Here is a 111,475-nt window from a genome sequence, read left to right as displayed (position 1 = left end):
CCAGCTCGCCAGAAAGCTTTCGCCGGCGGGCAGCCAGGTGCAGCCGCCAAGTTGCCATGGGGCTGGAGCGTGATCGGCTTCGGCGCTGGCTAACGGTTGCAAGCCGTTTGCCGACTCGACCCACGGTTGCCAATAACCATCACGATCGGTCAGACAGCCCAGTCGGCCATTGGCATCAAAACGCGGTTGCTGGATCGACTCTTCAAGGGTTTGACCCGCCACGCAACGCGGGGCGGAAAATCCATTGGACGAGCGCTCGGCGAGCATCAGTCGTGTGGATGTCCACGGCTGATGCGGACGGCTCCACTCGATCCACGCCAGGCGCTGACCGTCCGGACTGATGATCGGCGACGCATAAAAATCCGCGCCTTCAACCAGCATTTGGCGGTCGCCATTCGCCAGATCGATAGCCACCAGCCGATGGCGATCACCGTTCTCTTCAACGGCCAGCACCTGCCCGTCGGCGTAGTTCAGATCGCCATAACGACACTCGCCAGACGTCAATGCCACGGGCTCGCCATCCAGGGTCTGGCGATACAGCTGCTGATCCGCCTCGTTAACGAAAACCACCCCGTCAGGCGTCAGACAAAACGCCCCACCGCCATATTCGTACACCCGGCTGCGCACGCTGAAACCCGCGGGCGTCAGACATTTCTCCGCGCCATCGTGCCAGTGCCAGATCCGGCACGCGGCGTCTGTCGGGCGATATTCATTCCAGAACAAACCCTGGGCGCCGAGCTGCAATTCGGCGAAGTCCACGCCGGCGGCAACCGCGGCGGTGGCGCTGAAAGGCTCAGCCTTTGGCGATGAGGCGCGAGTTTCGTTCATTGCGAAAGGCCAATTGTTCGATGGTCTGGGTGGCGTGCTCGGCTTCTTCGCGGGCCTTGAGGATCACACCGTGATGTTCGGACTTGCTGCACACCGGATCGGCATTGCTTGCATCGCCGGTGAGCATGAATGCCTGGCAGCGGCAGCCGCCGAAATCCTGTTCCTTTTCGTCACAGGAGCGGCACGGCTCGGGCATCCAGTCATAGCCGCGAAAGCGGTTGAAGCCGAACGAGTCGTACCAGATGTGCTGCATGCTGTGGTCGCGCACATTGGGAAATTGTACCGGCAGCTGTCGGGCGCCATGACAGGGCAGGGCGGTGCCGTCCGGTGTGACTGTCAGAAACAGACTGCCCCAGCCGTTCATGCAGGCTTTCGGGCGCTCCTCGTAGTAGTCCGGGGTGACGAAAATCAGCTTGCACGGATGCCCTTCGGCTTCCAGCTTGGCGCGGTATTCGTTGGTGATGCGTTCGGCGCGGATCAGTTGTTCCTTGGTCGGCAACAGGCCAACACGATTGAGCTGCGCCCAACCGTAGAACTGGCAGGTGGCGAGTTCGACGAAATCGGCCTCCAGCGCGATGCACAGCTCAATGATGCGGTCGATCTTGTCGATGTTGTGCCGATGGGTGACGAAGTTCAGCACCATCGGATAGCCGTGGGCCTTTACGGCACGGGCCATTTCCAGTTTCTGCGCGAAGGCTTTTTTCGAGCCGGCGAGCAGGTTGTTCACTTGCTCGTCGCTGGCCTGGAAACTGATCTGGATGTGATCGAGTCCGGCCTTCTTGAAGTCGCTGATCTTCTGTTCGGTCAGGCCGATGCCGGAGGTGATCAGGTTGGTGTAGAAACCCAGCTGACGCGCTTCACGGATCAGCTCGGCGAGGTCCTGGCGCACCAGCGGCTCGCCCCCGGAAAAGCCCAGCTGCGCCGCGCCCATCTCCCGCGCTTCGCGGAACACCTTGATCCACTGCTCGGTGCTCAGCTCTTTGCCCTGCTCGGCGAAATCCAGCGGATTGGAGCAATACGGGCATTGCAGCGGGCAACGGTAGGTCAGCTCGGCGAGCAGCCACAGCGGCAGGCCGACTTCCGGTTTGGCCGGGACTTGCACCGATGACTCAGGCAAGTTCGATCCAGTGTTGCGCACGGGCAACCTCCATGAATTGCTCGATGTCGTCACTGAGCTCGGGCACGCCGGGGAACTGTCTGTCGAGTTCGGCGATGATTGCCGCGACATCCCGTTCACCGTCGATCAGACCGCCGATCAGCGCGGCACTTTCGTTGAGCTTGATCATGCCTTCCGGGTACAGCAGCACGTGGCCTTTCTGGGCCGGTTCGTACTGGAAACGGTAGCCGGGACGCCAGGTCGGGGTCTTGCTGCGGTCGAAACTCATAAGGCGAGTCCTTTATGCCAGACCCGTTGATCGGTGACGCTGTGATACGGCGGGCGGTTCAGTTCGTAGGCCATGCTCATGGCATCGAGCATGCTCCAAAGGATGTCCAGTTTGAACTGGAGAATTTCCAGCATGCGCTCCTGACCTTCGCGGGTCTTATAGTGCTCCAGCGTAATCGCCAGACCATGCTCGACATCGCGCCGGGCCTGACCGAGACGGGTGCGGAAATATTCGTAGCCGGCCGGGTCGATCCACGGGTAATGCTGTGGCCAGCTGTCGAGACGCGACTGGTGGATCTGCGGCGCGAACAGTTCGGTCAAAGAGCTGCTGGCAGCTTCCTGCCAACTGGCGCGGCGGGCGAAGTTGACGTAGGCATCGACGGCGAAACGCACGCCGGGCAGCACCAGTTCCTGGGAACGCAATTGATCCGGATCGAGACCGACGGCCTGGCCCAGACGCAGCCAGGCTTCGATGCCGCCGTCCTCACCGGGCGCGCCGTCGTGGTCGAGCAGGCGCTGAATCCATTCGCGGCGGATCTCGCGATCCGGGCAGTTGGCGAGGATCGCTGCGTCTTTCAGGGGAATGTTCACCTGATAGTAGAAGCGGTTGGCGACCCAGCCCTGGATCTGCTCGCGGGTGGCCCGGCCTTCATACATCGCCACGTGATACGGGTGATGAATGTGGTAATAGGCGCCCTTGGCGCGCAGGGCCGCTTCGAATTCGGCGGGGGACAGCGGGGTGTCGGTCATTGCGGTTCTCCGGGCCATTCGTTACAGGACGATGCTCATGCCGTCATACGCCACTTCAACATTGCGCCGCACCAGTTCCGCGCGCTCCGGAGAGTCTTCGTCGAGAATCGGGTTGGTGTTGTTGATGTGGATAAGCACCTTGCGCTGTTCGGGAAGCTGCTCCAGCACTTCGAGCATGCCGCCAGGGCCGTTCTGCGCCAGGTGGCCCATTTCGCGGCCGGTGCGGGTGCCGACGCCACGACGCTGCATTTCATCGTCGTCCCACATCGTCCCGTCCACCAGCACGCAGTCGCTGCCGGCCATGATTTCCAGCAATGGCGCGTCGACTTTGCCCAAACCCGGCGCGTAGAACAATTTGCCGCCGGTGCCGAGGTCTTCGACGATCAGGCCGATGTTGTCGCCCGGATGCGGGTCGAAGCGGTGCGGCGAGTAGGGCGGTGCGGCGCTGCGCAACGGCAGCGGGGTGAAGCGCAGGTTCGGGCAGGCGGCGACGGTGAAGCTCTGGTCGAGTTCGATGCGGTTCCAGTCCAGCCCGCCGTTCCAGTGCTTGAGTATGGTGAACAGCGGAAAACCGGTGCTCAGGTCTTCGTGGACCATGTCCGTGCACCAGACCTGATGCGGGCAACCTTCGCGCAGGCTGAGCAGACCGGTGGTGTGGTCGATCTGGCTGTCCATCAGGATGATCGCGCTGATGCCGGTGTCTCGCAGGGCGCGGCCCGGCTGCATCGGGGCGAAGCTCTGAAGCTGCGCGCGGATGTCCGGCGAGGCATTGCACAGCACCCAGTTCACGCCGTCATCGGAAATCGCGATGGACGATTGGGTACGGGCCTGGGCATTCAGGCTGCCATCGCGAAAACCGGCGCAATTGACGCAGTTGCAGTTCCACTGCGGAAAACCGCCACCGGCGGCCGAACCCAGAATCTGGACGAACATGAACGCTCCATCATTTCAACGCTGAAAATAAAACGCCCCGGCGAGCCGAGGCGTTGCACTGCAGTGTTCTGCTTGAGGCAGGACTCAGCGGCTGGCGAAGTACATGGTGACTTCGAAGCCGATGCGCAGGTCGGTGTAAGCAGGTTTGGTCCAGGCCATCGGGTGACTCCTTTTTCAGGTGGGTGGGATAGCGCTATCCATAGGTATAGTCCACGGCAGCGCAGGGATGTTCCAAATAGTTAGGTGGCTATGTTACTCAAAATTTCAGGGGGTTTGCCCGTGAATCTTTGAGAAAGCTCCTTGCAGCCCCGGTAATGATCAATTTGCCGCTTGCCACGGTGCGCCCGGCGAAGGGCTGTTGGCCAGGACGTGCCAGCCGCCTTCGACGCGGATTAAACAGTGTGCGGCGGCCAGCAATGCCTCGCGGTCAAGCTGACTTATGGCATTGCTCAGCTGAATCAGGTAATCCGACGAGTGGCCGGCAAGTTTTGCCTGCCACAGAAGTTCGGCAGCCTCCTTGCCGGGCAGAATGCCGGCATCCAGGTGTACGGCAAGGATCTGGCGCTGCTCGACGAGGAAGGCATCATCAATGTTTTCGATCAGCGCGGGGATGCCTTCGATGAACTGTTGAACGTGATCGAGCAGTTGCGCGGGAGTGGCGGTCGGCGATTGCACGCCGAACTGCCATCCACCCTGGCCGTGTACCTGTCTGAAAGCACTGAACACCGCGTATCCCAGTTGCAATTCACCTCGTAGCCGCTGATAGAACGGCGTGTGGCACAGGTGCGCAAGGAAGCGCCACGCGGCTTCGCTGGGAATGTCCGGTCTGGCGGTCGGGCAGAACAGCAGTAATGCGTGTTCGCTGGAGGCGGTGTCGAACTGATCCCAGCGAAGTTGTGCGTGGAATGCCGGCAGGGTCGGTAATTCATTGGATGGCTTGCCGGGAATGCGGCTCAGGGCCAGTCCCATGGCCGATTGGGTATGGGCATCGAGACCCAGCGCCAGACCATCCCAACGGGAAGTTGTCCACAGCTGCTTGGCATCATCGGATTGCGCAACCACGGGCAGGCAACGCTCCGGCCATGCCTTGAGCAATTGACGGATCAGCATCGACGGCACTGGCGGCTCATCGCTTGGCGAATCGCCGTCAACCTGCGTCAGATATTTCAGCGCATGTTCCAGCACTACGGGCAGTGTGTCCTGCAGGCCGGTCAATTTCAGCAGCCACTGATTACCCGTAGTGCTGAAGGACAACTCCACCCCGGCCTGACGCGCGTCGTCATACACTTCCCGCAGGCTGCGTTGCAGTTTCGCTTGCAGCTCGGCCGTGGCCGCCGCCTCCGTCTGCCAGCGCACATACACCGTACCTTCGTCACCGTTATCCGGCAGCGCCTGGCTGAATTGCATTGGCGAGCGTTCGCGGCGGCTGCGCGAACGATCCTGAGCAAACGTGCGCAGGCCTCGGTGGGCGCTGGTCTGGCCGCGGATCAGACCGGCGTTTGCCAGCGGCTCGGCTGCGCGCAGAAACGGGTTGGCAGCGGGCAGATGCCAGTGACTGCTGAAGTTATCCACAGCGCCGATTTTGCCGAGAATCACTTTGAGCGCCGTAACGGCCGCGTCGGACAGTCCGCTCTCGAGTTGTTCGCTGTCGAGTCGCGCCAGTTGCAACGCACCGCTGACCTGCTGCTGACGCTGAAGCTGTGCCGAATATTCCTCCCGCAAAGTCGGCCAGTCCTGCTGGGCTGCGAAGAAGCTCAACCAGTCGAGAAACTGCGCGCGGATGGCGTCGAGTGGACCGGATGGCGTCGTGAATTGAAGGTGCAGCAAAGCCTGCTCAGCAAATTGGTAGGGCACACAGGCCTGTAAACCTTCCGCCAGACCCTGCTGCTGCAAATGGGTGAGCAAGCCACCGGGTTTGGCGCTGTTCAACCCGTGGCAGAGAAACGCCAGCGCTTCGGCCGACGACTCCGGTAACTCCTCCAACGCAAACAGCAGATTGCCGAGACGCTCGCCGGCCTGTTGATAACTTTCCTCAGCGTTGCCCATCAAGCGTACGGGGGCTGCCTGTGCAGTTTTATCCCCAGGCGTCAGCGTGGCGGCAAACTGTTCGGCCAGCGTGCGCAGCTCTTCAACACTCTGCGGCCCGACCAGGCTCAGGGTCATCTGCCCGGTGCGGTAGAACTGCTGGTGGAAGTCTTTCAATGCCTGTTGAAAGTCCGCTTGCTCCACCGGCAGGCTGTCGCGGTTTCCGGCGTGGAAACCGCGCAACGGATGTTCCGCTGACAAACCTTCGAACAGCGCTTCTTTCTGCTGAGCCGCAGCATCCTGCGTCCACGCGACAAACTCCGCCTGCAACACTTCCCGTTCCCGCAACTGATCGTCCGGATTCATACGCGGATGGGCGAGCATGTCTGACAGACGCTCCAGCCCGGCGCTGAACGACGCTGGCGGCAATTCAAAGAAGAAATCGGTGGTGCGCTCGCGGGTGCTGGCATTCACCTGGCCGCCGTGACCTTGCACGTAGGCCATCAGCCCTTGCTGTGCAGGAAATCGCTCGGTGCCGAGAAACAGCAGATGCTCAAGGAAGTGCGCCAGCCCCGGCCATGCCAACGGCACGTCATGACTGCCGGCCGCCACTCGCAACGCAGCGGCGCTGCGTTTCAGGCCGGGCACGTGACGCAGGGTCACGCGCAAGCCGTTGGCCAGGGTTTCGGTGTGGGGGCGGGGGTGAGTCGGCGCAGGCATGGGCACTTCCAGAGCAGTGAAGTGCCAATGCTAGCGGATTAGCGCTTGTTGAGCGCGTCGTAAAGTTCGGGACGGCGGTCGTTGAAGTAACGGTTGGCGCTACGGGAGTCGACCATCAACTGGCGATCCAGCTCACCGACGATCAGTGCTTCATCCAATCCTGCCTGGGCGATGCGGCTGCCATCCGGCGCGGCGATGCTGCTTTGCCCGCAGTAATGGATGTCGCCCTCGTGGCCGCAATAGTTGGCGTACGCCACGTAGCACTGGTTTTCGAAAGCCCGGGAGCGCACGGAGACGTCGGCAATGAAATCGAAAGGAATCATGTTGGCTGTCGGCACCAGAATCAGCTCGGCACCTTCAAGGGCCAGGCGCCGGGCGTTTTCCGGGAACTCCAGGTCGTAGCAGATCAGGAACCCGAGCTTCCAGCCGTTGAGCTCGACGATGGGAAACTCGCCATCGCCGGCGCTGAACATCGAACGATCCAGATCGCCGAACAGATGCGTCTTGCGGTAATTGCACAGGCGCTCGCCCTTTGAGTCGATCAACTGCACGGCGTTGTAGATCTGTCCTTCGGCGGTGCGCTCAGGGTAACCGTAAAGAATCGCCAGGCCGGCAGCCTTGGCGATCCGTCCGACTTGCTGCGCCCACTCACCGTTGTAGACCTCGGCCAATGTCGCGACTGCCTCCTTGCCGATGTTGTAGCCGGTGAGAAACATCTCCGGCACCACCAGCAGATCGGCGCCTTTGGCCTCCATCGCCAGTTGATGCAGGCGCTGAAGGTTGGCGGCGGGTTCCAGTGGCAGCGGTGGACATTGGTAAAGGGCTACGCGCATCGGGGATTCCTCTTACTCGGGCAGGGCGATCGGGCCGATGTCGTTGAACACATCGCCCGGGCCGGGGTTCTCTTTATGTGTGGACCCGCCGAAGTGCTTCATGATTCCCCACACCGCGTTGAGCGACGTTTGCACCGCGCCTTCAACCCAGGCCGGCGTCCACGACACGTCGTCACCGGCGATGAAAATCCCGCGCTGCTCCGGCGGCATGTCGTCCTGCATGAAGTGCGCGTACATGCGCTGGTTGTAGCGATAGTGGCCGGGCAGGGCGCCCTTGAACGCGCCGAGGAAGTGCGGGTCGGCTTCCCAGGACACGGTGATCGGATCGCCGATGATCCGCGCGGCGATGTCGACCTTCGGGTAGATCTTCTTCAGCGCATCCAGCGCCAGTTTCACGCGTTTTTCCACCGGGTGCGGGAGCATCTTCAGCGCATCGCTCATCCACGAGTACGACAGGCAGATCACGCCCGGTTTGTCGTCGCCGTTGTCGAACAGGTAAGTACCACGGGTCAGGCGATCAGTGAGGGTCATGCTCATCAGGTCGCGGCCGGTTTCCGGGTCCTTGTCCTTCCAGAACGGGCGGTCGACCATCACGAAGGTCTTCGACGATTGCATGTAGCGAGTGCGGTCCAGCGCCATCCACATCTTCTGCGAGAACAGGGTCTCGTCGCATTCGATCTGGGTGGTCAGCAGCCAGCTCTGGCAGGTGGTCAGTACGGCCGCGTATTCGCGGGTGTCGCCGTTGTTGTCGGTGACTGCGAAGCGTCCGTCAGGCGCGTGGGCGATTTTCTTCACCCCGGAGCGCGGGGCGCCGTGGTGCAGCGATTTCAGGCTGGTGCCTTGCGGCCAGTGTACGCAGCGTTCCGGCGCATGACGCCAGATGCCTTGCGGCACTTGTTCCACACCGCCGACCACCAGGTGCTGGTGATCGTCGCAGTTGGTCATCACCACACGGAAGATTTCCAGCATCGAGTTGGGGAAGTCCGAGTCCCAGCCGCCAGTACCGAAACCGACCTGACCGAACACTTCGCGGTGATGAAACGACAGTTTGGCGAAGGCTTTCGATGTGGCAACGAAGTCGTAGAAGGTGCGGTCGTCCCACAGCGGTACGAGGGTGTTCCACAGTTCCTTGAGGCGTGGCACGTCGCGGTCGCGGATCGCCTGCTGGATATCGGCGAACTGCGAGCCGGCCTCCAAAGCGTCGGCCCAAGCGTCAGCCACTTCCTGGAACAGCGCAGGAAGATCCTTCAGGCTCTGTGCGTAATGGGTTTTGCCTTCCAGGTCGATCACGGTGCTGCCGGAGGCCGGCGTCAGCGGGTTGGGGAAGGGCCTGGTCTCGAGGCCGAGTTTGTCGACGTAGTGATAGAACGCGGTGGAAGACACCGGGAAGCGCATGCCGCCGAGCTCGGCGACGATGCCGTCGGTACCGTTGAACGCTTGCGAACGCAGACGGCCGCCTAGCTTCGAGGCCTCATACACGACCGGTTTCAAGCCGAGCTTCATCAGCTCATACGCCGCCACCAGACCGGCGATGCCGGCCCCGACGATGGCCACTTCGGCGCCGTGGTTGTGCTCGGGAATGCTGCCCAGACCAGCCGGGTGTTCGATCCAGTCGTCGAAGGCGAAAGGGAAGTCCGGGCCAAAAATGGTGATCGGTTTCTTACCGTCTGCAGGATGGCGATTGTGCTTGTTCATGGCTGACCTTGCTGGCGACCCGAGGCTGGAGGCGCGTCTGAGTATAGGAAAAGATGCCAGCCATTCTAGGGAGCGTAGAACACGTTAATAAGACGCAATGTGTCGTCGTTTTGAGTGTTTGAGCTGCAATGTGACGATGGTGATGATCAAACTGGATGCCCGCGATCAATCTTGCTGCTGAGGATGATCGACGTCGTGGTCTTCTCCACGCCGTCTACGCTGCCGATCTGATCCAGAAGCTGATCGAGTTGTTCCGGTGAATCGGTCCGCAGCCAGGCTACGTAGTCAAATTCACCACTCACCGCGCACAATTGCTGCACTTGGGCCATCGCGCTCAACCGGCGCAGCACCTCTTTGCCGGAGCGTGGCTGCACTTTGATTCCGACGTAAGCCTGCAGCCCGCCATCTACCACACGCTGGCCCAGACGCACGCCGTAACCAGTGATGACCTTGGCCTTTTCCAGTCGCGCCAGTCGTGAAGTCACGGTGGTGCGGGCGATCCCCAATTGCCGGGCCAGCATCGCCACGCTTTCGCGGGCGTTGATTTGCAGGGCAGCGATCAGCTGGCGGTCGATTTCATCGAGCACGGGTGGGCGGATGTCGGACAAAGAGGTTCTCCATGGCGTGCGGATTACTGGTCCGTATGTTACAGGCTCGTTTGGCGAGACGCTTGTGAGAGGCCACTGGGCAGTTGGTGGTGTGTGGCCGTTGTCGAATAGAGGGAAATGCTGAGTCGACAAAGCCGCGGTTTACGCGGCTTTTTACATCTGCGGATTCAGGCTTCTGATTTTTTACATTGCCTGCTCAGGACATGTTCGATGAGTTCGACTTGAAAGCGATAGCGGGCGCTGACTTGTTTAAGTAACAACGCACCCAGAGACAGGCCTAGCACCATGGCAATGATCATCAACAGTGCAGTATTTCCCCAATTACCCAACACAAAACCGGCTTCAAGGGTTTTGCCAAGCCATGGAAAACCACCAAACTCCTTGGCGCAAACATAAGCTGTTCCCAGCAGGGCGAGCCCTGCCGTTTTTTCTCCAAAGAAATAAGCGACCCTTGCTTCTGCTCGGGTGATCTTTAGCTGCAGCCAGTATTTCGCTTCTTGTAGCACCGAAATCGCATGGTGCTGGAGTGAGTCGACCAACGTATTTTCATGCCTTATATCGTCGATCATGTTTTTCAGACTGATAGTTTTCCATCGTTTGAGAATGCAGATTTGCGCCACGATGGGAGTCAGGAACGAGAGCAGTACAGACACCGTCGAGGTAAAAATTAACACCAGTGCCAGGTCTTTTCCCCACATGGGAAGTGATTTGATGGAGCTATGCCAATAGGCCATGCAGCCCGCCAACGCAATTCCTCCCGCTCCGAAGCCTAGGAACAAGTTGGTCAATCTGTCGGCATTGACTTCCAGTTTGGTCCTGCGTGCTTTCGCTTTGAGCGGTTCGCAGGTATTCAGGTATTCGAGAACCTTGATGGTTTGTTCAATAGTGTTCTCTGGAATTTCCTTTTCCATGTTGCTCATTTTTTGCTCCAGTTGATGCAAGAGTCCGTCTTGGCATTGATGCAATGCCAGATGGGGCTTGAGTGCTTCCAGTGCACTTATGTTCCAAATACAAAAAAAGGTTTATGCCGTTGGCATAAACCTTTGTCTTGTTTGGTGGGCCCACACGGACTTGAACCGTGGACCAAAGGATTATGAGCCCTACACTAGGACCAGCGATTACGGATTTTCCAGTGAAGACGTCAACATTTATGGTGTGTTAAATCCCATATTTCCCGCAAGAACCGGAAAGCGTTGGACATTTTTTGGACACCCCTACCCTTGTCCCTGAATCGGTGGATGGAGGGGAGCGGCTACGGCGGCTACTAGCTAGCCGATCCAGTCATTTTGTATATTGTTATTTTGATGAGCATTACTAATCACCGCTCCCTTGACGGTTCTCAAAAACGCATCCTTGGAAGAAGTTGCATCATCAAGCATCCGTCTTCTGTACAAAGATACAAATAAAGCTATTGAGTAGGCTTGGCAGTTGATGGAGCGTGCCGGGTTAAATTCAATGTCTGTGAACCCGGAATATTCAACCAGAGCGTCAATAATATTGAGTGGTTGTTTTTTTAGTGCGTTAATGTAAAGCCAGTCATAAAAGGCTGTGCGTGGTTCAAGATCCCAATCAGTATTGAAGAAGCTGAATTTTACTAGGCGTCCTGAATTTTGGATTCGTTCATCTTTTTTTGCCTCACGGGACGTTAATCCAAAAATATCTTTATACGGGCCCCCTCGCTCAAAGACCTTACTACCTTGGAAAGCGCACTCGACACTCATGCTCAGGTTGTGTTTTAGGGTAGTGAAGCGAAGGTTAAAGGCGCTCAAAGCGACACCTAACTCATCCTTGGACTTGCTAGAAACTTCAAGAATCTTACTGACTGATGGTATCGCTCTACGAGCCGCCTCGTGAAGCGACTCTATAGATTTTTGCTTTTGCGACACAGCCATCCCAGGGTGCCACGTGAAGTCCACGAGCCTTGTTTCAGCCAGTGTTTCTCCCTCTGGTGTAGGGATGAAAATTGGTCTTTCGGCCATCGTATTACCTTGTTTTAACGGACGAAGGAGCGAGAAGCAAAAAAGCCTTGCCCAGCTTGATTTACCCTTATATCACGATCTCCGCAAATCTGTTTACTAGCGCTGAGGGCTTTAGCGTTCTCAAAAATCACTCCGAAAATAAGCTCTGGTTCAATTATATCGAATACCAACACCTCGGCTTGGCTATCGGTTGGGTCAAACGGTTTTAGACGTTGCTCTGTACGCGTTTGATGCCCTTCTATCTCGGCAAACATACCTTGGAAAGCACCAAGGGTTTTCAGGTTCGCCAACTGCTGTTCGCTAATGCGGTTATCGGCTGCATTGTGGCAGCAAAACGCGCAGTCCTTTTCCCAAAGAACGGAGGGTTTGATTCCAAGGACAACCCATTCAATGCCAGGGTTTTCTTGACGGTATTTATAAAACATTCGGAAATTTGGAAAGCTTACAGAAAGTGAAGTTCCATCCAAATGCCCATCCAGTCGCAGCTGATCGTTAATCAGGGGGGTAATTCCAATCTCATCCTTTCGGCTCAGTGGATAGAGGCCGTGTTTCAGAATGGTTGGTAAATTAGCTGCGCGAGTGAAGTGAACCAGTTGCGGTATCTTCAGTTCTTGCGCCTGAGTTTGAATATCCTTAGGTGGCATGCGTCGTTCCTTGGTGGTGGCTTAGTGCTATTGATGGCCTAACGCTAGATCATGTGCGATTCCTCTGCAGAATTTTTTTGATTGAGAGGTAGCTTACTAAGGTCGGTTTCAATGGAGATGCGAATTCGAATTGTTCTTTTATTAAAAAAAACTTTTACTTATCAGTTGGTTATGTGGCTTGACATTTTTTTTGATGGTAGATGCGTCTAGCCATTCATATAGATCTTTCAGGTGAAGATAAAATGTAACACCATGTTTTTACGCCTCATACAGGCTTATTAGGCGTGTGGCATGTCTCTTATACGGTTGCCGTAACCTGTCCACGATTTTCCTATCTTCAGAAACAGCTGCACTCAGTGAAATCGGTAATCGGGTATCGGCAGCCCCGTGTTGCGTGGGTTGGACCGCTCCCTACTACATTTTGAGTTTTCAATAAATTTTGATTGATGGCCCGCCGGCGGGAGGGGGAAAAGTGCTTTCTTCGGATTGATTTCAAGGACGGGCAGAATCCCCGCACATCGAAGAATGGCTAGCAGTTTCTTGGCTAACGGTGCCAGGGGGGGCAGCAAGCACTGAATCAGTGACTACGGAAGGCTGCACTTTGCAACCGATGTCCGCTATCGCATCGGTAGCCGAGAAATGGCTACCGGATGGTGGTGGTGGTGGTGGTGGTGGTGGTGGTGGTGCTCTGACACATTGGCAAGGGGGCCGTCACCGTGAAGGTTGAAGGCGAGTTTGCTGGCTGTTGATTGCAGGAGACAATGATGGCGGCGATTGCGATTAGGTTGCCCAGTGTGGCGGTAAGGTTTTGATAAGACATCGAAAATTTCTCGTATATGTCTTTTATTTAGCTCCGGTTGATCTCAATCCCCTTCAAAAATACGACCACTCGTCGGTTTTTTCGAAAAGAATTTCCGCTATTGAATAGGTACATGAGCGCGCGGATCGGCTCACATGGATTCAAGCGTGAACTCAACAGTCTCAAATTCATTCTCGCCCCAATTTCAGATCCGTCCTACATCCTCCCTCGCCACCATCAGATATCGTCCCGCGCCCGGCTATAGCCGCGAAGCCACAGCACGAAAAAGGATGAAGCATGGCAAGGAACAAGGACGTCCCCAAAATATGGCGAACGTATGGGGCGGAAGGTGTCGGTGGCTATCGACGCCTGGAGGACATGACAGACGCCGAAATCGCAGGGCTTGAGGCAAGGCAGAAACCCTACGAAGCCATGCTCGCCCGCCAGCAAGCCTACGAAGACAAGCTCACTCAATGCGCACCGCCCGTAGAAAGAGAACGTAAAGGGTGCGTATTCGCCAAGTCCTGCAACCTACCTGACGCCATTATCGATTACACCAGCCCATCGGGCGCGGTGCCCACCGACAGCATCACTAACTACGGTGATCTAACCGTACTGGCGGGGCGGGAGTCCGACGAAAACGGCTGGGTGCCCCTGCAGAGAGTCAGTGGTGTCTTCGGACCGAATCTCGGATCGTTCAGCCTGGCGGGACCTGCTATCGCGGCAGCAGTCAGAGCCGCGGCAACAGCAGGAGTGCGTGCGGTAAGTGCAACTGGTGCCGCCATAACAGAAGCCGCCATGGGTGTGAAAGCAAGCTCAATGGTCGGGGTGCTTTCGCTGTTAGCCCCTTCCAATCAGAACGACAGCGCCCTCTACACCGAAGACCAACTCCGTTCACTCAACCAAGCCCGTTCACGCGTGCGCCTGCGGGTTGAGGAACAAGGGGACGGTAGCCTCAAAGGCTACGGCTTCTATACGGGCAAGAACCGTGATTGGGAAATGGTTAACGTGGTGCAGTTCCAGGCACGTGGCGACCAGCAAGTTGCGGACTTTGGCGATGGAATCGAGCTGATCTGGACACCGGCGGCCGATGTCAGCGGAACGCTGGGTATTCCCGCACTGGAAGCTGCGCCGAAAACACCGCAGATCTGGATCTACCCACCGACCGAAGCGGCAGATCGGATCATCGTCGACCCGATCTACCCCCCTGAGTACAAAGACTTCATTTTGGTCTTTCCGGCCGACTCAGGCATTGCACCGTTATACGTAGTGCTCAGCACTCAGCTCGAAAAAAACAAAAAGCGTGGCAAAGAGTTCGAAGAGGAAATTTTCGCCGACTACAGCGAAGACAAAGCGGAGAGCGTACGGGAAGTGACACTCAAGACAGACAGTGGCACACGCACCCGTCTTGATATGATCGGTCGTGATGCTGACGGCAAAGTCTCCTGCGTCGAGTGCAAATCCTCTGATACCGCACCGTTAACCAAGAACCAGAAAAAGGCATTTCCTGAAATCGAAAGCAGCGGTGCCACCGTCGTAGGTAAGGGCAAGCCAGGCTTTCCCGGCGGCACCCGAATTCCGCCAACCCGCGTCGACATCGTCCGCCCCAAACCAACACCCTGAAGGAACAGCTATGTCCATCCTGGAAACCAAAATCGTAGATATTTGCGCCGTTCCCAAAGCGGAACCCGATAAAGTCGTGATGGTGATTGCCGACCATCTGGGTTGGGAAGCGTCAGAGGAGGGGGACCACTTGCTGATGCTTCAAGAAAAAATAAACACCTACATCACCTTCTATGAAAGCGGTGAAGTCTTCGATTCATTGCCTTCTGCTCATGGCAAGCGGCCGGTCATTCGCATCATCGGCAAATTCCAGCTGTCGAGTGAAGCAGAAACCTTCATCGACAGCGCTACAGCGGTTTTGCGTAACGCGGGCATCGAACTGGAATTTGTACTTAAGGAAGCGTCCGGCGCATGACAGAGTCACGTAAAGCACTGATCAAACTGACGTTGCTGACCACAGCGTTGATCCTTGCGAATGTATTGACCCCACACTTGGGTGAATACATAAGCCATGAAGAAATGTCGTTCATAGTCTTGACGATCGTCCCCCTCGGTGGCGCCGTCTACGCAATCAGCAACCGCAAGAAAATCAACGTTTTCGTGAAAAACTGGCCATCCTCGCTTCTCTATACGGCAGTCGTTTTGTACGGCTGCAAGATCCTTGCGGAGAAAGCCATCAATGCCCAGACGGGAATTGAGGTTGAGAACATTCGCTACGCATCGACGATCGGGGGATTTATTTATTCCGTCCCCTTCTCATTGATCCTGATTGGCTTGTTCATGTACTTGCGCATGCTTTTTGGTTCCAAACCTGTGAAAACAAATCCGGATGACGTCGAGCATTTCCCTTGGCTGAAGATCTTTTTCGTTGGATCGATACTTGGTCTGGGTGTGCTCACGCTTGAACCGGCTGACTCCGTCATTCCTTACACGGTGATTGCTGACACATCCAAGGTCACAACGTGCGGGCCGGTAGAGAAGGATGTTGTCTACGTCCGGAAGAACTCGGAGATGTGCAAACGAATACACGTGAATCCATTTGAAGGGATTTACGAATCAACGGATGTGCCCAGCAAATCCGGCTAGTCAGTCAACTCCGAGCTCAAAGCCCGCTTCAGCTTCGGCAGAAACGGGCTTTTTTCTGTCCAGGGTTGCATGAGTTCGGGGATGAATAGCCCGTAAGTCGTTTCGTCGGCCCGAATGGATGGTGCTGATTATGCGTGATTATACTGTTTGTGCATACAGTGTTTTTTGCGAGAGCATCCATCCATGCGCCATCACACTTTGGATCCGGCACCTCCTCACCTAAACGGCCCTTCACAATGGCGGACCATGTTGATGGATCAATCCGCACTGCTCGCCCAACCGGGCGCGCATCACAAAGCCTTGCTCACCTGGGCCAATGCATTGCACCGACAAAAGCTAATCGATGGCGACGAGCTGGGGGAAATGTTAGAGCTGGCGGATGGCGCGCTGGCTTTTGCTATCGAGGCGATGCTCGACATTGCCGGTGACGAGTAGCATCACATGCATGTACTGGTCACCCCCATGAGATTTCGCGGCATTGCGCTCGATGCCAAAGCTCGACGTCAGTATCCCGCGATCAGGGGCAATGTCATGGTCAATTCTTTAGTCTGTCAGGAGCTGGGCAGAGCTGCGAACGTTGCAAGGGTGGACGTGGGAATGCCGCTTGATCCTGACCCACTGCCGCCGCTGCTCGATGCGACGCTCGCGGGGATGGCCGTGACGGGATTTGTACTCAGTGGAATTGAGTACATTGATGGCTGCGCCTACGCGCAATCCTGGTGGTGCCGGCAAGGCTGAAATAAAAACAGGGGCTGAAGCCCCTGTCTGTATTGGCTTACAAATCCCGGGCGAGAACCCCACATAGAAACGCTATTGTTTTCTGTGAGCGGGCTCAACTGATGTTGTTGCTCCATCCAACGCTGAATCCTCCGGTGGAAAGGTAGGACCAGCAGGTTTGAACTGTTCTGCAAACAGCTTCAGCTCCAAATTGATGCTGTCTGCTTCAGGGGAGAAGTGAGCGTCGCGATGGCAGTTTGGGCAGAGGGCAACGCAGTTCCACACCCGGTCACTGACCTTGGCTCCTAAAATGTGGTGAACATCCAAGAAGCTTTTATACGTGCGCTGGTTCACACATCCTTGCCGTTCGCAGGATTGAGCACGTTTTAGAACGGCAGCCCGTACTTTCGGATCACGACGGCATTCCGCACGAAGCGCTGAACGTTGTAACGGCGCATCGCTACCGAGCTCGGCATAGCCGGTCGGGATAGGGCAGTCGTCCATCGCGTCATCGTCATTGGCCAAGATTTTACTGGGTAGAGCCATCAGATCAATTACGCCAGGCCAAGCCCACAATGCATCCGTCACCTGGTGAGCATTAGGCATACGCTCATCCCTTAACCAGATAGTCGGACTACTACCGTTTTTGGCGTGGTTCTTTTTGAGGTTTTTCATCTGGCCGCCGTCGATCAACTCTTGGCTGATGCGAGCCTGGGTGTCGAAGATGCCTTTTAATTCTCTGATCGGGATCAGCGCCGCGTGAACGATAAGAGCGCCATCTCGCTGAAGGATGAGGTTGTGCGTAATTCCCTGATCTAAATCCCGCTGCATTGTCATGCGCATGGTCTTATCCCAGTCATCATCGACCAGGCGGGCACGCAGTTGTGCTGCGGAATACTTCAAATCTTCGGTGGTGCGTCTTCGCCAGCACAGGCGAACACGCATTTTCACTCGCGCACCTTCAGGTGATGTAGCCGAAACCAGCTGGCTTGTGGCCGATCCGGTCACTTTGAGTTGATCATCGATGTCCTGAAAGCCACGGTCGGCCAGGAATGGCGCAACGGCGGCTCGGGAGATGCTTTCGGCGTGAAAGCTTTCTTCGCTACGAAACTGGCGTGTCATTCGAATTCTCCCTTTCGGTCGCTGCGTGCACAGCGATAGGTCCCTATGGGCATCCTAACGAAAACGGGGGCCGAATGGCCCCCGTTTTGCGTTTACACCTCCTGAATAATCCTGATCAAACGAATCGACCAATATGCAGCCTGAAACGCCCGAATCAGTTCTTCGGGAAGGTACTTCTGAATGAAGGATCGCAAGGGCGAATTCTCCAAAAGGTTGGCGGAATTTATTCCGAAACTAATGACGGAACAAACAGGTTTCCACTTACGCAGTGGCTAAACCGTAAACTAAGACGCAAACTCATCGGAATGGTTAATTAACGAATTAACGAATTAACGAATTAACGCACGGTTGACGGACCGGTCACTTGGCCATACCCTTCGAATTGCGAGTTACAAAGCTGTATGGCTGTAAGTGGAAACTGGAGATTACCACAGGAATTCCTCAGGGAATCAACCTGAAAAAATCTGCCCCGAGGCCCGCCACTGCGCGGGTCTCGTCGTTTGTGGAGGGTGGGGCCACCATCGGTGATAGCACACCCCCCGACAAATGGCGGGTTTGCGCGGGTTGGTCGCTCAAACCGACGGAAAATGGTCAACACTAAGCAACACTATTCAGTATCACTAAGCCACTAAGACTTTCCGACGAACGGTAGTTTGTGGTGTGAAGTATGTTTCACCTATCGCAAAAGTTTTGCACCACATGCAATAGGAGAAAATTCGTGATAACCGGAAAAATCTACCAAGCACACTTCTTACTCTGTTTATAGAGTGGCATTTGGCTATTTAGCGAGTGGCTGGATGAAGTTTTACTATATACCGTAAAAAACATACTTTTAACTGAGCAAATCGCGTGGTCGACGCTCTTTTTTTAGAGAGTTAGCACGGACGATCTACCCCCATGGGTCCAGCCCGATTCAGGTGGACCAATGGGATTGATAAGGGCGCGGCCGGTACCGTAGTCAGATGGCTTGTCAGGGGAATGCAATAGGCTGCAAAGCACCCGGCGCACAGCCAATCCTTTGCGACAAACCACCCTTCCTAGACTTCAACGCTGCCTGTACGTTGTCCGGCAAATTGCTCCACAACGTCAGGCCCGAACGTTCCTCAATCTCAGCCACCGTCACCTGATAGTTACAGAAGTTGGCTTTGCGTGGCGTGTTCTGTTCCATGACGAAAGCAGCATATTGGCCGTCAGCAGGCGAACTGCCCAAGAAGATGACTTTCCAGTATCCACTGGGGATTGTGTGGACTTTGTTGGTGCCTGGGAGAGAACCGATGGTCCTTTCGTACAGCGGTCCCGTTGCCACGTAAACCGCATCGATGCCGGGTGTCTTACCCAAAGCGCGTTCTTGATCCTCCAACCGGGCCCATGCGCCTCGGTTCAAGTCTTCATGCTGCGGTGTAATGTTGCTCAGGTAGTTCAGGGGTTCCCATTCAGCGATCCCTCCCATCGAAGCCAGGTTGGCTTGGTGGCCTCTGTCCAGGTGCAAGGCAACGTAGGCTCCGTTGTAGTCCACCGGATTGAGTGTTTCATCCGGAGGTATGGCGGGGTCAGTTTTCCAGTTGCGTGGGCGATTGGGGGCGGGGGTGTCCTTGGTGATTTTGTAGGCGACCCAATTGGCGAATTTCGTCGAGCCGTTGTTGTTCAGTGTGTAGGCGTCGCGAACGATTGTGACCTCGTCACCGCCAGATGGGCACCCGACTGCGCAGTTGTCGACGGTGGGTATCTCGACACGAGAGCGTTGGGTGCTAGATAGCTTCACTTCCTTTACTTGCTGGAATCTGTCGCCGACCTCAATCGATGACGGCTGGTACATGCAGCCAGCAGAGGAATTACGACGATCAACAGCGAGCTTGTTTTCAGCATTCCTTGCATGGTTCTCTCCTTGGAAAACGCAGAACGTAGACCTCAAGATGCGATAAGACTAGACGTTCCATGCCTCAAATTATTTCAACCGCACACAAAGACGTTTCTGTTATGAGAAATGCTAGTGGGGTTTGCTGCTATGCCACGAATTCAAGGCAAAAAAAAACCGCCTTAGGAGGGCGGTTTTTCATCGCAAACCTGGTCAGGACCCAAGCTTGCACGCTCACAGGGAACGCTTAGTGCCGGCAAAGCTTATCTGCAGGAACTACTGCATTGCAATATAAATGGATCAGTGGCATTTGCCTCCCACCCCTTTATCTGCAAGGGGTTGGCGCACATTGGGCGTTGTTGGCGCCTTGTAACTGGAAGTATGCGGAATACTGCTTCGCATGGCGGTCTGTCGGTTGTGTTCTTCGGAGGTGCCTCGATTGGCTTCTTCCCAGTGAATTTTCTCGTTACCATGCGTACGTTCTCGCGCCGGTCAGTTTTTGAAGCTGGGCAACATGCGCAGGAATTTTTTGCCCTCCTGACACGGATTAGGAAACCGTGCCGGATTCATTCGGGAGGAATCAAATTAGCCGCCTCACAGGGAACGCTTAGTGCAAGCTCCCCGAAGGTACGCATGTTCCGGTAAGCGTACTGGAGGTTTGGCCCAACCTAGGGAGGGCCAAGTATGTCTAAGTTCAGACGTACGTGGGACTTCGTGGTGGTTTGTGTGCGTGTTCATCACGTCTACGAACTGCTTCGAGACTACTTTGATGATCTGTAAGATCTGAAAAGGGACCCGCTTCGGCTTTGGCTGAGGCGGTTTTTTTTGCCTACAGAAAAACCATCAAATGAAGCCGATCCGGTGCTTTTTCCTCCTCCCGTCCCTGCTATGCACCGTCTCAAACACGAACCGTCCTACATACCCCAAAAGGGCATTTTTGATAAAAAATACCTCCCTACGGCACGTCGCCCTAGGCATCAGAAAAGGATTTTCTAATGCCCTACGTTTTATCGTTCGAAGTCCAAAAACGCTACAGAATCCGCCACGCCACGGTCAGTGAAGCCATTGCCTGCTACGAAGAAACCTATCGTTTGATCGGTGCCTGGTTAAAGAAACACAATGCCAGCGCCGATCTTCGCTGCGTTGACACGGGGAGAGTTGTTCAGCTGTACCAAGGAATAACCGTATTGGAAGTGGCTGCGGAGTTTGGTGAAGCCGTTCAGTGGCGAGTGGGCGACGTTGCCGTGATTCGATCGTGGATCGAGTCACGGCACGGCAATTAGGGATTAACCACTGACACCAGCGCGTTGCCGCCATGATTCGCAACGCGCTGATGCCTTGGCTTACGCCGCCTGAATCAACCTCCGCCCAACCCACTCCGCGACCTGCGTAACGACGGCGTTTCCGGCAGCGAAAGCCTCCGCAAGGTTGACCGCATCCAGGCCGAAGCAAACCCATCATCCTAAGCCGCTCACTGCCGCTCAGACATCTGATGCCATCCGTTCGGGTGAGCGACAAGAGTGTTACAGCCCATAGCTATCTGGGAGGGGCTCTCGGCGAGCAAAGTATGGGACCAGCGCTGCGACAGAGACGCGTCCACTGAAGCTGCTGGACGTTGAAATTTCAAGGGCTTCATTCACGAACTCGCGAAAATATGTCAATCACAAGCGGCAAAAAAGCCGAGCATCGAGGCGCCTCCATATATGGAAGTATTTATGCTGCGCTATCGCTAATTTCAGACAAGTGGTATTGGTTCCTCTATGAAATACGATGAACCTGTTATTTCTGACAGTGGTGACGAGTTGTTGGTGGGTGTATATACGAATTTGCATCAATTGAGATGCAAAAAATATCTTATTATTTGAATGTGAGGTGAATGGAATGCCTACTCCAATTGTGACTAAACATTACTCGGGTACCGCTACTTCTGATTCTGAGTATTATACGCAAGATCGTGTTAAGACTATTACCGAAATCAAGCCCGACGATGGAGGCCCGGTAGTCATTGCTAGTAGCTATGGTAGACTTGTCTCTGCTGGAGAGAGGGTTACCTATACAGTTACAACAGGACCTGTTGGCGAAATAATCACACTAGATTGAACGAAAACATGTGTAGGCTTTTATGTAATGTGCGGATCGGTCACGGTTATTTGTAGTCGTGACCTTGCCGCATCACAGACCAAGTTGGTTCCAAAAAACACAGGGTAATGACGATTGGCCTGCTAGTTTTCTTGTTAACTAACGTTGATCAGTTTTTTTCCCAGCCACTCCGCGACCTGCGCAACAACGGCATTTCCGGCAGCGAAAGCCTCCGCAAGGTTGGCCGCATCCAGTCCGAGGCAAAACCCATCATCCTCAGACGCTCGCTGCCGCTCAGCCATCTGATCCCATCCGTGCGCGTGAGCGACGAAAGTGGTACAGCCCATAGCGATCTGGGAGGGGGCTCGGTCGGCCAGTAGAGTATTGGCAGCCCAGGTATCCGCCGGGCGTGGGAGTTGGATCTTCCCAGACGCTGGAGGTATTGCGTCCACTGGCGCGGCGTCAGCCAGCAACTCGAAGGGGGGCATGCGTCGATAACCTGCGACCAGGAATATTCGACGACGCTGCTGGGGGACTCCGAAATATTGAGCATTAAGCACTCGCCAAAATCCCACATACCCGCAGTCCGCAAGGGCCCGGACGACTGTTTCAAAGTCGTGGCTATCGTTGACAGCGAGCAGGTTAACGACGTTCTCAAGCACCACCCAGCGAGGTTGAGTTTCTTTGAGGATTCGTATGACTTCCCAGAACAGGCCGCTGCGGGCGCCGCGCAGTCCACGGGTGTCTCGGTTGCTTTCGCGGGCGCCGGCGACGCTGATGTCCTGGCAGGGGAATCCGGCGGTGAGGACATTGACGGGACTGAGGTTGTGAGCGCCGCACTGGCGCACGTCTTCAAATTGCTGTGCATGGGGAAATCGATCGGCAAGCACAGCCCGGTTGATGGGGTTGAGTTCGACTTGCCAGGCGCTGCGGTATCCGGCGTTTTCAAATCCAAGATCAAAGCCTCCTATGCCTGCGAACAGGCTGCCAATAGTGGGTTGCTGCATTCAGAAACTCGTTGTTCTGGATGCTCGCGGCACGCTGGGGGGAGGCTCGGGTCCTTCAGGTGGTTGAGTGTCCGGCAACGCGGGCACTTGATCTGTAGTTCGGTGAAGCCGCTGGCGGCGGCGAGTTTGCGGCAACAGTGGCCGCAGCGGATGTCCTGCATTTCAACCTCAACGCTTACGTAGGGCTATAGGTCTTATATCAAAGTGTTTTAAAAGACTGTTATTTCTTACAGTGTGAAAAGTGTATGGGGTATGGAAATCTAAACAAGAAATTCATATTAAAGGGGTAGCGGTTCATGGCTAATATACTCAGGTTTCAAGTTTATGGTTTCCCCTCGGAGGTTACAGAGGAGCAACTCCGAAAGGCGTTTTTGACTAAGTACTCGGGAGAAATTGTAAGTGTCCGTGTTGACCGTCTGTCAGAGGAGGCTATTGTTGAACTGTTGGGTGGTCTGTCGGTTGCAGAACCTTCTGGTTTATTGAGAGTGAAGTATAGTGATTTACTTAGTTGACTGTTCATTTGCTGTTTTTCATAAGCAGATCGGTTCTAACTTTTCGGCAAGCGCTAAAAAGGTGTCGGAGTATTCAATGAACACTCCGGCGTTACTTGGCGGCTGAGCAGGGCCATGTTTGTGCTCGGCGAGCGTAATATTCATCTGCTCCAGCAGATCGATCACATCACACAGTATCTGCAACACGTTGACCGCCTCGGACCCCAAGTGGGTCTTGAGCGCGGTCAGCCGTTGTTCTGCCGCCACACTTTCGCGCCTACCCTGGATCTGCTCGCGCATGTCGCCACCCACAGTGGCGTTGTGCGTTTGCCCCACTACGAGATTTAAATCCCGCCCGGTAGCCATGTGCAGATCATCGACGGCCGCCAGGCTGGCAGACCCACCGGATAACAATTTCAGCGCGCCCAGCGCCTCGGTCTTTTTGATGCCACCGACCGTCTCGGTGCTGTGGTCGTCGACCTCAAGGACGCTGGTCTGATAGCGCTCGGTGTTGTCCAGCGCTTCAACCACGCGCTCACTGGCCCGGTCGGTCATCTTAGCGTCTGTTTGTCGCGTCCAGTTGCCCTCGGCGTCGGCACGCTGTTGCACGGCTTCGCTGTGCTGCCAGAGCTGGTCGCCTTTGGGCACTTTCGGCAGACTCAGGCCGTGCGGCAGGATCTGCAGAATGAAAGGCTTGTGCGGTAAGCCGTAGGCAAAGCTGACCACCACGGTGGTGCCTTCTTCGGGGAAGGCATAAAACCCCATCTCGTTGCCACCGCCAGGGACTGGCAAGGCCACGCCGAGCAAGTGCGGCAGTTGTGGATCTGCCTCGCCGTCGGGGCCGAGCACTTCCAGGTCAACGCCATAGCGCGGGCGGAAGTCATCGCACAGACCGGCATCGGCCGGTGCGTCTGCAACCGCCAATACGCGGGCGAAGCGGGGCAGATGATAGGCGCCGACCAGCTCCGGGAACCGCCGCTCGATGATGCGGGTTACGGCGTCTTCCATTTCAGCACCATTTGCGTACCGGTCAGCGTCACCGACGTGATGCGCTGGCCATTGTTGATGGATGCGCCAGGGCGCAAGCCGGGGAGGGCGGCAATCTCGGCGCTCTGATTGCCTTGATAGGCGTCGAACAGCTCGACCGGCAGTTGCAGTGCTGGCCGGGTGCCCCAGTAGCTGTCGGCCCAGCTGCCCACGTACACCTCGCCGTCACCTTGCTGGTGCCAGACGAAGTCGGGAATGCCGAACACCTGAGCCAGACTGTCCAGCGCCTGAATGCCGCCGCCGAGCGAGTAGAAGTAAGGCGTTCTGACCTTGGCATAGGCCGTGTCCGGTACGCGAAAGCGCAGCCCGGTCAGGCGGCTGACCTCAACCAGCACCGCGCTCAGGTCTACATGTCGTAGCGCCATGGGCAGCGGGTAGTTGAGGATTGCCGCCACCTCGCGACAGAACAGCACCTGCTCTTGCTTGTTGGCCGTGGTGCTGCGCTCGATGTAACCGACAAAATGGCGCTGCAACGGTTTGTCGTTATAGCCCAGGTCGAGCGTGACCAGCCCGCGAAGCGTGGCCGCTGCCTTGACGGTAAAACTGGCCCGACCCGGGGTGCGCAAGTCCAGACGGACCTCGTCGCGGACCAGGTCAACCGGCTGGCCGTTGATGCTTAATACTTTGTGCAGCTTCATGGGGCAGGGGCCAGGTAGTCGTCGACGCGTTTCAGAATGCTTTCAAACCCACTGAGCTCAGGCGCTGTGTCACCGGCCTCTGGTGAAGCCGATGGATGAGCTACACCGCCGCCGGCACCGCCTTGCTGGTGCACCTTGTTGCCAGGGCGCCGAGTCTCGACCCGCTCGGGGTTCGACAGTTTCTCCGTGAGGGTGAACTGCACCCGCCAGGCCGACAGGTTGTCATCCTCCCGTGCGCTGACGGTGTCGCTGAACTGCACCTGGCGCACACCGAAGGCCTCGGCCGTGTCATTGACCAGCCGATAGGTCTTGAGCTGCCCGCCGTCGGCGGTGGCTTCTGCCAAGCGCATGATCTCGGTCAGGTGAGTCCGATCGCGGTAGGGGATCAGTAGTGCCACAGTGAGGGCTTTTGGTTTGAACCCCTTGTGCGAACTGGCGGTGTTGCTGGTCTGGCCGGACATGTCGCCACTTTCGATTTTCAGGTTGGCCGTCACCTTGAGCGACTTGCCGTTGACCTTCTGGCCGTCCAGCAGCAGCGTCATAGGCCCACCAGTTCCTGGACGAAGCTCAGCCCTTCCTTTGGCCCGACCAGCATCAGGCCGGCGCTCAGCACCCATTCATGCCCTGGGGTAGGTCCGGTCAATAGGCCCCGGCGCAGCTCGGCCATATTGCCGGGGCCGATCATGCGGGCGCGTATTGCCATGTCCGGGGTGGGGTTGGCCAAGTGGTCCTGCAGATCCTTCAACTGCTGGTCTCGTGCAGCGCCCTGGGCAACCTTACGCGCCGCCAAAGCGGACAGGTCCGCCAGGGGTGAACTGTCCGCCGTGTAGCTTTCCAGCGACGACAGTTGGCCGGACAGCGATTGTCTGGCCGCTTTGGTGAGGGTGCAGCGCTCCAGCGGCAACGTGCCCCAACGCGGCAGCGGGCCGGCAGTGGGTAGTTCCCACTTTTCGGCTTCAAGGCGGGATAAGTGCCGGGCGCGCTTTTCAGCGCGGGTCAGTTCCGGTACCGGCATCAGCGCATTGAAGTGTGCCAGGGCGTTGGCCAGTTGGTCGTAACCGGTGGCCAGGAACATCACTGTCAGCGCGTGCTGGTCGCCGTCGGCCCGAGGGGTGTTGGTGCCGTCCAAGAGTTTGTCGGCCAGTAACTGCACCAGATTGGGTGCCGACAGAAACCGTTGGTAACCGCGCCCCTGGCCGACGCCGCTTTGAAACGGGGTGATAGCAATACACGCGGGCGCTTGGCCCATCTGCTCCGACATGGCCGCGCGTCCCGCTGCGACGGCGGCTTTTGCGGCAGGCCCCACCGGCCCCGGGTTGGTGGTGGCCAACCCGTCCAGATCAGCCAGGCGCTTTGCGGTATCGGCGAGTTCCAAGCCGGCCAGTTCTTTGGCGGGCCCCAAGTCGTTCATCCACTTTGTGGCCTGCTCTGGCCAGCGCAGGGTGACCGGTGACCAGCTCACGGTGCGGGGCTCCATTCAATGGCCTGCATGGCTGGCAGATCGAGGTCGGTCAATGCTTTTGCCAAGGCGGTTTTGAGGCGCTGCGCCTGCTTCAGGGCCGCTTGTTTGAAGTTCACCAGGTGCTGGCCGACGCGGTGCAACTGAGCGGCGCTGTGTTCGACAAACGCTTTCTGGTTGTCGCTGCCATAGCAGGGGTAGAGACCGTCCAGGCCACTGGCAATCAGCCCGTGCAGATTCACCTGATCTTTCAGGGTGCTGTCGTAGCGATAAGGCTCGCCCAAGGCATCGGAGATGAAACCGGACTCGATGTAGTGCGCGCAGCCGGTGTTGATCGCCTCCAGTTTTTGCGGGTACAACTTGCCCAACTGCGTATCCAGATCATCGACCCAACGTCCGTTTTTCCAGATCTGCCCAGGTTCAGGTTTTTTCGTCGTGTAGCCGCCGGGTATCGGGCCGGGGCCACTGAGTGTCAGCGGTTCACCGGTGGCGGTGCTGTAAACGATCAGCCCATCAAAGTAATCCAGCAACTGCCAGCGCTTGCCCGTCCAGCAGGCGATTTTGAATTCGGGCGCCGGCGGCGGTGGCGTCTCGACGCAGCCACCGGGAATCAGAAAAACGCCAGGCTCCAAAGGCGATTCATCGGCCTCGACCGGGCCGATGTACAAACCTAAAGGGTCGGTCTGGTAGACGGTTCTGCTGTTCATGGTCCTCTCGCTCTGTTCAATATTTGATGCAGACCAGCAAGGCCTGGTTGACGGGGCGGGCTTCGGAGCCTCCGGACGCAGCAACGGTTACACCGTGAGCGTGATCACCGACGGGACCGATGCCGACCGCGTGGCTGTGGTCACCCGCGCCATTGATGTGCAGAAAGTGGGCGTGATCCCCCGCCGGGTCTGTGGCTAATGCGTTGACGCGACCATGGCCCACGCCCGCTGCGCCACTGAATGCGACGTTGGGGCCTATGCCCAAAATGTGTTGGTGTGATCCATTGGTCGTGGTGGAACCGGTGTGGTTGTGGTGACCAGCGCTGCCGGTCCATGCGCTGTGGCCATGGTTCCCGGCACCGGCGGTTGAGGCCGCGTGGGTGTGAGACAGATTCTGACCTTGCTGAAGCGAGCCCAAGGTGCGAGCTGGATCAAGGCCACGCCCGTCATCCAGGGCGCGAATAAACACACCACGACTGTCGCCGACATTGAAGGTGGTGACGCCGTCACCGGCGCCGTACCGGGTGCCAATGACCGCAAACAGTTTTGCGTAGGTGGTTCGCGAGACGTTGGCACCGTTACGCTTTAGCCAGCCCTCGGGTGCGTTGGGCATGTCGAAAGCGGCCACCATGCCTACGAATGAATCGTTGATGCTTTCTTCAAGCACGACCAGCGCGGCGGTAGTGGCCAGGATCTCGCTGCTGTCATCCCATGGGTCATCGCTGATGGCGTTGGGGATCTGGTCCAGCTCCACGTCGGCCTTGGTTGTGCCGCGGGCGCGCAACTGCGCATAGTCGCCGTTGTGGGCCGCAAAGTGCTGCACCAGTGGTCTGTCGATTTGCTCGACCGTTCTTCGATCGGTCACCGTCCCTGACTCTGAAAGATCCGCCAGATGAATCAGGTAGTGCTGCACCCCGGCACTGTCGATGTAGTCGCGCAGGTCCGCCCCCCACTTGATCACCCAACCCACCGCTGCACTATTGAGTTGTCGTTCCAATGCCACGTCCAGCCAGGCTTGGGTCGGCAGGCGCTGAGGGACTACGGCCAAATCTTTTGCCAGTTCCACGCGCAGCCCTTCCAGAAAGGCCAGGCCGGCTTTGACTTGATAGCCCCCGCCGGTTTTGACCAGTCGTAGGCCATGACCAAAAAAGCACGCGCGACCGAACACGTCGCGATTGGCCAGGCGCTCACGCTCATCGATGTCGCGCAGGCGCACAGTGAAATCGTGCTGCCAGGTGCTGGCATCGATGGTGACTTCAATCAACGCTTGGGCCCCGTCGAACGCAACCAGAAAGTTACGGGTAACGTTGTTGCCGATCTGCTGAGGCGGGGTATTTTTGCGCTTCTGCTGGGTGGGCACATAGGCCACCGAGAGCAACACGTCCTCGGCAGTTTCCAGCCCGATCCAGTTCCAGTCGAAGTCGCCGATATCACTGCCCATCATCAGGCTGTAGACCACCTGATTGGGGTTCACGAAACCTTTCTGGGTGTAAGCCTGTGTATGGACGATTTGCTCGGGTGGTGGTTTGGGGGCGTCCCGGTCCACCGGTTGTTCCGGGTCCAGATCGGGCACCATGGCAATGATGAACCGCACCACCTTGAGCTTTTCGTGGGCGGCCTGTTTTTCGGCAATCAGCCGTTCGCCGGCTTTGGTGATACTGGCGGACATCGGCGCTCCTACAGTGTGGCAACCAGCGTTTGCTGGTCGTCGTTGAAATCGATCAGGGCGACCCGCACGGTCACGGGGGTGATGGTCACAAAGTCATAGCGCCGGCAGGTGCGGCCGTATTGCTGGACGAGCACGCGCAACAGCTCAGGGTTGTCCGCCAGTTGCGAGTCTGTGAGCTTGAGCAACACCACGTCCCAGTCCCGCTCGGGCAGGCGCTCTTCGATCTCGACATAGCCCACCCCCAGACGATTGAGGATGCGCTTCATGCCGGCGGTGGATCCGGCATCCACCGAGTTGATAAAGGCGTACTTGACCCGCAAGCGGTACAACGGCTCAGGCTCTGTACTGAAGCGCGTGATGTCCCGCTGCCAGGCCAGCAGGTCGAGAATGGTCAGGTGGCAGTGTTCGGGGTCCATCTGATGCAGCGGCCAGTGCAGCCAGCCTTGCACGGTCTCCCACCAGGCCTGCGCGGCCGCGCACAACTTGGCCAGCTCGCCGGCGCCGAGCCAGAACGGCAATTTCAACTTACGCATGGAGTTGTACCGCCAGGCTTTCGATCCGTGGCACGTTCAGCTCGGACACGATGTCGCTGTTGCTGAAATGCAGCGACTCGATGCGTGGGAACTGCGCGTGCAGTTCCTCGCCCAAGCGGCTGAACGAAAACCGCGACTGGGGGAAGGTCAGCGTCGGCTGGTAATCGCTGGCTGTGCTTTCGCGAAAGGCGGCGCGGATAAATTGCTCGATCTGTTCCTGCAATTGGCTGCGTTGCTCGGCGCTCAGGTTCGGTCGTGGCCACACCTCCAATGCAATGGCGTGGCGGGTGTCGGGCATGACCCTCACCAGCAGGTCGTCGCCATGGCCATGGTTGCCGCCTTCGCGGATGTAGGCGTTGATCTGCTGCAAGTACTCGTCTGCCGGCACGCCGGCCTCAAACAGCACAAACGCGTTGGCACTGCCTGGCCCGCGGGGTGCACCGTGCTCAAAGTAAACGCCGTCCGGGCGCACGCCTGGGAATGAGGCGATCATGGCGCGATACACCGCGTCAGTGTGGTACTGGTTAACCGCCGAAAACTGGTTGCGGGTACGCAACTGCAACTGGTCATTGGGTTCGGCGTCGGCGCCGGGTTGGGTCAGCCAGTCCTCTGCGTTCACCACTTGGGCAATGCCCGGTACCGGCACCGGTAAAATCGCGTAGTACCCGGGCGCCAGGTTGTAACCGCTGCCGACTTCCGTCGCCTCGACGGGGATGGACAGTTGCAATTGGCCGTCCGTGAAAATGCCGGGCAGGGTGGTGGTCAGTTCGTAGACGTGGCCATTGATGGCCGCGGAGTGCACGCGGGTGCCCACCGGCACCTCCATCGAGCCAGCGCTGCCGGTGCGGGTAAACAGCAGTTCACCTTGGGCTTTGGTCGAGCCTTTGCGCTCGGTGTTCACCGCCCAAGCGAGCATATCCAGCCAGCCATCGACGGCGGTTTTGACAAACAGGTTGGGCAAGACCGTGTCGATGATGAAGCCCATCAGCCACACCACCGGTTTGGTCACCAGCTCGCTGACGATGCGCCAGAACGGTGACCAGGCGCTGGTGTTGCTGATGTTGCTGCCCTGAGCCGCGGCCTCTTTTTCCCAGGCTTTTTTCAGCTCGGCCTCGGTGGTTGGGATGCCGGCATCGCGTAGCGCCTGTTTGAAATCGACGTCGCTCATACCGTCACCTTCACATGGCCGAACTTCACAGTAGTGGCCGTCACCAGGTAGCGGCCGGGTGCCTCGGGCACGATTCGCGCGGTGCCGGGCACCAGGCGTTCGTCGGCCTCCACCAGCAGCTCCAGCTGTTGCCGGCAGTCACGCTGACGCAGCGGGTCGCGCTCGGCCACCAGCGTCACCAGCAGCCCGCTGTCACGGATCATGTGGGCGATGTCCTGGGCGATGCTCGCACGATCGTCCACCAGCAGGGGCTGGTGAGACGGATCGAGCACCAGGTCATTGCCGGCAATCAGCAGATCGATGTATTCGCTCATCCGGCCATCTCCATCAGCCCTTCAAGTTCATGGGTGGTCATGGGTTTGCTCGTGTAGATGTGTTGGTTCTCGACGTGGGTGCCCTTGTTCTGCGTGGTGCTGTTCTGAAGGCTGGTCAGCAGGCCGCCGGGGGGCACCGCGGCGGCGCGGTTGGGGGAGAGCGAAGGGATCGCGGCGTTGATGGTTTGCTGGGCGCGCTGCGCGGCCTCAAGACTCGCCAGATCTGGGCCGGCCGGGAGTTCGCCGAACTGCGCCTTGATATGCACGCCGGGGATCTTGTTCAGCATCGCGATCAGCCCATTGATGGCGCTGTGAAAGATCGCCACGATGCCGTCCCACGCCGCCTTGGCCATGCCGGACCAGCCGCCCATGGAATCGAACCAGGCGGACAGGGCGCTCAACTGCTCACTGACCCATTTGAACGCCGCCGTTTCCATCAGGGCGGTGGTCCATTCGTCCCAGAAGTAGACGGCGGCGAGAATGACAGCGACCAGGGCGAGGATCCCCAGCACGATCCAGGTCACCGGGTTGGCCCACAGCGCGGCATTGGTCAGCCAGATCGCGGCTTGCCAGAGCAACATGCCGCTCCGGACAAGGCCCATCCAGGTGTACATCAACACCAGCCCGGCGACGAACAGGCCGATCATGATCACGTGCCCCAGCACACGCAGTGCGCCGCGCAGGTTCAGCAGATTCCAGACCTTCAGGAGCGCCACTGAACCGACAAAAGCCGTACGCCAAACGCCAAACACGAACGTCATCAGCGCCACGCCGGCGGTTAGGCCCAGCACGGTCAGCGCTGCCAAGCCGATGACCCGTGTCAGGTTGGGAAACAGCGTGGTCCATCGTGTGACCGAGCCGCCGCCTTCGGCGAGCCGTTCCAGAATGGGGTTAAAAGTGGGCAGCAGTTTCTGGCCGAAGGAAATCCGCACGGCCATGATTGCGCTGTCGAAGCGCTCCCACGGATCGGCGATATCCTTGGCCATTTTGTCCGCCTGCTCCAGCCCTTTGACCTTGGCCAACTGGTCGATGTTGTTGGCCAGGTCACCGGTTTTGGGCAGCAGTTGGGTAATCAGGCCCATCGCCTGTTTGCCGCCGAACGCCTTGCTGATCAGGTCGGTTTTGGCGGCGTCCAGATCGCCAAACTTGCCGTTGATCTTGCCGAGAATGTCCACCATCGGCAGTAGCCGACCTTGGCTGTCGGTAAAAGACAGGCCGAGCTTTTGCTGCGCACCGTAGGCGCTGGCGAGAAAGGCGCGGTATTTGGTGCCAGCCTCACCACCACTCATGGTCGCCTGCAGCGTGCCGAGAATGGCGATCTGTTCGGCGGCCTGGACACCGGCCGATGCCCCGCTGGCCCCCAAGGCGGTGAAGGCGTTGCTCATGCCTTGGCCGGTGGTCTTGAACATTTGCACGGCGGTTGCCGTTTGCCCCGTCAATTGCTCGACCCAGGCGCCTTTGCCCATGGCGTCGGCCTGGGTCTGGAAGATCCCGTACATCGTGCCCACGTAATCGGTGATGGTCGCGGCATCGGCCTTGGTGGCCTTGGCCAACAGGTTGGACGCGCCGGTGAAGGTCGCCAGCTGGGTGCCGGTCAACCCCGCAATCGCGCTCTGAATGTCATAGGCCGAACTGACAAACGCCGTGGCGTTGGTGCCGTAGGCGATACTGAATTGCAGGGATTTTTTATTGAGCAATTCCAACGCATCCGCCGCCACGCCCAGGCTCTGCACTTCGCCCAGCGCTGCGTTCTGCCCCAGTGCCGGCGCCATAGCCGCCTTCAAGGCGTAGGCGGTGCCGACCATGCCGGCCATGCCCACGCCCATTTGCTGGATGCCTTTCTGGCCACGGGTGGCCAGCTCGCTGAAACTGGTTTTAACCTTGCCCAACGGCTGGCTCACGCGGTCAACCAAGCGCAGGATAAAATCCAGCTTGCTGGTGGCGGATGCGCTCATTTATTGATCCTTGCTCAGCCTTTGAGGGCCATGGCGATGCCGTTGGCCACGGCGATTTCCATGCGTTTCCAGTGTTCGTCTTCCAGCCATTTGGCGGTGCCCAGGTTGTCGGCGGTGGGTTCGGCACCGGGCAGCCAGCGTTCGGTCAGGGCCATCAGTTGACCCAGCCCGTCGTCGCTCAGGCGGTCAGCACGGTCGAGGGCTTTTTTACGACGATTTCAACGTCTGGCGCGTACTCTTCCAACAACGTTCCCGCCAGTTGCATGACCAGCACCGGATTGCCCAGGTGCGGGCGCAGGGCGGGCAGATGGTCCGGTAACACGGTGTTGGTCAGCAGATTGTTGGACGGGGCCACTTTGTTGTTGGGCGTGACGGCGTTGAAGTACTTGGTGACGTCCTGGGGGGCCAGGCCGAACGTGAAGTCCTGTTCGCCGATGCTCAGGGTGATGTCGCGACGGTCGCTCATGGCGTGTTCCTTTTGTTGAGGTTGGCAAAATAGGCGTCCAGGCAATGTTCCAGGCGCTTTTCAAAGCGGTATTCGAGTTTCACCAGGGCCTTGTCGATGGCCTCCTGTTTGCCGCTGTGCTTGGCCATTTCGACGCGCAGTTCCATGTTCTCCCGGCGCGCGGCATTGACCTGGCGAAACAAGTAGATCTGGAAACCGGCCACGCCGGTCAGCACCCCCTCGGTCATCAGCAACATCACACTGATGTGCATGGGCGTCAGATCGATCATGTCCAGTTCCCCCGACCACCGATGCGCACGGCCTGCCACAGCAGCCAGGCCAGAGGCTTGGCTGTGCCTTCTTCCAACAGGGCGTCGTAGAAAATCCGATCGGCTTCGCGCTTGGTGAAGCGATGGGTCTGGTCGGTGTAGAGGTAGTCGTGCACCACCGACGGCCGGCGGGTGGTCGGGCACTGGCTGTCCACCAGCCGGCGCGCCAGGCGCGGCACGCTGGCCAGATCCGAAAGGTAACCGACCGGCACCACAATCAGTTGCGATGCCCGAGGCTGGTAGCCGCTGGGCAAGGGCGGTGTCAGGTGGTAATGGCGGTAGAGCAGGGGGTTGATCACTTCCCAGCGGTGATGCCCCGGCCGATGACGCAGTTCCAACTGGCTTTCGAAGGGCATGGTCAGTAGCTCCAGATCATTGGGCTGGGCAGGTGACCGCCTTCCGGCGCCAGGCCCAGGTGCACGAATCGCGACGGCCCTTTCTGATGGATGCCGATTCGGACAAAGCCCAGGTTCAGCGCCAAGTGCACAATCTTGAAGGCCTCTTGCCCGCTGCATCGCACATCCACCGCCAGGCCTTGGGTGTGTTCACCGGGCATGGTTTTGTCGCGCTCGTTGGGGTGGTTGCGGCACCGGTAAGCGCTGCTCAGCGGCATAGGTTTGCCGTAGACCAGGCGCAGGCGAACCAACAGGGTCATGAATGCGGGGTCCATCTCGCTGCCGTCGCTGATGCAGTGGCCACAGTGGCAGCGCAGCTCTGTGCTGGAAAAGTACCGCCGGCTGGATTGATCGCTCATCAGCGCAGGCCCTCGGTCTCGCTGGCATCCAGGTAGGGCACGCCGTTGATGCGAATGAAGTCCGGGCTGGTGACGTCGAACGGCACTTTGTGGGTGCTCTTCTGCCCGCCCTTGGGGTCGATATCCAGCAGGCTGGAGATTTTCAGCTTGCAGCCGAAGGCCTCCACGCGCAGCTCCTCGGTGGCAGTCTTGGCGAAAAACAGGGTGTCGAAGGGTTTGAGTTTGCGGAACGAGCCGGCACGGCCGGCCGCCTCGATCAACAACTTCAGGTTGGCACTGTCGAATTCGAATTCACCGCTGGCCGCCACGTCACCGTCCACGTGGCCATCGGGCACACCTTTGGTCTGGGCCACAGCGCTGTTATCAGTGATGTCGAGCGTGGCCTTTTCGATATGCACCTGCAGGTCGCCCAGGTTCACATCGAAGTTCATGCCGCTGATTCGGGCCATGGGTTATTCCTCATCGTCCAAAGACAGATCCAGGGCGATGTTCGCGGTCAGGTCTTTAGGGCAGTTGTAGGGGCGGATCAGCAGATACGCTTCGAGGGTGGTGCGGGTTTTCCAGACCAGGGTGATGTCGCCGTCTTTGGGCGGCTGGATGTCGCCGGGAAATTGCACGCCGGCAAACTCCACCGCGCGGGACATTTCGCGCAGTGGGCGCATCAACCTCAATTTGGTAGCGGCCATGCTGTTGGGCGTGTTGTTGACTTGGCGATCGGCGACCATCTGGATCAGCAGGATCCGCACACGGCGGGCGGCCTTGTCGACGATGCGCAGGTTTTCCACCACGGTGAAGTCACTGCCGGGGGCATCCAGCAAGTTCGCATCACCCCAGAACACGCCGGGGTAGTCGGGGTAGGTTTGCGGCACCGACAGGCGCAGTTTGTCCAGCTCGGTCAGGATCGAGGACGGCAGTGGGATGCCTTCTTTGTCCACGGGCGTGGGGCCCAGGCCGATCAGGGCGCCGGTGGCCACGCGCATTGGGCTGTCGGCAATGCTGACGGCGGCGTTGGCCAACCGACCGGCCAGCACGCCGAGGTTGTTGCCGTGCAGTTGCGGCACTACCAGCACACGGGGGGCGGCAACGTCTGCGACGAGCGGGCGCTGCGCCTGCACGTAGCCCGACCATTCCTGCGTGGTCGTGATGCCTTCACTGGCGGCCATGACGAACACGCGCCGGCCAAAGCGGTTGTTCAGGTTGCCGGCGGCGGTGTGCATGGCCTTCACCTGATCGGCAGTGTCCACCGGTTTGGTGATGGCGATGGCCTCGACCGACACGCCTTCGTTTTGCGCCATGTCTAGGGCTGTTTTCCAGTCACCGTCGTCGGCGAGGGGGACGGCGGCGCAGGCCCAGCGGTTGCCGCCGTTGTTGCGGGCGGCGGTGATTTGGGTTTTCAGATCGCTGTCAGCGACACCTAGCTGAGCATCAAGGTCGCTTTGGGTATTGAGCGCCAAGAGCTTGCCGACGTTTTTTGCCGCCGGGCCGATGAACAGAAAATAGCGCTCGATCTCCGTCACCGGGCCTTGGCCCAGGTTGAGGTTGTTGACGCTGACTTGACCTTGAGCCATGGGGTGGCCTCGTTATTTGGGCGAATGTAGGACTTGCTGCAATACGGTGCCGAGCATTTCGCGCACCCCGGCGGCGTCGGCACCGAGCGCGTCACGAGCGGGCAGGACGATTTTCCAGCTTTGTTTTTTGGGGGCGCCTTGAAGCCGGTCCAGGATCAAACCGGCCTGACCTTTTTTCAGGTTGGCCACGATCCAGTCGGCACCGGGCTGTACCCAGATTTCGCCCTGGCGGATCTGGTAGCCGGCCTTGAGCAACGCACGGGCCAGCCGCTTGGTGGCGGGGGCATCGTTTTTGGGATTTTTGGCGCGACGCCTGATTTTTCCCGGCGTCATGATTTCTGTTTGCCCGCTTTGGTGTTCGGCGGCGATACGTGAGAGGGGGCGTTGCCGCCAGCCCAGGACGGATTGATTCGTCGTGGTGCTCAGCACTTTCAGGCCTCTGCTTAAGCCGCGCAGCATTTTGCGTTTTCTGCCGGTTTTGCGGGCGGCAAACGCGGAGCCGTCCAGGTTGCGCTGGCTGCGGGTGCGCTTGCGGTTTTGCGTGGCCAGCCGGCTGCCGGCATTTTTCAACACGCGCCGACGCTTGTTCGGTGGCAACGACAACAGCTGCAGGTGCTGTTGAGCGCTCAGAAGCCCGCGGATGTCGAGGCTAAGCGTCGGCGCGGTCATGGACGACAGTCCCCCGTTCAGCCACCCAGAGGTCGAACGGCACGAACGCCCAGCGTTTGCCGAAGGCTTCAATTTCACCGTCGGCAGACTCGGCCAGGTGTTGCGGCTCAATGAAGTCCAGTTGCAGTTCGATGTCCGCCAGATCTGCATCGAGCTGGTCTATTTCAAACGTGGGCGCCGCCAGGTTCTGGTCTTCGCGATCGGGGTCGTTGACCTCAAGCCACGAACCCACCAGGGCCAGCAGCCGCGCTGGGTTGTCGGCAAACCGCTCAATGACGATCGCTGCCCGGTAACGCATGTCGCCCATGTGAAGCCCGTCGGTGGTGGGCTTCCAGTACAGCGGCAACGTGACCTGTTCGGCCCAGCTGTCGAACTGCTCTGGCGACACCATGCCGCGTTCGACCAGGAATCGACTCAGTGCCTTTAGTTTTTCCATCAGATCAACTCGGCGGTGACGCGGCTGCGGCCCTGAATCAAGCGCACGGCTTGCTGGCTGAAACACAGAAATTGATCGTGGGTCTGGGGGCTTTCCTTGGCCCAGTTTGCTGCGGTGTCGCGGCGATTAACGGTGGCGAACTGAGCCAGCAGATAGGCCTTGGCGCGGCAGTACACGGCGCGTTTGTAGCTGGCGGCCATGAATGTGCGCTCGGCCAACAACATCGGGTCAGCGTTGGCCACGTTGTGGATGCCGACGGCTTGCCAGTCTGCTTTGCGCTTGGCCAGATCCATGTTCACTTCGCCAATCGCTTGCGTGATGCCGTCCACCAGCAACTCGACCAAAAACTCCGCGGGCAGGCGGTAGCCTCTCTGAAACTCGGCCAGGTCCAGATCTGGCCAAAAACCGTCATTGGTGATCGGTTGGGCGATCAGGGTGGTGGGTTTGCCGGAAAAGCTCATGGCGGGCGGCTCACTCGAATAAAAGGCGGGGGTGACTGTTGTTGGTCATTGGCACAAGGCCATGGCCGCAACAGGCCCCCGCTGGGGTGGGTAAGTCAGGTGTCGGCGTTTTGCCGGCGTAGGGCTTTGGTGGCGTCTTCGATCCGGGTTTTCACACCGATGGCGGGGTACAGCTCGGCGGCGCGCTCGAAGCGGGCGATGGCATCGCTCCACTGTTCTTGCTCCATGGCAATGATCCCCAGCAGCTTGTGAAAGCGCGCCGGGATCCGCTCGTAGAGTTGCCATTCGCCGTCCACGCGGGGCAGCAGTTGGGTCAGGTAAGGTTCGGGGCTGCGTTTGGCTTCGTGTTCTGCTTCGGCCCACTCAATGAGGGTGTCCGCGATAAATGTCGGAATGTCGCGTTTGAAGCGTTCCGGCATAGCCTGACCTTGCTGCATGGCGAATTCAGCAAGGTCCAGGGCTTGTTCAAACTGCTCGGTATCGAAGAGCCAGATCAGCACTTGCATCAACACCGGGTTGGGATGATTGAGGCCGGAATCGCGGTAGCGCTGTACGTAGTCCAGGTATTTGGGCAGGAGGTCTTCACGCTTGAGTCGCTGGCGCTCGGCCAGTGAGTTGAGGTCGGACAGTCGGGCACAGTCTTCGGCCAGGGCGAGGGTCATCAACGCCAAGTGTTTTTGTGCGTTGGCTGGGCCAGCCAGTGCCGTGCCCGGGGTGTAGACTTCGGCACTGACTGCGGGGCCTTCCTGGAGTACGCGGTGTTTGTGCAGAAGGGCCAGGCTCATGGTTGTTCCCCTTCTGTGGCATCGGGCACCAGCTCGACGTTGGCGGCCTCGATGGCGGCAAATTTGCCGAGTTGTTCGACCACATACCCTTCGTTGCGGCTGTTGTAGTCCTCAGTGCGCGAGCGTTTGGGGTTGGCTTGCAGGTAGCGTCGCCAAGAGCTGTCTTGAAAGTAGATCGACAGGTTGTTGAACGAGGTAACGGTGACGCCCTTGGACGGAAAGTGCGGGCAGGTGTAAGAGGGCAGGCCGCCGTAGGTATCGATCACTTGCGACAATTCGACCTTCTGTTTCTCACTAGGCGTGTGGCCATGTTTGGCGTACAGCTTGCCTTTGTCGTGGGCCAACAGGTCTCGGCCGATGATTGCGATCAGGTCGTCGCCGTCTCGGAACTCTTCGTCGATCATCAGTGACACATCGAAGACCAGCGCGTCGAGGTTAGGGTAGTCACCCAGACGGCCGATGCGGATTTTGCCGGGTGTTTTGCCTTGGATAAGGATCTGCTGCGGAGCCTGTTCGCGGACGATTTGCAGCCAGCCTTTGTTCACGTCCTGAAGCAGTGGGTTTGCCTCGCGGTCGGTGTCTGGTTTGGCGTCTGTGCCGTGCCAGCCGATCATGATGCGGTCCAGTCCCATCTGGCGGTGGACGGCGGCGCTGTAGCGTTTGGCGAAGTCTTTGAATTTGGCCCAAGCGTCGATGGTGGCGAATTTGAGAGTGACGTCGCTGTGGGTGTCGAACAGCTCATAGCCTTTGCCATCTAGCCCAAGCACATTGCGCGGTTCACGGTCGCGGTGATCGGTATTGGTACGCCCGGTCACGGTGCCGTTGACGCCCATCATGACCTTTTCACCTTTGATCTCGCTCACACCGATAACGTTGATGCGCTGCAAAAACGCGGAGCTCTGGGTGATGCGGTCGTTGAGTGTTTGGGCGTGGGTGGGCTCGACATTGAACTCTTCCCGCGCTGATACGACGCCGTAGGTTCGTGCGACGCTTTCTTGCAGGGCGTGATAGGTCTGGCGGGCGTGTTCGCTGAGTTGACTCATCAGTAAACGGGCTCCGGTTCCGGTGTCACGGCGCCGGTGGTCAGCGGCACGGTCTGGCCTTTGCCTTGGTTGAGTGCGGTGTTGAAGGTCTCGGTCAGCTTGTCGAGCGAGCCTTTGAGTTCATTGAATTGTTCGAGGGTGACGGCGGCGGGAGTCGGTGGCGTTGCTTCGGCCTTGGGCTGCTCGACGGGTTGGGTGGCAAAGGTGGTCGCGCTTTTTTCCAGGCTGCTGGCGGCGGTGCTGAGTTTTTCCACCGCCGTGGTGAAGGCTTCGGCCGTTTTTTGATCCATGGGGGGCGTCTCGTCTTGGGTGGGGGCCTTGCTGCCCAGTTGGCTGAACAGGCGGGTGAAAAAGGACATCGCTGTTTCGTCGGTGGGTTCAGCGCGGATCAGTTGGCCCAGTGCTTCATCTGAGGCGAAGCACTGGCTGTCGCCGACACGGCGGGAAAAGTGGAGTTGCGCTGTGCCCAGACTGGCCGGCTCATCGGTGACGGCCAGCCCACGCAAGTAAGGTTTGCCGGTGTCGGCGAAATTGGGTGCGATCTCGATGCTGGGGAACAGCTTCTGCGCTTCTTTGTTGAGCTGAAGCAGCCGGTCGTTGGGTGCCAGTCGGGCGAATAGCCGCACTTTGTTGTCGTCCAGCTCTTCGGCTTTTAGCTCGCTCACACTGCCGAAGTTGCCCAGGTAGCGAATGTGTTCGAACCAGATGACAGCGGTGTACGTGTCTGGGTCGTAGGCGTCGGCCATGTCTCGCAACACCTGCGGATCGATGTGACGACCGTCGACGGTTTTGCCGCTGGTGGCGACGGGTTTCCAGTCGGTGACAAAGTGGCGGGGCATGGTTAGGAACGCTCTGCATCCGTTTCAATGTCGCCACGATAGGCGGTCAGAAACGGGCCAACAAACGGTTCCACTGCGGGTAATTCCTAGAACGTTGAAATAGGTTTTTCGCAGAATTTAAAGGCGGGTTTGCGCGTTTTTGGCTGCTTAGACTGCGGTCATGCCCTACTCAATTGAAGTTCGCGACACTGCCAAACGGCTTTATCTGCGCCGCTGCAAACCGAAAGAAATTCAAGCCGAACTCAAGCTGCCCAATGTGCGGATCGTTTACTACTGGATCGCCAAGGGCTGCTGGGATGAGCTGCTGACCGATGAAGAACCGCTGACGGCGGTCAGTCGACGCATCACCTTGATGCTGGAAAAGCCGGGTGCTCTGGGTAAAGCCGAACTGGATGAACTTGATCGCTTGACGACGTTGCGTGAGCGGTTGCTGAAGCAGTGCAGCAAATCCGCTGCGCGAGGCGTTGAACCAGCATCGCCCGAGCGACCAACCCGGCAGCGAGAAAGCGAGCGGGACGGGGAGAAAAAGCGCAAATCCAAACCGGTTAAAAACGATATCTCGCACCTGACCGAGGTGGATTTTCTCGCCAAGTTCACCAGCGGGCTCTACGGCTATCAAAAGGAATTGTTTGAGGCCAAACAGAATCCGCTGACCCGGCGGATCCGCAATGTTCTGAAATGCCGGCAATCGGGCCTGACCTATTACTTCGCCGGCGAAGCCTTCATGGATGCGGTGCTGACCGGTGACAACCAGATGTTCTTGTCGGCCAGCCGTTCGCAGTCGGAGATTTTCCGAAATTACATCATCAAGGCCGCCCGCGAATGGTTCGGCCTGGAGTTGACCGGTAACCCGATCATTCTGAGTAACGGTGCCGAGTTGCGGTTTCTCAGTACCAACAGCAGTACCGCGCAGGGTTATCACGGCCATGTGTACGTGGATGAGTATTTCTGGATCCGCGACTTCAAGAAGCTCAACAATCTGGCCGGCGCGATGGCTACGCACAAGAAGTGGCGCAAGACGTATTTCTCGACACCCAGTGCTGTCAGCCATCAGGCCTATCCGTTCTGGACGGGGGACGAGTTCCGTCGCGGCAAACACAAGAAGGCGAATCAACCGTTTCCCGGTGAGGCGGAGTTGCGCAAGGGGGCGCTGTGCCCGGACGGTCAGTGGCGCAAGATCATCAACATCTTCGATGCGGTGGCCGGTGGTTGCGATCTGTTCGATCTTGAGCAGTTGCGTCTGGAAAACTCGGACGAGGTGTTTGAGCAGATCTACCTTTGCCAGTTCATCGACAGTACCCAGAGCGCGTTCAGCCTGGCGGATCTGGAGCGGTGTTATTCGGACTGCACATTGTGGGCCGACTACAACACCGACCCCAAAGCCGAACGACCCTTTGGCAATTCCCCCGTGTGGCTGGGTTACGACCCCAGCCGCACGCGGGACGATGCCACGTGTGTGGTGGTCGCGCCGCCGCTGGAGCAGGGCGGCAAGTTCCGGATTCTGGAAAAGCATTCCTGGCGCGGCCACTCGTTCACCTACCAGGCCGCCCAGGTGAAGAAGATCTGCGATCGCTTCAACGTGCAGCACATCGGCATCGATGTCACGGGTGTCGGGTATGGCGTGTTCGACCTGGTGCGCGATTTTTATCCGAGAGCGACGCCGATTCACTACAGCCTTGAGACCAAGAACACGCTGGTGCTCAAGGCTCAAGACACGATTCAAGGTCGACGGATTGAGTGGGACGCTGGGTGGAATGACATCGCCGCGGCCTTCCTGACCATCAAGCGTGCCGCCACCACCAGTGGCCAGATCACCTACAGCGCTTCGCGCACCGAGGCCACCGGCCATGCCGATATCGCGTGGGCGGTGATGCATGCGCTGGCTAACGAACCTTTGAACATCAACAAGCGCCGGCGTAGCCGCTGGTCAACTTTGGAAGCCAGCCATGAACGAGCACACGCCACTCATCCCGCCGACCACAGAGGCACCTACCGCGCTACGCGGTATTCGGACCTTCAGCTTCGGCGCGCCGGAATCGGTGCTGGCCGGGAGCATGGGCGAGTACCTGGGCGTGTTCGCCAGCGACGACGGGCAGATCTACACGCCGCCCGTGTCACGCGAGGGGCTTGCCAAGTTGCTGCGCGCCAACGCGCATCACGGCACGATTCCGCGCTTCAAACGCAACCTGCTGCTGCGTGATTTCATCCCGTCTGCCGGATGCAGTGCGCAGACAATGGGGCGAGCTGCGCTGGATTTTATGGTGTTCGGTGAGGGGTACTTTCAGCGAAAGCGCAATGTGATTGGCCAGGTGCTGGAACTGGGGCATCTGCCGGCGTTGAACATGCGGCGCAAGGTTGGCGGCGGGTTCTTGATGTTGCGGCCCAATGGTCAGCATCTGCATTTTGAAGAGGATGACGTTGAACACGTCATGGACTACGACGTGGAACAGAACATCTATGGTGTGCCCGACTATCTGGGCGGGATGCATGCGTTGTTGCTGAACGAGTCGGCGACGTTGTTTCGGCGGCGCTACTTCAATAACGGCGCGCATGCGGGGTTTGTGTTTTACACCAACGACCCGAACCTGTCCGAAGAGGACGAGAAGGCCTTGCAGGCGAAGATTGCGGGCAGCAAAGGCGTTGGTAATTTTCGATCGCTGTTCGTCAATATTCCGGGAGGCAGTGACAAGGCGATTCAGATCATCCCGGTGGGGGACATTGCGACGAAGGATGAATTCGAGCGAATCAAGAACATCACTCGAAATGACGTGATTGCCGCATGGCGGATGAATCCTGCGCTGGCGGGGGTAATGCCGGAAAACGCGGCAGGGTTTGGGGATATTGAAAAGATCGACCGGGTGTATACGAATAATGAGATTCGACCGATTATGCAGTTGTTTTCGCAGGTGAATAATTTACTGCGGAAAGATCGTGCGATTAATTGGCTGTCCTGCAATGCTTAATCGTATATATAGCGTGTTTGTTCTTATGGTAAATGGTTCTTAAAAGCTGTTATTTCTGACAGTGGTTTTTGAGCGGTAACGGCGCCAAGCTTTCTACTGGTGGTGTTTATTTTCATTGTGAAAGATTCGTAACTTGGAGCTTGTGCCATGCCAACTACTATTGTGAAAAATATCCCAGTAGGTCTGATTGATGAAGAGTTGCGCACTCGGATTTCTGCAAAGTTCGCAGTGCGGGTTATCAATATTGAGCGAGATCCACAAGGGTCACAAGCGACGATAACGTGGGAGCCTCAGATCAATCGAATATTAGGCAAAGTTCCGTCAGCTGTTTTTGTAACGGAAGTTGATTTTGGAATTATAGAGATTCAAGAGGCTCGATGAGTTCGCGAGTTGGTCGGCGTTTACGGTATGAAAGCCTATGTGCCAGATTTTGATATTTAGTTTTGTTTGAATTGGTGGGTTTAGGTTAGGTTGGGTAAAATGTGCTTTTGGTTAATGCTGAGAGTCCTCGATGCGCGTGGTATGTAAGTTCTGTTGCCAGAAAGGTCGTATTGTTTCAAGAGATGTATTATCAACGGATTTTGTTCGATTATATTGTCAGTGTGGGTCTGCACAATGTGGCCACACTTGGGTGGCTCACTTGACCTTTTCCCACACGCTCAGCCCTTGCGCCCAGGCGTTTGATCGATTGTTGTTTGATCGCTTGCGCGCATTGCCTCGTGCCCAACAGCGTGACCTTTTCGACCAACTGGGTATGTTGATGTAAAGGCGAGGGGGAGCCCCTCGCCAGGTGGGTGTTACTCAATGGGCACGAGCTGGTCCAGCACTTGGTTTACGGCCAGTTCCGACAGCATCACGATTTGCGCGATGCCTTGGGCGGTTTTGCGGTGGGTGCCTTGGAGGTCGGCGGCGAAGTCGTTGAGCATGACGCTGGCAGACCCTAGGGTTTCACAGGCGTCGACCAGGAGTGTTTCGTTGCTCGACTTGGGATTGGCCATGTAGTTGCGATTGGGGTAGTAGTCCGCGGCCATGATGCGGGCGGTGGGTGGGCCCAGGTAGTAGTCGAGGGCGCGCTCGGCGGCTTCGTTGAATTTTTTAGAACCGGGGCATTCGTAGGGGGATGTCGGATCTGGGATGGTCGTTGGTTCGGAGACCGGCGGATTTGGCGTAACTTTGAACATGGTGAGCATACCTTTGATAAGGCCGCATCCATCACGCTGCTACACGATAGGGTGGCGGCTGTGCGCAAGTTAGCAGACCGGCAGCTCACCAAACACCGGTGCACCCGAAGGTGCCATGCACACAGCCACCATCAAGCTCAGACAAATGTCTGGCTGGACGATACTTGTGAAACCGGTAAGCAAACGTATCCGGGCTGCTAAACCCGATCACTGGGAATCAGTGATGCAACCAACTTAACAGTTAGCCCGAGGCGCACAAGCCGGCGGATTCTGGCGTAGCCGTAGGCAACGGCGCAAGGATTTGTAGCCCTTGGGAAGTATCACGGCGTGTCTATAAACAGACTTTTTGAACCTGTTTACCAGCAGAAATACTCTGAGGAAATGTCTGACGCGGCCACTTGGCGGCGTCAGTTTTTTGGCCTGGTGATGTTGCTGGTGGGGCTCAACCGGTGCGCAGCATGGACACCGGCAGGTCGGTGGCCTCTTCGCCCTGCGCACGCAACAGGCTTTCGGCGTTTTCATAGGCTTGCATGCGGCTTTTGCCGTACTCAAACAAAGCCAGTTTGCTGCGTTTGTTGAGCGTTATGTCGGAGGTGCACAGTTCGACGAACAGTGAAAATGAGTGCCCGCATTCCTCGAATTTTTCGCGAACTTCCATGGCGTTTTTGGGGGTGGACATCACTTGACTCCTTGTTCTTTATGCTGTCAGTGGCGAGTTTATTTATGTTGAAAGTTTTGCGTCAATATTTATTACAAGTCGATTTTTGCTGTTGGTTTGTAGCGGTAAAACTTCTGTCGCTGTTTGAGATATTTCCTACGCGTGTTGAATAGTAAGTCGATACGTTAAGTGTGTATTTATATTCGATATCTCTGGTTTCAATACGTTATCTGACTTGTAGGGACGTTCGGTACAAAGAATAAGGGCGCCGTGGCGCCCTTATTGATGCAATGGCCGTGTCAGATGTAGACGCGAGGGTCTGGCCGGTAGTCGTTTTTTATCTTTTCGAGCTGGCTAATGCGTTCCTCGGCCGAGGACAGCAGGCGTCGTAAGTTGTCGTAGTCGGTGGCGGCTACGACATTCAGGCGTTGACCGAAGATGTGAACGTGATAGTGCTTAACGCGGTACGGGCAAGGGGGTAGTTGTATGACCAAGGTGCCGTCTTGGCTGACGTGGAAGGTGTCGACGGTCAGGGCTATGTTGCAGCCGGTAATGGTGGCTTTGAGTGGTACGTCGTTGCCATGTTGGCGAGCGAGGATGGCTAAGCGCATCGCCAGCCCATTGGCAGTGATGAGGTAGGGGGCGGTGTTGTTTGTTTGCTGTTCTTGCATGGTGTAGCTCCTTGTTTTACGGGTTTTCAGGCTTGATGCAGACGTGTGGCGGTGTAGATCGGCTGTTGCTCGCAGCGCACTTCGAACAAGCCCAGGTCTTTGCCGTCGACGCTCTGCAGGTGGACGACGGTGATGTGGCTTGGGGTGTCGTGGGGGTGCGCGCGCCAGTGTTGGGCGGCGGCGAGTTCGGCCAGGCCTTCGTCGGTGCAGAACAGGACGAAGGTGCCTGGCAGTACGAGTTGGCCGGGCAGAGTGTTGGCGCTGTAGCGGATGAGCATTGCGGTGTTCTCTTATGCCTGGCGTACGAGGTGCACGGTGAAGTCGGACGGGATTCGCGAGTAGTCGCCTTGGGCTTTGAGTTTCATCACGGCTTTGATCTGGAATTGAGTGCAGTCGTCGGCCAGAAAAAACTTGGCTCCGGCGATGGCGTGCTCTGACAGTTGGTTGATGAAGTAGGGGGTAGTGAAGTGTTGACCGACGAGGATCGGGGCTTGTATGCCTTGGCGTTTCAACTTGCTTTGGATGGCCAATAGTTGGGTTGTTTTGCCGGTGCTTTTTTCGCCGGTGATGACTTGGACTTGCATGGTGTTGCTCCTTTCTTTTGAAACGGGTTTGGGTGTGGCGCCTGAAAAAAAGGCGCAGGTGCCCGTGCGTTCACCGGAACATCCGGAACGCTTGTTGGTTGGAAGTGGTGAGTGCCCGATTTACGGGGTTTGTGATGCGCTAGCTGTTGGGTATGCGTAGCCGGAACGCAGCGGAACGGGGTTTGTTAAAAATCTGCTGTAGGCCTTGGTTTACAAGGGATGGGCGGGTTTTGCGGCTAGGGCGCGCTATGGAACCTGGGTGGAACAATGAGTGCAGCGTTGTTCCGGTGTGCTCCAGTGGGTTCCGGTGGTGGGTTGCTGGTGAGCGCTGCTTATCTGTCTGTTTTTTATTGATATTTTTCATATTGATTTTCATGTTCCGGATGTTCTGCCCATGGGGCGGCGACACGCGGTTGTGCCCGGCAACGACGGCCTGGCGGTTGTTGTGGTTGCTGTTCATCAGGCTTTGCTGCCCTTGTGAAACACCCAGCAGTTGAGGGCACGTTTCTCGATGATCGATCGGACTTTGCGCGTCTCGATGAAGGCGTGTGATGTGCTCTGCGGCAGGGCACGGTGCAGTTGGGTGGCGGGGATGACTTCTTGGCCGGCGAGACGGCAGGCGTTGTGGAAGTGCTCGATGTTGATGGCGATGAGGGTTTTGTCGGCGCTGTGGTTGAGGGTTTCTACGGTGGTGTCGTGTTCGCCGCTGGCGTCGGTCTGGGTGATGACGCGTTCGTTGAGGTAGTGGTAGATCTGCCAGAAGCGGGCGGCGGTGGGTGTTTCGGTGCTGATGCGTTGTTGCCGATCGATGGCGCGGCGTTCGATGTGTTTGATGAGCTGTTGCTGGACCTCGTCGGTCCAGTCCGGGAACAGGGCCTGGGTGGCTTTGGCGGCAGCCATGAGCTGCGCATGGCACAGGACGATGCGCTGATGCTGGATGGCGGTGAGGGCCTGCAGGTGTTTTTCGTAGGTGGGGAATGCGTCGAAGTAGCGTTGCAGCCAAGCCGCCTCGTTTGCCAGGCAATGTCGCAGGTAACCGGCGAGTTGTTCAATGGGCAGGCTGTGCAGTTGGGTGGCGCGCTCTTTGAGCGCTGTGGTGTGGTGGGCACGGGTGGCGTGGAAGTGGGTGATGCGGGTGAGGATGGCTTCGGAGCCTTCGACGGTGGTGTTTTGTGCAATGCAGAGCGCGGCCAGGAAGATAAGGCTGTCGGTGTCGTTGTTTGAGGATTTGACGCCTACGGTGCGCAGGGTGGCGTTGTGGTCGAACAGCGGCTTCCATTTTTCCCAGTTGTATTGGGTGACGACGGTTCGGCCTTGGGCATCGACGCTTTGGCTGTCGGATTCGATCAGGACCACGGGCAGGTTGCTGACTTGGGCCAGTGCGCGAATGAGGCCGATGGCGCTGGCGCCTTCGTTGTTGGGTTTGACGCCTTCGTGGTTGGCGCGGCCTAGCAGGCGCCAGAGAAAGCGCAGCAGGCTGGATTTGCCGGCGCCGGAGTCACCGGTGAGTTCGAAGAACATCCACGATTCTTGCCGGCTGCGGATCTGCTGGACGTAGAGGGTGGCGGTCCACCAGGCGAGGGCTGCCAAGCCGTTGAGATGGTGGACAGCATGGAAGTCGGCGAACCAGTGGGGGGTGAAGTCGGCGCCGCGTACCAGTATCGGGTCTTTGCTGGAAGATTTGAGCCCTGTTTTGCCGACTTCGAGGTAGCCGTGGTCGTTGGCCAGGTGTTCGCGCCCTTTGTGGAAGCCGAATGTTTGATAGCAGTAGGTTTGGCTGACGGCGTCGTAGCCGACGAAGGGCAGTGCGCGCACGGTGAGTGCGTTGTCGAGCCATTTGCTGCGCAGCAAGGCCAGTACCTTTTCCCCGCCTTCGAAGTTACCCCCGGGTGTGCGCTCGAGCAGTGACCTGGCGAAGCTACGCGGGTCGCCGATGGCGTTGGGTGCCAAGGGCTCTTTGCAGTTCTGGGACCGGTTGGGGAATGTGAATTGGAAGAAGAATTGTTGGTCGCCGGTGAGGGCGTCGCGCTGGATGTATTCGAAGCGCGGCACGCAATTGGCGACTTGTTTGATGGCGCAGTGTTTGTCGAACAGCGGCCAGTTGCCGTTGATGGACTCGCCTTCGTCGAGGGCGTTTTTCAGTTCGTTGGTGTCGACTTTTGCTGAGTAGAGGCGGTTGCCGTACTCGAGCAGGTAGAAGCTGCGCTCTTGTTTGATGAACAGCAGGAAGGCCCTTTTGGCAGGACTGACGGCGACGAAGAGTCGGCCTTGGTAGCAGGCCTCATTCATGAATTCTTCGTTGAGTTGTCCGTCGCGGTAGACGTCGTCCCAGTCACGATCTGGGCCGGCAAGTGCTACCCAGGCGATTTCGCCGAGCGCTTGCAGTTGGCTGCGGTATTTGGGGATGACGGCGTGGCCGGCGGCATCGTCGTCGAGGGCGATGATCCAGCGTACGCGCAGGCCTTTGTGTTCTTCGATCAGGTCCCAGGGAAAGTTGTTGGCCGAGATCGATGCGACGGCTTTGTAGCCGGACTGGTGCAGGGCGATGGCGTGGAAGATGCCTTCGACGATGTAGACCGAGTCGTTGGCCGCGACTTCCAGGCCGGGCGGCATCCAGCACTGGCCTTTGTAGGCCATGCCTTTTTTGATGCCGGCTTTGTCGCCGGCATTGGCGGCGATCATTGATGAATCAATGATGCGTTCCCAGTGGCCGTCGCCGAGCGGGAAGCGGACGGTGTCGGCCCATTGGCCGTTTTTCATTTTGCGACGGCCTTGGCTGTAAGCGCCCTTTAGCTGGCTGATGTCAAACCCGCGGTTGCGCTGCAGGTAGGCATCGGCCGTGGCGTTGGGGTTGGCCTCGGTGCGGGGAAAGCGCTCGCTGAGGTTTTCGAACAGGTGCCGGTAGCGCTCGTGGGTTTTTTCTTCGTACTGGCAGTTTTTGAGGCGGCCGCACTTGAGTACGTAGGGTTTGGCGAGGGCGATGTAGAGGGTGCGTTGGCCGCACTGTGCGCCGGGGCAGATGCCTTTTTGCAGGAAGGTGTCGGTGGTTCGTTGGAAGTCGAGTTGGCGATCGGTCTTGAGGGCTTGGACTACGTCGGTGAGATAGATGTTGTCGAACGAATTTGGCTTGGTCATCACCTGGCCCCCGCTTTTTTGCTGTTGCCACGCACGCGCTCGGCCTGTTCGGCGGCTTCGAGGGCGAGGTGGATCATGTTGACGAGGACGGCGGATTTTGAGCCCGGTTGTTTGGGGCGGGTGAGGAAGTGGCCGAGTTCGATTTCGTTGCGGATGGCTGAATCGGATTGGCCAGAGCGGCGGACGAGCTCGCTGATGGTGACGTATGGAGTGTCGATTGAGATTTGCATTTCGTGATCCATTGGTCGATATTGGGGATGAAAGTTCCTATAACGGAACCGATCATAGGTTCCTAAATAGGAACCTGTCAATGGAGGAATTTGTGGACCTGGCTGAGAAGTTGAAGGCGATACGTCGCAGTGAGGGGCTGACCCAATCTGAGTTTTGCGCGCTGGTGGGGCTGAGTATCAGCACGTACAAAAAGTACGAGGCGTCGATGTTTGAGATGGGTTTTGGTGCGCTGTCTTCGGTGGTCAATCACCCGCGTTTCAGGAAGTACACGCTGTGGTTGATGATCGATGAGGTGGCGCCGGAGTGTGGGCAAATAAGGCCGGAGTGAAGGATGACGATAAAGCTACTCAAGGATGGTCGCTATAAGGTTGATTGCCGCCCGGAGGGCAGTGAAGGCGGACGGATCAGGAAGATTTTCCGTACCAAGAACGAAGCTGTGGTCTACGAACGACGGATCATGGGTGAGGGGGTAAAGGGAGAGTTTGAAAAGAAGGGCAAGGCGGATTCGCGCCGACTGAAGGATCTGGTGGAACTGTGGTTCACGTTGCACGGGCAGAACTTGAAGACGGGAGAGCAGCGCAAGGAGTTGTTACTTGCGATGACTGAGCGCATGGGGAATCCCAAGGCCGTGGCGTTCAATGCATCCCATTTTGCGCAGTATCGCGCCGAGCGTGCTGAGGGTAAGCACTCCCGGTATACAAAGCAGGGGGCGTCTGGCCGGCCTATCAGCGCGAATATGCTCAACCATGAACTTGCGTATCTGAGAGCGGTTTTCAACGAGCTGGAGCGTTTGGGTGAGTGGCGCTTGCCGAATCCGCTGGCCAATGTACGTGGTTTGAAGTTCGACGAGACGGAGATGGCGTATCTGCTGGATGAGCAGATTGATCAGTTGCTGACCTTCCTTGGCTCACTGGAGGACGACACTTTGCTGATTTCTGAGGTTTGTTTGGCGACTGGTGCGCGTTGGGGTGAGTCGGAGGGCCTGCAGCCACGCCAGGTGCGCAACAGGATGATTCACTACAGTAAGACGAAGTCGAGCAAGAACCGGACGATTCCGATCTCTGAAGCGCTGGAGACGCGGTTACAGAAGGCTTTACCGTTCAAACCGTCATACGAGAATTTCCGGCGGGCGGTGGATGCGATTGAACTGGAGTTGCCGGCAGGGCAGTTGACTCACGTTTTACGGCATACGTTTGCGAGCCATTACATGATGAATGGCGGGGATATTCTGACGCTGCAGAAGGTGTTGGGGCATGCGACGTTGGCTATGACGCAGAAGTATGCGCATTTTAGTCCGGGGCATATGGCGGAGGTGGTTAATTTGAATCCAATTAGCAAATATTTAATGAGGGCAAGTCATGTCTAAGCAGGGAGCACTGAAGGAGGCGCTTGAATTAAGTGAGGCGCTACTGGCTGAAATTGAGTTGAGTACATCCACGTTATCAACTATTGCTCTCAAGGCGGGAAGATTGGCAAGAATTGTAGGGCAGTTCGAACATCAAAAAATAATGTTGTATGAGGCGAGTGGCTACCCGAGTGGGCCAAATGGTGTGGGTGGAGAGGTCTGGAAGCTGGCAGAGTTAGCCGGGCGTGTCTATTCGAAAACGGTCGATGGTGCTGTAAAAATGTTCGCTAAGCTCGATCCCATTGAGCAGGCGGAAGCCGAGATCAAGGTCGCGATGACCCTATCTCCAAACGCTACTCCAGGAGAGCGAACGCGAACAGCAGAATTAATTAGGGATAAATCAAAGTTTGTAGCTTCAAGGCGAGGATATATTTATGATTATATAGTTTCGGTTTACTATGAGCTCAAGTTTTCTGCAGTCGCAAGTGATGTGTTTGAGCGTACTAGAATTAAGGTTGATGGTAAGATTTCCGATATCATTCCTGATGCAGTAAAGCGGTTTTCAGCTGTATACGATAATTTGTTGTCTGAGAATGATGAGGATTGGTCTAATGCAGTTCATAGTTGCAGAAGGATTCTGCAGGATGCGGCGGATGCTTTGTATCCTCCTAGAGACGATAAGGTGGTTGTGGTGGGAAAAAAGGAGGTAATTATCAAGCTTGGAAGTGATAACTATATAAATAGATTGGTTGCTTATGTTGAAGAGAATTCCAGCTCTAAAAGATTCAACGAGATCGTCGGATCTCACATGAAATATCTCGGTGAGCGTCTGGATTCAATTTTTCAAGCGGCACAAAAAGGTTCTCATGACGTGATCACGTCTCAGGATGAGGCCGACCGATACGTTATCTACACCTATCTGGTGATTGGAGATATTCTGCGGTTGAAGGCTGAAATCGAAGAAAGTCTGCAGGCGTAGCTGCTGAAGCACGCCTCAATATGGACACTTTTTGGACACTTCAACCGGTTGCGAGGGGATTCAAGCTGCAAGATCTGTAGTGTTGAAAACGCGAAAGCCGCGCAATGCGCGGCTTTGGAGTTGGTGGGCCCACACGGACTTGAACCGTGGACCAAAGGATTATGAGTCCTCTGCTCTAACCAACTGAGCTATAGGCCCTCAGTAGGCCGCGGATTATAGCGACGGTTTCTCGGCTGTGCTATCCGAAAAATCCGATACGGCTATACGAAGAAACGTCGCGGCGAACTCTTCTGGTGGCAGCGGCAGGCTGACGATGTAGCCCTGGATCTGTTCGCAGCCTTCGGCGGCGAGGAACTGTTGTTGGGCCTGGGTTTCCACGCCTTCGGCAATTACTGTGAATTGCATGCTGCGGCCCAGGGCGATGATGGCGCGGACAATCGCCGCGTCGTGCGGGTCATCGGGCAGGCCGCGCACGAAAGACTGGTCGATCTTGAGGATGTCCAGCGGCAGGCGTTTGAGGTAACTCAACGAGGAATAACCGGTGCCGAAGTCATCGATGGCCAGTTGCACGCCGAGTTGTTTGAGCTGGTGCAGCACTGCCAGCGCCTCTTCAGCCTGGCTCATGATGAAGTTTTCGGTAATTTCCAGTTGCAGTAATTCCGGCTGCAGGCGGTTGTCCTTGAGCAGTTGCTCGATGCGTCCCAGCAGATTCGGTTGACGCAGTTGTGCGCCGGCGAGGTTCACCGATAGCGGGCCGAGGGATTCATAGATCTGGCCCCACTCGAACATCTGCCGGCAGGCGGTTTCCAGCACCCAGTCGCCGATTTGCAGAATCATGCCGTTCTCTTCTGCCAGCGGAATGAAATGCTCTGGCGGCACTTCGCCGAAGTTCGGGTGGCGCCAGCGGATCAGGGCTTCGGCGCCGACCAGATTGTGATCGTCGAGGCTGATTTTCGGCTGGTAATAAAGGTACAGCTCCTCGCGCTCGATGGCCCGGCGAAGTTCGTGTTCCAGTGCTACGCGTTCGCTGGCCTGGGCGGTGAGATCGCGGGTGTAGCTTTCGACCCGGTTGCGGCCCTTGGCCTTGGAGCGGTACATCGCCGCGTCTGCGTTCTTGATCAGGGTCGCGACATCGCAGCCGTCGCGCGGGTAAAGGCTGGTGCCGATGCTGGCGCTGATGAAGAACTCATGCTCGCCGGCCTGGAATGGCGCGCCAAAGCAGTTCAGCAGTTTGGTGGCGATGTTGTCGGCATCGCCGGGTTGTTGCAGGCCGGGCAACAGAATGATGAATTCGTCGCCACCCAGCCGCGCGACGGTGTCGATGTCTCGCAGTTGCTCCTTGAGGCGTACGGCGATGCCCTTGAGCAGCAAATCGCCGACCGGGTGACCGAGGCTGTCGTTGATGTGCTTGAAACGGTCGAGGTCGAGGAAGAGCACAGCGCCCTGGCCGCCGTTTTCCTGCTGACTGTTGAGTGCCATCAACAGGCGGCTTTCGAACAGCGTGCGGTTTGGCAGGCCGGTGAGCGGGTCGTGATGGGCCTGGTAGTCGAGTTTGGCCTGGGCGTGCTTGAGGCTGGAGATATCGGCGAACACCGCGACGAAGTGGGTGATGAACTTGTCGCGGTTGCGCACGGCGCTGATGGTCAGCCAGCTCGGGTACAGCTCGCCATTTTTACGCCGGTTGGAGATCTCGCCCTGCCAGTGACCTTCGTCGGTCAATTGATGCCACATCGCCGCGTAAAACGCGCTGTCGTGCAGTCCGGAGGCCAGCAGGCGCGGAGTGTGACCCAGTGCTTCGCTTTCGCTGTAGCCGGTGATTTCGGTGAAGGCCCGGTTCACGGCGCTGATGTGTTGCTGGGTGTCGGTGATCAGCACGCCTTCGGCAGTGCTCTCGAACACGGTCGCAGCTTGCTGCAGTTTTTCCTGCATCAAGTGGCGCTCGGTGATGTCCCGGGCGATGGTCAGCATGCAGTCTTCGTCGCCGATGGGCAGCGGACGGCTGGAGACTTCGCAGAGGCGGATCTGCCCGTCGCTGCGGCGGATATGGCAGCTGAAGTCGCGAACGAACCCGTCGCGGTGCAGCAGATCGAGCATTTGCTTGCGCTCGTTGAGGTTGACCCAGATGCCCAGGTCCAGCGCCGAGCGATCCACCGACATGGCGCTGTTGAAACCAGTGATACGACTGAAACCTTCGTTGACCTCCAGCAACAGACCATCGCTCTGGCGCGACAGCAGCAGACCATCCGGCGAGGCGTGGAAAGCCTTGGCGAACTTTTCTTCGGAGGTTTGCAGTTGCTGCTGGGTTTCCTTGAGCTGGGTGATGTCGCGCACCACCACGACCAGCGCCGGTGTGGTGTCGAGCTCGAAGGGTTCAGCGGAAATCAGCCCGGTGAACACCTGACCATTGTTGCGGCGAAAGGGCATCTCCAGGTTGCGAATGCTGCCGGCCTGCAGCCGCTGAAGCAGGCCGGGACCAACACCGGGAATGCCCCAGATGTTGAGTTCGGTGGCGGTCTGGCCGATGACTTCTTCGGCCTTGAGCCCGATCTGCTCCTCAAAGGCTTCGTTGACCTCCAGCAGGCAGCCGTCGGAGAGCCGTGCAATGACCAGGATGTCCGGGCATTGCTGGAATACCGACGCGAACTTCTGTTCCGACAGGCGCAACGCCTCTTCAGTGCGCTTGGTTTCGCTGATGTCGATCATCAGGCCGCGCATTACCGGTTCATGGCCATGTTCGATCAGGCTGACGATGTCGCGCACCCACAGGCAGCGGCCGTCAGCGGTGATCACCCGGTAATCGAGGCTGTGGTCGCGTCCAGCCAAGACTTCGTGATCGCAGAAGCTCTGGGCGCGGGTCAGATCCGCCGGGTGAATGATGTTGCGCCAGAAGCCCGGAATCAGCCAGTGAGACAGCGGATAACCGAGCAGATCTTCGGCGTGGGGCGAAACATAGCTGTAGGTGAAGTCACTGATCCGCGCTTCCCAGGCGATGGCCGAAAGACTCTCCACGAGTCCGCGATAGTGGTATTCGCTGCTGCGCAGTTCCTGTTCGAGGTCGATGCGGCGGGCGATTTCCGAACTGAGGCGGCGGTTGATGCGGATCACCACCGCCAGCACGATGACCAGAAGCGAGAGACCCGGTAAGCCGTAAACCAGCAGATCGGACCAGAATGTCCGGTGATCGAGGACGTTGCCCACCCAATGTTCCTGAATGCTGCTGATTTCCTCCGGGGACATATCGGCAAGCACCTTGTCCAGAATCCCCACCAGCATTTTGTTGTCCCGAGGAACGCCCATCGCCAGTTGGTAGCGATAAGGGGTTTCGCCGCTGACATACAAACCATCCAGTTTGAGTTGGCGCAGGCTCCAGACGCTGGAGGCCAGATCGCCGACCACGGCGTCCACTTCATCGGTGGCCAGGGCCTGCAGCGCAGAGCTGACATTGGGCATCGCCACCAGGTTCAGGTCGGGATGATGGGTGCGCAGCAGTTCGTGGGGCGCGTAGTTTTCCACTACGGCGATTTTCAGGCCGTAAAGCTCCTCGAGCTTGCGCGGTTGCGGGCCGCCGACGTGGGCGAGGATGACGATCGGAAAGTCGAGATAAGGGCGGGTGAACGACAGGTAGCTCTGGCGTTCCGGGGTGGACATGATGCCCGGCAACAGGTCGATCTTGCCGTTTTTCGCTTGTTCGAGCACTACGGTCCAGCTCACCGGCTCGATGGGCGTGAGTTTGATCGCCAGGCGTTGGCGAATCACATCGATATAGTCCGCCGCCAGGCCCTGGTAGCGATTCTGGTCGTCGCGGAACTCGAAGGGCGGCCACGATGCATCGACACCCAGGCGCAGGTCCGGGTGAGCCGCCAGCCAGCTACGTTCTTCATCGTTCAGAGTCAGCGCGTCAGCCGTTGCGGTCCAGATCATCAGTGGCAGCAAAAAAAGCACGGACGCCAGTCTGGGCATAACGGTCTCGTTATGGCTCGGGGGGAATGTTTCGAGTGTAGACGGGCTGTGCGCGGGGGAGGGCGGAGCTGAGTATTTAATCTGCCATATAAACAAAACCCCCGGCCTGGGCCGGGGGTTCTGGTATCACTCGTCGAGGAAGGAGCGCAGATGCTCGCTTCGCGTCGGGTGGCGCAGCTTGCGCAGCGCCTTGGCTTCGATCTGACGGATCCGCTCGCGGGTCACGTCAAACTGTTTGCCGACTTCTTCGAGCGTATGGTCGGTGTTCATGTCGATACCGAAACGCATGCGCAGTACCTTGGCTTCACGGGCAGTAAGGCCGGACAGCACTTCGCGGGTCGCTTCTTTCAGGCTCTCAACAGTGGCGACATCGATTGGCGACTGCATGGTCGAGTCTTCGATGAAGTCACCCAGATGGGAGTCTTCGTCATCACCGATCGGGGTTTCCATGGAGATCGGCTCTTTGGCGATCTTCAATACCTTGCGGATCTTGTCCTCAGGCATTTCCATGCGTTCACCCAGCTCTTCCGGGGTCGGTTCGCGACCCATTTCCTGCAGCATCTGGCGGGAAATACGGTTGAGCTTGTTGATTGTCTCGATCATGTGCACCGGAATACGGATGGTGCGGGCCTGGTCGGCGATCGAGCGAGTGATCGCCTGACGGATCCACCAGGTGGCATAAGTCGAGAACTTGTAACCACGACGGTATTCGAACTTGTCCACCGCTTTCATCAGACCGATGTTGCCTTCCTGGATCAGATCGAGGAATTGCAGGCCGCGGTTGGTGTACTTCTTGGCGATGGAGATCACCAGACGCAAGTTTGCTTCAACCATTTCTTTCTTCGCGCGGCGGGCCTTGGCCTCACCGATCGACATGCGACGGTTGATGTCCTTGATCTCGGCGATGGTCAAACCGGTCTCGGTTTCCAGCGCGGTCAGCTTCTGCTGGCAACGGATGATGTCCGGTTGCACGCGAGCAATGGCTTCGGCGTACTTGCTCTTGCCTTTGGCCAGGGCGTCGGACCAGCTTTCGTCGACTTCGTTGCCCGGGAACTGGCGCAGGAAGTCGGCGCGAGGCATACGTGCATCACGTACGCAGAGTTGCATGATCGCGCGCTCTTGCTGACGCAGACGATCCAGGGCACTGCGAACACGCTCGACCAGGGCTTCGAATTGCTTCGGCACCAGTTTGATCGGCATGAACAGCTCGGCCAGGGCCAACAGTTCGGCAATTGCCGCCTTGTTGTGACGACCGTGCTTTTTCAGGGCCTTGCGGGTGATTTCCATCTGGTCGGCGACAGCACCGAAGCGCTGTGCGGCAATGACCGGATCCGGACCGCTTTCGGCTTCTTCTTCGTCATCGGAAGCTTCGGCGTCGTCATCGTCGTCGGATTCTTCGGCTTTCGCCGCTTTCGCGTCGATCGGCGGCGGCACTTCGGCGGCAGGCGGCGCAATGCCGTCGTCCGGGTCGATGTAACCGCTCAGAACGTCGGACAGGCGACCGCCCTCGGTAGTGACGCGAGTGTATTCGGAAAGAATATGGTCAACCGTGCCAGGGAAGTGCGCGATGGCGCTCATCACTTCACGGATGCCTTCTTCGATGCGTTTGGCGATTTCGATTTCGCCTTCACGAGTCAGAAGCTCGACCGTACCCATTTCACGCATGTACATGCGCACCGGGTCGGTGGTGCGACCGATATCGGTCTCCACCGCCGCCAACGCAGCGGCTGCTTCTTCCGCAGCGGCCTCGTCGGTATCGGCGTCGGCCAGCATAAGGGCGTCCGCATCCGGAGCACTCTCGTGTACGGGGATCCCCATGTCGTTAATCATGCGGATGATGTCTTCCACCTGCTCCGGATCTGAAATATCCTCGGGCAGGTGGTCGTTGACCTCGGCGTAAGTCAGATACTTCTGCTCACGACCCAGTTTGATCAACTCAATAATACGAGACTGCTGTTGCGCTTTTCCGGACATAACACCCTATCCACTGAAGGTCTTGGCGGGCAAAAAACAAGCCGAGGATTATACCTGAGCTATGACCTCACGCGCCAGTTGAGGTCGGGTTTGATGCGGAAACATTGCGACTTAAAAGGTCGCGCAGTTGATTTTTCTCTTCGGCGCTCAGTTCGCTTTGACGCGCTTTCCTGAGCAGTTGTTCCAGATTTCGCTCGCGTTGGCGGGCTGACAAGCTAGTAATGGTGTCGAAAAACTGTTGTTCAAGGTTGTCTCCGTCAATCAGCCATTCCTTTTCCGCCAGCGCCTTTAGCAAGCGGCCCTGTTCGGTTCCGTGCCATCGCGCGATCAACTGAAATGAGTTTAGCTTGGGATTCTTCTGTACGGCTTCGAGCAGTGCCACCAGCAGTTGTGCGTTGGTCTGGTTCTCGTCCGCGAAGTGCCCGGCGTCCTCGACTTTCTCCGCCAGTTGCGGGTGATGCAGCAAGGTTCTCAGGGCGGCCAGGGTCGGTGGTTCGACGGCGGCCGGCACGCGCGGGGCACGGGGCTGGTCGCGATCGCCGCCACGCTTGCCATTCTTGTCCCACGGTTTCTTGTCCCATTTCTTGCCGCCGGCACCGGGTTTCTTCGGCGTCCATTCCTGCTGCGGCACATACATGTCCTGTGCCTGCGGCTGATGGTAGTCGCTGTAGTCCGGCATGGCGTCATAGTCGATGCCCGGGTCGTAGGCGGGCGGTGCTTCCTGCGGCGCGCTCTGGGCCAGCTGGCTGACGCTTTCACTGCTCAGGCCGGTGATCTCGCTCAGGCGCTGGCGCATCAGGATGCGCAGGTTGGCGCCAGGGACCTTGTCGATCAGCGGTGCTGCGAGCGTGGCCATGTGGGCCTTGCCCTCCAGTGAGCGCGGGTCGGCTTCTTCGGTCAGTTGCTGGAAGAAGTAGTCCGCCAGCGGCTGTGCATGCTGATTGATCCGGGCGCGGAAGGCGTCAGTGCCCTCGGCGCGAATCAACGTATCCGGGTCTTCGCCTTCAGGCAGAAACAGAAAGCGTGCACGGCGACCGTCCTGCAGGCAGGGCAGTGTGGCTTCCAGTGCGCGCCAGGCGGCATTGCGGCCAGCCTGGTCGCCGTCAAAGCAAAACAGTACGTTCGGCACGACGCGAAACAGGCGCTTGAGGTGTTCTTCGCTGGTGGCGGTGCCCAATGTCGCGACGGCATTGCGCAGGCCTTGTTGGGCCAGGGCGATGACGTCCATATAGCCCTCGACGACGATGATTTCGTCGAGGTTGCGATTGTTCTTGCGTGCTTCGTAGAGGCCGTAGAGTTCCTGGCCTTTATGGAACACGGGGGTTTCCGGCGAGTTCAGGTATTTCGGCTTGTCGTCACCGAGCACTCGTCCACCGAAAGCGATGATCCGTCCACGGGTGTCGCGGATCGGGAACATCACGCGATCGCGAAAGCGGTCGTAGCGTTTGCCGGTTTCGGCGTTTTCGATCAGCAGGCCGGCATCGATCATGGCTTTCTGCTGCAAGGTGTCGCTGCTCAAGTGTTTGAACAAGTTGTCCCAGCCCGGCGGCGCGAATCCGAGGCCGAAGTCCCGGGCGATTTCGCCGGTCAGGCCGCGACCCTTGAGGTAGTCCACTGCAGCCTTGCGTGCCGGATGGCTTTTGAGCGCCTGTCGATAAAAGTCGGCGGCGGCTGTGAGCAGCGGGTACAGCGGTGAGTCGGTCGGCTGGCGCGGTTTGTTCGAGCGACCGCCTTCTTCGCGTGGGACTTCCATGCCGGCGGCTTTGGCGAGGTCTTCGACGGCCTGGGGGAAATCCAGGTTATCGTGATCCATGAGAAAGCCGAGGGCGTTGCCGCCGGCGCCGCAGCCGAAGCAGTAATAGAACTGCTTGTCGGGACTGACGCTGAACGACGGGGTTTTCTCTTTATGGAACGGGCAGCAGGCGGTGTAGTTTTTGCCGGCCTTCTTCAATTGCACGCGCGAGCTGACCACGTCGACGATGTCGGTGCGGTTCAGAAGGTCGTCAATGAAGCTCTGGGGAATCAGCCCGGCCATGGCGTTCTCGTCTGCGCTGTAATGGGTCCGATGCGAAAGGCGGCCGGACGCGGGTCAATGAGTGATGCGCGCACGTTGGGCGGCTCGACCGGTGTCGTTTGCGTAATCGCTGTCGGGAAGTGTATCTGCCGAAAATCCACTGACGTTAGTGCTCATCAGTCTTCGACTATTCGAAAATGTTGCGCTGAATCCGCTGACGGCTGGTAATCGGCCTCGGATAGCTCATGAAGCGGGCACGCAAGCTGGTGCCTTGGGCTGATCGTCGTAAGAGGAATCAGTGGGTGTGCTCGTCAGTAGCCTTGAAAGGCTCGTCAGAAAAGACGTGCACCGCTGGCAAAAGAGCCAGGCCTGACGCGGTGAAGCGGGTTTGTCTCGGTCGCATCTGCGGCTTCGACGGTGAAGCATCAAGCGTTTTACGCAAATGCCATTAGCCCGGCTGAGGGCCGGGCTTGGCAGAAGCTTGCTACGATCGTCTGTGTATTAGTACAGACGAACGGCGCGGCGCTGTTCGCGCTGAACTTTCTTGGCGTGACGCTTAACAGCAGCAGCTGCCTTGCGCTTACGCTCAGAAGTTGGCTTCTCGTAAAATTCGCGGCTACGAACTTCAGCCAGTACACCGGCTTTTTCGCAGGAGCGCTTGAAACGACGCAGAGCTACGTCGAAGGGTTCGTTCTCTTTAACTTTGACGGCTGGCATCCAGAGCTACCTTCATTCATTACCGGGGTCAACATCCTCGCGGCAAAAGAGCACTTGAAGACGTCGGTTTTTAAGGGTTGCGGATGTTAACCCCTCATCGCTCGGAATGCAAAGCCTCTGATCGAAAACCGCTGGTCGGGGCATCACGCGGCGACTATTATGCGCGCCTTCGAATTCAGCCTAAACAAGGCGCAAACCCATGCTAGTACTGGGATTAGAAACTTCCTGCGACGAAACCGGCGTCGCTTTGTACGACAGTGAACGCGGCCTGCTGGCCGATGCGCTGTTCAGTCAGATCGACCTGCACCGTGTCTATGGTGGCGTGGTGCCGGAGCTGGCCTCGCGCGATCACGTCAAGCGCATGCTGCCCCTGATTCGTCAGGTGCTGGCCGAGGCGGACTGCGTACCAACCGAGATCGACGCCATCGCCTACACCGCGGGTCCCGGCCTGGTCGGTGCGCTGCTGGTGGGGGCTTCGTGCGCCCAGGCGCTGGCCTTTGCCTGGGGCATTCCGGCCCTTGGCGTGCATCACATGGAAGGCCATCTGCTGGCGCCGATGCTGGAGCCAAAACCGCCGGAATTTCCGTTCGTCGCTTTGTTGGTGTCCGGTGGTCATACGCAGCTGGTTCAGGTCGATGGCATCGGCCAATACAGCCTGCTCGGCGAGACGCTGGACGATGCCGCGGGCGAAGCTTTCGACAAGACTGCAAAAATGATGGGCCTGAATTATCCGGGCGGACCGGAAATCGCCAAGCTGGCAGAGAAGGGCGTCGCAGGACGTTTCACCTTCCCGCGTCCGATGTGTGATCGCCCGGGCCTGGATTTCAGCTTCAGCGGCCTGAAGACCTTCGCCCTCAACACCTGGCAGCAGTGCGTCAGCGCCGGGGACGACAGCGAGCAAGCCCGTTGCGACATCGCGCTGGCGTTCCAGCAGGCCGTGGTGGAGACTTTGACCATCAAGTGCAAGCGTGCCCTCAAGCAGGCCGGCATGAAGCGTCTTGTAATTGCCGGCGGCGTCAGTGCCAACAAGGCGCTGCGTGTTTCGCTGGAGAAGATGCTCGGCGACATGAAGGGCGATGTGTTCTATGCCCGTCCCGAGTTTTGCACCGATAACGGCGCGATGATTGCGTTTGCCGGCTGCCAGCGTTTGCAGGCCGGTCAGCAGGAGAGTCTGGCGATCAGCGTGCAGGCGCGCTGGCCGATGGAGCAGTTGTCGGCGCTGTGATGAGCGGCGCTCACGTGCGGTATTTAAAAATGCCGTTCGCGCCCGGCGAACAGGTCGCGTAGATTGCCCCGGTGGCGCCAGACGATCAGCAGTGTCAGCGTGCTCATCGGCAACAGCGCCGCCGGTTCCTGCCAGGCCAGCAACGGCAGGGTCAGCGGAGTGGCGATCAGCGCCGCCAGCGAGCTGGTGCGGGTCAGGTAGAACGTCAGCAGCCAGGCGCACACGGCCAGCAGCGCGGCGGGTGGATACAGCCCCAGCAGCATGCCGGCCGCCGTGGCAACGCCCTTGCCACCGCGAAAGCGGAAGTACAACGGGAACAGGTGACCGATCACGGCGCAGACGCCGATCCACGCCTGATCCTGCAGCGAAAGGCCCATTGCCGAAGCGATCAGCACCGGTAGCAGGCCTTTGCACAGATCACCCAGCAGGGTCAGGATCGCGAGTTTGCGTCCGGCCAGGCGCAGCATGTTGGTGGCGCCGGCATTACCCGAGCCACTCATTCGCGGATCCGGATTTCCGGTCAGGCGGCTGAGCAAAATGGCGAAGGACAGAGAGCCGAGCAGGTAGGCGAGGATCGCCAGTAACCAAAACATGCTAACTATTCCGGGCGAGGACGCCCTGATTCTAACGGCGCATTGCGCCCTTGTCGTGCAGCGGAGAAAAGTGCTTGGACAGAGTGTTTATCGAGGGCCTGGAAGTCGACACCGTGATCGGTGCCTACGACTGGGAGCGCGGCATCCGACAGTGCCTGCGTCTTGATCTGAGCTTCGCCTGGGACAATCGGCCGGCCGCCGCCGGTGACGACCTGACCCTGGCGCTCGATTACGCCAGTGTATCCACGCGGATCCAGGCCTTTGCCGAGCAATCCCGGTATCAACTGGTCGAGACTTTCGCCGAACGTCTGGTTGAAGTGCTGATGAGTGAATTCAAGATCACCTGGGTGCGCCTGAAGCTGACCAAGCCAGGTGCCGTACCGGCCGCCAAGGGTGGCGTGGGTGTGGAGATCGAGCGCGGATGTCGCTGACCCAGGTCTATCTCGGGCTCGGTAGCAATATCGAGCGCGAAACCCATTTGCAGGCCGGTCTGGATGCCTTGTCCACGTTTTTGGTGGATATTCGCTGTTCGCCGGTGTTCGAAAGCCTGCCGGTGGGGATCAAGAGCGGGCCGTTCTTCAACTTCGTGGTGTCGGCTTTTACGGATCTGCCGTTGATCGAGCTGGATCGCCGCTTGAAATTCATTGAAGCGGACAATGGCCGTTATGCGCCGGATCGCAAGGGCTTGCCGCTGGATATCGACGTGCTGCTGTACGGCGATCTGGCGGGCAACTTCGATGGACTGGTCCTGCCTCGGGCGGAAATCCTGAAAAATGCCTTTGTGCTGTGGCCGCTGTCTTTGATTGCGCCGGATCGGGTGCATCCCGGTGCAGGAAAAAGCTTTGCCACGTTGTGGGCCGAAGCGCAGATCGATCAGGTGCTGGCGCCGGTCGGATTCGAGTGGCGCGGTACTCAGCTCACGCCTTCAGATCTGTCTTGAATGGTTTGATCCGCCCTCGCGAGGGCGGATCAGGCGTTTCAGGACGCCGCCGATTCCTTGTAAACCTTCAACGCCTTGAGCCGTTCGCGCTTGAGTGCTTCGCCCAGTTCCGGGCCTTTGAATCCCTTCTCCAGCAACGGCTGTACCGCCACGCCGCGCGCCACATTGGCCGCACCGCGCAGGTAATCGGCCTGTGGATAACTGCGCTGCTCAAGCCCTTTGCGGCCTCGGGCGTCCATCTCGCACGCGACGATAAATTCTTCGAAACGCTGTGGTCGACGGTAAACGTCAAAGCTTTGCAGCAACTCAAGCAAAGTCGACGCTTTCAACTCCAGGGCGCGATGCCCGTGGGTGTGATATTGGCCGACCAGCAAGGCCAACTCCTGACAGTCCTTCGGCGCCTTGAAGCGTTCGTTGACCGCTTTGATCAACGTCAGGCCTTTGTGCTCATGGGCGATGTGTCGTGGCCATTCCGCTTCTGGCGTCAGGCCTTTGCCGAGGTCGTGCAGCAGGCAGGCCCAGCGCACGGTCAGCGGCTGCTTGTGCAGGGCTGACTGCTCAAGCACGCTCAGGGTGTGAATACCGCTGTCGATTTCCGGATGATGGGCTTCCGGTTGCGGCACGCCGAACAAGGCATCGACCTCTGGCATCAGCACCTTCAAGGCGCCGCAATCGCGCAACACCTGAATGAACACCTGGGGCTGATCTTCCATCAGTGCGCGGGAAATCTCCTTCCAGCTGCGTTCGGCCGTAAGGGCTTCCAGTTCACCTGATTCGCTGAGCTGACGCATCAACTCCAAAGTTTCGGGCGCTACCTTGAAACCCAGCTCTGCGTAGCGGGCGGCAAAGCGCGCAACGCGCAGAACCCTGAGTGGATCTTCGGCAAACGCGGGGGAAACGTGGCGCAGGATCCGCTCTTCAAGATCACGCTGACCGTGGTAGGGATCGGTCAGGTTTTGCTGATCGTCTTCGGCCATGGCATTGATTGTCAGGTCACGGCGGATCAGGTCTTCTTCCAGCGTGACCTCGGGGCTGGCGTGAAAGGTGAAGCCACCATAACCGCGACCGCTCTTGCGCTCGGTGCGGGCGAGGGCGTACTCCTCGCCGCTTTTCGGGTGAAGAAACACCGGGAAATCCGCACCGACCGGGCGATATCCCTTGGCAAGCATTTCTTCCGTGGTCGCGCCGACCACCACCCAATCGATATCGGTGACCGGTTTGCCCAGCAGGCGATCACGTACCGCACCGCCGACCTTGTAAATCTGCATAAAAAACCTCCGTTGGCCCGACAGGATAACCCTTGCGCCGGACTTTCGGAGGCCTGAACGGGATCAAAGATGAATGACGGCCAGGTCGAGTCGACCGTAGTCCCCCTCGCTGTGTTCGCTGCGGGGCGGAACGTGATGGGTCTTCATGATCTGGTCGCCCTGCAGGGTTTCCAGATGAATGTCGAAACCCCATAGCCGGTGCAGGTGTTTGAGGACCTCTTCGGTGGAATCGCCCAGCGGTTTGCGGTCGTGTTGCTGGTGGCGCAGGGTCAGCGAGCGGTCGCCGCGGCGATCGATGCTGTAGATCTGCACGTTCGGCTCGCGGTTACCCAGGTTGTACTGCGCTGCGAGCGTTTCGCGAATGATCCGGTAGCCACCCTCGTCATGGATCGCAGGTACCAGCAGATCGTCCTTCTGGTCGTCATCGAGGATGCTGAACAGCTTGAGGTCGCGGATCACCTTGGGTGACAGGTACTGCAGGATGAAACTCTCATCCTTGAAGCTGCTCATGGCGAACTTGATGGTCGATAACCAATCGCTGCCGGCGATTTCCGGGAACCAGCGACGGTCTTCTTCCGTGGGCTCTTCGCACATGCGCCGGATGTCGCGATACATCGCAAAGCCCAGGGCATACGGGTTGATGCCGTTGTAATACGGGCTGTCGAACCCCGGCTGGAACACCACGCTGGTGTGGGACGTCAGGAACTCCATCATGAAGCCGTCGGTCACCAGGCCTTCGTCATACAGATCGTTCATCAGCGTGTAGTGCCAGAACGTCGCCCAGCCTTCGTTCATCACCTGGGTCTGGCGCTGTGGATAGAAATACTGGGCGATCTTGCGCACGATCCGCACGATCTCGCGTTGCCAGGGTTCCAGCAGCGGAGCGTGTTTCTCGATGAAGTACAGGATGTTTTCCTGCGGTTCGGCCGGGAAGCGCGCGTTGTCCTTGTCGCTGTACTTGTCTGCGCCTTTGGGGATGGTGCGCCACAGGTCGTTGATCTGTTTCTGCAAGTGCTCCTCGCGATCCTTCTGCCGGCGCCGCTCTTCCTCCGCGGAAATCGGATACGGACGCTTGTAGCGGTCGACGCCGTAGTTCATCAGGGCATGGCAGGAGTCGAGCAGATCCTCCACCGCATCGATGCCGTGGCGCTCTTCGCACTGCATGATGTACTGCTTGGCGAACACCAGGTAATCGATAATCGAACTGGCGTCGGTCCAGGTGCGGAACAGATAGTTGCCCTTGAAGAAGCTGTTGTGGCCGTAGCAGGCATGCGCGACCACCAGCGCCTGCATGCAGATGGTGTTTTCCTCCATCAGGTAGGCGATGCACGGGTCCGAGTTGATCACGATCTCGTACGCCAGCCCCATCTGCCCGCGACTGTAGGATTTTTCGGTACTGAGAAAGTGCTTGCCGTAGGACCAATGGTGATAGCCCAGCGGCATGCCGACCGACGCATAGGCGTCCATCATCTGTTCGGCGGTGATCACTTCGATCTGGTTGGGATAGGTATCCAGGGCATACCGGGCCGCGATACGGGCGATTTCACGGTCGTACGTCTGGATCAGCTCGAATGTCCATTCCGAGCCGGTGGAAATGGGTTGGCGCTTCTGCTCTTTGGCGGTCATGTCACTAACCTGCGCTGGAAGAGTTCACGGAAGACCGGATAGATATCCCCGGCCGAGACCAGTTGTTGCTGGGCAAAAGTGTCGGAAAAGGCTTCGGCGATGCGCTCGTACTCGTACCACAAGGCCTGATGTTCGCGCGGGGTGATCTCCACGTAAGTGTAGTACTGCACGAACGGCATGATCTGGTTGATCAGGATGTCGCGGCAGATCGGCGAGTCGTCGTTCCAGTTGTCGCCGTCGGAAGCCTGGGCGGCGTAGATGTTCCATTCGTTGCTTGGGTAGCGCTCGGCCATGATCTCCTGCATCAGCTTGAGTGCACTGGAAACGATGGTGCCGCCGGTTTCCCGGGAATAGAAAAACTCTTCTTCGTCCACTTCCCGGGCGCTGGTGTGGTGGCGGATGAACACCACGTCGATCTTGTCGTAGTTCCGCTTGAGGAACAGGTACAACAGGATGAAGAAGCGCTTGGCGATGTCCTTGGTCGCCTGGGTCATGGAGCCGGAAACGTCCATCAGGCAGAACATCACGGCCTTCGAGCTGGGGTTCGGCTGCTTGATCAGCAGGTTGTACTTGAGGTCGAAGGTATCGAGGAACGGCACCCGATGGATGCGCGCACTGAGTTTCTCGATTTCCGCCTCGAGATCCTGAATATCCCCGAAGTTATCCGGTTCTTCGCGTTTCAGTCGCGCCAGCTCTTCTTTGACTTCGCGCAGTTTGGCGCGGCTGCTGCCCGACAACGCAATGCGCCGTGCATGAGCCGAACGCAGGGTACGGATGATGTTGATCCGCGACGGGTTGCCCTCGTTGCTGATCCCCGCACGTACGGTCTTGAAGGTGTCGGTGCCGGTCAGGTTGCGCTTGACCAGGTTGGGCAGTTCGAGGTCCTCGAACATGAATTCGAGGAATTCTTCCTGGGTGATCTGGAAGACGAACTCGTCCATGCCTTCGCCGGAGTTGCCGGCCTTGCCTGGCCCACGGCCACCTCCGCCTCCCGGCGGACGGGCAATATGTTCGCCGGCGGTGAACTCCTTGTTGCCGGGATGGACCACGGTCTGCTTGCCGCCACGACCATGGTGAAGCACCGGCTCGTCGATATCGCGACCGGGAATGCTGATCTGCTCACCGTGCTCCATATCGGTAATGGAACGCCGGCTGACCGCCTCTTCGACAGCCTTCTTGATGTGGTCACGGTAACGCCGCAGGAAGCGCTGACGGTTCACCGTGCTCTTGTTCTTGCCATTGAGACGTCGGTCGATCACATAGCTCATAGGAGGCCCTCCGGGCAGCTTCAAGTAGTGAGCTGCGAGCCGCAAGTGCAGGCATATGCCCTGGCATCAGGCTCATGCGCTTTTTTACTTGCAGCTCGAAGCTTGTAGCTTGCAGCTGCTTTACTGCGATTTCCGGACCCGCAGATACCACTCGGAGAGCAGTCGTACCTGTTTGTCGGTGTAGCCGCGTTCGACCATTCGTGTAACGAAGTCGTTGTGTTTCTGTTGATCCTCTTTGCTGGCCTTGGCGTTGAAGCTGATGACTGGCAGCAGGTCCTCGGTGTTCGAGAACATTTTCTTCTCGATGACCACCCGCAGTTTTTCGTAGCTGAGCCAGGTCGGGTTCTTGCCGTTGTTGTTGGCCCGGGCGCGCAACACGAAGTTGACGATTTCGTTGCGGAAATCCTTCGGATTGCTGATGCCGGCCGGTTTCTCGATTTTTTCCAGCTCCTCGTTGAGGGCGACGCGGTTGAGGATCTCGCCGGTTTCCGGATCTCGGTACTCCTGATCCTGAATCCAGAAGTCCGCATACAGCACGTAGCGGTCGAAGATGTTCTGGCCGTATTCGCTGTAAGACTCGAGGTAGGCGGTTTGGATCTCCTTGCCGATGAATTCGATATAACGCGGCGCCAGGTATTCTTTCAGGTAGCGCAGGTAGCGCTCGCGGGTTTCGGCCTGGAACTGTTCCTGTTCGATCTGCTGTTCCAGCACATAGAGCAGGTGTACCGGGTTGGCGGCGATTTCGTGCGGATCGAAGTTGAAGACCTTGGACAGAATCTTGAACGCGAACCGGGTCGACAGACCATTCATGCCTTCGTCGACGCCCGCCGCATCGCGGTATTCCTGAATCGACTTGGCCTTCGGATCGGTGTCCTTGAGGTTTTCGCCGTCATACACGCGCATCTTCGAATAGATGTTGGAGTTTTCCGGCTCCTTCAGGCGTGAGAGCACGGTGAACTGCGCCAGCATCTTCAGGGTGTCCGGCGCGCAATGGGCCTTGGACAAGGAGCTGTTGAACAACAGCTTGTCGTAGATCTTCACTTCGTCACTGACCCGCAGGCAGTACGGCACCTTGACGATGTAGATCCGGTCGATGAAGGCTTCGTTGTTCTTGTTGTTGCGGAAGGTGTGCCACTCCGATTCGTTGGAGTGAGCCAGCAAAATCCCGGTGAAAGGAATCGCGCCCAGGCCTTCGGTACTGTTGTAGTTGCCTTCCTGAGTGGCGGTCAGTAACGGGTGCAGCACCTTGATCGGTGCCTTGAACATCTCGACGAATTCCATCAGGCCCTGGTTGGCCCGGCACAGCGCACCTGAGTAGCTGTAGGCGTCGGCGTCGTTCTGCGGGAATTCTTCGAGTTTGCGGATATCGACCTTGCCCACCAGCGCGGAGATGTCCTGGTTGTTTTCGTCACCCGGCTCGGTCTTGGCCACGGCGATCTGGTTGAGGATCGATGGGTACAGCTTGACCACGCGGAACTGGCTGATGTCGCCGCCGAATTCGGCCAGGCGCTTGGTGGCCCATGGCGACATGATGGTGTTCAGGTAGCGCCGTGGAATGCCGAAGTCTTCCTCGAGGATCGCGCCATCTTCGGTGGCGTTGAACAGACCCAAAGGCGATTCGAATACCGGCGAGCCCTTGATCGCGTAGAAGGGCACTTTTTCCATCAGTTGTTTCAGCTTCTCGGCCAAAGACGATTTACCGCCGCCGACAGGGCCGAGCAGATAGAGGATCTGTTTCTTCTCTTCCAGGCCCTGGGCGGCATGGCGGAAATACGACACGATCTGGTCGATGCATTCTTCCATCCCGTGGAAGTCTTCAAAGGCCGGATAGCGACGGATTACCTTGTTGGAAAAAATTCGCGACAGTCTCGAGTTGGTCGAGGTGTCGAGCAGCTCCGGTTCGCCGATGGCCAGCAATAGACGCTCGGCGGCAGAAACGTAGGCGCTACGGTCGTTCTTGCACAGCTCCAGGTACTCTTGCAGCGAGAGTTCTTCCTGGCGTGTGGACTCGAAGCGTTGTTGGAAGTGGCTAAAGATACTCATGACGTCACCTCGCTCGATACGTGGAGCCGACGCCGGATCACTCAGTCGATGCTGGCAAGCAGCCGCTGTGGCAGCTGATTGTTTACCCCCCAGAACACTTTCGCGGTCGACAACCTTGAAAGTCACTCCCGATGACCCGTGCGCCGGTGTACCGGCTCTCCCCTGTTTTGGATGGCCTGGGCTTAAGGATAGTTGGGAATTCGGGAGGTAAAGGCGAGATACGTAATTAGTTGTGGCAAGACCGTTCGTCTGCCGCCGCGGGCCCACGGGAGCCGGGGCCTGCGCGTTACAAAAAAATTATTCGGAGCTGCCTTGCGCGGTTTCCGAAGGAAAAGTCGTACGCCACAGTTCGAAGCCGCCGTCCATGCTGTAGACGTCGGAGAAGCCCTGGCTCACGAGGTAGGCCGCGGCACCCTGGCTCGAGTTGCCGTGGTAGCAGACCACGACGGTCGGAGCATCGAGGTCGGCGCCCTGGATGAAAGCATGCAGGGAATGATTATCCAGATGTTTCGAGCCGCTGATGTGCAGGGCGGCGAAGGTCGCCGGGTCGCGGACGTCGACCACGACTGCACCTTGCTCGCGCAGGGCCTGGGCCTGCTCCGGGGGAATACGTTTGAATTCGCTCATGGCGGGTTCCTGTTGCTCGGCTGAAAGCGCAGTCTAACGCGGGACGCTGACTGGCGAAGTTTCGGGGATAAGTGGTGCGACGGTTGGGGCAAGGCCACCATGCTCATCGCATTTGCATGACAGGCGTTCGCCGCTGTCGACGTTCATCAGGGTCAGACTGCCGCCCCAGACACAACCGGTGTCCAGTGCGCAGATGCCTGGCTCATGGACATTGCCTTCCAGCGCCGCCCAGTGACCGAAGATGATCCGCAGACCTTTGGTCTTCCGATCCTTGTGCTGGAACCAGGGCTTATATCCCGGTGGCGCGGTGTCGAGGCCTTCCTTGCTCTTGAGGTCAAGCTTGCCTTCGGCGGTGCAGAAGCGCATGCGCGTGAAATAGTTGGTGATGACTCGCAGGCGGGTGACGCCTTTGAGATCGTTGTCCCACTTCGCCGGTTCGTTGCCGTACATGCCGTCGAGGTAGGCGGGAAACAGATTGTCGTCGCGCAGGGCGGTTTCGACCTCGGCGGCGCACTTCAGAGCGCGCCGCAGCGACCATTGCGGCGGGATGCCGGCGTGGGCCATGGCGACATCACGCACTTCGTCGTAGTGCATCAGCTTTTGCTGACGCAACCACTCCATCAGCACCGGGCCGTCGGGGGCTTCGATAATCTCGCGCAGGGTGTCGGACTTTTTCAGGCGCTCGATCTTTTTAGCGGCCGCCAGCAGGTGCAGGTCGTGATTGCCCAGCACGCAAACCAGCGATTCGCGCATGCCATATAGAAAACGCAGGGTTTCCAGCGATTGCGGGCCACGGTTGACCAGGTCGCCGACCAGCCACAGCCGATCGATCGACGGATCGAACGCAACCTGCTTGAGCAGGCATTTCAGCGGTTCGAGGCAGCCTTGCAAGTCCCCCACGGCATACGTCGCCATCAGTGAAGGGCTCCGGGGACGGCGAGGCGGAAGGGCTTGATGATTGCGTCGAAATGTTTGCCGTCGCTGGCAACCATTTCGTAAGTGCCTTGCATGGTGCCGACCTTGGTGGTCATGACCGTGCCGCTGCTGTACGTGTGGCTTTTGCCTGAATCGATCAGTGGTTGCTGGCCGACGACACCGGCGCCGCGGACTTCTTCGACATGGCCGTCGCCGTCAGTGATCACCCAGTGACGCGACATCAGGCGTGCGGGCTGCTCGCCATTATTCTGCACGGTGATGGTGTAGGCGAAGGCGAAGCGGTCGTGCTCGGGTTGCGATTGGTCTGCCAGATAGTGGGTAACGACGCTGACATCGACCTGATAACGAGGATCGGACATGCAAAAGGGCCTTAAATGAAGCGGAACGCGAGGCGTAGCTGATGGGGAATCAGTCTAGGCAAGTATCGGGCAGTAAACCAGAGTGGCGTCCTGCCCGATAGCGTTCACGGCTGTCAGTCGGCGGCGGGGGTTGCCGGGATCTGTACCGCGAGCTGGTCGGCCAGACGTACGAATGCCGCCAGATCCAGTTGCTCGGGACGCAAACTGCCATCAACGCCGGCGGCTTCGATTTCAGCGTTGCTGAGCAGTTGTTTGAGGGTGTTGCGCAGGGTTTTGCGGCGCTGGTTGAAAGCTTCGCGAACCACGCGTTCGAGCAGGCGATGATCCTTGGCCGGGTGCGGCAGAACCGCGTGCGGCACCAGGCGAACGATGGCCGAGTCGACTTTCGGTGGCGGATTGAACGCGCCCGGGCCGACGTTGAACAGATGCTCTACGCGGCAATGGTACTGAACCATGATCGACAACCGACCCCAGTCACCACCACCCGGACCTGCGGCCAGACGTTCGACCACTTCCTTCTGCAGCATGAAGTGCATGTCGCGGATGATGCCGGCGTTGTTCAGCAGGTGAAAAATCAGCGGCGTGGAGATGTTGTACGGCAGGTTGCCGACCACGCGCAGGCTGTTCGGCGCAGCATTCAGGCTGTTGAAGTCGAACTTCAGCGCATCGCCCTGATGCAGGTTGAAATTGCTCTTGCCGGCGAACTGCTGGTTGAGGATCGGGATCAGGTCCTTGTCCAGCTCCACTACGTCCAGCTGTGCGCCGGAGTTGAGGATGCCGGCAGTCAATGCGCCCTGGCCCGGGCCGATCTCCAACATGCGGTCGCCGGCCTTGGCACTGATGGAGCGCAGGATGCGGTCGATGACGCCGGCATCATGCAGGAAGTTTTGGCCAAAGCGTTTGCGCGCCTTGTGTTGGTATTGCTCGGTCATAAACGGGTCTCGGCCATCTGGTAGGCGGTTTCCAGGGCGACTTGCAGGCTGCCGGTGTCGATCTTGCCACTGCCGGCCAGATCCAGGGCCGTGCCGTGGTCGACCGACGTGCGGATGATCGGCAGGCCCAGGGTCACGTTGACCGCAGCGCCGAAGCCTTTGTACTTCAACACGGGCAGGCCCTGGTCGTGGTACATCGCCAGCACCGCGTCGCAGTGCTCCAGATATTTGGGGGTAAACAGAGTGTCGGCAGGCAGCGGGCCACGAAGGTCCATGCCCTCGCCGCGCAGGCGCTCCAATGTGGGTTCGATGATGTCGATTTCTTCATGGCCCAGGTGTCCGCCTTCACCGGCGTGCGGATTGAGCCCGCAGACCAGGATGCGCGGTTGGGCGATGCCGAATTTTTGTTGCAGGTCGGCGTGCAGAATCCGCGTGACCCGTTCCAGCCGCTCCGGCGTGATCGCATCGGCGATGGCGCGCAAGGGCAGGTGAGTGGTGACCAGCGCCACGCGCAAACCGCGGGTGGCGAGCATCATCACCACTTGGGCGGTGTGGGTCAGGTCGGCGAGAAATTCGGTGTGACCGGAAAACGCGATACCCGATTCGTTGATCACGCCCTTGTGAACCGGGGCGGTGATCATCCCGGCGAAATCACCGTTCAGGCAGCCATTGCCGGCGCGGGTCAGGGTTTCGAGGACGAATGCGGCGTTGGCCTTGTCCAGTTGCCCGGCGACCACCGGGGCGCTGAGTGGGGTGTCCCAGACATACAGGCTGTTGGCGGGCGCCGGAGCGTCCGGCCAGTGGTCAGGCGCAACGTCCAGCAAACTGACGGCCAACCCCAGCTGCGCGGCCCGCTCTTGGAGCAGGTCGCGGCTGGTGATGGCAATCAGGGGGTGTGGCTGGGCTTGCGAGGCGAGCAGCAGGCACAGGTCGGGACCGATGCCGGCCGGTTCGCCGGGTGTCAGCGCGAAACGCTTGGGTTTCACTGCGCTGCCTGGTCTGCACCAGGGAGTTTGATCTCTACGTACGCTTCGTCACGGATCTGACGCAGCCAGGTTTGCAGCTCTTCGTCGTATTTGCGGTTACGCAGTACGGTCATCGCTTGCTGCTCACGGGCCTGTTCGGTGCTGTCGGTGGCGCGACGGCCAAGGACTTCCAGAACGTGCCAGCCGTACTGGGTCTGGAACGGCTTGGACAGCTGACCCTGCTGGGACTTGGCCATCACGGCGCGGAATTCCGGTACCAGTGCGTTCGGGTCGATCCAGTTCAGGTCGCCGCCGTTGAGGGCAGAACCCGGGTCTTCCGAGTACTTCTTGGCCAGTTCGGCAAAATCTTCACCGGCTTCGATGCGGTTATAGAGCGACTGAGCCAGTTCCTTGGTCTTGGCTTCGTCGCGAACCGGACTTGGCTTGACCAGAATATGGCGCACATGCACTTCGTCGCGCATCTGGCTTTCGCCACCACGTTTTTCCAGCAGCTTCAGGATGATGAAACCACCTGGGGTGCGTGCCGGTTGAGTGATGTCGCCGATTGCCATGCGGCTCAACTCACGGTCGAACGGCGGTGGCAGTTGAGCGGCTTTACGCCAGCCCATATCGCCGCCTTCCAGAGCGTTGTCACTGGCGGAGTTGGCCACGGCCATCTGGCCGAAGTCAGCGCCTTGCTTGAGCTGCTGGTAAACGTCCATCGCCTTGCGTGCAGCACTCTGAATCGCTTCGGAGTTGGCGCTTTCCGGGGTCGGGATCAGGATGTTGGCCAGGTGCAGCTCTTCTGACAGTTGCATCTTGCCCAGGTCGGAGGCGAGGAAGTTCTTCACTTCCTGTTCCGAGACCTGAATGCGCTCGGCCACGCGGCGCTGACGCACACGGCTGATGATCATTTCACGACGGATCTGCTCGCGAGCGTCGTTGTAAGACAGACCATCGCGAGACAGGGCGATGCGGAACTGCTCCGGGGTCATGTTGTTGCGCTGGGCAATGGTGCCAACCGCCTGGTTCAGTTCTTCATCGGTGATGCGGATGCCGGAACGTTCGCCGATCTGCAGTTGCAGATTTTCAACGATCAGGCGCTCGAGCACCTGTTGATCCAGCACGCCCGGAGGCGGCAGACCGCCGCCACGCTTGGCGATGGTTTGCTGAACTTCGTGGACGCGTTGATCCAGCTGGCTCTGCATGACCACGTCGTTGTCGACGATGGCCACAACCTTATCGATGGACTGCACCGCGGCGTTGGCCGCGGTACCCAGGAACAGCGCGCCCAGCATCAGCGGGCGCAGACAATCAGAAAGCTTGGTCTTCACGTTGACGATAACCTTGGATGCCTTTGTCGAGGAAGCTCTCTACCTTGGCGCCAGTGAGGCCGCCGAGTCCCTTCAGAACAATTTGGAGGAAGACGCCGTGGTCGCCTTTTTCGTTTTCCGGGGCGTTCTGACTGAATTCGTCATAGCTGACCCAGTAACGGTTGATCAGGCGCAGTTTCCAGCAGCAGTTGTCATATTCGAAACCACCGAAGGCTTCCAGCGTGCGATTGCGGTTGTAGTCGTACTGCCAGCGGCTGATCGCGCTCCACTGCGGAACGATCGGCCAGATGACCGAGAAGTCATGCTGCTGGATCTTGTAGTAGTCCTTCACGTAGCCAGGCTGGCCTGGGGTGCCGTAGTCACCACCACCCACCGACCATTTACCGGTGTTCTGGTCGTAACGGACCTGGTCGTTGCGATAGCGATAGCCGACGTTGACCACCTTGTTCGGGTTGTCTTCAGGCTGGTAGTGGAACATCGCGCTACCCGAACGCGGGCTGCGGCTGTCCGGATCCCAGTTGTAGTCGGCCGTGGTGCGCCAGTCGCGGTTCCAGCGGTATTCGTATTCCAGCGCGTAAGGCGAAACATTGGCCTTGGCGTCGTCGCGGTCGTTGAACGCGATGCCTGGCAGTTGGACTTCGCGATCCTTGAAGTACAGAGCCTGGCCGACGCTGATGCGTTGACGCTCGAACCCGTCGTCTTCGATCCAGCGGCTGGTCACGCCCAGCGACAGCTTGTTCTCGTCGCCAACACGGTCGGAACCGGAGAAACGGTTGTCACGGAACAGCGACGCATAGTTGAAGGTGTATTCGCTGGTGTCGAATACCGGAATGTCTTCCTGATCCACCTTCGGCACATAGAGATAGAACATGCGCGGCTCAAGCGTCTGGCGGTAGTTCTTGCCAAAGAAGGACGTGTTGCGGTCAAAGTACAGACCACCGTCAACGCTGGCGATCGGCACGCCGCGACTCTGGTTGCTGTCGAAGGTGCCGTTGAGTTTGTTCTGCTCTGCTGTCTGGGCGGCAATTTGCGATTTGCCGGTGCCGTCCAGATCCAGTTGATACTGGGTGTACTGATATTTGAGCGACGGAGTCAGGTAGCCATAGGTCGTGCTCATCGGCAGGCTGACACCTGGTTTCAGGTTCAGACGGTCACCATTGGCGCGAGCGAGCCCGAATACGTTGTTATCGAGGCGTGGCTCGACAGTGCCGTCTTCGTTGGTAAAGTTGCCGTTTTTCAGATCACGGTCAAAACGAACGATCTCGGTCTCGTAGTCGAAATTCAGGCCTTCCGGATGATAGGGCAGCTGACCATTGAAGGTGATCTGCGGCAGTCGGTCATACGGTGTGATGTTCGATACGGTTGCCAGCTGGTACGCCTGGGCATTCAAACGGGCGGTGTAGCTGTCGCCACGATAGGTGACCGAGCCCTGCTGATTCACGTAGTCGGCACTTTTCACGCCGATCTGGTCGGTCTGCAGATCCTGGAAGTAGTACGGATCGCTGATCTTGGTGTAATCCACCTGGGTGAACACACGGGAGTCGAGACCGCCCTTGTGTTGCCAGTTGTACATGTAGCGGGTCTTGTCGTAGTCGGTCTGGCCCTTGCGCTCGTCGTCCTCGTCGTTGAGGTACGCCGCACCGAACTGACCTTCGCTGGACTTGGTGAGGTAGCGGAATTCGCCTTCCATCAACAGACCGCGTTTGGCCATGTAGCGTGGATACAACGTGGCATCGTAGTTCGGCGCCAGGTTGAAGTAGTACGGGGTCACCAGCATGAAGCCGGTGTCGCTGCCGGTGCCGATGGTCGGCGGCAGGAAGCCCGACTGACGACGATCGTCGATCGGGAAGTAGATGTACGGCGTGTACAGGACAGGAATGTCCTTGACCCGCAGTGTCACGTTGGTCGCGGTACCGAAACCGGTGGCAGGGTTCAGGGTGATGTTGTTGCCCTTGAGCTGCCAGGCGTTGCTGTTCGGTTCGCACGTGGTGTACGTGCCGTCCTTCAGACGAATGATCGCGTTTTCGGCACGCTTGGCGTACAGCGCGTTACCGCGGATGCGCGATTTGTGCATCACGTATTCCGCGTTGTCGACCTTGGCTTCACCAGTGTCGAGCTGCACATCGGCGTGGTCGCCGACGATCAGCGCGCCGTTGTCGCGAATGCGCACGTTGCCCGCCAGTTCGCCACGGCTTTCGGCCTGATACAGGTTGGCCTCGTCGGCTTCGACCTGCATGCTGCCCTGACGCATGACCACGTCACCGGCCAGGCTCGCGACCTGCGAATCCTGCTGATAACGCGATGCCTTGGCGCCGATGAAGGTCGGGGCGTCACTTTTATTCGTCTTGTCATTCATGCCAGGACGAATCGGTTCGATATAGGAACCAGAGCAGTAAGGACCGGTCTCGGCCAGTTGGGCGGCGGTGAGCTTCTCGCGCGGAACCCAGTCGAGGTGACTGTAGTCTTCGCTACGGGATTTCAGGCCGCGGCCCTTGGACTCGGTAACCAGTACCGGCTTGGGCCCGGACTCCGCGGTGGAGCCGTTCTGGGCCGGAGCTTCGCCAGCGGCGCTGACGGCACTGCCGTCATGCACGGGACGCGGCGGCAAGGCAGCGGCCGGCGTCTTCGGCGAGCAGGCCCAGCCACCCGTTGCCGAGACGGCGCAGTCATACTGCTCGGCGGCAACAACGAATGAACTGGCCAGAGGTTGCATAGCCAGCAGACTGCCGGTTACCAACAACGGAAATTTTTTACGAAACGCGGGGGATTTCAATGCCATCTTATTAGTCCGGGCTTCCTGCGTGCCATCTGCCCGCGGTGTGGGCCGCACGCCTCTCGATGGTCTGAAAAAGATGCTGGATAATAAAGCATGACCCGCTTGACGGCTAGCGCCGTCGGAGACCCTTGCAATGCCTGATCAAGATGTACGCTTGCAACACCTGAAAGTTTGGCTCGATGAACAGTTGGCAACCCTTTTTGCAGATCAGGGCTGGGGAGCCGTACCCCCGGCCACGTTGACCGCGGCCAGCAGCGACGCGAGTTTCCGCCGGTATTTCCGTTGGGAAGGCGCGGGTCGCAGCTTCGTCGTGATGGACGCGCCGCCGCCTCAGGAAAACTGCAAACCGTTCGTGGATATCGCCTTTTTGCTGGCGAAATCCGGTATCAACGTGCCGAAAATTTATGCCGAAGACCTCGAACGTGGCTTTCTTTTGCTCAATGACCTGGGCAACCAGACCTATCTGGACGTGATCGACAGCGAAAATGCCGACGCGTTGTTCAGCGATGCCCTGCAAGCGCTGCTGGCTTTTCAGCAGCTGCCGATGGTGGCGCCGCTGCCGAGCTATGACGTCGCGTTGTTGCGCCGCGAGCTGGAACTGTTTCCCGAGTGGTACGTGAAACGCGAGTTGGGCGTCGAGTTCGATGCCACCCAACAGCAGCAGTGGCAAAAGGTCAGCGAGCTGCTGATCGACAGCGCCCTCGCCCAGCCGAAAGTGCTGGTGCACCGCGACTACATGCCGCGCAACCTGATGCTCAGCGAGCCTAATCCCGGCGTGCTGGATTTCCAGGACGCCGTGTACGGCCCGGTGACCTACGACGTGACCTGCCTGTTCAAGGACGCATTCCTCAGCTGGCCTGAAGAACGTGTGCGCGGCTGGCTGGAAAGCTACTGGCAGCAGGCGTCGGCGCTGAACATTCCGGTGCAGCCGGACTTCGAAGAGTTCCTGCGCGCCAGCGACCTGATGGGCGTGCAGCGTCATCTGAAAGTCATCGGCATCTTCGCCCGCATCTGCCATCGCGACGGCAAGCCGCGTTACCTCGGTGATGTGCCGCGTTTCTTCTCTTATATAGAAGCGGTCATCGCCCGCCGTCCCGAGTTGGCGGATCTGCAGGCACTGCTCGCCAGCCTGCGTGGTGGAGTGACGGCATGAAGGCAATGATTCTGGCGGCCGGCAAAGGCGAGCGCATGCGCCCGCTGACCCTGACCACCCCGAAGCCGCTGGTGCGTGCCGGCGGCGTGCCGCTGATTGAATATCACCTGCGTGCCCTGGCCGCAGCCGGTTTCAATGAGATCGTGATCAACCATGCCTGGCTCGGCCGGCAGATCGAAGATCATCTGGGCGATGGTTCGCAGTTCGGCGTGTCGATCCAGTACTCGCCGGAGGGCGAGCCACTGGAAACCGGCGGCGGCATTTTCCGCGCCTTGCCGCTGTTGGGCGACGACGCGTTTCTGGTGGTCAACGGTGATATCTGGACCGATTACGACTTCAGCGTGCTGCATCAGCCGATCACCGGGCTGGCGCATCTGGTGCTGGCGGACAACCCGGCCCATCACCCGACAGGCGACTTCACCCTGACCGACGGCCAGGTGCGTGATGGCCAGGCCGAGGCGGCAACCCTGACCTACAGCGGCATCGCCGTATTGCACCCGCAGTTGTTTGACGGCTGCAGCGGCGGTGCCTTCAAACTGGCGCCGCTGCTGCGTAAAGCCATGGCGGACGGGCAGGTGACCGGCGAGCGACTGAAAGGTCGCTGGGTCGATGTCGGCACGCACGAGCGTCTGGCCGAAGCCGAAGCCTTGATAGAAGCGAGTCGCTGATATGTTGTGGCCAGGGACTCTGATTGGAGCCGGAGCGGGTTTTGCTATCGCCAGCATTCCGGGGGCCATGCTTGGGGCTTTGTTGGGGCAGGCGCTGGATCGGCGCCTGCATTTGCAGAGCTGGGGGCATTTGCGGGAAAAACTCGGCGGTCGGCCGATGCTGCGCAACGACGAACTGTTATTCGTGTTGCTCGGGCGTCTGGCCAAGAGCGACGGGCGGGTCACGGACGGTCACATCCAGCAGGCGCGGCATGAGATGCGCGCGCTGGAAATGAGCGAGCCGGCGCAGCGCCGGGCGATTGCCGCGTTCAATCGCGGCAAGTCCGGCAACGACAATCTGCGCGGTTATCTGCGTCGATTGAGCACTCAACCCCATGCCGCTGAAGGTGTATTGCGCGCCTGCTGGCGAATGGTCTTCGCCGATGGTCGGGCCGGCGTCAGCGAGCGGGAATTGCTGGCGCAGTGGGGCAAGTGGCTGGGCTGGACGACCCACCAGATCCAGGCGCTGGCGGCGGACTACGAGCCACACAAGCGTCCGATCGTCAGCGCGGCGGTGAGCTATCAGGAGGCGATGCGCCTGCTCGGCGTCTCAGCCACCAGCGAACCGGCGCAGATCAAGCGTGCCTATCGGCGTCTGCTCAGCCGGCATCACCCGGACAAGGTGGCCGGGACAGGTGCCACGCCGGCGCAGGTGCGTGAGGCCACCGAGAGGACCCGCGAATTGCACAATGCCTACACGTTGATTCGCGAACGGCGGGATTTTCGCTAGGCATAAAAAAATCGCAGCGTTGGGCTGCGATTTTTTTGTCTGCGCTTTGTCAGTCGGGGCTCTGCGGATTCAACCAGCCACGCACCCGGCGGAACAATTGCTCCTGTTCAGCCTTGTTGTCCGGCAGGGCCTTGAGTGCGACCTGACTGAACGCGGACGTCTTCAACCGTTTGCTGGCCTGCATGCGCTCCAGTGCCGCGTTGCGGTCCAGCGCTTTATCCATGTAGAAAATGTCCGCGGTCGGCAGCTTCAGGGTCGGCGTCAGTTCCACCAGTTCCGGTTTGGCCTTGGCCGGGGTCTGCGCGGCCACCAGCATCAGCTTCTCGACCTGCGAGCTTTGTCTCTCGCTCATGTAGCGCGCGGCCCAGTAAGCACCGGTGCCATGGCCGAGGACGACGATGCTGCGCGCGCTCTGTTGTTCGGCGTAGGTCAGCGCGGCGTCGATGCGGGCGAAAATTCGCTCGGCGTCGGCCTTGGACTGTTCCTCGGTGGATTCAGCAACGACCTTGTCGGCCACATCGGCTTCGCCACCGGCGGCTTGTTCGATCGGCTCGGCGGTGGTCGAATCCTTGCTGCCCGGGTCGGCGGTTTTCGCTGCGGCGGGTGCTTCGACCACGCGCGGCGCGATGGCATCGCTTTGCAGATCGGGCAGGGTGATACTCAGGCTGCTCCACTCGACGTCCGGCAACTTGCGGCGCAACGGGCCGATCGCCTGGGGCCAGTCGGCGGTTTCGCCGGCGCCGGGAATGAGGATCACTGCGCCTTTGGGTTCGGCGGTGTTGGCCGGTTTCCACAGGGCGAGGAAGGTGTCGCTGCCCGCTTGCAGTTGCTGTTGTTCCTGGGCCGGAACCTTGCGTTCGAGTGCCGCGGCTTCTTCCTGACTACGCTCAAGCAGTGGCTGGCGTTCGACCGGTTTTTCTTCGGCGGCTTTTTCTGCGGCGGAGGCGGGCGTCGGATCCGCGGCTTCGACGGAAAACGCACAAGGCAGGATCAGCGACAGGCACAATGCTGGCATTGCCAGGCGATAGACAGGGGGCATCGGTTATTCCAGGCCAGAAGTTATCCCGGCAGCCTAATGGGTTGGTCAGAATTTGTCAGTGTATGAGACTTCAATGATGCGTTTTTGCTGCCTGTGGGTTATCGGCTGTCTGGCGTTTCCCTTGATGGGCTGGGCGGCGCCTGCGCCACCGAGCCACCTCGCGCGGTTGTCGGCGAGCGAACAACAGTGGCTCGCAGAGCACAATGAATTGCGCGTGGGCCTGGTGCTGCAGGCGCCGTACGCACAATACGACCGGCGCTTGCAGCGGCTGTCGGGGGCCAACGTCGAAGTGATGAAAGCGTTGGCGAGGGCGCTGAATGTCGAGCTGAGCTGGCGCAACTTTCAGGATCTGGCCCAACTCGAGGCCGCTGCCCGGGACGGCGAAATCGACATCGCACCGGGCCTGACCCAAACCCCGGGCGGCCTGCGTCTTTGGCAGTTTTCCGACCCGTACATGCGCGTGCCGCAACTGGTGGTCAGCGACCAGAAAAGCAGCGCGACCGTGGAGCTGGAAAAACTCGACAGCCAGACCCGCGTCGCCGTGCGCATGCCCGGCGTCACCGCCGATTACCTGCGCAGCAACTATCCCCACCTGAATCTGCAAGGCGTGCCGATGGAGCGTCAGGCGCTGCAACTGTTGCTGAGTCAGCAGGCTTCCTACGCGGTGGTCGATGAGGCGCAGCTCGGTCGGCTGTCGGTGGAACCGGAGTTTGCCGGGCTGGTGGTGGTCGGCGACATCGGTCTGCCGCAACTGCTGCGCATCGGCACCCGTCGTGACTGGCCGGAGCTGGCAGGGATCGTCGAAAGTGCCTTGCGCGCAATCCCGGCCAAGGACCTGGAGCGCCTGCATGCGCAGTGGTTGCAACCCAAATATCCGCGGCTCTCCGAGTCGCCGGGCTTCTGGCAGAACCTGAGCCTGTTGTTCGCGGTGCTGCTGCTCAGTTGCGTGGCCATCGTCTTCTGGCAACGCCGCCAGCAACGCGGTCTTGAACAGCGCCTGCTCGACGCCCGTGAAGACATCGCCCTGCGCGCCGCCAGCGAAGAGGCCCTGCGCCTGACCCAGTTTTCCATCGACCAGAGCACCGTCGGCATTCTCTGGGTCAACTGGGATAGTCATGTGCGCTACGCCAATCGCGCGGCAGAAAACATGCTCGGTTATCCACAGGGCGCCATCATCGACCGCCCGTTGATCGACTTCGAACCGGGCCTGCACATGGATCGCTGGCTCAACCTGTGGAAACGCGCCCGAGCCAGCGAAGAAGGGCCGCTGAGCTTTGAAACCAATTGTGTGCGGGCCGATGGCAGTGTGCTGCCGGCGGACGTGTCGCTGAGCTTCCTGCGTTTTCGCGATGGCGAGTATCTGGTGGTCTATCTCACCGATGTCACCGAGCGTCGTCGTGCCCTGGCTGCGTTGCAGGAAAGCGAGGCGCGGCTGCAAGGCATCGCGGCTAACGTGCCGGGGCTGGTATTCCGCCTTGAGCGCGCACCGGTGACCGGGCAGATCGACTTTGCCTACATCAGCGAGGGCAGCGAAAGTCTGGTCGGCTACGCGCCGGCCGCCATCGCCCATCGCGACATGGGCCTGCGCAGTCTGGTGCATCCGGATGACCGGGCCGCTTATCACCAGACTCAGGACCAGGCGCTGGACACCGACAGCGACTGGTCGTGGCAGGGCCGGATTCTCACGCGCCAGGGCGAGCAGCGCTGGGCTGAGATCAAGGCCATCACCCGTCAACTGGAGGGCGGTGCCTATGTCTGGGACGGCATTGTCTGGGACATCACCGAAAGTAAACGCATCGAACTGGAGCTGGCGGCCTCCCGCGAACAACTGCGCGAACTGTCGGCGCACCTGGAAAGCGTGCGGGAAGAGGAAAAGGCGCGCATCGCCCGGGAGGTTCACGATGAACTGGGGCAGATGCTGACGGTGCTGAAACTGGAAACGTCGATGTGCGAACTGGCCTACGCGCAACTTGATCCGGGTCTGAACGAGCGCTTGAACAGCATGAAGCGCCTGATTGCCCAGTTGTTCCAGCTGGTGCGGGATGTGGCGACGGCGCTGCGCCCGCCGATCCTCGATGCCGGGATCGCCTCGGCCATCGAGTGGCAGGCGCGGCGCTTCGAGGCGCGCACGCAGATTCCGTGTCTGGTGCAGGTGCCGGACAACCTTGCGCCCCTCAGTGACGCCAAGGCCATCGGCCTGTTCCGCATTCTTCAGGAGGCGCTGACCAACGTCATGCGCCATGCCCAGGCGCATACTGTGGAACTGACGCTGACGCAGGAAGGCAACGAATTGTGTCTGACGGTCAGCGATGATGGCGTAGGATTCGTCGCCGCTGCCGGCAGGCCGACATCCTTTGGACTGGTGGGCATGCGCGAGCGGGTGTTGATCATGGGCGGGCAGCTGTCACTCGACAGCGAGCCGGGCGAGGGCACCACGCTGAGCGTGCGGGTGCCACTGGATGAGGAGAAGTAAGTGATCCGTGTACTGGTAGCCGAAGACCACACCATCGTTCGCGAAGGCATCAAGCAATTGATCGGCCTGGCCAAGGATCTGCAGGTGGTGGGGGAGGCGAGCAACGGCGAGCAATTGCTGGAAACCCTGCGCAATGTGCCCTGCGAAGTGGTGTTGCTGGACATCTCGATGCCCGGCGTCAACGGGCTCGAAGCGATTCCACGAATCCGCGCGCTGAACCATCCGCCGGCGATTCTGGTGCTGTCGATGCACGACGAAGCACAGATGGCCGCCCGGGCGCTGAAGGTCGGCGCCGCCGGTTATGCCACCAAGGACAGCGATCCGGCACTGCTGCTGACGGCAATTCGCAAGGTCGCGGCGGGCGGGCGCTACATCGACCCGGAGCTGGCCGACCGCATGGTCTTCGAAGTCGGCCTGACCGATGCGCGACCACTGCACTCGTTGCTGTCGGAGCGCGAATTCTCGGTGTTCGAACGCCTGGCGCAAGGCGCTAACGTCAACGACATCGCCCAGCAACTGGCCCTGAGCAGCAAGACCATCAGCACCCACAAGGCGCGGCTGATGCAGAAACTCAACATCACTTCGCTCGCCGAGCTGGTGAAGTACGCGATGGAACACAAGCTGCTCTGAGCGGCATATCCAATAGCGACAGGCGCTTTTGCCGGTTCTGACGGCTTGAGCCCCGACCCATGCGTCGGGTTTGCCAAAACGCGCCATCCTTGTAGGGCAATCCCTACCCCCGGCCTTCCATCCGGCTGAGGCGATTCTCTCCTGCGCCCCGATTTGCGTGACTGCAAGCAGCCACTAGGCTTAATCCCACAGCAGTCATCAATAACAAAGGTGTGGGTATGAGCCAGGTCGAATCAAACGCAGGGGCCAGCGATGTGCTGGTCAGCTTTCGTGGAGTGCAGAAGAGCTACGACGGCGAGAACCTGATCGTCAAAGACCTCAACCTGGACATTCGCAAGGGCGAATTCCTCACCTTGCTCGGGCCGTCCGGCTCGGGCAAGACCACCAGCCTGATGATGCTCGCCGGTTTCGAAACGCCGACCGCCGGTGAGATCCTCCTCGCCGGGCGGGCGATCAACAACGTGCCGCCGCACAAACGCGACATCGGTATGGTGTTCCAGAACTACGCGCTGTTCCCGCACATGACCGTCGCTGAAAACCTGGCGTTTCCGCTGACCGTGCGCGGCCTGAACAAGAGCGACGTCAGCGACAAGGTCAAGAAAGTCCTGAGCATGGTGCAGCTTGATGCGTTCGCATCGCGTTACCCGGCGCAACTGTCCGGCGGCCAGCAACAGCGTGTGGCGCTGGCCCGTGCGCTGGTGTTCGAGCCGCAACTGGTGTTGATGGACGAACCCCTCGGCGCCCTCGACAAACAGCTGCGTGAACACATGCAGATGGAAATCAAACACCTGCACCAGCGCCTCGGCGTGACCGTGGTCTACGTGACCCACGACCAGGGCGAAGCCCTGACCATGTCCGACCGCGTGGCCGTGTTTCATCAGGGCGAGATCCAGCAGATCGCCCCGCCGCGCACCCTCTACGAAGAACCGAAAAACACCTTCGTCGCCAACTTCATCGGCGAGAACAACCGCCTCAACGGTCGCCTGCTCAGCCAGAGCGGCGAGCGCTGCGTGGTCGAGCTGGGGCGCGGGGAAAAGGTCGAGGCGCTGGCGGTCAACATCGGCCAGACCGGCGAGCCGGTCACCCTGTCGATCCGTCCGGAGCGCGTCAGCCTCAACGGTTCGAGTGACCAGTGCGTCAACCGCTTCTCCGGGCGGGTGGCCGAATTCATCTATCTGGGCGACCACGTCCGGGTGCGCCTGGAAGTCTGCGGCAAGACCGACTTCTTCGTGAAACAACCGATTGCCGAGCTCGATCCAGCGCTCGCGGTCGGCGACGTGGTTCCGCTTGGCTGGCAGGTCGAGCACGTTCGCGCGCTCGATCCACTTCTAGAGGCGCACTGAAACGCCCCGCAATACCAACACCAACCCTGCACGTGGAGAGAACAATAAATGTTGAGATCCCTGAAGTTCACAGCCCTGACCCTGGGCCTGATGGGTGCGGCAAGCGCAATGGCCGCCGGCCCGGATCTGACCGTGGTGTCGTTTGGCGGGGCGAACAAGGCGGCGCAAGTCAAAGCCTTCTACGCACCGTGGGAAGCGGCGGGCAACGGCAAGATCGTCGCTGGCGAGTACAACGGCGAGATGGCCAAGGTCAAAGCCATGGTCGACACCAAGAGCGTGTCCTGGGATCTGGTAGAGGTTGAATCGCCGGAGCTGTCCCGTGGCTGCGACGAAGACATGTTCGAGCAACTCGATCCTGCGCTGTTCGGCAAATCCGAAGACTACGTCAAAGGCGCGATCCAGCCTTGCGGCGTGGGTTTCTTCGTGTGGTCGACCGTATTGGCCTACAACGCCGACAAGCTGAAAACCGCACCGACCAGTTGGGCGGATTTCTGGGACACCAAAAAATTCCCGGGCAAACGTGGCCTGCGCAAAGGCGCCAAGTACACCCTCGAATTCGCACTGATGGCCGACGGCGTAGCGCCGAAAGACGTGTACAAGGAACTGGCCAGCAAGGGCGGTCAGGATCGCGCGTTCAAGAAACTGGATGAGTTGAAACCGAACATCCAGTGGTGGGAAGCCGGCGCCCAGCCGCCGCAATACCTCGCTTCCGGTGACGTGGTCATGAGCTCGGCCTACAACGGTCGTATCGCTGCGGTGCAGAAAGAATCCAATCTGAAAGTGGTGTGGAACGGCGGTATCTACGACTTCGATGCGTGGGCCATCCCGAAAGGTCTGGACGCCAAGCGTGCCGAAGCGGCGAAGAAATTCATCGCGTTTTCGGTGCAGCCACAACAGCAGAAGACCTACTCGGAAAACATCGCCTACGGCCCGGCCAACTCCCAGGCTGTGCCGTTGCTGGACAAGGCAATCCTGAAAGACATGCCGACCACCCCGGAAAACATCGCCAACCAGGTGCAGATCGACGTCAGCTTCTGGGCTGACAACGGCGAGCAACTGGAGCAGCGCTTCAACTCCTGGGCTGCGAAGTAACCACGTCACACGGGCCGACGGCTACCGGATGATCATTCCCACGTCGAGGCGTCGAACCGTCCGCGTGGGAATGTCGCCCGGGACGCTCCGCGTCCCTGTGACGCAGAGCGTCACTGAATGCGTTCCCACGCAGAGCGTGGGAACGATCAGTACCCAAAGTTCGAGGCGGTATTCGCCGCTTTTGTAACGATCAAAGATTTGCGGAGTACGTCATGGCCATCGCCGTTCCCCTGAACGAGGGCAACAGCCCCACCTTGAAGCAGCGGCTCAAGCACGCCGAGCGGGTCAACCGCTGGAAGGCCCAGGCGCTGATCGCGCCGCTGGTGCTGTTTCTGTTGCTGGTGTTCCTGGTGCCGATCGTGGCGCTGCTCTATAAAAGTGTCGGCAACCCGGAAGTGGTTGGCGGCATGCCGCGCACCGTAACCGCGATTGCTGCGTGGGACGGCCGAGGCCTGCCCGCAGAACCGGTCTACAAAGCCGCCAGCGAAGACCTCGCCGAAGCGCGCAAAAACCAGACCCTGGGCGATCTGTCCAAGCGCCTGAACATGGAGTTGGCCGGCTATCGCAGCCTGCTGACCAAAACCGCCCGCTCGCTGCCATTCGCCAGCGAACCGGCCTCTTATAAAGAAGCGCTGGAGGGCCTCGACGAGCGTTGGGGCGATCCGGCCTACTGGCAAGCGGTTAAGCGCAACACCAGCAGCATCACCCCGTTCTATCTGTTGGCAGCGGTGGATCACCGCATCGACGACCTCGGCGAAATTGCCCCGGCCACCCCGGATCAGGCGATCTACCTCGACATCTTCGCCCGGACCTTCTGGATGGGCCTGATCATCACCGTTATCTGCCTGGTGCTGGCCTATCCGCTGGCCTACCTGTTGGCCAACCTGCCGTCGCGTCAAAGCAACCTGCTGATGATTCTGGTGTTGCTGCCGTTCTGGACCTCGATCCTGGTGCGAGTCGCCGCGTGGATCGTGTTGCTGCAATCCGGCGGATTGATCAACAGCGCGTTGATGGCGATGGGGATCATCGATAAACCGCTGGAGCTGGTGTTCAACCGCACCGGGGTCTACATCTCGATGGTGCACATCCTGCTGCCGTTCATGATCCTGCCGATCTACAGCGTGATGAAAGGCATCTCGCCGACCTACATGCGTGCCGCGATTTCCCTCGGCTGCCATCCGTTCGCCAGTTTCTGGCGGGTGTACTTCCCGCAGACCTACGCCGGCGTCGGCGCCGGTTGCCTGTTGGTGTTCATCCTCGCCATCGGCTACTACATCACCCCGGCGCTGCTGGGCAGCCCGAACGATCAGATGGTCAGCTACTTCGTCGCGTTCTACACCAACACCAGCATCAACTGGGGCATGGCCACTGCGCTCGGCGGGCTGTTACTGCTGGCGACCGTGGTGCTTTATCTGATCTACAGCTGGCTGGTGGGCGCTAGTCGCCTGCGCCTGAGCTAAGGGGAATTTGAAATGCTGAGTCCTTATATGTCGCCCGTCGAGCGGGTGTGGTTCTACAGCTTGCGGATCCTCTGCGGCTTGATCCTGTTGTTTCTGATCCTGCCGGTGCTGGTGATCGTGCCGCTGTCGTTCAACTCGGGCAGTTTTCTGGTGTACCCGCTGCAAGGCTTTTCGCTGCAGTGGTACCACGACTTCTTCGCCTCGGCGGAGTGGATGCGCTCGCTGAAGAACAGCATCATCGTCGCCCCGGCCGCGACCGTGCTGGCGATGGTGTTCGGCACGCTGGCGGCCATCGGCCTGACCCGTGGCGACTTTCCCGGCAAGCCGCTGGTGATGGCGCTGGTGATTTCGCCGATGGTGGTGCCGGTGGTGATCATCGGTGTGGCCAGTTACCTGTTCTTCGCGCCGCTGGGCCTGGGCAACAGTTTCTTCTCGCTGATCGTGGTGCACGCGGTGCTCGGTGTGCCGTTCGTGATCATCACGGTGTCGGCGACGTTGCAGGGTTTCAACCATAACCTGGTGCGGGCGGCGGCCAGCCTTGGTGCTTCGCCATTGACCACGTTCCGTCGGGTGACCTTGCCGCTGATTGCGCCGGGGGTGATTTCCGGGGCGCTGTTTGCCTTTGCGACCTCGTTTGATGAAGTGGTGGTGACGCTGTTTCTTGCAGGTCCCGAGCAGGCGACGTTGCCTCGGCAAATGTTCAGCGGGATTCGCGAGAACCTGAGTCCGACGATTGCTGCGGCTGCGACGTTGTTGATTGCCTTCTCGGTGATTCTGTTGCTGACGCTGGAATGGCTGCGTGGGCGGAGTGAGAAGCTGCGTACTGCTCAGGTCTGAGCCCAGCTCGATATTGTTCCCTCGCTCCGCGTTCCAGCTCCCGAATGGAACGCGGAGCGTCCCTGGCTGCATTCCCACGCGGAGCGTGGGAACGATCAGTGTGCGGGTTGCCATTCATGCGCTGAATGACAGACAACCCGATTTCCCCAGCTACGCTTGTGCTCAGCTCCCACATCTATAAGAGGCTGCGCACGATGAGTCTTTCCTCGTTCAAGATTGCTCACAAACTGATCACCGGCGCCGGGGCCATCGAGCAGCTGGCGGCCGAACTCACGCGGCTGGATATCGACAACCCGCTGATCGTCACCGACGCCGCATTGGTCAAGTCCGGCACGGTGGAGCTGGCGCTGGCGCAGATCGGTGAGCGCGAGTACGAAATCTTCGACCGGGTGCTGCCGGATCCGGAGATCGCCATCGTCGAGGATTGCATGCGTGTCTACCGAGAGGGCGGGCATGACGGGTTGATCGGCCTCGGTGGCGGCAGTGCCATCGACATCGCCAAGAGCGTTGCGGCGTACGCCGGTTATCACGGTGCACTGGAGGATCTGTTCGGCGTCGATCAGGTGCCGCGCAAAGGCCCACCGTTGATTGCGATCCCGACCACTGCCGGCACCGGTTCTGAAGTGACCAACGTCGCCATCCTTTCGGACAAGGTCGCGCAACTGAAGAAAGGCATCGTCAGCGACTACCTGTTGCCGGACGTGGCGTTGGTCAGTCCGCAAATGACGCTGACCTGTCCGCGCAGTGTCACCGCCGCCAGTGGCGTCGATGCGCTTGTGCATGCCATCGAGTCCTATCTGTCACTGAATGCCTCGCCGATCACCGATTCGCTGGCCATCGGCGCGATCAAGTTGATCGCCCGATCCTTGCCCAAGGCCTACGCCAATCCCTCCAACCTGCAAGCCCGAGAGGACATGGCCACCGCCAGCCTGATGGCCGGCATGGCGTTCGGCAATGCCGGGGTCGGCGCGGTGCATGCGCTGGCGTATCCACTGGGCGGGCGCTTCAACATTGCCCACGGCGTCAGCAATGCGCTGCTGCTGCCGTATGTCATGACCTGGAACAAGATGGCCTGCGTCGAACGGATGCAGGATATCGCCGAAGCCATGGGGGTGAAGACCGCTCATCTGAGTCTCAATGAGGCGGCGGACAGTGCCGTCACGGCGATGACCGAACTTTGCGCAGCGGTGGAAATCCCGCTGGGCCTGCGCAGTTTTGGCGTGCCCGAAGAGGCGATCCCGGCCATGGCCGTGGAGGCCGCGGGAATCGAGCGCCTGATGCGCAACAACCCGCGCAAGCTCAGCGCCGCCGACATCGAGAAGATCTACCGGGCGGCGTACTGAGAACCCGCCGGTCATCGGTCATGGCACAACCCAATCATCGCGGTCACGGTGCGCGCGCGGAAACTTGAGGTATACAATGCGCGCCATCGTGATTTAGCTCAGAAAAGGTGCGTCATGCAGCCCTTCGTTATTGCTCCGTCGATTCTCTCTGCCGACTTCGCCCGCCTGGGCGAGGAAGTGGATAACGTGCTGGCCGCCGGTGCCGACTTCGTCCACTTCGATGTCATGGACAACCACTACGTGCCGAACCTGACCATCGGCCCGATGGTCTGCGCCGCGTTGCGCAAGTACGGCGTGACCGCGCCGATCGATGCGCACCTGATGGTCAGCCCGGTGGATCGCATCGTCGGCGACTTCATCGAAGCCGGCGCCACTTACATCACCTTCCACTCGGAAGCCACGCTGCACGTCGATCGTTCGCTGCAACTGATCCGTGAAGGCGGCTGCAAATCCGGTCTGGTGTTCAACCCGGCAACCCCGCTGGACGTGCTCAAGTACGTGATCGACAAGGTCGACATGGTCTTGCTGATGAGCGTCAACCCGGGCTTCGGCGGGCAGAAATTCATCCCCGGCACCCTCGACAAGCTGCGCGAAGCGCGGGCGATCATCGATGCCTCGGGCCGTGACATCCGCCTGGAAATCGACGGCGGCGTCAACGTCAACAACATCCGCGAAATCGCTGCTGCCGGCGCCGACACCTTTGTCGCCGGCTCGGCGATCTTCAATGCGCCGAACTATCAGGAAGTCATCGACAAGATGCGTTCCGAACTGGCGCTGGCTCGCCCATGAGCGGTTTTGAGCAGCTGTTCCCGGGGCAACTGCCGCGGTTGGTGATGTTCGATCTGGATGGCACGCTGATCGATTCGGTACCCGACCTGGCGGCGGCTGTGGATAACATGCTGCTCTCCCTCGGGCGCAAGCCTGCCGGTATCGAGTCGGTACGCGAGTGGGTCGGCAACGGTGCGCCGGTGCTGGTGCGCCGCGCCTTGGCCGGCGGTATCGATCATTCCTCCGTGGATGACGTCGAAGCCGAGCATGCGCTGGAGGTTTTCATGGAAGCCTACGGCGCCAGCCATGAGCTGACCGTGGTCTATCCCGGCGTGCGCGACACCCTCAAATGGCTGCACAAGCAGGGCGTGGCCATGGCGCTGATCACCAACAAGCCGGAGCGCTTCGTCGCGCCGCTGCTGGATCAGATGAAGATCGGCCGCTACTTCAAGTGGATCATCGGCGGCGATACCCTGCCGCAGAAGAAGCCCGATCCGGCGGCGCTGTTCTTCGTCATGAAGATGTCCGGGATTCCGGCCTCGCAATCGCTGTTCGTCGGTGATTCGCGCAGCGACGTGCTGGCGGCGAAAGCGGCGGGGGTCAAATGCGTCGGGCTCAGTTATGGCTACAACCATGGCCGGCCGATTGCCGAGGAATCCCCGGCGCTGGTGATCGACGATCTGCGCAAGCTAATTCCCGGTTGCCTGGATACGGCCGCTGAGATAACGTTGCCCGACGCTTCTCAATCCCCTTCTGGAAACGCCATCGTGGTGGTCACCCGCAAACTCTGGATGAAAGTCATCAAGGCCCTGGCCCGCTGGCGTTGGCGCGCCTGACTTGTTCCTGGCCGGCCTGCCGGCGCGTTTGCACACCTGACTGATTTGCCCCTCACACCACGAGGCACCCTATGATCCGCGAAGAATTCCTGCGTCTGGCCGCTGACGGCTATAACCGCATTCCGCTGGCCTGCGAAACCCTGGCCGACTTCGACACCCCGCTGTCGATCTACCTGAAACTGGCCGACCAGCCCAACTCCTACCTGCTCGAATCGGTGCAGGGCGGTGAGAAATGGGGCCGTTACTCGATCATCGGCCTGCCGTGCCGCACCGTGCTGCGGGTTCACGATCATCACGTGAGTGTCACCGTCGATGGCGTCGAGACGGAAAGCCACGACGTTGACGATCCGCTGGCCTTCGTCGAAACCTTCAAGGCCCGCTACAACGTGCCGACCATTGCCGGTCTGCCGCGCTTCAACGGCGGTCTGGTGGGTTACTTCGGTTACGACTGTGTGCGCTATGTAGAGAAGCGCCTCGGCAAATGCCCGAACCCGGATCCGCTGGGCGTGCCGGACATTCTGCTGATGGTTTCCGACGCGGTGGTGGTGTTCGACAACCTCGCCGGCAAGATGCACGCGATCGTGCTGGCCGACCCGGCGCAGGCCGATGCCTACGAGCAGGGCCAGGCGCAATTGCAGGAGTTGCTGGAAAAACTGCGTCAGCCGATCACCCCGCGCCGTGGCCTGGATTTCAGCAAGCAGCAGGCGGCCGAGCCGGTGTTCCGCTCCAGTTTCACCCAGGACGACTACGAAAAAGCCGTCGACACCATCAAGGAATACATCCTCGCCGGTGACTGCATGCAGGTCGTGCCGTCCCAGCGCATGTCGATCGACTTCAAGGCGGCGCCGATCGATCTGTACCGCGCACTGCGTTGCTTCAACCCGACGCCGTACATGTACTTCTTCAACTTCGGCGATTTCCACGTCGTCGGCAGTTCGCCCGAAGTGCTGGTACGGGTCGAAGACAACCTGATCACCGTGCGCCCGATTGCCGGCACCCGTCCTCGCGGGGCGACCGAAGAGGCGGACGTGGCGCTGGAAGAAGACCTGCTGTCCGACGACAAGGAGATCGCCGAGCACCTGATGCTGATCGACCTCGGTCGTAACGACACCGGGCGCGTATCGGAAATCGGCTCGGTGAAGCTCACCGAGAAAATGGTCATCGAGCGTTATTCCAACGTGATGCACATCGTGTCCAACGTCACCGGTCAGTTGAAGGCCGGGTTGACGGCGATGGACGCACTGCGGGCGATCCTGCCGGCGGGCACCTTGTCCGGCGCGCCGAAGATCCGTGCGATGGAAATCATCGACGAGCTGGAGCCGGTCAAGCGTGGCGTGTATGGCGGCGCGGTCGGGTACTTCGCCTGGAATGGCAACATGGACACCGCGATTGCGATCCGTACCGCCGTGATCAAGAACGGCGAGCTGCACGTGCAGGCTGGTGGCGGCATCGTCGCCGACTCGGTGCCGGCGCTGGAATGGGAAGAAACCATCAACAAGCGTCGGGCGATGTTCCGCGCTGTTGCACTGGCCGAGCAAACCCCGGACTGAGTGATTGCTGATTCGGCCATAAAAAAACGCGGCGCCTGTGAGGGCGCCGCGTTTTTTATGGCCTGCGAATCAGAAGTCGAGTGCTACGCCGACGTTGATCCCTTGTTGGGTAAAGTCGTCATCCTTGCGGATGTCGTAGCTGGCGCGCAATGCCAGATCCTTGGTGAGGTTGTGGCTCACGCCCAGGTTCAGGCGGTTGAGGTTGGTCTGAGGTGTATAGCCGGCCAGGGTGTAGCGGTTGTTCGGCAGGCTGTTGAGGTTCATCGTCACATGCTGGGTGTCGTCGTTGTACTCGCGTTCGTGGGCCAGTTCGCCGAACACCTGGGTCTGCGAGGTGATCTGGTACTTGCCCTGAATCCCGAGGCCCAGGCGCCGGGAAATGCGTGACTGGTCATCGAACGTCAGTGCCGTGGAGTCGGCGCCGTTTTCCGAATAGCCATCGACTTCAACCTTGGCGAAGTCGGCGCTGACGAACGGCGACAGATGCCATGGGCTGCTCGCTTCTGGCGCAATGTCGTAGCCCACGCGTCCGCTGAAGGCCAGAACATAGCCGTCGGTATCGCCTTTCTCGCCGCGTTCGTTGACCCCCAGCTGGAATTTGCGTTTGAGGCTGTCGTAATCCAGATGCCCGGCGGTCACGGCGGCGTCACCCCACCAGCGGTTCTGCTGGTACTGGGCGAATGCGGTGCCCAGATAAGTGTTCAGCTTGTAGTCGGAGTCGTTGTCGCCGGCCTCGAGCTTCTGATTGTAGAAACCGGCCGCCACGCCCACACGCCAGGCGTCGTTGAGACGGTAGCTGCCGCCGATGTTCAGGTTGTAACCGTTGCCGTCGGCGCTGGCGCCGCTGCGCTGGCTGTCGAAGTCCTGATGCTGGCCGCCACCGGCGACAATCGCCCGCCATTGGCCAACGGCCTGCCAGTTTTCCCAATCTGCCAGCCACTGGTTGCGCAGTTCATCCTGATGCGAGCGCAGGGTGCCTTGGGCCATTTGCGGCAACAGGGTCGCTTCCCATGGTGCGGCCAGCAGCGAGTAGGCGTAATCGGCAATCAGGCGCTGCCCGGCTTCGGTCGGGTGGACGGCGTCGTTGTAGATCAGCTTGGACGGATCCGGGGTGGCGCTGTTGATCCCGTACCGCGCGTTCTCCGTGCAGCTGTTGCCGCTGAAGCAGGTGCCGACCAGATTCTGGTCAGTGGCCAGGCCGAACTGCGCCGGATTGGCAAATGCCTCTTTGAGCAGAACCGGGACGTTCAGCGGGATGACGTTGGCATTGACGCTCTGCAACTGGCTGACCAGTTCGGTGTTGAACTGGGCGCTGAGTTGCGAGGTGAAGGCTTGTAGCGGCGAGCCGTTGATGGCCGGAGTCAGGCCGATGTCCGGCAACAGCCAGACCATGATGTAACGGGCGCCGGCGCCTTGCAGTGTGCGTACGCTGTCGACCAGTCGATCGGCAGCGGCATTCGCCTGAGGAAGACTGGTGACGCGGCCCTGGAGGAAATCGTTGCCACCCCCGGTCAGGTAATACAGGGCATTCGGGTCGGCGCGGAAACCGTTCGACGGCAGATAACCGGCGCGGGTGCGTTCGCCGGTGGCGGACTGGCTGGTGATCGAGTCGAGAATCTGGTCGGTACGGTAGCCGCCGACAGCCCAGTTGTTACCGTCCGGCTGGCCTTGGCCGGCACGAACTGCTGAGGACGAGGAGGCGGTCTGGTCCGGGGTGAAGCCGAGACGGCCTCCGAGCAATTGGGTGGAATTGAGTGAGTAGAACTCACCGCTGCCGTCCTGATAGTTCGGGCCCGTGCGGTTGGTGTAGCGTTCGGTGGCGCCGGCCGGGCCGCCGCTGTCGGTGAAAGTCCCCGCATCGCTCAGGCTGTCGCCGAAGACCACGAAATTCGAATAAGGATTGGGTGCGGCGTTCGCCTGGGCGCAGGCCATCGCGAGCAGGCATCCGGCGAGCGGTACAAACAACGTCTGTTTGATCATGAGCAAGTCCGTTTATTTATTGTTGTAGTGAACGAAACGACAGTACCAAAAACTTCCGGCGATTTGCCATCGGTCGTCAACCCTCCCATTGTTTTATCCCCCACGGCCCCGGCCATATTGCACGCTCCGCCCAGCTAAGTTACTGTGCCGAAACGTATGAACGAGACCTTCCCCGTGTTGATCACCAGCAAACTTCTGGATCAAGTCATCAAGGCACACGCCCGCTGGCGTTGGCGCGCCTGAATCTATTCTGCCGGCCCCGCCGGATCTGTATCGCTTTGCCTTCCTTGCCCGTTTGAAATGCCGCTGTGCCGACGCGACCTGCGCGCCTGACCGTGTGCAGCGCCTGGCAAGTCATCCGAAGGCTGTCTTCAAGTCAGAATTCAAGAGGTTCGAAACGCCATGTTGCTGATGATCGACAACTACGACTCCTTTACTTACAACGTTGTGCAATATCTCGGCGAGCTGGGTGCCGAGGTCAAGGTGGTGCGCAACGACGAACTGACCATCGCCGAAATCGAAGCGCTCAACCCTGAGCGGATCGTCGTATCCCCGGGCCCGTGCACGCCGACCGAAGCCGGCATCTCCATCGAAGCCATCAAGCATTTCGCCGGCAAACTGCCGATCCTCGGCGTCTGCCTCGGTCACCAGTCCATCGGCCAGGCTTTTGGCGGCGATGTCGTCCGCGCCCGGCAGGTGATGCACGGTAAGACTAGTCCGGTATTCCACGAGGACAAGGGCGTGTTTGCCGGGCTGAACCGCCCGCTGACCGTCACCCGCTATCATTCCCTGATCGTTAAACACGAAACGTTGCCCGATTGCCTGGAGCTGACGGCGTGGACCCAGCACGATGACGGTTCGGTCGACGAAATCATGGGCCTGCGTCACAAGACCCTGAACATCGAGGGCGTACAGTTCCACCCGGAATCGATCCTCACCGAACAGGGCCATGAACTGTTCGCCAACTTCCTCAAACAAACCGGCGGCACGCGCTAAGGACTTCCCATGAATATCAAGACAGCCCTGAGCCGTATCGTCGATCACCTTGACCTCAGCACCGATGAAATGCGCGACGTGATGCGCGAAATCATGACCGGCCAATGCACTGACGCGCAGATCGGCGCGTTCATGATGGCCATGCGCATGAAGAGCGAGAGCATCGACGAGATCGTCGGCGCCGTGTCGGTGATGCGCGAACTGGCGGACAAGGTCGAACTCAAGACCCTCGACGGCGTGGTCGATGTGGTCGGCACCGGCGGTGACGGGGCGAATATTTTCAACGTGTCGACCGCGTCTTCCTTTGTGGTCGCTGCTGCTGGCTGCACCGTGGCCAAACACGGTAACCGTGCCGTATCGGGCAAGAGCGGCAGTGCCGACCTGCTGGAAGCCGCCGGCATCTACCTCAACCTGACCCCGGTTCAGGTGGCGCGCTGCATCGATAACGTCGGCATCGGTTTCATGTTTGCCCAGACTCACCACAAAGCCATGAAGTACGCCGCCGGCCCGCGTCGCGATCTCGGTCTGCGCACCCTGTTCAACATGCTCGGCCCGCTTACGAATCCGGCCGGTGTGAAACATCAGGTTGTGGGCGTGTTCACCCCGGCGCTGTGCCGGCCGTTGGCTGAGGTCTTGCAACGTCTGGGCAGCAAGCACGTGCTGGTGGTGCATTCGAAGGACGGTCTGGACGAGTTCAGTCTGGCGGCGCCGACCTTTGTCGCCGAGCTGAAGGACGATCAGATCACCGAATATTGGGTCGAGCCGGAAGATCTGGGCATGAAGAGCCAGAGCCTGCACGGCCTGTCGGTCGAAGGCCCGGAAGCGTCGCTGGCGCTGATCCGCGATGCACTGGGCAAGCGCAAGACCGAGAACGGCCAGAAGGCTGCCGAAATGATCGTGCTCAATGCCGGTGCGGCGCTGTACGCCGCCGACCTGGCGACAAGTCTGAAAGAGGGCGTGGCACTGGCCCACGACGCTCTGCACACCGGTCTTGCTCGGGAAAAACTCGAGGAGTTGGGTGCCTTTACCGCGGTATTCAAAGTGGAGAATGAGGGATGAGTGTACCGACGGTTCTGGAAAACATTCTGGCCCGCAAGGTTCAGGAGGTCGCCGAGCGTAGCGCTCGTGTGAGCCTGAGCGAGCTGGAAAGTCTGGCCAAGACGGCCGATGCACCCCGTGGTTTTGCCCAGGCATTGCTGGCGCAGGCCAAGAAGAAACAACCGGCGGTCATCGCCGAAATCAAGAAGGCGTCGCCGAGCAAAGGCGTGATCCGCGAGAACTTCGTTCCCGCCGAGATCGCCAAAAGCTACGAGAAGGGCGGGGCGACCTGCCTGTCGGTGCTGACCGATATCGACTATTTCCAGGGCGCCGATGCCTACCTGCAACAGGCCCGCGCGGCGTGCTCGCTGCCGGTGATCCGCAAGGACTTCATGATTGATCCGTACCAGATCGTCGAAGCCCGTGCCTTGGGCGCCGATTGTGTGCTGTTGATCGTCTCCGCACTGGATGACGTGAAAATGGCCGAACTGGCTTCGGTGGCCAAGGACGTCGGCCTCGATGTGCTGGTGGAAGTGCACGACGGCGATGAACTGGAGCGCGCATTGAAAACTCTCGACACGCCGCTGGTCGGGGTCAACAACCGCAACCTGCACACCTTTGACGTGAGCCTGGAAACCACCCTCGACCTGCTGCCGCGCATCCCGCGCGATCGTCTGGTCATCACCGAGAGCGGCATCCTCAACCGTGCCGATGTCGAGTTGATGGAAATCAGCGATGTTTACGCGTTCCTGGTCGGCGAAGCGTTCATGCGCGCCGAAAGTCCGGGCATCGAACTGCAGCGTCTGTTCTTCCCTGAACGCGGCGTTCCGGTGAGTGGTTCGACCCTCGACTGATCGAGTCTTTGCAGGCGCCCGTCCCTTTGTGGGAGCGGGCTTGCCCGCGAAGGCGGCATAAGATTCACCTCAGACTCAACGTCCTATGGAAACCTTATGATCCCCACTTCCCTGACCATCGAAGCCGGCCTGCAAGCCGAACAGGATCTGCTGGCCTCGGTCTGCGCTGGCGATGCCGAATTCGGCTTGTTGTTCTGGCAGCCCAGCGACCGCGCCTTGGTCATGCCGCGCCGTTTGAATCGCCTCTCCGGATTCGATCACGCCTGCGAAGTCTCCGCCGCGGCCGGTTGGCCGGTGTTGCTGCGTGAAACCGGCGGCGAACCGGTTCCGCAATCGGCGTCGACCATCAATATTGCGCTGGTCTACGCACCGCCTCGCAGCGAAGGCGATCTGAACCGCATCGAAACCGGTTACCGGCGGCTGTGCGATCCGATTTGTGAGTTGCTGGATGAGTTGGGCGGCACTTCGTCGTTGGGTGAAATCGACGGTGCGTTTTGCGACGGTCGCTTCAACGTCAATCTCGACGGTCGCAAGATGGTCGGCACCGCTCAGCGCTGGCGCCAGAGTCAGGGTGGTCAGCGTCCGGTGGGATTGGTGCACGGGGCGATGCTGGTGGATGACGAACGTGAGTCGATGGTCGCGGCGGTCAACCGCTTCAACGAAGCGTGTGGTCTGGAGCAGCGGGTCCGTGCCGCCAGCCACATCGCTCTGCACGAAAAATTCCCGGCGCCCCATGCACTGGCGCGTCTCGATGAACTCTTCCGTTTGATGCTGGCGCAGGTCTACGCCGGCTGAGCTTTGGAACTCAGCGAGTGCCGAAGACCACCATGGTCTTGCCTTTCACATCCACCAGGTTGCGTTCCTCAAGATCCTTGAGCACGCGACCGACCATCTCTCGCGAACAACCGACAATCCGGCCGATTTCCTGACGGGTCACCTTGATCTGCATGCCGTCCGGGTGAGTCATGGCGTCCGGTTGCTTGCACAGCTCCAGCAGGCAGCGAGCGACACGGCCGGTGACGTCGAAGAACGCCAGGTCGCCGACCTTGCGTGTGGTGTTGCGCAGGCGTTGTGCGATTTGTCCGCTGAGGACGTAAAGAATGTCCGGATCCTGTTGCGACAACTCGCGGAACTTGGCGTAGCTGATTTCCGCGACTTCGCATTCAACCTTGGCCCGCACCCAGGCGCTGCGCTGCTGTTCCTGGCCGGCTTCTTCGAACAGGCCCAGCTCGCCGAAGAAATCCCCTGCATTCAGGTACGCGATGATCATCTCGCGGCCGTCGTCATCCTCGATCAGGATCGTGACCGAACCGCGGATGATGAAGTACAGCGTGTCGGAGCGATCCCCGGCGCAGATGATGTTGCTCTTGGCCGCGTGACGGCGGCGCTGGCAATGCATCAGCAGCTTGTCGAGGTTCTTGATTTTGGGTGTGGGGGTAATACCAACCATGGTTGTATCCCGAAAAGACTGCACGGTTATATTTGGTTTTTATATGAGGCGCTGAGGCGGTCGCTACACAGTCTGGCGAAGGCGCCAGTGAATTGGCGCCAGCTTACCAGACACTTCGTCGAAATTTCGAGAAATCACCTACGTTAAAGGTGCATTCGTCCTAGGAACGTGCTCGCTGTCCGGGCGGGGCCCTGTGCTAAGCTGGCGACCCTTTTTTCTACAGTGGAGTCTTGGCGATGAAGGCACGCATCCAATGGGCTGGCGAAGCCATGTTCCTCGGCGAATCCGGCAGCGGTCATGTCGTGGTCATGGATGGTCCGCCGGACGCCGGTGGTCGTAATCTGGGTGTCCGCCCCATGGAAATGCTCCTGCTGGGTGTCGGCGGTTGCAGCAATTTCGACGTGGTCAGCATTTTGAAGAAGTCCCGTCAGGCCGTTGAAAGCTGCGAAGCCTTTCTGGATGCCGAACGCGCGACCGAAGATCCGAAAGTGTTCACCAAGATCCACATGCACTTTGTGGTCAAGGGCCGGGGCCTGAAAGAAGCCCAGGTCAAACGCGCCATCGAACTGTCCGCCGAGAAGTATTGTTCGGCCTCGATCATGCTCGGCGCCGCCGGCGTAGCGATCACCCACGACTACGAAATCGTTGAACTCGGCTGAGCCGACATTCAACTATCATAAAAGCAGTGCAGACTCTGGCGATCCCCCGCTGACGTCTGCATAATGCGCCACTTTTTTCAGGGCCGTGATCAGTCAACCGACGGGTCATCCGCCTGAACAGATAACCAAAATCGCCATCGCGAAGAGGTGTTAACCGTCCTACGCAGGTGCGTTGTTCGCACTTGACGGGCATGCTTGATCACGCGGCCGTGCCGCATACATAGAGAGTTTTTAACGGTGAAAAGCAAACTCAAGCTCCACGGGTTCAATAACCTGACAAAGACCTTGAGCTTCAACATCTATGACATCTGCTACGCGGAAACCCCGCAAGACCAGCAGGCTTACGTCGAGTACATCAATCAAGAGTACAACGCCGAACGCCTGACGCAGATTCTCACGGAAGTTGTCGAAATCATTGGTGCCAACATTCTGAACATTGCGAGTCAGAACTATGAGCCTCAGGGTGCCAGCGTCACGATTCTGATCTCGGAAGAGCCGGTGACCCCGACCGAAAGCCAGATCGAAGAATCCCCGGGCCCGTTGCCCGAAATCATCCTGGCCCACCTCGACAAGAGCCACATCACGGTGCACACCTACCCGGAAATCCATCCGGACGCCGGTATCGCGACCTTCCGTGTGGACATCGACGTGTCGACCTGTGGTGTCATTTCACCGCTCAAAGCGCTCAACTTCCTCATTCACCAGTTCGATTCGGACATCGTGACCGTGGATTACCGTGTGCGCGGCTTCACCCGTGACGTTGAAGGCAACAAGCACTTCATCGACCACGAGATCAACTCGATCCAGAACTACCTCTCCGAAGACACCCGCGACGCGTATCAGATGACCGACGTGAACGTGTATCAGGAAAACCTGTTCCACACCAAGATGCTGCTGAAGAACTTCGAACTGGACAACTACCTGTTCGGCGACGCCACCAGCAATCTGTCTTCCGAGCAACGTGCTCAGGTGACCGAGCGTGTGAAGCACGAAATGCTGGAAATCTTCTACGCGCGCAATATGCCGAGCTAAGAAATCCAGGCACAAAAAAAGGCGACTGCTTTGCGGCAGTCGCCTTTTTTATGGGCGTTTTTCAGATCCGGTAAGTGCTCTTGGTCATCACTTTGGCCAGCAGGCTCATGCCGAACTTCACCGGCGCCGGAAAGCGGAAACCGCCAGCCTCCAATGCACTTTCCGCATGATGCTCTTCATCAATACGCATCTGCTCCAGAATCGCCCGGGATTTTTCGTCCTCGGCCGGGAGTTGCTCCAGATGCTCGTTCAGATGCTTGCAGACCTGATGCTCGGTCGCCGCGACAAACCCGAGGCTGACCTTGTCGCTGATCAGCCCGGCGACTGCACCGATGCCGAACGACATGCCGTAGAACAGTGGGTTGAGCACGCTGGTGTGACTGCCCAACTGGTGAATGCGCTGTTCGCACCAGACCAGATGATCGATCTCTTCTTCAGCCGCATGCTCCATTGCCTCGCGCACCTGCGGCAGCTTGGCGGTCAGCGCCTGGCCCTGATACAGCGCCTGGGCGCAGACTTCACCGGTGTGGTTGATGCGCATCAGGCCGGCGACATGGCGGGTGTCTTCATCGCTCATTTGCACATCGGGCTGCACGATCGCCGGCGACGGACGGTACGGCTGGCCGCTGAAGGGCAGCAGGGTACGCATCGCGGCATCGGCTTGCAGCAGAAGACGATCAATGGGCGAGTAGTGACGTTGGGTAGTCATGCTGACCTCCGGGAAGAATCTCGGCGGCCAGTTTAACCGAATCGGCCGGGGAAGGTTTGCGCTGGGTCATGTGGGAGCGGGGCGCTCCCACCGATCGTTGGGTTCAATCAGCCCGGCGGCCAGTTCATCTGGCGTTGACCGAGCACGTGCATGTGAATGTGGTAGACAGTCTGCCCGCCCATTTCATTGCAGTTCATCACCACCCGGAAGCCTTCCTCGCAACCCAGTTCCAGCGCCAGACGCTGGGCGGTGAACAGGATATGCCCGGCCAGTGCCTTGTCGTCTTCGGTCAGGTCATTGAGGGTGCGTACCGGTTTCTTCGGGATCACCAGAAAATGCACCGGTGCCTGTGGGGCGATATCGTGGAACGCCAGAACCTGGTCGTCCTCGTAAATGATCTTCGCCGGGATTTCCCGGTTGATGATCTTGGTGAACAGAGTATCCACAGCTGTTTTCTCCGTTGTTTGGGCTGGCCTGAGTGTACTCATAGGGTGATAAGCCCGCCCAGTGTTTTGCCGTAGGGCTTTTCAGCGCGGGCAGTAAGCCTTGTTGACCATGCCGACAATCGTGCGATTGAGCCAGCGCGAACCGAGCCGTGGCAGAAAGGCGAACCAGCGGTTTCGGCGTCCGGGAATGATGATCGCGCGGTTTTTCTCCAGGGCGCGCACGGTATACAGCGCGACCTCCTCGGGGCTCATCAGCAGTTTGCTGGCGTTGAGTTTGTCGTTGTTCAGTTGCGCGGTGCGAAAGAACGCGGTGCGGGTCGGACCGGGACAGAGCACCGACACCTTGACCGCACACTTCTTCAATTCCACCCGCAGTGCTTCCGAGAAGTGCAGAACATACGCCTTGCTGGCGTAATAGGTGCTCATCCACGGCCCGGGGTTGAAGGCCGCCACCGACGCGACATTGAGAATCTGCCCGCCACCCTGCAACGCCATGCTGTTGCCGATGGCATGGCAGAGGCGGGTGAGCGCGAGGATGTTCACTTCGATCAGGTCCTGCTCGGTCATCCAGTCCTGGGCCAGGAACGGGCCGCAAGTACCGATGCCGGCACAGTTGACCAGCAGATCGATCTGCCGGTCGCCTTCTTCAAGCTCCAGCAGAAAGCCGGACAGGCGCAGCGGCTCGCCGAGATCACAGGCGCGGAACAGCACCTCCACGCCGAAGCGTTGGGTCAGTTCAATCGCAATGCTTTCCAGCTGATCACGCTGGCGGGCCACCAGAATCAGGCTGCGGCCACGGCGCGCCAGGGCTTCGGCCATGGCCAGGCCGATGCCGCTGGAGGCGCCGGTGATCAGAGCGTAACGGGTCATGCAAATCTCCATCGCAACAGCGCCGCGCCGTCGACGCAGGTGTCACGGCGGGGAGCGTTGTTCATTCTTTCGCAGAGTCTACAGGGGCGAGAGCAGCTTCGGCTGCATCGTCTGCCGAATTCGCGGCCGGCTCGACTTCGACATCGATTTCATCGGTGGTCACCGAACCGCTCTCATAGCTGCTTTCAAGACTGCTTTCGTATTCCTGCTGGATGGCGGTAATCCCACCCAGCAAGCCGCCCATGAAAAACAGCCCGATAAACACGATCCACAAAGAGCACAGCACTTTGACTGCCGTACTGTTCGGCGGAGGTGGTGGGCCATAGCGGTTGGCGCCGGTATTGCCCGGCACGACCATGATCACCAGCGGGAAGAAGCTGCCCACGAACGGAACAAGGGTCAGCAGCCAGAGCCATCCCGACCAGCCGATATCGTGCAAGCGCTGAATGCTGAACAGGATGCCGACGATCGCGAAGGCCAGGAACAGGAAGAAGGCGAGGAGACCGCCGATGATCAGCCCCGTCGTCGAGTCGGCGCTGACCAGGCCCAGGCCGATCAGCGCGAACACGCTGACGATTGGCAGGGTTACCAGGCTCAACACCATCGACCAAGCCAGGTAACGCAAACGGCCGATCCGGCCCTCGACGCTGAACGGCTTTAGCGGCGCGAACGCCGGCAGGCTTTCACCGACAGCGGCGCGAGGGGGCGCATAAGGCGAGTCAGGCTCCGCGACGGCGGCGCTTTGCTCGTGGACATCCGACAGATTCAGCTCGATGGGCGTTTCCGCTTCGATCCGGGCGTCGATCCCGGTCTTGCCCAGCGCTTGCAGATAGGTCTGCGCATCGCTGTGCGACAGATCACGCTTGAGCGCGACGGTGCGGCCATTGAACAGGCGCTCGATGGCGGCGACATCGCTTTTGAACAGATCGGCCAGGTTCAATTTGGCCGTGGTGATATCGACGCCGGGCTGGAGCGCGCCGTCGAAAACGATCTTGTAACGGGGTTCGCTCATGGCCGAGGCATCCTTGTCGCGAGATAAATTGAGTCTAAGGCCAGTCAGACAGCGACCGGCCAGGTTTCATTCAGCGCGGCCAGCGTTTCGGCAGTTGCGCTGCGTGCTCCAGGGCTTGGCGGTACTCGGCATCGAGACGCGCCACCAGTTGATCCACGCTTGGCAGATCGTCGATTTGCCCCACGCCCTGACCCGCAGACCACACGGTTTTCCAGGCCTTGGCTTCGTCGTTGATCGGCTTGAGCTTGTCGCCGAAATTCACTTCACCCTTGCCTTGCAGGGCTGCCATGTCGAAACCGGCGGCCTCCAGGCTTTGGCGCATGAAGCTGGCCGGAACACCGGACACGGCAGGAGTATGAATGATGTCGGCGGCTTTGGCAGTCAGCAGCATCTGCTTGTAGGCGTCAGGCGCATGACTTTCAGTGGTGCCGATAAATCGCGTGCCGAAGTAGGCCAGATCCGCGCCGAGCAGTTGTGCGGCGAGAATCTCATGCCCATGGTTCAAACATCCTGCAAGCAACAGGGTCTTGTCGAAGAACTCGCGGATCTCGGCGATCAGCGAAAACGGACTCCAGGTCCCGGCGTGCCCACCGGCACCGGCTGCAACAGCGATCAAACCATCGACACCGGCCTCGGCGGCTTTCTCGGCATGGCGGCGGGTCGTCACGTCGTGGAAGACCAGGCCGCCGTAACTGTGTACGGCGTCTACCACTTCCTTCACTGCGCCGAGGCTGGTGATGACGATGGGCACCTTGTGCTCGACGCAGATGTTCAGGTCCGCCTCCAGACGTGGATTGCTCTTGTGAACAATCAGATTCACGGCATAAGGCGCCGGGTTCTCCAGTGTCGCCAGTCCCGCTTCGATCTGCTCCAGCCAGGCCTTGAATCCGCTGCTTTCGCGTTGATTCAGCGCCGGAAAGCTGCCGACCACGCCGTTACGGCAGCACGCCAGCACCAGTTCGGGGTTGGATATCAGGAACATCGGCGCCGCCACCACAGGCAGACGCAGACGTTGTTCGAGCAGTGCGGGCAGCGACATCGGAAGTACCCCGGAAAGTTGTATTTGTTGAAGTTAGAACGGCTTGACCACGACCAGAATTACGATAGCCAGCAATAGCAGAACCGGCACTTCATTGAACCAGCGATAAAAGACATGGCTGCGGGTGTTCTCGCCACGGGCAAAACGTTTTACCTGCGCGCCGCACATGTGGTGGTAGCCGATCAACAGCACGACCAGGGTCAGTTTGGCGTGGATCCATCCACCGCTGCTGAAGATGCTCGGGTTCAGGTAGATCAGCCAGCCGCCGAAGATCAGCGCGGCGATCATCGCCGGGCCCATGATGCCTCGATAGAGCTTGCGCTCCATGGTGCTGAAGCGGTCCTTGCTGATCGTGTCTTCACTTTGCGCGTGATAAACGAACAGTCGCGGCAGATAGAACAGCCCGGCAAACCAGCACACGATGCTGACGATATGAAGCGCTTTGATCCACAGATAGAGCATTTTGGGTTATTCCCTGATTCACGGTAGGTCGGATAGTAGAGGCTTGAGCGTCCGCACGTCACCTTGACGGTTGTCGCAGGGGCGCGCGGCCCCTATTATCGACGGCTTTCCAGTGGGTTCGTTGAGGGCAGGTTTATGGTCAAGGTCGGTATCGTCGGCGGCACGGGTTACACCGGTGTCGAACTGCTGCGTCTGTTGGCACAGCATCCGCAGGCAGAAGTGGTGGTGATCACTTCCCGATCCGAGGCCGGTCTGGCCGTGGCTGACATGTACCCGAACCTGCGCGGTCACTACGACGGTCTGGCATTCAGCGTGCCGGACATCAAGACGCTGGGCGCTTGCGACGTGGTGTTCTTCGCGACTCCCCACGGTGTTGCCCACGCACTGGCCGGCGAGTTGCTGGCGGCCGGCACCAAGGTCATCGACCTGTCGGCAGACTTCCGTCTGCAGGACGCCGATGAATGGGCCAAGTGGTACGGCCAGCCGCACGGCGCGCCCGAGCTGCTGGACGAAGCGGTTTACGGCCTGCCGGAAGTCAATCGTGAGCAGATCAAGAAAGCACGCCTGATCGCGGTGCCGGGTTGTTACCCGACCGCGACGCAGCTGGGCTTCCTTCCGTTGCTTGAGGCGGGCATTGCCGACGCTTCGCACCTGATCGCCGACTGCAAGTCCGGTGTCAGCGGTGCCGGTCGTGGTGCTGCCGTAGGCTCGCTGTACTCCGAGACGTCGGAAAGCATGAAGGCCTATGCGGTGAAAGGTCACCGTCATCTGCCGGAAATTCGCCAGGGGCTGCGTCGTGCTGCAGGCAAGGACGTCGGTCTGACTTTTGTGCCGCACCTGACGCCGATGATTCGTGGCATTCACTCCACGCTCTACGCGACTGTGGTGGACCGCTCGGTGGATCTGCAGGCGCTGTTCGAGAAACGTTATGCCAATGAGCCGTTCGTCGACGTGATGCCGGCTGGCAGCCATCCGGAAACCCGCAGCGTGCGTGGCGCCAACGTCTGCCGCATCGCCGTTCACCGTCCGCAGGATGGCGATCTGGTGGTGGTGCTGTCGGTGATCGACAACCTGGTCAAGGGCGCGTCGGGTCAGGCCGTGCAGAACATGAACATCCTGTTCGGTCTGGATGAGCGTTTTGGCCTGTCCCACGCCGGCATGCTGCCGTAACGACTGATCTTGCTTGGTAAAAAGGCCCGTCTAACGGGCCTTTTTGCATTCTGGTCGGTTGATCTGCTTTATTGATATACCGTAACAATAGTTGACCGATTTTCTAGGACAAGCGGATAATGCGCGTCATCACGCATTATGGCGGCGTAACGCCGGGAGATAGTCAGCATGAGCGTCGAATCCTTCACCCCCACGGCTTTGCAATTCACTCAAGGTGCCGCGCACAAGGTGAAGAGCCTGGTCGATGAAGAGGGGAATGATCGCTTGAAGCTGCGCGTATTCGTTACGGGCGGCGGTTGTTCAGGGTTTCAGTACGGCTTCACCTTCGATGAAGATGTGGCCGAGGACGACACCATCGTCGAGCGCGAAGGCGTCAGTCTGGTGGTTGATCCGATGAGCTTCCAGTACCTGGCAGGTGCCGAGGTGGATTATCAGGAGGGTCTGGAAGGTTCGCGTTTCGTGATCAAGAACCCGAATGCCACCACCACTTGTGGTTGCGGCTCCTCGTTCTCGATCTGATAGTGTTTCACCGAACACAATAAAACGCCGCAGAACCTCACGGTTCTGCGGCGTTTTGTTATCTGCGATTTGTCAGTTGGGGTAGATGGCGCCGAGTACGCGCAGGCCTTTGGCGCCGGTGACGCTCGGGCGATTGGCGGCGATCCCTTCCAGACAGCAGTGAGCCAGCCAGGCGAAGGCCATGGCCTCGACCCAGTCCGGATCAATGCCATGAGTCGACGTGCTGGCGACCTTGGCGTTCGGCAGCAACCCGGCCAGACGATTCATCAGTGTTGCGTTGTGAGCGCCACCGCCGCAGACCAGCAGTTCCCGAGTGTCGGACTGAGCGCTTTGCAGTGAATCGACAATAGTCAGTGCGGTGAGCTCCAGCAGCGTCGCTTGCACGTTCTCCGCCGGGAACACTGGCAGGCGCGAAAGGTGTTGCTCCAGCCAGGGCAGGTTGAAGACTTCGCGGCCGGTGCTCTTTGGGCCTTGCGTCACGAAAAACGGATCGCTGAGCAGGGCTTTCAGCAGGGTGGGCTCAACCTTGCCGCTGGCTGCCCATTGCCCGTTGCGGTCGTAGTTCTCGCCCCGTTGCTGATGAATCCAGGCATCCATCAGCACATTCCCAGGCCCACAGTCGAAACCGGCTACAGGCTTGTTCGGCTCAATCAGACTGAGATTGCTGAAACCGCCGACATTCAGGACCGCGCGGTTACCGGTACGCTCTTCGAACAACGCTTCATGAAAGGCCGGAACCAGCGGGGCCCCCTGGCCACCGGCGGCTACATCGCGGCTACGGAAGTCGCTGACGACGGTGATGCCGGTCAGTTCGGTGAGCAGGGCGGGGTTACCGATCTGTACGGTGAAACCGCGTGCCGGTTCATGGCGAATGGTCTGGCCGTGGCTGCCGATCGCGCGAATGGCTTCAGGCTTGAGCTGTTGCTGTTCGAGGAGGGTATGGATCCCTTGCGCGGCGAGCTTCACCCAATTCTGCTGGGCAATCGCTGAACGGGCGATTTCGTCAGGGCCGCTGGCGCACAAGCCAAGCAGCTCGGCGCGCAGGGTGTCAGGCATAGGGATGTAGTGCGTGGCGACCAGATTGATCGCCGAGGATTGCTCGATCAGGGCGATGTCCAGCCCGTCGAGACTGGTGCCGGACATCACGCCGATATAAAGAGCCATGGCTTAACGTTTGCTCGAAGCCAGCATGGTGGCTTTTTCCTGATCCATACGAGCCATCAGTGGCTGGCTCTGCGCCAGGAAGCGGGCGCGTTCGGATTTGGCGATCGGGTCGGCCATCGGCAGCTTCTGGCCCAATGGATCGACGTGGACACCGTTGACCTGGAACTCATAGTGCAGGTGCGGACCGGTGGACAGGCCGGTGGTGCCGATGTAACCGATCACCTGGCCCTGTTTAACTGTGCCGCCGGTCTTCACGCCCTTGGCGAAGCCCTGCATGTGGCCATACAGCGTACGGTAAGTGTTGCCGTGCTGGATGATCACGGTGTTGCCGTAACCGCCGCGACGGCCGGCCAGCAGCACTTTGCCGTCGCCGGCAGCCTTGATTGGCGTACCGCGTGGAGCGGCGTAGTCGACGCCTTTGTGGGCGCGGATCTTGTTGAGGATCGGGTGTTTGCGGCCCATGGAAAATTTAGAGCTGATGCGGGCGAAGTCCACCGGTGTACGGATGAACGCCTTGCGCATGCTGTTGCCATCGGCGGTGTAATAGCTGCTGTTGCCCTGCTTGTTGGTGTAACGCACGGCGGTGTAAGTCTTGCCGCGGTTGGTGAAGCGGGCGGACAGTATCGGCCCGTTGCCAACGGCTTTGCCGTTGACCACTTTCTGTTCATAGATCACATCGAACTCGTCACCCTGGCGGATATCCTGGGCGAAGTCGACGTCGTAGCCAAAGACACTGGCCATGTCCATGGTCAGGCTGTGGGAAAGGCCTGCGCGGGCGGCGGACTGCGACAGCGAGCTGTTGATCACACCGTGTACATAAGCGGTGCGAACAGTCGGTTTGGCGGTAACGCGGTTGAACACATAACCCTTGTCATTCTTGGTCAGGGTGATGGTTTCAACGTCGCTGATCTTGCTGTGCAGGTTGGTCAGCTGACCTTGTGGATTCAATTCGAATTCGAGTTTCTGGCCATGTTTGAGCTGACTGAACTGCTTGGCTTGTCTATCACTGGCCAGCACTTCATGGACGGCCGCGGCCGGGAGGCCGACTTTCTCGAACAGTGTAGAAAGCGTATCGCCCTTGGAGACGATCACTTCCCTGTGATTTGGGGCCTTCTTTTCTTCAGCTACCGGTGTCGGCGCTGGTGCGGCCTGAGCGGTTTCCTGCGTCTCTTCGGCGCTGTTTTCGATCTGTGCGAAAGGGGAAGCTACGGACTCATTTGTGGCTTGAGCTGCGTCGGCAGCGTCTTGATCTTGTGTCAGTTGTTCAGCAGGACTTTCCAGTTCAAGGCTCAGCGTTGTCTTTTTGGCTTCAACATCACTGGATGGAAACACCAGGAGCGCCAAGCTGAGAAGGGCGGCGATCCCACTTGCGGCGAGCAGGTGGGTCTTCGGGTAAAGCGGTGGCGCTTTAGACGGTTCAGTGGTCATAAGTAATTTGACTTTGAAAAAGATGAATTGGAAAAGATGAATGACATGATGAAGATGAAATAACTGTATAAAATATAACCAAATCATCTCTGAAGCAAGTCTGCGGACGCCCTGTCCGTGGATTGGTGTCCGTGCGCCGGGCAAAACTTGTATTTGGTGCGCGATCTTGTATGGTTGGTTCCCTTTGAATCTGAGCCTTGCGGGTCTGTTATGAAGTCGGTTGAAGAGCAGCTAGCGCTGATTAAACGTGGTGCGGAAGAACTGTTGGTCGAGTCCGAGCTGATCGAAAAGCTCAAGCGTGGCCAGCCGCTGCGAATCAAGGCCGGCTTCGATCCAACTGCGCCGGATCTGCACCTTGGTCACACTGTGCTTATTAATAAGCTGCGCCAGTTCCAGGAGCTGGGGCATCAAGTGATCTTCCTTATTGGTGATTTCACCGGAATGATCGGTGATCCGAGCGGCAAGAGCGCCACTCGCCCTCCATTGACCCGTGAGCAGGTTCTGGAAAACGCCGAGACCTACAAGGCCCAGGTGTTCAAGATTCTTGATCCGACGAAAACCGAAGTCGCGTTCAACTCCACCTGGATGGATCAGATGGGGCCTGCGGACTTTATTCGTCTGACTTCGCAGTACACCGTTGCTCGTATGCTCGAGCGTGATGACTTCGACAAGCGCTACACCACCAATCAGCCGATTGCCATTCACGAATTCCTCTATCCGCTGGTGCAGGGTTATGACTCGGTTGCTTTGCGCGCTGACGTTGAACTGGGTGGTACCGATCAGAAGTTCAACCTGCTGATGGGGCGTGAGCTGCAGCGTGGTTACGGCCAGGAAGCGCAGTGCATCCTGACGATGCCGTTGCTTGAAGGTCTGGATGGCGTGAAGAAGATGTCCAAGTCGCTGGGCAACTACGTCGGTATCCAGGAAGCGCCGGGTGTCATGTACAGCAAGCTGGTCTCGATTCCTGATGCGTTGATGTGGCGTTACTTCGAGTTGCTCAGCTTCCGTTCAATGGATGAGATCAATGCGTTCCGTGCTGATGTGGAGGTCGGCGCTAATCCTCGCGATATCAAGATCAAGCTGGCCGAGGAGATTGTTGCGCGCTTCCACGGTGAAGAGGCTGCGGCCAATGCTCACCGTGGTGCGGGTAACCGTATGAAGGATGGCGAGCTGCCGGATGATCTGCCAGAGATCGAACTGACAGCTGCCGAGGATATGCCGATTGCTGCTGTCCTTAATAAGGCGGGTCTGGTGAAGAACTCGGCAGCTGCTCGTGATCTGCTGGCTTCCGGTGGTGTGCGTGTAGATGGTGAGGTGGTTGATCGTTCCTTTATATATGTACTGGGCGCGACTCACGTTTGCCAGGCCGGCAAGAAGGCTTTCGCACGGATTACGCTGAAATCTGAGTAAAGTTGAAATAAGGGGTTGACGGCGAATTCCAGAGG

At 59.1% G+C, this 111,475-nt stretch carries 113 protein-coding genes and 1 tRNA gene (1 of these 114 cut by a window edge); 38 read left to right on the top strand and 76 right to left on the bottom strand.

Annotation, left to right across the window (positions count from 1 at the left end):
- The 13 genes from ACM6JM_RS00570 to ACM6JM_RS00510 form a co-directional block, all read right to left on the bottom strand.
- Positions 1 to 828, bottom strand: the 5' portion of a protein-coding gene (locus ACM6JM_RS00570; protein ID WP_414881143.1) for a S9 family peptidase. 981 nt of this gene lie to the left of the window's left edge; 828 of the gene's 1,809 nt are visible here — the first part of the coding sequence; its start codon is at positions 826 to 828; the stop codon falls past the left edge of the window.
- Complete coding sequence (gene pqqE, locus ACM6JM_RS00565; RefSeq protein ID WP_414881142.1) at positions 794 to 1,966, bottom strand: pyrroloquinoline quinone biosynthesis protein PqqE; 1,173 nt, start codon at positions 1,964 to 1,966, stop codon at positions 794 to 796. Before pqqE ends, ACM6JM_RS00570 begins: the two co-directional genes overlap by 35 nt.
- Positions 1,938 to 2,213 (bottom strand): pyrroloquinoline quinone biosynthesis peptide chaperone PqqD, encoded by a 276-nt coding sequence (gene pqqD / locus ACM6JM_RS00560; protein ID WP_414881141.1) that lies wholly within the window; start codon positions 2,211 to 2,213, stop codon positions 1,938 to 1,940. The genes pqqE and pqqD overlap by 29 nt, the downstream gene beginning before the upstream one ends.
- On the bottom strand, positions 2,210 to 2,962 hold the full coding sequence (pqqC, locus tag ACM6JM_RS00555; protein ID WP_414881140.1) for a pyrroloquinoline-quinone synthase PqqC: 753 nt from the start codon (positions 2,960 to 2,962) through the stop codon (positions 2,210 to 2,212). Before pqqC ends, pqqD begins: the two co-directional genes overlap by 4 nt.
- A 21-nt stretch (positions 2,963 to 2,983) precedes the next feature.
- On the bottom strand, positions 2,984 to 3,895 hold the full coding sequence (gene pqqB, locus ACM6JM_RS00550) for a pyrroloquinoline quinone biosynthesis protein PqqB (RefSeq protein WP_414881139.1): 912 nt from the start codon (positions 3,893 to 3,895) through the stop codon (positions 2,984 to 2,986).
- Positions 3,896 to 3,979: 84 nt separating this feature from the next.
- A complete protein-coding gene (gene pqqA / locus ACM6JM_RS00545) occupies positions 3,980 to 4,054 on the bottom strand; it encodes a pyrroloquinoline quinone precursor peptide PqqA (RefSeq protein ID WP_003444522.1) in 75 nt (24 codons plus the stop codon).
- A gap of 159 nt (positions 4,055 to 4,213) precedes the next feature.
- Positions 4,214 to 6,640: a pyrroloquinoline quinone biosynthesis protein PqqF gene (gene pqqF / locus ACM6JM_RS00540; RefSeq protein ID WP_414881138.1), complete on the bottom strand. Its 2,427-nt coding sequence runs from the start codon at positions 6,638 to 6,640 to the stop codon at positions 4,214 to 4,216.
- Positions 6,641 to 6,678: 38 nt separating this feature from the next.
- Complete coding sequence (locus ACM6JM_RS00535; protein ID WP_039768060.1) at positions 6,679 to 7,473, bottom strand: carbon-nitrogen hydrolase family protein; 795 nt, start codon at positions 7,471 to 7,473, stop codon at positions 6,679 to 6,681.
- A gap of 12 nt (positions 7,474 to 7,485) precedes the next feature.
- A complete protein-coding gene (locus ACM6JM_RS00530; RefSeq protein WP_414881137.1) occupies positions 7,486 to 9,168 on the bottom strand; it encodes a flavin monoamine oxidase family protein in 1,683 nt (560 codons plus the stop codon).
- A 146-nt stretch (positions 9,169 to 9,314) separates the two neighbouring features.
- A complete protein-coding gene (locus ACM6JM_RS00525; protein WP_064599860.1) occupies positions 9,315 to 9,776 on the bottom strand; it encodes an Lrp/AsnC family transcriptional regulator in 462 nt (153 codons plus the stop codon).
- A gap of 167 nt (positions 9,777 to 9,943) precedes the next feature.
- The gene (locus ACM6JM_RS00520) at positions 9,944 to 10,696 is read right to left on the bottom strand and encodes a hypothetical protein (RefSeq protein ID WP_210709710.1); all 753 of its coding nucleotides are present in this window, start codon (positions 10,694 to 10,696) and stop codon (positions 9,944 to 9,946) included.
- Between the two features lie 348 nt (positions 10,697 to 11,044).
- Entirely contained in the window at positions 11,045 to 11,755 is a 711-nt protein-coding gene (locus ACM6JM_RS00515; RefSeq protein ID WP_414881136.1) for a DUF6977 family protein, read from the bottom strand.
- A gap of 14 nt (positions 11,756 to 11,769) precedes the next feature.
- Positions 11,770 to 12,399, bottom strand: a complete 630-nt coding sequence (locus tag ACM6JM_RS00510; RefSeq protein WP_414881135.1) for a DarT ssDNA thymidine ADP-ribosyltransferase family protein — start codon at positions 12,397 to 12,399, stop codon at positions 11,770 to 11,772.
- A gap of 1,096 nt (positions 12,400 to 13,495) precedes the next feature.
- On the opposite strand from ACM6JM_RS00510, the gene ACM6JM_RS00505 reads away from it, so the two are divergent.
- The 5 genes from ACM6JM_RS00505 to ACM6JM_RS00485 all read left to right on the top strand — a co-directional run bounded on the left by ACM6JM_RS00505 (position 13,496) and on the right by ACM6JM_RS00485 (position 16,585).
- A complete protein-coding gene (locus ACM6JM_RS00505; RefSeq protein ID WP_414881134.1) occupies positions 13,496 to 14,821 on the top strand; it encodes an S-type pyocin domain-containing protein in 1,326 nt (441 codons plus the stop codon).
- A 10-nt stretch (positions 14,822 to 14,831) separates the two neighbouring features.
- Entirely contained in the window at positions 14,832 to 15,176 is a 345-nt protein-coding gene (locus ACM6JM_RS00500) for a DUF6572 domain-containing protein (RefSeq protein ID WP_414881133.1), read from the top strand.
- Entirely contained in the window at positions 15,173 to 15,847 is a 675-nt protein-coding gene (locus ACM6JM_RS00495; RefSeq protein WP_414881132.1) for a hypothetical protein, read from the top strand. Before ACM6JM_RS00500 ends, ACM6JM_RS00495 begins: the two co-directional genes overlap by 4 nt.
- 252 nt (positions 15,848 to 16,099) lie before the next feature.
- Positions 16,100 to 16,282 carry a hypothetical protein gene (locus ACM6JM_RS00490; protein ID WP_414881131.1) on the top strand — a complete coding sequence of 61 codons (183 nt, stop codon included), beginning with the start codon at positions 16,100 to 16,102 and terminating at the stop codon, positions 16,280 to 16,282.
- A 6-nt stretch (positions 16,283 to 16,288) separates the two neighbouring features.
- Positions 16,289 to 16,585: a hypothetical protein gene (locus ACM6JM_RS00485; protein ID WP_414881130.1), complete on the top strand. Its 297-nt coding sequence runs from the start codon at positions 16,289 to 16,291 to the stop codon at positions 16,583 to 16,585.
- Between the two features lie 72 nt (positions 16,586 to 16,657).
- On the opposite strand, the gene ACM6JM_RS00480 is transcribed toward ACM6JM_RS00485, so the two are convergent.
- Together ACM6JM_RS00480 and ACM6JM_RS00475 are read right to left on the bottom strand one after the other, a co-directional pair.
- Entirely contained in the window at positions 16,658 to 17,686 is a 1,029-nt protein-coding gene (locus ACM6JM_RS00480) for an HNH endonuclease (protein WP_414881129.1), read from the bottom strand.
- 970 nt (positions 17,687 to 18,656) lie between these two features.
- Positions 18,657 to 19,502: a DNA/RNA non-specific endonuclease gene (locus ACM6JM_RS00475; RefSeq protein ID WP_414881128.1), complete on the bottom strand. Its 846-nt coding sequence runs from the start codon at positions 19,500 to 19,502 to the stop codon at positions 18,657 to 18,659.
- 1,034 nt (positions 19,503 to 20,536) lie between these two features.
- Here ACM6JM_RS00475 and ACM6JM_RS00470 point away from each other — a divergent pair.
- On the top strand, positions 20,537 to 20,824 hold the full coding sequence (locus tag ACM6JM_RS00470; RefSeq protein ID WP_414881127.1) for a hypothetical protein: 288 nt from the start codon (positions 20,537 to 20,539) through the stop codon (positions 20,822 to 20,824).
- A gap of 951 nt (positions 20,825 to 21,775) precedes the next feature.
- Here the strand turns inward: ACM6JM_RS00470 and ACM6JM_RS00465 are convergent.
- The 25 genes from ACM6JM_RS00465 to ACM6JM_RS00345 form a co-directional block, all read right to left on the bottom strand.
- Positions 21,776 to 22,627, bottom strand: a complete 852-nt coding sequence (locus ACM6JM_RS00465; protein WP_414881126.1) for a DNA cytosine methyltransferase — start codon at positions 22,625 to 22,627, stop codon at positions 21,776 to 21,778.
- On the bottom strand, positions 22,588 to 22,788 hold the full coding sequence (locus ACM6JM_RS00460; protein WP_414881125.1) for a Com family DNA-binding transcriptional regulator: 201 nt from the start codon (positions 22,786 to 22,788) through the stop codon (positions 22,588 to 22,590). Before ACM6JM_RS00460 ends, ACM6JM_RS00465 begins: the two co-directional genes overlap by 40 nt.
- Positions 22,789 to 23,157: 369 nt before the next feature.
- Positions 23,158 to 24,126 (bottom strand): phage baseplate assembly protein V, encoded by a 969-nt coding sequence (locus ACM6JM_RS00455; protein WP_414881124.1) that lies wholly within the window; start codon positions 24,124 to 24,126, stop codon positions 23,158 to 23,160.
- The gene (locus tag ACM6JM_RS00450) at positions 24,111 to 24,803 is read right to left on the bottom strand and encodes a hypothetical protein (protein ID WP_134333610.1); all 693 of its coding nucleotides are present in this window, start codon (positions 24,801 to 24,803) and stop codon (positions 24,111 to 24,113) included. The genes ACM6JM_RS00455 and ACM6JM_RS00450 overlap by 16 nt, the downstream gene beginning before the upstream one ends.
- Positions 24,800 to 25,345: a DNA-binding protein gene (locus ACM6JM_RS00445; RefSeq protein WP_134333609.1), complete on the bottom strand. Its 546-nt coding sequence runs from the start codon at positions 25,343 to 25,345 to the stop codon at positions 24,800 to 24,802. Before ACM6JM_RS00445 ends, ACM6JM_RS00450 begins: the two co-directional genes overlap by 4 nt.
- The gene (locus tag ACM6JM_RS00440; RefSeq protein ID WP_134333608.1) at positions 25,342 to 26,265 is read right to left on the bottom strand and encodes a hypothetical protein; all 924 of its coding nucleotides are present in this window, start codon (positions 26,263 to 26,265) and stop codon (positions 25,342 to 25,344) included. Before ACM6JM_RS00440 ends, ACM6JM_RS00445 begins: the two co-directional genes overlap by 4 nt.
- Entirely contained in the window at positions 26,262 to 26,969 is a 708-nt protein-coding gene (locus ACM6JM_RS00435) for a hypothetical protein (RefSeq protein WP_134333607.1), read from the bottom strand. Before ACM6JM_RS00435 ends, ACM6JM_RS00440 begins: the two co-directional genes overlap by 4 nt.
- 16 nt (positions 26,970 to 26,985) lie before the next feature.
- The gene (locus ACM6JM_RS00430) at positions 26,986 to 28,638 is read right to left on the bottom strand and encodes a phage tail protein (protein WP_134333606.1); all 1,653 of its coding nucleotides are present in this window, start codon (positions 28,636 to 28,638) and stop codon (positions 26,986 to 26,988) included.
- Between the two features lie 8 nt (positions 28,639 to 28,646).
- Positions 28,647 to 29,171, bottom strand: coding sequence for a phage tail protein (locus ACM6JM_RS00425; RefSeq protein ID WP_134333605.1), 525 nt, complete (start codon positions 29,169 to 29,171; stop codon positions 28,647 to 28,649).
- On the bottom strand, positions 29,164 to 30,339 hold the full coding sequence (locus ACM6JM_RS00420) for a baseplate J/gp47 family protein (RefSeq protein ID WP_134333604.1): 1,176 nt from the start codon (positions 30,337 to 30,339) through the stop codon (positions 29,164 to 29,166). Before ACM6JM_RS00420 ends, ACM6JM_RS00425 begins: the two co-directional genes overlap by 8 nt.
- Entirely contained in the window at positions 30,336 to 30,653 is a 318-nt protein-coding gene (locus ACM6JM_RS00415) for a DUF2590 family protein (protein ID WP_134333603.1), read from the bottom strand. Before ACM6JM_RS00415 ends, ACM6JM_RS00420 begins: the two co-directional genes overlap by 4 nt.
- Positions 30,650 to 32,608, bottom strand: a complete 1,959-nt coding sequence (locus ACM6JM_RS00410; RefSeq protein WP_134333602.1) for a phage tail tape measure protein — start codon at positions 32,606 to 32,608, stop codon at positions 30,650 to 30,652. The genes ACM6JM_RS00415 and ACM6JM_RS00410 overlap by 4 nt, the downstream gene beginning before the upstream one ends.
- 14 nt (positions 32,609 to 32,622) lie before the next feature.
- A complete protein-coding gene (locus ACM6JM_RS00405; protein WP_166742310.1) occupies positions 32,623 to 32,763 on the bottom strand; it encodes a DUF6890 family protein in 141 nt (46 codons plus the stop codon).
- A gap of 23 nt (positions 32,764 to 32,786) precedes the next feature.
- The gene (locus tag ACM6JM_RS00400; protein ID WP_134333601.1) at positions 32,787 to 33,074 is read right to left on the bottom strand and encodes a putative phage tail assembly chaperone; all 288 of its coding nucleotides are present in this window, start codon (positions 33,072 to 33,074) and stop codon (positions 32,787 to 32,789) included.
- Positions 33,071 to 33,343: a hypothetical protein gene (locus tag ACM6JM_RS00395; protein WP_134333600.1), complete on the bottom strand. Its 273-nt coding sequence runs from the start codon at positions 33,341 to 33,343 to the stop codon at positions 33,071 to 33,073. Before ACM6JM_RS00395 ends, ACM6JM_RS00400 begins: the two co-directional genes overlap by 4 nt.
- Complete coding sequence (locus ACM6JM_RS00390; RefSeq protein WP_134333599.1) at positions 33,340 to 33,738, bottom strand: DUF1353 domain-containing protein; 399 nt, start codon at positions 33,736 to 33,738, stop codon at positions 33,340 to 33,342. The genes ACM6JM_RS00395 and ACM6JM_RS00390 overlap by 4 nt, the downstream gene beginning before the upstream one ends.
- A 2-nt stretch (positions 33,739 to 33,740) precedes the next feature.
- Positions 33,741 to 34,136 (bottom strand): D-Ala-D-Ala carboxypeptidase family metallohydrolase, encoded by a 396-nt coding sequence (locus ACM6JM_RS00385; protein WP_134333598.1) that lies wholly within the window; start codon positions 34,134 to 34,136, stop codon positions 33,741 to 33,743.
- Complete coding sequence (locus ACM6JM_RS00380) at positions 34,136 to 34,585, bottom strand: phage protein (RefSeq protein WP_134333597.1); 450 nt, start codon at positions 34,583 to 34,585, stop codon at positions 34,136 to 34,138. The genes ACM6JM_RS00385 and ACM6JM_RS00380 overlap by 1 nt, the downstream gene beginning before the upstream one ends.
- 3 nt (positions 34,586 to 34,588) lie before the next feature.
- Positions 34,589 to 35,704 (bottom strand): DUF2586 domain-containing protein, encoded by a 1,116-nt coding sequence (locus ACM6JM_RS00375; protein ID WP_414881123.1) that lies wholly within the window; start codon positions 35,702 to 35,704, stop codon positions 34,589 to 34,591.
- A gap of 12 nt (positions 35,705 to 35,716) precedes the next feature.
- Positions 35,717 to 36,373 (bottom strand): phage virion morphogenesis protein, encoded by a 657-nt coding sequence (locus tag ACM6JM_RS00370; RefSeq protein WP_134333595.1) that lies wholly within the window; start codon positions 36,371 to 36,373, stop codon positions 35,717 to 35,719.
- On the bottom strand, positions 36,354 to 36,809 hold the full coding sequence (locus ACM6JM_RS00365; protein ID WP_134333594.1) for a phage tail protein: 456 nt from the start codon (positions 36,807 to 36,809) through the stop codon (positions 36,354 to 36,356). Before ACM6JM_RS00365 ends, ACM6JM_RS00370 begins: the two co-directional genes overlap by 20 nt.
- Positions 36,809 to 37,270 carry a head completion/stabilization protein gene (locus tag ACM6JM_RS00360; protein ID WP_134333593.1) on the bottom strand — a complete coding sequence of 154 codons (462 nt, stop codon included), beginning with the start codon at positions 37,268 to 37,270 and terminating at the stop codon, positions 36,809 to 36,811. Before ACM6JM_RS00360 ends, ACM6JM_RS00365 begins: the two co-directional genes overlap by 1 nt.
- A gap of 95 nt (positions 37,271 to 37,365) precedes the next feature.
- Positions 37,366 to 38,055 (bottom strand): phage terminase small subunit, encoded by a 690-nt coding sequence (gpM, locus tag ACM6JM_RS00355; RefSeq protein ID WP_134333592.1) that lies wholly within the window; start codon positions 38,053 to 38,055, stop codon positions 37,366 to 37,368.
- A complete protein-coding gene (locus ACM6JM_RS00350) occupies positions 38,052 to 39,101 on the bottom strand; it encodes a phage major capsid protein, P2 family (protein WP_372240788.1) in 1,050 nt (349 codons plus the stop codon). The genes gpM and ACM6JM_RS00350 overlap by 4 nt, the downstream gene beginning before the upstream one ends.
- Positions 39,098 to 39,937 carry a GPO family capsid scaffolding protein gene (locus ACM6JM_RS00345; protein ID WP_414881122.1) on the bottom strand — a complete coding sequence of 280 codons (840 nt, stop codon included), beginning with the start codon at positions 39,935 to 39,937 and terminating at the stop codon, positions 39,098 to 39,100. Before ACM6JM_RS00345 ends, ACM6JM_RS00350 begins: the two co-directional genes overlap by 4 nt.
- 160 nt (positions 39,938 to 40,097) lie before the next feature.
- On the opposite strand from ACM6JM_RS00345, the gene ACM6JM_RS00340 reads away from it, so the two are divergent.
- The 4 genes from ACM6JM_RS00340 to ACM6JM_RS00325 all read left to right on the top strand — a co-directional run bounded on the left by ACM6JM_RS00340 (position 40,098) and on the right by ACM6JM_RS00325 (position 43,666).
- Positions 40,098 to 42,137 (top strand): terminase large subunit domain-containing protein, encoded by a 2,040-nt coding sequence (locus tag ACM6JM_RS00340; RefSeq protein ID WP_414881121.1) that lies wholly within the window; start codon positions 40,098 to 40,100, stop codon positions 42,135 to 42,137.
- Positions 42,049 to 42,900 (top strand): phage portal protein, encoded by an 852-nt coding sequence (locus tag ACM6JM_RS00335; RefSeq protein ID WP_414881168.1) that lies wholly within the window; start codon positions 42,049 to 42,051, stop codon positions 42,898 to 42,900. Before ACM6JM_RS00340 ends, ACM6JM_RS00335 begins: the two co-directional genes overlap by 89 nt.
- Before the next feature lie 147 nt (positions 42,901 to 43,047).
- Positions 43,048 to 43,281 carry a hypothetical protein gene (locus tag ACM6JM_RS00330; RefSeq protein WP_134333587.1) on the top strand — a complete coding sequence of 78 codons (234 nt, stop codon included), beginning with the start codon at positions 43,048 to 43,050 and terminating at the stop codon, positions 43,279 to 43,281.
- A 130-nt stretch (positions 43,282 to 43,411) separates the two neighbouring features.
- Complete coding sequence (locus tag ACM6JM_RS00325; RefSeq protein WP_134333586.1) at positions 43,412 to 43,666, top strand: ogr/Delta-like zinc finger family protein; 255 nt, start codon at positions 43,412 to 43,414, stop codon at positions 43,664 to 43,666.
- Positions 43,667 to 43,697: 31 nt separating this feature from the next.
- Here ACM6JM_RS00325 and ACM6JM_RS00320 read toward each other — a convergent pair whose 3' ends face one another.
- The 8 genes from ACM6JM_RS00320 to ACM6JM_RS00285 all read right to left on the bottom strand — a co-directional run bounded on the left by ACM6JM_RS00320 (position 43,698) and on the right by ACM6JM_RS00285 (position 49,359).
- Positions 43,698 to 44,081: a DUF6124 family protein gene (locus ACM6JM_RS00320; protein WP_414881120.1), complete on the bottom strand. Its 384-nt coding sequence runs from the start codon at positions 44,079 to 44,081 to the stop codon at positions 43,698 to 43,700.
- Between the two features lie 442 nt (positions 44,082 to 44,523).
- On the bottom strand, positions 44,524 to 44,760 hold the full coding sequence (locus tag ACM6JM_RS00315) for a hypothetical protein (RefSeq protein ID WP_134333584.1): 237 nt from the start codon (positions 44,758 to 44,760) through the stop codon (positions 44,524 to 44,526).
- A 278-nt stretch (positions 44,761 to 45,038) separates the two neighbouring features.
- Positions 45,039 to 45,410: a hypothetical protein gene (locus tag ACM6JM_RS00310; protein ID WP_414881119.1), complete on the bottom strand. Its 372-nt coding sequence runs from the start codon at positions 45,408 to 45,410 to the stop codon at positions 45,039 to 45,041.
- Between the two features lie 26 nt (positions 45,411 to 45,436).
- Complete coding sequence (locus ACM6JM_RS00305) at positions 45,437 to 45,688, bottom strand: hypothetical protein (RefSeq protein ID WP_414881118.1); 252 nt, start codon at positions 45,686 to 45,688, stop codon at positions 45,437 to 45,439.
- A 12-nt stretch (positions 45,689 to 45,700) separates the two neighbouring features.
- Positions 45,701 to 45,994, bottom strand: a complete 294-nt coding sequence (locus ACM6JM_RS00300; RefSeq protein WP_134333581.1) for a hypothetical protein — start codon at positions 45,992 to 45,994, stop codon at positions 45,701 to 45,703.
- A 139-nt stretch (positions 45,995 to 46,133) separates the two neighbouring features.
- On the bottom strand, positions 46,134 to 46,454 hold the full coding sequence (locus ACM6JM_RS00295) for a hypothetical protein (RefSeq protein WP_414881117.1): 321 nt from the start codon (positions 46,452 to 46,454) through the stop codon (positions 46,134 to 46,136).
- A complete protein-coding gene (locus tag ACM6JM_RS00290) occupies positions 46,454 to 49,129 on the bottom strand; it encodes a toprim domain-containing protein (RefSeq protein WP_414881116.1) in 2,676 nt (891 codons plus the stop codon). The genes ACM6JM_RS00295 and ACM6JM_RS00290 overlap by 1 nt, the downstream gene beginning before the upstream one ends.
- A complete protein-coding gene (locus ACM6JM_RS00285) occupies positions 49,129 to 49,359 on the bottom strand; it encodes a hypothetical protein (RefSeq protein ID WP_134333578.1) in 231 nt (76 codons plus the stop codon). Before ACM6JM_RS00285 ends, ACM6JM_RS00290 begins: the two co-directional genes overlap by 1 nt.
- A gap of 92 nt (positions 49,360 to 49,451) precedes the next feature.
- Between ACM6JM_RS00285 and ACM6JM_RS00280 the strand changes: the two genes are divergently transcribed.
- The 3 genes from ACM6JM_RS00280 to ACM6JM_RS00270 are packed head-to-tail and all read left to right on the top strand — an operon-like array spanning position 49,452 to position 51,684.
- Positions 49,452 to 49,688 carry a helix-turn-helix domain-containing protein gene (locus tag ACM6JM_RS00280; RefSeq protein ID WP_134333629.1) on the top strand — a complete coding sequence of 79 codons (237 nt, stop codon included), beginning with the start codon at positions 49,452 to 49,454 and terminating at the stop codon, positions 49,686 to 49,688.
- Positions 49,689 to 49,691: 3 nt separating this feature from the next.
- Positions 49,692 to 50,726 carry a tyrosine-type recombinase/integrase gene (locus tag ACM6JM_RS00275; protein ID WP_414881115.1) on the top strand — a complete coding sequence of 345 codons (1,035 nt, stop codon included), beginning with the start codon at positions 49,692 to 49,694 and terminating at the stop codon, positions 50,724 to 50,726.
- Positions 50,719 to 51,684, top strand: a complete 966-nt coding sequence (locus tag ACM6JM_RS00270) for a hypothetical protein (protein WP_414881114.1) — start codon at positions 50,719 to 50,721, stop codon at positions 51,682 to 51,684. Before ACM6JM_RS00275 ends, ACM6JM_RS00270 begins: the two co-directional genes overlap by 8 nt.
- 121 nt (positions 51,685 to 51,805) lie before the next feature.
- Here the strand turns inward: ACM6JM_RS00270 and ACM6JM_RS00265 are convergent.
- The 5 genes from ACM6JM_RS00265 to rpsU all read right to left on the bottom strand — a co-directional run bounded on the left by ACM6JM_RS00265 (position 51,806) and on the right by rpsU (position 60,349).
- Positions 51,806 to 51,882, bottom strand: a tRNA-Ile gene (locus ACM6JM_RS00265).
- Between the two features lie 15 nt (positions 51,883 to 51,897).
- Entirely contained in the window at positions 51,898 to 55,644 is a 3,747-nt protein-coding gene (locus tag ACM6JM_RS00260) for a bifunctional diguanylate cyclase/phosphodiesterase (RefSeq protein ID WP_414881113.1), read from the bottom strand.
- A 126-nt stretch (positions 55,645 to 55,770) separates the two neighbouring features.
- Entirely contained in the window at positions 55,771 to 57,618 is a 1,848-nt protein-coding gene (gene rpoD, locus ACM6JM_RS00255) for an RNA polymerase sigma factor RpoD (protein WP_039768067.1), read from the bottom strand.
- A 67-nt stretch (positions 57,619 to 57,685) separates the two neighbouring features.
- Positions 57,686 to 59,653 carry a DNA primase gene (gene dnaG, locus ACM6JM_RS00250; RefSeq protein WP_074692219.1) on the bottom strand — a complete coding sequence of 656 codons (1,968 nt, stop codon included), beginning with the start codon at positions 59,651 to 59,653 and terminating at the stop codon, positions 57,686 to 57,688.
- Positions 59,654 to 60,133: 480 nt separating this feature from the next.
- Entirely contained in the window at positions 60,134 to 60,349 is a 216-nt protein-coding gene (rpsU, locus tag ACM6JM_RS00245) for a 30S ribosomal protein S21 (protein ID WP_002551877.1), read from the bottom strand.
- Positions 60,350 to 60,548: 199 nt separating this feature from the next.
- Between rpsU and tsaD the strand changes: the two genes are divergently transcribed.
- On the top strand, positions 60,549 to 61,574 hold the full coding sequence (gene tsaD / locus ACM6JM_RS00240) for a tRNA (adenosine(37)-N6)-threonylcarbamoyltransferase complex transferase subunit TsaD (RefSeq protein WP_039768071.1): 1,026 nt from the start codon (positions 60,549 to 60,551) through the stop codon (positions 61,572 to 61,574).
- A gap of 23 nt (positions 61,575 to 61,597) precedes the next feature.
- Here tsaD and plsY read toward each other — a convergent pair whose 3' ends face one another.
- A complete protein-coding gene (gene plsY, locus ACM6JM_RS00235; protein ID WP_007959895.1) occupies positions 61,598 to 62,167 on the bottom strand; it encodes a glycerol-3-phosphate 1-O-acyltransferase PlsY in 570 nt (189 codons plus the stop codon).
- A gap of 74 nt (positions 62,168 to 62,241) precedes the next feature.
- Here plsY and folB point away from each other — a divergent pair, with 74 nt between their 5' ends.
- Positions 62,242 to 62,598: a dihydroneopterin aldolase gene (folB, locus tag ACM6JM_RS00230; protein WP_064380331.1), complete on the top strand. Its 357-nt coding sequence runs from the start codon at positions 62,242 to 62,244 to the stop codon at positions 62,596 to 62,598.
- Positions 62,589 to 63,107 (top strand): 2-amino-4-hydroxy-6-hydroxymethyldihydropteridine diphosphokinase, encoded by a 519-nt coding sequence (gene folK / locus ACM6JM_RS00225; RefSeq protein ID WP_414881112.1) that lies wholly within the window; start codon positions 62,589 to 62,591, stop codon positions 63,105 to 63,107. The genes folB and folK overlap by 10 nt, the downstream gene beginning before the upstream one ends.
- 38 nt (positions 63,108 to 63,145) lie before the next feature.
- Here the strand turns inward: folK and ACM6JM_RS00220 are convergent, their stop codons facing one another.
- The 11 genes from ACM6JM_RS00220 to ACM6JM_RS00170 all read right to left on the bottom strand — a co-directional run bounded on the left by ACM6JM_RS00220 (position 63,146) and on the right by ACM6JM_RS00170 (position 77,244).
- Entirely contained in the window at positions 63,146 to 64,375 is a 1,230-nt protein-coding gene (locus ACM6JM_RS00220; protein ID WP_039768076.1) for a multifunctional CCA addition/repair protein, read from the bottom strand.
- A gap of 63 nt (positions 64,376 to 64,438) precedes the next feature.
- On the bottom strand, positions 64,439 to 66,001 hold the full coding sequence (locus ACM6JM_RS00215) for a SpoVR family protein (protein ID WP_039768077.1): 1,563 nt from the start codon (positions 65,999 to 66,001) through the stop codon (positions 64,439 to 64,441).
- Positions 65,998 to 67,269 (bottom strand): YeaH/YhbH family protein, encoded by a 1,272-nt coding sequence (locus tag ACM6JM_RS00210; protein ID WP_007959907.1) that lies wholly within the window; start codon positions 67,267 to 67,269, stop codon positions 65,998 to 66,000. The genes ACM6JM_RS00215 and ACM6JM_RS00210 overlap by 4 nt, the downstream gene beginning before the upstream one ends.
- A 120-nt stretch (positions 67,270 to 67,389) precedes the next feature.
- Positions 67,390 to 69,312 carry a PrkA family serine protein kinase gene (locus ACM6JM_RS00205; RefSeq protein ID WP_039768078.1) on the bottom strand — a complete coding sequence of 641 codons (1,923 nt, stop codon included), beginning with the start codon at positions 69,310 to 69,312 and terminating at the stop codon, positions 67,390 to 67,392.
- Positions 69,313 to 69,609: 297 nt separating this feature from the next.
- On the bottom strand, positions 69,610 to 69,939 hold the full coding sequence (gene glpE / locus ACM6JM_RS00200; protein WP_039768079.1) for a thiosulfate sulfurtransferase GlpE: 330 nt from the start codon (positions 69,937 to 69,939) through the stop codon (positions 69,610 to 69,612).
- Positions 69,940 to 69,972: 33 nt separating this feature from the next.
- Entirely contained in the window at positions 69,973 to 70,854 is an 882-nt protein-coding gene (locus ACM6JM_RS00195) for a symmetrical bis(5'-nucleosyl)-tetraphosphatase (protein WP_074692226.1), read from the bottom strand.
- On the bottom strand, positions 70,854 to 71,234 hold the full coding sequence (gene apaG, locus ACM6JM_RS00190) for a Co2+/Mg2+ efflux protein ApaG (RefSeq protein WP_039768081.1): 381 nt from the start codon (positions 71,232 to 71,234) through the stop codon (positions 70,854 to 70,856). The genes ACM6JM_RS00195 and apaG overlap by 1 nt, the downstream gene beginning before the upstream one ends.
- 113 nt (positions 71,235 to 71,347) lie before the next feature.
- Entirely contained in the window at positions 71,348 to 72,166 is an 819-nt protein-coding gene (rsmA, locus tag ACM6JM_RS00185) for a 16S rRNA (adenine(1518)-N(6)/adenine(1519)-N(6))-dimethyltransferase RsmA (protein ID WP_039768082.1), read from the bottom strand.
- Complete coding sequence (gene pdxA / locus ACM6JM_RS00180; RefSeq protein ID WP_414881111.1) at positions 72,163 to 73,152, bottom strand: 4-hydroxythreonine-4-phosphate dehydrogenase PdxA; 990 nt, start codon at positions 73,150 to 73,152, stop codon at positions 72,163 to 72,165. Before pdxA ends, rsmA begins: the two co-directional genes overlap by 4 nt.
- The gene (gene surA / locus ACM6JM_RS00175; protein ID WP_039768084.1) at positions 73,149 to 74,465 is read right to left on the bottom strand and encodes a peptidylprolyl isomerase SurA; all 1,317 of its coding nucleotides are present in this window, start codon (positions 74,463 to 74,465) and stop codon (positions 73,149 to 73,151) included. Before surA ends, pdxA begins: the two co-directional genes overlap by 4 nt.
- The gene (locus ACM6JM_RS00170; protein WP_414881110.1) at positions 74,446 to 77,244 is read right to left on the bottom strand and encodes an LPS-assembly protein LptD; all 2,799 of its coding nucleotides are present in this window, start codon (positions 77,242 to 77,244) and stop codon (positions 74,446 to 74,448) included. The genes surA and ACM6JM_RS00170 overlap by 20 nt, the downstream gene beginning before the upstream one ends.
- A gap of 130 nt (positions 77,245 to 77,374) precedes the next feature.
- Between ACM6JM_RS00170 and ACM6JM_RS00165 the strand changes: the two genes are divergently transcribed.
- The 3 genes from ACM6JM_RS00165 to ACM6JM_RS00155 are packed head-to-tail and all read left to right on the top strand — an operon-like array spanning position 77,375 to position 79,831.
- Entirely contained in the window at positions 77,375 to 78,394 is a 1,020-nt protein-coding gene (locus tag ACM6JM_RS00165) for an aminoglycoside phosphotransferase family protein (RefSeq protein WP_103385419.1), read from the top strand.
- Positions 78,391 to 79,062, top strand: a complete 672-nt coding sequence (murU, locus tag ACM6JM_RS00160) for an N-acetylmuramate alpha-1-phosphate uridylyltransferase MurU (RefSeq protein ID WP_039768087.1) — start codon at positions 78,391 to 78,393, stop codon at positions 79,060 to 79,062. The genes ACM6JM_RS00165 and murU overlap by 4 nt, the downstream gene beginning before the upstream one ends.
- A 1-nt stretch (position 79,063) precedes the next feature.
- Positions 79,064 to 79,831 (top strand): TerB family tellurite resistance protein, encoded by a 768-nt coding sequence (locus ACM6JM_RS00155; RefSeq protein WP_039768088.1) that lies wholly within the window; start codon positions 79,064 to 79,066, stop codon positions 79,829 to 79,831.
- 49 nt (positions 79,832 to 79,880) lie between these two features.
- Here ACM6JM_RS00155 and ACM6JM_RS00150 read toward each other — a convergent pair whose 3' ends face one another.
- Positions 79,881 to 80,870, bottom strand: a complete 990-nt coding sequence (locus ACM6JM_RS00150) for an alpha/beta hydrolase family protein (RefSeq protein WP_414881109.1) — start codon at positions 80,868 to 80,870, stop codon at positions 79,881 to 79,883.
- 73 nt (positions 80,871 to 80,943) lie between these two features.
- Here ACM6JM_RS00150 and ACM6JM_RS00145 point away from each other — a divergent pair, with 73 nt between their 5' ends.
- From ACM6JM_RS00145 to trpE, 10 genes are all read left to right on the top strand, one after another.
- The gene (locus tag ACM6JM_RS00145) at positions 80,944 to 83,343 is read left to right on the top strand and encodes a PAS domain S-box protein (RefSeq protein WP_414881108.1); all 2,400 of its coding nucleotides are present in this window, start codon (positions 80,944 to 80,946) and stop codon (positions 83,341 to 83,343) included.
- Positions 83,344 to 83,973: a response regulator transcription factor gene (locus ACM6JM_RS00140; protein WP_007959929.1), complete on the top strand. Its 630-nt coding sequence runs from the start codon at positions 83,344 to 83,346 to the stop codon at positions 83,971 to 83,973.
- Between the two features lie 218 nt (positions 83,974 to 84,191).
- Positions 84,192 to 85,316, top strand: coding sequence for an ABC transporter ATP-binding protein (locus tag ACM6JM_RS00135; RefSeq protein WP_085667439.1), 1,125 nt, complete (start codon positions 84,192 to 84,194; stop codon positions 85,314 to 85,316).
- A gap of 48 nt (positions 85,317 to 85,364) precedes the next feature.
- Positions 85,365 to 86,408: an ABC transporter substrate-binding protein gene (locus ACM6JM_RS00130; protein ID WP_007959933.1), complete on the top strand. Its 1,044-nt coding sequence runs from the start codon at positions 85,365 to 85,367 to the stop codon at positions 86,406 to 86,408.
- A gap of 212 nt (positions 86,409 to 86,620) precedes the next feature.
- Positions 86,621 to 87,868 carry an ABC transporter permease gene (locus ACM6JM_RS00125; protein WP_007959935.1) on the top strand — a complete coding sequence of 416 codons (1,248 nt, stop codon included), beginning with the start codon at positions 86,621 to 86,623 and terminating at the stop codon, positions 87,866 to 87,868.
- A gap of 12 nt (positions 87,869 to 87,880) precedes the next feature.
- On the top strand, positions 87,881 to 88,705 hold the full coding sequence (locus ACM6JM_RS00120; RefSeq protein WP_039768093.1) for an ABC transporter permease: 825 nt from the start codon (positions 87,881 to 87,883) through the stop codon (positions 88,703 to 88,705).
- A gap of 194 nt (positions 88,706 to 88,899) precedes the next feature.
- Positions 88,900 to 90,048, top strand: a complete 1,149-nt coding sequence (locus ACM6JM_RS00115) for an iron-containing alcohol dehydrogenase (RefSeq protein ID WP_039768094.1) — start codon at positions 88,900 to 88,902, stop codon at positions 90,046 to 90,048.
- A gap of 114 nt (positions 90,049 to 90,162) precedes the next feature.
- Positions 90,163 to 90,837 carry a ribulose-phosphate 3-epimerase gene (gene rpe / locus ACM6JM_RS00110; RefSeq protein ID WP_414881107.1) on the top strand — a complete coding sequence of 225 codons (675 nt, stop codon included), beginning with the start codon at positions 90,163 to 90,165 and terminating at the stop codon, positions 90,835 to 90,837.
- On the top strand, positions 90,834 to 91,652 hold the full coding sequence (locus tag ACM6JM_RS00105; protein ID WP_007956306.1) for a phosphoglycolate phosphatase: 819 nt from the start codon (positions 90,834 to 90,836) through the stop codon (positions 91,650 to 91,652). The genes rpe and ACM6JM_RS00105 overlap by 4 nt, the downstream gene beginning before the upstream one ends.
- Before the next feature lie 71 nt (positions 91,653 to 91,723).
- The gene (gene trpE, locus ACM6JM_RS00100; protein WP_285412358.1) at positions 91,724 to 93,202 is read left to right on the top strand and encodes an anthranilate synthase component I; all 1,479 of its coding nucleotides are present in this window, start codon (positions 91,724 to 91,726) and stop codon (positions 93,200 to 93,202) included.
- A 69-nt stretch (positions 93,203 to 93,271) separates the two neighbouring features.
- On the opposite strand, the gene estP is transcribed toward trpE, so the two are convergent.
- Positions 93,272 to 95,182 carry an esterase EstP gene (gene estP / locus ACM6JM_RS00095; protein WP_414881106.1) on the bottom strand — a complete coding sequence of 637 codons (1,911 nt, stop codon included), beginning with the start codon at positions 95,180 to 95,182 and terminating at the stop codon, positions 93,272 to 93,274.
- Positions 95,183 to 95,584: 402 nt separating this feature from the next.
- Here estP and ACM6JM_RS00090 point away from each other — a divergent pair, with 402 nt between their 5' ends.
- The 4 genes from ACM6JM_RS00090 (at position 95,585) to ACM6JM_RS00075 (ending at position 98,865) form a co-directional block, all read left to right on the top strand.
- Positions 95,585 to 96,178, top strand: coding sequence for an aminodeoxychorismate/anthranilate synthase component II (locus ACM6JM_RS00090; RefSeq protein ID WP_007956309.1), 594 nt, complete (start codon positions 95,585 to 95,587; stop codon positions 96,176 to 96,178).
- Between the two features lie 9 nt (positions 96,179 to 96,187).
- Positions 96,188 to 97,237 carry an anthranilate phosphoribosyltransferase gene (gene trpD / locus ACM6JM_RS00085; protein ID WP_039768098.1) on the top strand — a complete coding sequence of 350 codons (1,050 nt, stop codon included), beginning with the start codon at positions 96,188 to 96,190 and terminating at the stop codon, positions 97,235 to 97,237.
- The gene (gene trpC / locus ACM6JM_RS00080) at positions 97,234 to 98,070 is read left to right on the top strand and encodes an indole-3-glycerol phosphate synthase TrpC (protein WP_103385424.1); all 837 of its coding nucleotides are present in this window, start codon (positions 97,234 to 97,236) and stop codon (positions 98,068 to 98,070) included. Before trpD ends, trpC begins: the two co-directional genes overlap by 4 nt.
- A gap of 96 nt (positions 98,071 to 98,166) precedes the next feature.
- Entirely contained in the window at positions 98,167 to 98,865 is a 699-nt protein-coding gene (locus tag ACM6JM_RS00075; protein ID WP_414881105.1) for a biotin/lipoate A/B protein ligase family protein, read from the top strand.
- A 10-nt stretch (positions 98,866 to 98,875) separates the two neighbouring features.
- On the opposite strand, the gene crp is transcribed toward ACM6JM_RS00075, so the two are convergent.
- Positions 98,876 to 99,520, bottom strand: a complete 645-nt coding sequence (gene crp / locus ACM6JM_RS00070; RefSeq protein ID WP_011336190.1) for a cAMP-activated global transcriptional regulator CRP — start codon at positions 99,518 to 99,520, stop codon at positions 98,876 to 98,878.
- Positions 99,521 to 99,756: 236 nt separating this feature from the next.
- Here crp and ACM6JM_RS00065 point away from each other — a divergent pair, with 236 nt between their 5' ends.
- Positions 99,757 to 100,179: an OsmC family protein gene (locus tag ACM6JM_RS00065; RefSeq protein WP_016772921.1), complete on the top strand. Its 423-nt coding sequence runs from the start codon at positions 99,757 to 99,759 to the stop codon at positions 100,177 to 100,179.
- 237 nt (positions 100,180 to 100,416) lie between these two features.
- A complete protein-coding gene (gene speD / locus ACM6JM_RS00060; protein WP_007956315.1) occupies positions 100,417 to 101,211 on the top strand; it encodes an adenosylmethionine decarboxylase in 795 nt (264 codons plus the stop codon).
- A gap of 61 nt (positions 101,212 to 101,272) precedes the next feature.
- Here speD and coq7 read toward each other — a convergent pair whose 3' ends face one another.
- The 6 genes from coq7 to hemJ form a co-directional block, all read right to left on the bottom strand.
- Positions 101,273 to 101,920: a 2-polyprenyl-3-methyl-6-methoxy-1,4-benzoquinone monooxygenase gene (gene coq7, locus ACM6JM_RS00055; protein ID WP_007956317.1), complete on the bottom strand. Its 648-nt coding sequence runs from the start codon at positions 101,918 to 101,920 to the stop codon at positions 101,273 to 101,275.
- Between the two features lie 107 nt (positions 101,921 to 102,027).
- Positions 102,028 to 102,366: a histidine triad nucleotide-binding protein gene (locus tag ACM6JM_RS00050; RefSeq protein ID WP_007956318.1), complete on the bottom strand. Its 339-nt coding sequence runs from the start codon at positions 102,364 to 102,366 to the stop codon at positions 102,028 to 102,030.
- Positions 102,367 to 102,447: 81 nt separating this feature from the next.
- Positions 102,448 to 103,236 (bottom strand): SDR family NAD(P)-dependent oxidoreductase, encoded by a 789-nt coding sequence (locus ACM6JM_RS00045; protein ID WP_007956321.1) that lies wholly within the window; start codon positions 103,234 to 103,236, stop codon positions 102,448 to 102,450.
- Between the two features lie 61 nt (positions 103,237 to 103,297).
- Entirely contained in the window at positions 103,298 to 104,248 is a 951-nt protein-coding gene (locus ACM6JM_RS00040) for a DUF805 domain-containing protein (RefSeq protein ID WP_039768105.1), read from the bottom strand.
- Positions 104,249 to 104,318: 70 nt separating this feature from the next.
- Entirely contained in the window at positions 104,319 to 105,287 is a 969-nt protein-coding gene (locus tag ACM6JM_RS00035; RefSeq protein ID WP_074692253.1) for an NAD(P)H-dependent flavin oxidoreductase, read from the bottom strand.
- 33 nt (positions 105,288 to 105,320) lie between these two features.
- Entirely contained in the window at positions 105,321 to 105,749 is a 429-nt protein-coding gene (gene hemJ, locus ACM6JM_RS00030) for a protoporphyrinogen oxidase HemJ (RefSeq protein ID WP_414881104.1), read from the bottom strand.
- Positions 105,750 to 105,884: 135 nt separating this feature from the next.
- Between hemJ and argC the strand changes: the two genes are divergently transcribed.
- Positions 105,885 to 106,919: an N-acetyl-gamma-glutamyl-phosphate reductase gene (gene argC, locus ACM6JM_RS00025; RefSeq protein WP_115079390.1), complete on the top strand. Its 1,035-nt coding sequence runs from the start codon at positions 105,885 to 105,887 to the stop codon at positions 106,917 to 106,919.
- 168 nt (positions 106,920 to 107,087) lie between these two features.
- Positions 107,088 to 107,438 carry an iron-sulfur cluster insertion protein ErpA gene (erpA, locus tag ACM6JM_RS00020; protein WP_003228776.1) on the top strand — a complete coding sequence of 117 codons (351 nt, stop codon included), beginning with the start codon at positions 107,088 to 107,090 and terminating at the stop codon, positions 107,436 to 107,438.
- Between the two features lie 72 nt (positions 107,439 to 107,510).
- Here the strand turns inward: erpA and ACM6JM_RS00015 are convergent, their stop codons facing one another.
- Together ACM6JM_RS00015 and ACM6JM_RS00010 are read right to left on the bottom strand one after the other, a co-directional pair.
- A complete protein-coding gene (locus ACM6JM_RS00015; protein ID WP_103385428.1) occupies positions 107,511 to 108,602 on the bottom strand; it encodes an anhydro-N-acetylmuramic acid kinase in 1,092 nt (363 codons plus the stop codon).
- Between the two features lie 3 nt (positions 108,603 to 108,605).
- Positions 108,606 to 110,030 carry a peptidoglycan DD-metalloendopeptidase family protein gene (locus ACM6JM_RS00010; protein ID WP_039768110.1) on the bottom strand — a complete coding sequence of 475 codons (1,425 nt, stop codon included), beginning with the start codon at positions 110,028 to 110,030 and terminating at the stop codon, positions 108,606 to 108,608.
- A 210-nt stretch (positions 110,031 to 110,240) separates the two neighbouring features.
- Between ACM6JM_RS00010 and tyrS the strand changes: the two genes are divergently transcribed.
- Entirely contained in the window at positions 110,241 to 111,440 is a 1,200-nt protein-coding gene (gene tyrS, locus ACM6JM_RS00005; protein ID WP_074692263.1) for a tyrosine--tRNA ligase, read from the top strand.
- Positions 111,441 to 111,475 lie beyond the last annotated feature (35 nt).

Origin of the sequence: Pseudomonas sp. IT-P2, assembly GCF_949767575.1 — a bacterium.
GTDB lineage: Bacteria > Pseudomonadota > Gammaproteobacteria > Pseudomonadales > Pseudomonadaceae > Aquipseudomonas > Aquipseudomonas pharyngis.
Note: the sequence above shows the minus strand (reverse complement) of the source record. Positions and strands in the feature narration are given on the sequence as shown.

Coding starts and splice junctions, on each gene's coding strand:
- ACM6JM_RS00075 (WP_414881105.1), top strand. CDS start 98,167: ATGATCCCCACTTCCCTGACCATCGAAGCCGGCCTGCAAGCCGAACAG.
- ACM6JM_RS00305 (WP_414881118.1), bottom strand. CDS start 45,688: ATGCTCATCCGCTACAGCGCCAACACTCTGCCCGGCCAACTCGTACTG.
- plsY (WP_007959895.1), bottom strand. CDS start 62,167: ATGTTTTGGTTACTGGCGATCCTCGCCTACCTGCTCGGCTCTCTGTCC.
- ACM6JM_RS00360 (WP_134333593.1), bottom strand. CDS start 37,270: ATGAGCTTTTCCGGCAAACCCACCACCCTGATCGCCCAACCGATCACC.
- ACM6JM_RS00170 (WP_414881110.1), bottom strand. CDS start 77,244: ATGGCATTGAAATCCCCCGCGTTTCGTAAAAAATTTCCGTTGTTGGTA.
- rpsU (WP_002551877.1), bottom strand. CDS start 60,349: ATGCCAGCCGTCAAAGTTAAAGAGAACGAACCCTTCGACGTAGCTCTG.
- ACM6JM_RS00375 (WP_414881123.1), bottom strand. CDS start 35,704: ATGGCTCAAGGTCAAGTCAGCGTCAACAACCTCAACCTGGGCCAAGGC.
- ACM6JM_RS00420 (WP_134333604.1), bottom strand. CDS start 30,339: ATGAGCGACGTCGATTTCAAACAGGCGCTACGCGATGCCGGCATCCCA.
- ACM6JM_RS00410 (WP_134333602.1), bottom strand. CDS start 32,608: ATGAGCGCATCCGCCACCAGCAAGCTGGATTTTATCCTGCGCTTGGTT.
- ACM6JM_RS00460 (WP_414881125.1), bottom strand. CDS start 22,788: ATGCAGGACATCCGCTGCGGCCACTGTTGCCGCAAACTCGCCGCCGCC.
- rpoD (WP_039768067.1), bottom strand. CDS start 57,618: ATGTCCGGAAAAGCGCAACAGCAGTCTCGTATTATTGAGTTGATCAAA.
- ACM6JM_RS00345 (WP_414881122.1), bottom strand. CDS start 39,937: ATGCCCCGCCACTTTGTCACCGACTGGAAACCCGTCGCCACCAGCGGC.
- folK (WP_414881112.1), top strand. CDS start 62,589: ATGTCGCTGACCCAGGTCTATCTCGGGCTCGGTAGCAATATCGAGCGC.
- ACM6JM_RS00365 (WP_134333594.1), bottom strand. CDS start 36,809: ATGGAAAAACTAAAGGCACTGAGTCGATTCCTGGTCGAACGCGGCATG.
- ACM6JM_RS00520 (WP_210709710.1), bottom strand. CDS start 10,696: ATGAGCAACATGGAAAAGGAAATTCCAGAGAACACTATTGAACAAACC.
- argC (WP_115079390.1), top strand. CDS start 105,885: ATGGTCAAGGTCGGTATCGTCGGCGGCACGGGTTACACCGGTGTCGAA.
- ACM6JM_RS00215 (WP_039768077.1), bottom strand. CDS start 66,001: ATGACCGCCAAAGAGCAGAAGCGCCAACCCATTTCCACCGGCTCGGAA.
- glpE (WP_039768079.1), bottom strand. CDS start 69,939: ATGAGCGAATTCAAACGTATTCCCCCGGAGCAGGCCCAGGCCCTGCGC.
- trpC (WP_103385424.1), top strand. CDS start 97,234: ATGAGTGTACCGACGGTTCTGGAAAACATTCTGGCCCGCAAGGTTCAG.
- ACM6JM_RS00475 (WP_414881128.1), bottom strand. CDS start 19,502: ATGTACCAGCCGTCATCGATTGAGGTCGGCGACAGATTCCAGCAAGTA.
- ACM6JM_RS00040 (WP_039768105.1), bottom strand. CDS start 104,248: ATGAGCGAACCCCGTTACAAGATCGTTTTCGACGGCGCGCTCCAGCCC.
- ACM6JM_RS00010 (WP_039768110.1), bottom strand. CDS start 110,030: ATGACCACTGAACCGTCTAAAGCGCCACCGCTTTACCCGAAGACCCAC.
- ACM6JM_RS00275 (WP_414881115.1), top strand. CDS start 49,692: ATGACGATAAAGCTACTCAAGGATGGTCGCTATAAGGTTGATTGCCGC.
- pqqC (WP_414881140.1), bottom strand. CDS start 2,962: ATGACCGACACCCCGCTGTCCCCCGCCGAATTCGAAGCGGCCCTGCGC.
- ACM6JM_RS00395 (WP_134333600.1), bottom strand. CDS start 33,343: ATGATCGATCTGACGCCCATGCACATCAGTGTGATGTTGCTGATGACC.
- ACM6JM_RS00510 (WP_414881135.1), bottom strand. CDS start 12,399: ATGCCACCTAAGGATATTCAAACTCAGGCGCAAGAACTGAAGATACCG.
- ACM6JM_RS00205 (WP_039768078.1), bottom strand. CDS start 69,312: ATGAGTATCTTTAGCCACTTCCAACAACGCTTCGAGTCCACACGCCAG.
- ACM6JM_RS00340 (WP_414881121.1), top strand. CDS start 40,098: ATGCCCTACTCAATTGAAGTTCGCGACACTGCCAAACGGCTTTATCTG.
- trpE (WP_285412358.1), top strand. CDS start 91,724: ATGATCCGCGAAGAATTCCTGCGTCTGGCCGCTGACGGCTATAACCGC.
- ACM6JM_RS00300 (WP_134333581.1), bottom strand. CDS start 45,994: ATGCAAGTCCAAGTCATCACCGGCGAAAAAAGCACCGGCAAAACAACC.
- ACM6JM_RS00210 (WP_007959907.1), bottom strand. CDS start 67,269: ATGAGCTATGTGATCGACCGACGTCTCAATGGCAAGAACAAGAGCACG.
- tyrS (WP_074692263.1), top strand. CDS start 110,241: ATGAAGTCGGTTGAAGAGCAGCTAGCGCTGATTAAACGTGGTGCGGAA.
- ACM6JM_RS00105 (WP_007956306.1), top strand. CDS start 90,834: ATGAGCGGTTTTGAGCAGCTGTTCCCGGGGCAACTGCCGCGGTTGGTG.
- ACM6JM_RS00195 (WP_074692226.1), bottom strand. CDS start 70,854: ATGGCGACGTATGCCGTGGGGGACTTGCAAGGCTGCCTCGAACCGCTG.
- ACM6JM_RS00115 (WP_039768094.1), top strand. CDS start 88,900: ATGAGTCTTTCCTCGTTCAAGATTGCTCACAAACTGATCACCGGCGCC.
- ACM6JM_RS00435 (WP_134333607.1), bottom strand. CDS start 26,969: ATGAACAGCAGAACCGTCTACCAGACCGACCCTTTAGGTTTGTACATC.
- ACM6JM_RS00450 (WP_134333610.1), bottom strand. CDS start 24,803: ATGAAGCTGCACAAAGTATTAAGCATCAACGGCCAGCCGGTTGACCTG.
- estP (WP_414881106.1), bottom strand. CDS start 95,182: ATGATCAAACAGACGTTGTTTGTACCGCTCGCCGGATGCCTGCTCGCG.
- ACM6JM_RS00150 (WP_414881109.1), bottom strand. CDS start 80,870: ATGCCCCCTGTCTATCGCCTGGCAATGCCAGCATTGTGCCTGTCGCTG.
- ACM6JM_RS00315 (WP_134333584.1), bottom strand. CDS start 44,760: ATGTCCACCCCCAAAAACGCCATGGAAGTTCGCGAAAAATTCGAGGAA.
- ACM6JM_RS00385 (WP_134333598.1), bottom strand. CDS start 34,136: ATGAGCGATCAATCCAGCCGGCGGTACTTTTCCAGCACAGAGCTGCGC.
- ACM6JM_RS00290 (WP_414881116.1), bottom strand. CDS start 49,129: ATGACCAAGCCAAATTCGTTCGACAACATCTATCTCACCGACGTAGTC.
- tsaD (WP_039768071.1), top strand. CDS start 60,549: ATGCTAGTACTGGGATTAGAAACTTCCTGCGACGAAACCGGCGTCGCT.
- dnaG (WP_074692219.1), bottom strand. CDS start 59,653: ATGGCCGGGCTGATTCCCCAGAGCTTCATTGACGACCTTCTGAACCGC.
- ACM6JM_RS00390 (WP_134333599.1), bottom strand. CDS start 33,738: ATGCCCTTCGAAAGCCAGTTGGAACTGCGTCATCGGCCGGGGCATCAC.
- murU (WP_039768087.1), top strand. CDS start 78,391: ATGAAGGCAATGATTCTGGCGGCCGGCAAAGGCGAGCGCATGCGCCCG.
- ACM6JM_RS00470 (WP_414881127.1), top strand. CDS start 20,537: ATGCCCTACGTTTTATCGTTCGAAGTCCAAAAACGCTACAGAATCCGC.
- ACM6JM_RS00370 (WP_134333595.1), bottom strand. CDS start 36,373: ATGACCGCGCCGACGCTTAGCCTCGACATCCGCGGGCTTCTGAGCGCT.
- erpA (WP_003228776.1), top strand. CDS start 107,088: ATGAGCGTCGAATCCTTCACCCCCACGGCTTTGCAATTCACTCAAGGT.
- ACM6JM_RS00465 (WP_414881126.1), bottom strand. CDS start 22,627: ATGCAGCAACCCACTATTGGCAGCCTGTTCGCAGGCATAGGAGGCTTT.
- ACM6JM_RS00480 (WP_414881129.1), bottom strand. CDS start 17,686: ATGACACGCCAGTTTCGTAGCGAAGAAAGCTTTCACGCCGAAAGCATC.
- ACM6JM_RS00015 (WP_103385428.1), bottom strand. CDS start 108,602: ATGGCTCTTTATATCGGCGTGATGTCCGGCACCAGTCTCGACGGGCTG.
- ACM6JM_RS00155 (WP_039768088.1), top strand. CDS start 79,064: ATGTTGTGGCCAGGGACTCTGATTGGAGCCGGAGCGGGTTTTGCTATC.
- ACM6JM_RS00485 (WP_414881130.1), top strand. CDS start 16,289: ATGCATGTACTGGTCACCCCCATGAGATTTCGCGGCATTGCGCTCGAT.
- ACM6JM_RS00400 (WP_134333601.1), bottom strand. CDS start 33,074: ATGAGCGACCGTCGCGACATCACCCTGAGCATCGGCGAACAGGACTTC.
- ACM6JM_RS00415 (WP_134333603.1), bottom strand. CDS start 30,653: ATGAGCGAATACATCGATCTGCTGATTGCCGGCAATGACCTGGTGCTC.
- crp (WP_011336190.1), bottom strand. CDS start 99,520: ATGGTTGGTATTACCCCCACACCCAAAATCAAGAACCTCGACAAGCTG.
- ACM6JM_RS00065 (WP_016772921.1), top strand. CDS start 99,757: ATGAAGGCACGCATCCAATGGGCTGGCGAAGCCATGTTCCTCGGCGAA.
- ACM6JM_RS00310 (WP_414881119.1), bottom strand. CDS start 45,410: ATGCAAGAACAGCAAACAAACAACACCGCCCCCTACCTCATCACTGCC.
- ACM6JM_RS00120 (WP_039768093.1), top strand. CDS start 87,881: ATGCTGAGTCCTTATATGTCGCCCGTCGAGCGGGTGTGGTTCTACAGC.
- ACM6JM_RS00425 (WP_134333605.1), bottom strand. CDS start 29,171: ATGCGTAAGTTGAAATTGCCGTTCTGGCTCGGCGCCGGCGAGCTGGCC.
- ACM6JM_RS00430 (WP_134333606.1), bottom strand. CDS start 28,638: ATGTCCGCCAGTATCACCAAAGCCGGCGAACGGCTGATTGCCGAAAAA.
- ACM6JM_RS00495 (WP_414881132.1), top strand. CDS start 15,173: ATGACAGAGTCACGTAAAGCACTGATCAAACTGACGTTGCTGACCACA.
- pqqB (WP_414881139.1), bottom strand. CDS start 3,895: ATGTTCGTCCAGATTCTGGGTTCGGCCGCCGGTGGCGGTTTTCCGCAG.
- apaG (WP_039768081.1), bottom strand. CDS start 71,234: ATGTCCGATCCTCGTTATCAGGTCGATGTCAGCGTCGTTACCCACTAT.
- ACM6JM_RS00405 (WP_166742310.1), bottom strand. CDS start 32,763: ATGGCCCTGACCGAACGCTGGCTGCCCGGTGCCGAACCCACCGCCGAC.
- ACM6JM_RS00505 (WP_414881134.1), top strand. CDS start 13,496: ATGGCAAGGAACAAGGACGTCCCCAAAATATGGCGAACGTATGGGGCG.
- ACM6JM_RS00145 (WP_414881108.1), top strand. CDS start 80,944: ATGATGCGTTTTTGCTGCCTGTGGGTTATCGGCTGTCTGGCGTTTCCC.
- ACM6JM_RS00325 (WP_134333586.1), top strand. CDS start 43,412: ATGCGCGTGGTATGTAAGTTCTGTTGCCAGAAAGGTCGTATTGTTTCA.
- coq7 (WP_007956317.1), bottom strand. CDS start 101,920: ATGACTACCCAACGTCACTACTCGCCCATTGATCGTCTTCTGCTGCAA.
- ACM6JM_RS00125 (WP_007959935.1), top strand. CDS start 86,621: ATGGCCATCGCCGTTCCCCTGAACGAGGGCAACAGCCCCACCTTGAAG.
- rsmA (WP_039768082.1), bottom strand. CDS start 72,166: ATGACCGAGCAATACCAACACAAGGCGCGCAAACGCTTTGGCCAAAAC.
- ACM6JM_RS00380 (WP_134333597.1), bottom strand. CDS start 34,585: ATGGCCCGAATCAGCGGCATGAACTTCGATGTGAACCTGGGCGACCTG.
- ACM6JM_RS00330 (WP_134333587.1), top strand. CDS start 43,048: ATGCCAACTACTATTGTGAAAAATATCCCAGTAGGTCTGATTGATGAA.
- ACM6JM_RS00530 (WP_414881137.1), bottom strand. CDS start 9,168: ATGAACAAGCACAATCGCCATCCTGCAGACGGTAAGAAACCGATCACC.
- ACM6JM_RS00130 (WP_007959933.1), top strand. CDS start 85,365: ATGTTGAGATCCCTGAAGTTCACAGCCCTGACCCTGGGCCTGATGGGT.
- ACM6JM_RS00270 (WP_414881114.1), top strand. CDS start 50,719: ATGTCTAAGCAGGGAGCACTGAAGGAGGCGCTTGAATTAAGTGAGGCG.
- ACM6JM_RS00535 (WP_039768060.1), bottom strand. CDS start 7,473: ATGCGCGTAGCCCTTTACCAATGTCCACCGCTGCCACTGGAACCCGCC.
- pqqF (WP_414881138.1), bottom strand. CDS start 6,640: ATGCCTGCGCCGACTCACCCCCGCCCCCACACCGAAACCCTGGCCAAC.
- ACM6JM_RS00045 (WP_007956321.1), bottom strand. CDS start 103,236: ATGACCCGTTACGCTCTGATCACCGGCGCCTCCAGCGGCATCGGCCTG.
- ACM6JM_RS00260 (WP_414881113.1), bottom strand. CDS start 55,644: ATGCCCAGACTGGCGTCCGTGCTTTTTTTGCTGCCACTGATGATCTGG.
- gpM (WP_134333592.1), bottom strand. CDS start 38,055: ATGAGCCTGGCCCTTCTGCACAAACACCGCGTACTCCAGGAAGGCCCC.
- trpD (WP_039768098.1), top strand. CDS start 96,188: ATGAATATCAAGACAGCCCTGAGCCGTATCGTCGATCACCTTGACCTC.
- ACM6JM_RS00090 (WP_007956309.1), top strand. CDS start 95,585: ATGTTGCTGATGATCGACAACTACGACTCCTTTACTTACAACGTTGTG.
- ACM6JM_RS00285 (WP_134333578.1), bottom strand. CDS start 49,359: ATGCAAATCTCAATCGACACTCCATACGTCACCATCAGCGAGCTCGTC.
- ACM6JM_RS00515 (WP_414881136.1), bottom strand. CDS start 11,755: ATGGCCGAAAGACCAATTTTCATCCCTACACCAGAGGGAGAAACACTG.
- ACM6JM_RS00445 (WP_134333609.1), bottom strand. CDS start 25,345: ATGACGCTGCTGCTGGACGGCCAGAAGGTCAACGGCAAGTCGCTCAAG.
- ACM6JM_RS00165 (WP_103385419.1), top strand. CDS start 77,375: ATGCCTGATCAAGATGTACGCTTGCAACACCTGAAAGTTTGGCTCGAT.
- ACM6JM_RS00135 (WP_085667439.1), top strand. CDS start 84,192: ATGAGCCAGGTCGAATCAAACGCAGGGGCCAGCGATGTGCTGGTCAGC.
- ACM6JM_RS00035 (WP_074692253.1), bottom strand. CDS start 105,287: ATGTCGCTGCCCGCACTGCTCGAACAACGTCTGCGTCTGCCTGTGGTG.
- ACM6JM_RS00500 (WP_414881133.1), top strand. CDS start 14,832: ATGTCCATCCTGGAAACCAAAATCGTAGATATTTGCGCCGTTCCCAAA.
- pqqD (WP_414881141.1), bottom strand. CDS start 2,213: ATGAGTTTCGACCGCAGCAAGACCCCGACCTGGCGTCCCGGCTACCGT.
- ACM6JM_RS00490 (WP_414881131.1), top strand. CDS start 16,100: ATGGATCAATCCGCACTGCTCGCCCAACCGGGCGCGCATCACAAAGCC.
- ACM6JM_RS00320 (WP_414881120.1), bottom strand. CDS start 44,081: ATGTTCAAAGTTACGCCAAATCCGCCGGTCTCCGAACCAACGACCATC.
- ACM6JM_RS00455 (WP_414881124.1), bottom strand. CDS start 24,126: ATGGAAGACGCCGTAACCCGCATCATCGAGCGGCGGTTCCCGGAGCTG.
- ACM6JM_RS00295 (WP_414881117.1), bottom strand. CDS start 46,454: ATGAACAGCAACCACAACAACCGCCAGGCCGTCGTTGCCGGGCACAAC.
- ACM6JM_RS00220 (WP_039768076.1), bottom strand. CDS start 64,375: ATGCAGATTTACAAGGTCGGCGGTGCGGTACGTGATCGCCTGCTGGGC.
- rpe (WP_414881107.1), top strand. CDS start 90,163: ATGCAGCCCTTCGTTATTGCTCCGTCGATTCTCTCTGCCGACTTCGCC.
- hemJ (WP_414881104.1), bottom strand. CDS start 105,749: ATGCTCTATCTGTGGATCAAAGCGCTTCATATCGTCAGCATCGTGTGC.